Genomic DNA, 102,119 nt, shown 5'->3' with positions numbered 1-102,119 from the left:
TCCGGCATAGCTCAGTTGGTAGTAGCGCATGACTGTTAATCATGATGTCGTAGGTTCGAGTCCTACTGCCGGAGTTTTTGAGACAGCGTAGTTGCTGTCTTTTTTTATACATAGATTTAATACACCTGTAATTTATAGGAAACGTGTTAGAATAAACAACATAGATAAATTAAAAACTTATAAACGGAGGGGAAAACTGTGCAAATTACTGAATTATCCATTGAGACATTGTTAAGAGCAAAGGAACGGTTTGAAGATACATTAGAACAAATGAATGTAGCTGAGGCTAATAAAATGCCAGCGCCATTAATTAAATCTGTGACTTGGTTAACTTGGCATACTGCTCGAGAATTAGATTTTCAGATTTCGGATTTAAATAATTCACAAGCTTTATGGTTTAAAAAGGGTTTTGGCGAGCAGTTTAATCTTTCACTACCTGATGATACAGAGGATTGGCATCATACGCCGCAAGAAGCTGCAAAAGTTGTTGTAAAGGATAAGGCGTTATTACTAAATTATCTTGCTGCAAGTGTTGATTTTACAGTCGCTTATTTACAATCAATTAATGAAGAAAGTCTGCAAGATATCGTAGATACAAATTGGAATCCGCCAGTAACCCGACAAGTTCGAATTGTCTCTGCCATAGATGATGCAATAATGCACTCTGGACAGGCAGTTTACACTAGAAGATTAGTGATTGGAAAATAAAAAAATTAGAAGCTACAGGGAGATTTTTTTAGCCCTGTTTTTTCTTTGGTACGCTAACTTTTTCAATGGCTTGCTTATTTGGTAGAATAGACAACAAGTTAAAAAAGGAGTCATAAAAATGAAAAATATTAAATTGACGATTGAGTATGATGGAAGACGTTATCTGGGTTGGCAGCGGCTTGGAAGCTCGGATAAAACAATTCAAGGGAAAATCGAAAGTGTTTTGTTCCAAATGACTGGAGAAAAAATTGAAATTATTGGTTCTGGTCGAACAGATGCAGGGACACATGCCAGAGGGCAAGTAGCAAACTTTAAAACTGAATCTGAATTGTCACCACTTGAGATGCTTAATTTTTTGAACCGTTATTTACCTAACGATATTGTTATTAAAGATGTAGCGGAAATGAGTGAACGATTTCATGCTCGTTACAATGCCAGTGGTAAACAGTATAGTTACTATGTTTGGAACGATGTAATTCCGACGGCTTTTTACCGGCATCATAGTTTTTATGTACCCCAAGAGCTAAATTTAGAAAAAATGGAGAAAGCTGCTGAAAAGTTGCTCGGAACCCATGACTTTATTGGATTTTCTGCTTTAAAAAAGACAAAGAAATCGACGGTTCGCAAGATTGAAGAGATTCGAATTGAAAAAGATGGTGCCATGTTGCACTTTACATTTATAGGTAACGGTTTTTTGCATAAGATGATACGAATTTTAACGGGTACTTTGTTGGAAATTGGTATGGGTAAATTAGATATTAATATTATTGATGAGGTTTTGGCAAATAAAATTCGCCAAGATGCAGGAGAAACAGTTCCAGCCGCAGGGCTATTTTTAGATGAAGTTTTTTATGAATGATAAGAGGGATAAAAAATGCAATTAGATATTGCGGATTTTGAGGTTTTAGCTAGAGATAATTATACATTCAAACACTTAAAGGTAACATATTCAGTTACCGAGCTTGAAGAGATCAAGTACGAATATAAAAAACATTGGCAAAAATGGAAAGAACTGAATTTAACAGTTGCTACTAATTTACCCAAAGACTTTGGTATTACAAAGCCCAAAATAGAAAGCTGGACCAATGGTTGGAATTTACGGAACCACTTTTGGTGTGCCTATCGTAGTGAATCACGTCAAAGAGAAAACGCCTGTCTAGCGGTACTATTAAATATAAAGCAGTATCAGATTTATCTCATGTTTCAACATTACAAAAGTTCTGAACGGTCCGGAAGTGTTGCGGCCTATAACGATTTATTACAAGAAATTGCTATCTGGAGTCAAAAGATCGATATTACAGACTATTATATTTGGCCTCAAGTAGAACATGAACTAGATGATCATCTGGCTTTGAAAGATTACTTGGCTAGTGAAAAGTTACAAACAGAATTTCAAGCAAAGCTAGCAGGAAAAACTTTTCAAATCGGGAAACTTTTAATGAAAGCAAAATACCCTCAAATTGAAGATAAGACCGTAGCAACTTTAAAAGAATTAATGCCGTTATATCAAGCATTAGGTTAATAAAAAATGAAAATACAGCAGGTGGCATTGGAAGATGCTGCCGCTTTTTTTATAAAAAAAATTTTGTCGTATAAAAGTAATGATTCAAGTAAAGTGTAAGCTTTAATCTTGCCAAAAAAATTTGAATCAAGTATATTTTAGCAGTTAGTTTAGCACTTTAATTTTAAATAAAAGGAAGTAAGAAAATGACAGCATTCATAAATAATGACTTTCAGGATATTGTTTTAAACCGCAAATCGATTCGACGGTATGATGAAAATGTAAAAATCAGTCGAGAAGAAATGTTGACTATGTTAGATGAAGCAAATCGTGCACCTTCTTCAGTTAATTTGCAGCCTTGGCGCTACGTTGTTGTGGATACAAATGAAGGAAAAGAACAGCTACGCCCTTTTATTCGCTTTAATCAATTGCAAAATAATACTTCTGCTGCAATGATCTTAATTTTTGGTGACCGTAAAAATTATGAATACGGTAAAGAAATATATGGGGCAGCATTAAATGCGGGGCTGATGCCGCAAGAAGTTCATGATCGCCAATTAGCTACCATCATTCCTCATTATCAAAATCTATCTTTGAATGAAATGGATAATGTCATTTTGCGAGATGCTAGTCTTGCAGCAATGCAATTAATGCTAGTGGCGCGAGCCCATGGCTATGATACCAATGCAATTGGTGGTTTTGAAGCAGAAAACTTAGCGGAAACTTTTGATTTAGAAAAAGAGCGCTATTTACCAGTGTTAATTCTTTCTATTGGTAAAGCGGCAGAGTCAGGTTACCAGTCAGTTAGACTCTCTGCTGATAAATTGACAACTTTCAAATAAGCCACAAAATAAAAGACCTAAACCAAAAGTTTGTATTGTTTTTGGTTTAGGTCTTTTTTTCATAAGCAGATTTTTCTAGCTTAAAATGAAGCAGCCTAAATGAAATAACTGACAAAATTGCTTTATCTAAATGGTGCGATAAAATAGCTTAGCTTGGCTTGGATTCGTTTACTTCCGTGGTATAATGATTTTAAAGTAAAACTTAAACAATTAATTCTGTTTTTAATCAGATAAAAATAAGGGTGAAAAGAATGGCCACAAAAGCAAGATATGAAGTGCTTAATTCGATTAAGCACTTAGAAGATGATGGTAAAAAGGATCTGACAACGCAACAGATTGCCGATGAAAATGGGTTAACCAGAGGTGTAGTTAGCCATTATTTATCCCAACTGTTAAAAGAAGAATTGGTAGAAAAATTTGGGACAAAGCCGGTGTATTGGCGTCTTAAAAAAATTAAAGATCCATTTCGCGCATTTATTGGTGGCGAAGGTTCGTTAAAAAAAGTGATTGATGCCTGTAAAGCGGCTGTCAAATATCCACCAAATGGTTTTCCTTTGATTATAACCGGTGAATCTGGGGTTGGTAAAAGCTATTTAGCGCATTTGATTTATGAATATGCTAAGGCAAAAAGTGTAATTTCTTCTGAAGCGCAACTTATTTCTTTGAATTGTGCTGATTATGCCAATAATCCAGAATTACTTTCTTCAGTCTTGTTTGGTTTTAAAAAAGGCGCTTTTACCGGAGCGACAGAAGATACGGCAGGACTTGTGGCAGCAGCTGACGGAGGATTTTTGTTTTTAGATGAAATTCATCGTCTACCTAAAGAAAATCAAGAAAAATTATTTACTTTATTAGATAAAGGAACCTATAGTCCACTTGGTAGTAAAGAAGTACGACAAGTAAAGGTTCGTTTTCTTTTTGCAACGACAGAATCATTGGACGATATGTTACTGTTAACTTTTAGAAGACGAGTGCCAATGACCGTTACAATCCCCAATTTTATTGCAAGGCCCTCAGAAGAACGAATGGCATTAATCCAACATGCATTTATTACAGAAGCTAAAAAAATGAATAGAAAAATTAGCGTGAATAATAGTTTGATTATGGAATTACTAAAAACGCCTCAGGCTGGGAATTTGGGTTCGTTGAACAATCAAATCAAACTTCTTTGTGCCAAAGCCTATGCAAAACAAGCTGGGGATGACTTAATTATTGGAGACAAAAAACCAGCGGTAACTTTTTTACCCACCGATAAAATCACCAATCAAAACAGCGTGGCAAAGGAAATTGTCACCGCAATTTTGGCAGAATTACCCGAAAGCGAAAGTTTTCTTGATGGCCAATTTATTGTTGCAAAACATTTAAAAAAAGCACCGGGTGATAATGTTAGTTTACAAGTGACAAGCTATAGACAAGTGCTAAATGATACTTTAATCTCCTTATTATGGGAAAAATATGGAGTCAAAGAGCTGATACCAAAAGAGATTTTAAATTCTTGCGCTTTCTTTTTAGCTAATGTGCCACCGGTGCCACTTAGAGAGCAAAAAGCTTGGCTACTGAAGATAAAAGAACAATATCCGCGGGCTTTTTATTTATTTCAACAGCTATTTTCACCTTTAAAAAACAATGCAAGCAACGAACAAATCGCACTTGTTAGTGGTATGGCGCTTTTTCTATTAGACTATGCTGCGATAGAAAAAATTGAAGAGGTTAAAACCTTGTGCATATTAATCTCCCACGGAAAAAGTACAGCTTCAAGTATTCAAGGGGTGGTAAATGGCTTAGTGGGAAATTTTATTTTTGCAGCTTTTGATATGCCCTTAGATAGCAGTATGCCTGAAATTAGCCAGAAAGTGCAGCAGTATATTGCGAAGTTAAATCAAAGAAAATTACCAGTTATTTTGCTTTTTGATATGGGTTCTTTAAGTCAAATGTATAAACAAATTAAACAGTACTTGGATTCTGATTTATTAGTGATTAACAATTTATCAACACCCCTTGTTTTAGATGTAGCGCTACAAGTTCAACAACAAAAAAGTTTTAGAGAAATTGCTGAGCGGGCCAATACGTATCACGAAATGATTCATATTCAGTATTACGAAGGAATCTCTCAAAATAAAAATATCATCGTTTCGTGTATGTCAGGTGTCGGATTAAGTGAAGAAATTAAGCAGATCATGTTGGATCGTTTGCAAATGGAAAAAGAAATCATTACCATGGACTATCGAGATTTAAAAAATTCACTTGCTTCCCATGATATGGGGTATTTTGAAAAGACAGATTTTATTATCACCACCACAGATTTACCATATGATTATCAAATTCCAATTTTAAATATTTATGATATTATGGAGGCCAGTGGAACTAAACGCTTAAAAGAATTGTTATTAGCAACAGGTGAGAAGGAAAAAACAATTGCCAATTTAATTGAAGGGTTATTGGAGTTTTTCACTATTGAAGGAATTAGTAGTCGACTGCAATTTTTAAATCCGAAGGTTGTTTTAGGTGAAGTACAAGGCGTTGTAGCAAAGTATCAAGATTTTTTCACCATTGTCTTTGATGCAAAAGTGAAGTTGAATTTATACATGCACATTGCTTTAATGATTGAGCGGATGATGATTTCTTCACGGGAAGAGTCCGTCAGTGTCCAAGCAGAAGAACAACTGGATAAAACCAAACAAGAGTTTTTCTCGATTTCAAAAAATATTTTCCATCCGCTGGAAATGAAGTACAATATTGTCATTGATGATTATGAGCTCTCCTTAATGTATGAACTATTAAAATATTATATCTAACTTGAAAAAACGTCTTAAATAAAGGGCTGCAAATTGAGTTTTGCAGGCTAATTTAAGACGTTTTTCGCGTAATTAAAGAAATTTTTGTTTAGTTAGCTTTCAGGAATCGGCACCAATTTGATTTCCTTATTTTGAAATAGCGCAAGTTCAGTGACACCAAATTTTTTTAGCATTGCTCCCATTTGACTAAATTGGTTACGAAAATCTGACGCAATATGGGCATCAGAACCTAAAGTGAAAAGCTTACCACCTAGATTTTGATACAAGGGGACTGCATATTCATATAGTTGAGCATTTTGGTATTTGGCAAAACTTTTTGCGTTTAATTCTAAGCCCCAGTTTTTTGCGATTATATTTTTAAAGATTCGCGTTAATTGCTCTTCATAACGAGTTGCAAGTTCATGGGAAGTCACGTCTAAACGTCGTAAGCCGTATTCAAAGTGAGTTAGGATGTGACCAGCTTTAAAATCTTCGGTTACGCGTTCCATTTGCTGAAAGTATTCATCCATAATGGTGTATTTATCTTTGGTTAAAACAATATCGTCCATATAGTCGAATTGTCCGTTTTGATGGATACTTACCAATTGTAAATCATAGGGATACGTAGCGAGGTAATCGTAAATTTTACTTTCTTGACCAGGAACCACACCAATTTCAATCCCTTTTAGAAAAGTTGTAGGCTGGCTTATAAATTTTTGCTGTTGCCTTAAAAGTTCTTCGTAATCTGGAATATCATCTTGAAATGCATGAGCTGGATTTTTTAAATCAAAATGATCGGTGGCCACAAAAGTTGCGGGCTGTTGAACAAGATAATTTTCAAACCGTTCTTCAGAATCAAAAGACAAAAAAGTATGAAGATGTTGATCGTAATAATTCATGGCAGGCCTCCTATTGGCTACTATATCCGCTTTTTTAATTAAGATAGCATAACTTTATTAAAAAAACGCCAAGTTAGTCGAAATTTTTAGTAAAAGGATTGCAGCAAGAAGTTTTGAAAGTAAAAAGCTAAGTTACGTGGGAAACAGCGCTTAAAGCTGGGAATCAAAAAAGTCTTTTTATTTTAGTGTATGGGCCTGGTAAACATTGCTAAAATTTAAATTAATCAAAAAAGAAGTGCTTATTTTATTTTAAGCACTTCTTTTTTATGCCCAGTAAAAGCTTGATTTAAACCCTTTTTTTGAAGTTGGCACACAACTTGCTAGTAGTAAAGTGTCAAATGAAGAGAGGAGCAAAGTAAATGAAAAAAGTAGTAATTGCCACTCATGGCAATTTAGCCCAAGGAATTCAATCTACATTGGAATTATTTGTTGGTAAGAAACAAGATATTACCTATATTTCGGCTTATACACAAGGACAAGCGGATTTAGACACTCAGATTGATAATTTTTTTGCCCGTGTTACGCCAGCAGATGAAGTTATTGTTTTTACGGATATTTATGGAGGGAGCGTTAATCAAAAATTTGCGACTAAAACAACAGAAGAAAATATTTTTGTTGTTGCTGGTTTTAACGTGCCGCTTTTATTAGAAGTAATTTTAGCAACAGAAGCGATTAGTGATGAATTTATTCAAGAAATGATTACCAAAGCACAAGCAGGGATGCAACAAGTCAAACTTGCCAAAAATACGACTGAAAATGATTTTTTTGCTTAAAAAGTGTTAAAGAAAAAGGAGAGAAATAAAATGATTAAAACTTTACGAGTAGACGAACGCTTAATCCACGGCCAAATTGCAATGGTATGGTCCCGTGAGTTAAATATTGATGGGATTGTCGTTGCCAATGATGAAACAGCTGGCAATGAAACACAGCAAATGGCTTTAAAAATGGCGGTGCCAAGTGGGATCAAAGTAATTATAAAAACACTTCAAGGTGCAATTGATCTACTGCAAGATCCACGGGCAGAAAAAATGAAGTTGTTGGTTTTGGTTAAAACCGTTAATGACGCTGTTGTACTAGCAGATAAACTGCCTAATATCGCCTATGTGAATATCGGCAACGTCGGAAAAGCTGTAATCGGTGAGAAGAAGACTTTGACACAATTTGTCATGTTAACACCAGCAGAACTTACAAGCTTAGCTACTTTAGTTGAACTGTATCCAGAAACTGCACTACAAAATTTACCATCTGATAAAAAAGAGTTGGCCAAAGACTTTATCAAGTAATTGTTGAATCCACGTAAATAAAAGGAGCGAAAAATTATGTTATATGAAGCAATTGTAGTGGCATTAGTCGTCTTTTTAACAGTCGGCGGCCAGGAATTATTAGGTTTTACCATGTTGGGGCGTCCTATTGTCATTGGACCTTTAGTAGGGGTATTGCTTGGTGATATTCAAACAGGTTTATTAATCGGAGCCTCTTTAGAAACTATTTTTATGGGAGTCGTTAATATTGGGGGCGCAAGTTCAGCCGAACCTGGTCTTGCAACGGCTTTAGCTGCAGCATTTGCCATCAATTTGGGCGGTGGTGTGGAAGTTGCATTGCCAATCGCGATTCCATTAGGGATCATCGGATTACAAGTAAAGACGTTATTATATGTAGCAGTGGTAGGGCCTTTTGCTAGTCGCTTTGACAAAATGGCTGAAGAAGCTAATGAAAGAGGAATTATCCGCTTGCATTTTGGACTATGGGCATTGCAATGGGCGATCTATTCATTAATTCCATTTTTTGCCATCTTATTTGGCTCAAAAGCTACGCAAAATGTCTTGGAAATGATTCCGGATGTGATTATTAATGGCTTATCTGTCGCTGGTAATTTACTACCTGCAGTCGGAATGGCGATGTTAATGAAAATTTTATGGGACAATAACGTTTCCGCATTTTACTTCTTAGGCTTTTTGATTGTCGCATACTTCAAAATTCCATTGATTGCAGTAGCAGTTTTAGGGGTAATTATTGCCGTGACGATTGGACAACGGGATTTCCAATTGAAGAAAATGGAACAGCAAATCCAACAAAAACCTACGCTAGCAGCGACAAATGAAACAACAGAAGAGATTGAAAATGATGATTTCTTTAGTTAAGAAAGATTAGTTAATCGTAAAAAATGAGGAGGAAAAACGATGTCTCGATTTAATCAAAATGTTTCACCAGAAGAAAAGAAATTATTACGCCAAATGTACTGGCGCTCATTCACCTTGTATTCTGCAGTTACGCCAGCAAAACAAGGAGCTTCAGGCTTTGAATATGCGATGTTACCTTTTATCAATCGCTTTTATAAAAACCAAGAAGATAAAAAAGCTGCAATGGTACGTCAAATGTCTTATTTTAATACAAATGTGGCCATGGTACCTTTTATCATGGGGCTAAGTGCTTCAATGGAAAAAGAAAATAGTGAAAAGACAGATTTTAATCAAGATTCCATCAATGCGATTAAAACATCTTTAATGGGCCCATTAGCTGGTATTGGCGACTCGGTTTTCTGGGGCGTTTTGCGAGTAATTGCGGCAGGTGTTGCAGTCGGATTAGCGCAATCAGGTAATGTCTTGGCTCCGATTATCTTTTTACTTTTGTTTAATTTGCCCGTTCAACTTATTCGTTGGTATGGGGGGCAATTGGGTTACACACTAGGATCGGCTTACATTTCAGATTTATACGAAAATGGTCTGATTAATATTTTAACAAAAGCTGCAACCATTGTTGGATTAACAATGGTAGGTGCGATGACGAGCCAAATGGTAAAACTTGATTTGAAATGGAAAATGGTAATGGGTGGCAAAACGATTTTAAAATCCCAAGAAATGCTCGATCAAATTTTTATTGGTTTACTACCTTTAGCAGTTACCTTATTTTGTTTTTATCTATTAAAGAAGAAAAATGTTTCGATTAATGTTCTAATTTTTGGCATCATTATTGCAGCCATTGCTTTGTCATTACTTGGAATTGTATAAAAGAAAGGGGAAAGAGCATGCGTAGTGATTGGTGGAAAGAAGCCGTCATTTATCAAATTTATCCCAAAAGTTTTTACGACAGTAATGATGATGGCATTGGTGATTTAAAAGGAATCATCGAAAAATTACCCTATTTAGTCGATTTAGGTGTCGATGCCTTGTGGTTAAGTCCGGTGTATTTATCCCCGCAAATTGATAATGGCTACGATATTGCTGATTATCGAAAAATTGATCCGATTTTCGGAGACAATGAAGACTTGTATTCCTTAATTGCAGCAGCCCATGACAAAGGGCTAAAGATTATTATGGACTTTGTTGCCAATCATACTTCGGATCAACATTTATGGTTTCAAGAAAGTCGCAAGTCAAAAGACAATTTCTTTTCCGATTTTTATATCTGGCAAGATGCCAAGCCCGATGGTTCGCCCCCTAATAATTGGGGCTCAAGTTTTGGTGGCTCGGCATGGACTTTTGATGAGCGTAGAATGCAGTATTATTTACATTATTATGCGAAAGAACAACCGGATTTAAATTGGGAAAATCCTTTTGTCAGAGAATACATCTACGATATGATGCGCTTTTGGAAAGCCAAAGGGGTAGATGGGTGGCGGATGGATGTGATTACTTCCATTTCAAAAGATTGGCAGTTTCCCGATAACCCCCGGAGCAATACAACAGAAAATCAACAAAATGGTCCCCGCATGCACGAGTTTATTCATGAATTGAACCAAGCGGTCTTAGCACCTTTTGATATGATGAGTGTGGGCGAATCTCCAGCAGCTAAAGCACATGATGCCTACACATTAGTTGATCCTAAGCGAGAAGAATTGGATATGATTTTTACTTTTGAACATATGCATATCGATCGTAAAAAAGGAGATGTCAATGGTCGATGGGCTTTAAAAAAACGAGATTTAGTTACATTGAAAGAAATTTTAAGCAACTGGCAGCATGAATTAAAAGACAAAGGGTGGAATGCGCTTTACTTTGAAAATCATGATCGCGCCAGAGTAATCTCACGTTGGGGTAATGATACAAATTACCGCTACGAATGTGCAACGGCCTTTGCGACAGTCTTACATGGCTTACAAGGGACACCTTTTATTTATCAAGGAGAAGAGATTGGCATGACGAATGCTGATTTTGAAATTACAGATTATGAAGATATTGAGCTATTAGGAAATTATGATTACTATGTAAAACAGCAGCAAACTATTTCCCATGAGGATTTCCTACAAGCAGCTCGCAAAGTTAGTCGTGATAATGCACGAACACCAATGCAGTGGACAGCGGAAAAAAATGCTGGCTTTACTAAAGGTGTACCTTGGTTTAAGTTGAATCCTGCTTATTCTAAAATCAATGTAGCCAATGATTTAAAAAGTGATCATTCTATCTATCGTTATTATCAAAAGTTGATTGCATTGCGGCACAATGAAACGATTTTAAAAGAAGGAACCTACGAATTATTATTGCCAACAGATGAACAGATATTTGCCTATTTGCGCAAAGATAACCAAAAACAATGGCGGATTGTGGCGAATTTAAGTGAAAATACAATCGAAAATCCATTTGCAGCCAGTGATCAAAAAGCACAAGTGATTCTTAGCAATCAAAAAAATCAGCTGGTTTCAGACTATTTACAGCCTTATGAAGCGTATATTGTTGAAGCTTAAATAAATAACTTCTCAAATTATGATGGATAAATTTCTTCCTTACTAACCGATTTTAGAAAGTAAGAAATTTTTCAGTCACTGTTTGAGAAGTTTTTTTGTCAGGAAAATGAAGTTAAAGACTATATTTTAATGTTTGTCGTAAAAAGGAATAGCTAGAAACATTGCATATTTCAATAGTGTCTCTAATATGTAAGATTTGTCAAAAAAATTATATAAAATATTATATATCGACTTTGACTTTACCAGTATGGCGGCGTAGTATGCAGATGTAAAGCGGTATCATTAACAATGTGAAAATAAGCACAATTTAAAAAAGGAGGGAGTTAATGCAGATTGAAAAATTTATTGCGGCACGAAAAAAGGCTGGCTTCTCACAAATCGAATTGGCGCAAGGCATATGTACACAAGCAACTTTAAGTCGTTTTGAAAACAATGGCCAAGTGCCAAGTTTGAAAATTCTCATAAAGCTCTGTGAACGGCTAGACTTTCCAATTGGAGCGTTATTTCCCAAAATCGGTGTGAAACATACAACGCTTGTTGCCACCTTTGATGAAATCGAATTTTTATTGATTACAATGGAATATCAAAAGGCACAAAATTTGCTAGCCAATATTTTAACAAATGAGCTGGATACTCCTGAGTTAAAGATGCGCTACCATTATTTGTCAGGTTTTCTTTTGTACTATCAAAAAGCAGCAGCTGTCGAGGTTTTATTTGCTTTTAATCAGTTGCTATTGGAAGAAGATACGCTCTATCAGCTGTTGGCTTATACGGGTATGGGACTAGTTTACAGTGAGGCTGGTGAAAAAGTAAAAGGGGAAGTCTATTTTGATAAAGTGTTGCGTAAAATTTATGACTATCCAGTTAAATCCATAGAAGAAACCTGGCGCGTGCTGCATATTTTATATCAATGTGGTGTTTTTTACAGTGAAATTGCAGAATATCAAGTTAGCAATACGTTATTGGAATATGCGCTTTCCATTTGTTCAGATAATCACGTCACCTTCTATTTGGCAAGAGTGGCTACACAGTTAGCCTGCAATGCCATGAAACTTAAAATGCCCCAAGGCGAGATTTTAGAACGGCTTGCAGACGCTAATGCGTATGCCAAAATTAATCGCAACGAAATTGCACAAAAAACGATTGCCCAGCTAACACAAGCAGTCAAAAAAAGTTAAGTTGGTCAAAAAATAAAGAGGTGAATACTTTGGCAACAAGACAGCTTTATATGATGGGTACAGTCATTGATCTTCTTGTTGATCACCAAGAAGCAGAAAAAATTTTGGATGAGTTGGAAAAACGATTAAAGCTTTATGAAAAGCGGTTTAGCGCCAATGATCCTACTTCTGAATTAATGGTCCTAAATCACAATGCCGGCATAAAAAAAGTTGTCCTTCAGCCAGAATTATATGAATTAATCAAGTTAGGAAAAGAAAATAGTCTTACAAGTGAGCAGCTAAATATTGCCATTGGCCCTTTAATTCAAACGTGGCGCATCGGTTTTAGTGATGCTAAAGTACCTTCAGATGAAGTGATTAAAAGTTTATTAGCTAAAACTAACCCCCACAATATTCAATTAGATGATCAAAATCAGACTGCTTTTTTAACAGAAAAAGGCATGCTGTTAGATTTAGGGGCATTAGCTAAAGGTTTTATTGCTGATTTATTGGTGGCATATTTAAAAGAAGAAAACGTCACAGGCGCATTAATTAATTTAGGTGGCAACGTGGTCGTTTTTGGCACAGCAAGACAACATGAAGATGGATTATGGCGCATTGGTGTGCAAGACCCTAGCAAAGATAGGAATCAAACGCGTCTGATTTTAAAGGTAACCAATCAATCCGTAGTTACTTCGGGAATTTATGAGCGTAGTCTAATCAAGGAAAATAAAAGATATCACCATATTATTGATCCAAAGACTGGCTATCCTGTCAAAACGGAGGTTCTTAGTTTAACCATTGTATCAAAAAAATCAGTAGACGGTGAGATTTGGACTACCCGCTTATTTGGGCTACCAACTGCTGAAATCATACGTACTTTAAACCGTACTTCAGGTATTGAAGGAATTATCATCACAACAGATGAGGTCATCTTATCTGATGGAATTAGAGATTTAATGTAGAGAAAGGATTTTTCAAATGTATAAATTTATCGGACTTGTGGGTACCAATTCAAAGGAATCAACAAATCGTGCATTGTTGGCCTACATGCAAAAAAAATTTGCGGCTGAAGCAGAAATTGAATTAGTAGAAATTAATAATCTTCCTCTTTTTAATAAACCGGCAGACAAAAAAATACCAGAAAGTGTGCAGGCTATTGCTGAAAAGATCAACAAAAGCGATGGCGTAATCATTAGCACACCTGAATATGATCATGCAGTGCCAGCAGCGTTAATGAATGCTTTAAGCTGGTTATCTTACGGTATTTATCCTTTTGTTGATAAGCCTGTTATGATTACGGGTGCTTCTTATGGGACGTTAGGTTCTTCTAGAGCGCAAGCCCATTTACGTCAAATTTTGGATGCACCAGAATTAAAAGCGCGAATTATGCCTAGTTCAGAATTTTTATTGAGTCATTCTTTAGCGGCTTTTGATGAAGCGGGCAATCTAAATGATGAAAAACAACAAGAAAAACTCGCAGGCTTATTTCAGGATTTCACTGTTTTTGTCACGATTACCAAACAATTGCAAAACAGTCACGCAGTAAATCAACAAGCAGCTGAAAATTTTTCTTGGGATAACATCTAAAGCAGGGTTATTTTAGTTTAACTATTTACAAGCATAAAGGAGTCTTTGCTATGAAAATCGTCGGTATTGTCGGATCAAATGCAGATCTTTCTTATAACCGTCTTTTGTTAAAATTTATTGGTAAAAAATTTGGTCATTTATTTGACTTTGAGTTGTTGGAAATCACCGATGTTCCCTTATTTAATCAAAGCCAGGATGCAACAAATAGTCCAGCTATTCAAAAATTAAATCACAAAATTAAAATGGCAGATGGTGTAATTATCGCAACTCCAGAACACAACCATACTATTCCGGCTGCTTTAAAAAGTGTGCTTGAATGGTTATCTTTTAAAATTCATCCCCTTGAAAATAAACCGGTTATGATCGTGGGAGCTTCTTATTATGACCAAGGTTCTTCCCGGGCACAACTACATTTACGTCAAATATTAGATGCGCCTGGTGTCAATGCGATTGTTATGCCAGGAAATGAATTCTTATTGGGAAAAGTAAAAAATGCTTTTGATGAAAATGATAATTTGAAAGATCAAGGAACAATTGATTTTTTTGGGAGCACATTGGAAAAATTTCTTCAATTTGTCAATGTCACGGCTTTATTAAATCCTAAGCCCAAAGCAGAACCAGAAGATTTATATGCAACTGGTAAAATTGACACAACAATTGAAGGTGCCGATATGTGGGCAGATGACTGGTTGGAACAAGCGACAGCAATCGTTGAACCTGCAGTAGGTCGTGATTATGTTAAATTAGACCGGGGACTTTTAACCGTGGATCAATTGAATTATTTCTTAGATTCGATGCCGATGGAATTAACCTATGCCGATAGCAACAATCAATTTTTATATTATAACCAAACAAAGCCCGCTAATGAGATGTTAGCGCCGCGGGTGCCAGGCCAAGTGGGAAATCCATTGGCAAAATGTCATCCAGAAAAAGCTTATCAGAATGTCGAATGGGTAATTCAACAATTGCGCTCAGGTGCCACCGATGTCGTTCGCGTACACGTTCCAAAACAAATGCCTGAAAAATATATTGTTCATAATTATCAAGCTATGCATGATAAACAAGGCAATTATATGGGAATTAATGAATATATTTTAGACTTTAAGCCAATTGTCGAATGGTACTTGCAACAAACGGGGCAAAAATTAGTTGGCGATGTCGACGGCGTAACTAGTGCTTCTAAAAAAAATGAAACACCTGCAGTTGACGGCGTCTCCAGTGCTTCTAAAAAAGACGCAGCGTCTGCAGTAAGTGCTGTAACACCAACACCTGCAGTTGATGGTATCTCTAGCGCTTCTAAAAAGGATTAGTAAAAACAAACGATACTAAAAAACACTAAAGACTAGATTCGCAATCTGGTTTTTAGTGTTTTTTTGTAGGTTAAAACAAATGATTTTTTTCAAGGTTACCATTATTACAGTAGTTTTTTTATATATTGTGATAAAATTAATTTATTGAAATGTTAGCGGTTAATTTTGGTTATGGTTATTGGCTTCAAAAGATATAAGGGGGGATTGAATGTTGAAAAAGTGGTTGACACATTATCGAAAATTTAATCAACAACAAAAGAAGTTATTATGGTTTTGGTTATTGGGGCTATCAATAGTTTTTATTGGCTATATTGGCTATACGACGTTTTATTTATACAGCGATAAACAGTCAGAAAACAAATACTGGACCCAGTATTTACATGAAAAAGAACAATTAACAACATCGCAGCAAAAACAAGCAAAAGATGCGATTTCAGTCAGTACGGGTGTCTATGTTGAGAACATTAATGAAATTAGTATTCGTAATTCCAATTTCAATGTCACATTTCAGGTCTGGTTTAAATGGGATGATCACCATGATTTGAATATGTTGGACCATTACGAAATATATAATGGCCAAATTAAGTCACAAGAAATTTTAAAAGAAAGTCGCGTTGGAAAAACGAATTATCAATTGGCACGTGTAAATGCTGTCGTCACGAAAACTTTTTGGACGACGCGATTTCCCTTAGGCTCTTATCAAATTCGCTTTTATTTAGAACCTAAAAGTCCAATTGAAAATATCGTATTACAGGCGGATCGTAAAAATTCATCGATTAATGAGAATATTAATATTTCTGGGTTTTCGGTCAAACGTTTTGACACCAATCTTTTTGTGCAAGAGTATCAAAATAATAAAGCTGACCCAGAGGCAAATGGAAATTACACAGTCACTGAATTTTTAACGGCAATTGAATTAAACCGTGAAAATATTGGGTTATATATCAAATGTTTTATTGCTCTGGTGGGGACTTTAGGTTGGGTCTTAATTGTTTTATTCATTTGTACGTACCATAATGTAGATCCATTGGGGATGATTCCAAGTGCATTATTTGGTACTGTAAGTAATATTTTAGTTGGAGCAAATTTGGTTCCCGATGCACTACACACGGGCTTATTGGAATTTGTTAATATTTTTGGCATCATTGTTATTTTGTTTTCATCCTTTGCTGTCATCACCATTAATCGACAGCGTTCTTACTATCACGATGATGATTTTGCTGCTTTTTTTGGCCGCCATATTTTTTGGATGGTCGCCATATTTACGGTGGCGGGAAATATCTTGTTACCAATGGCAGCTTATAATTTTTAAGCAAAAAATGTAAAAGTGCGCCAAAAACAGTGGATGTTTTTGGCGCATTTTTTAGGCGATAATGAAAGTAGAGATTTTTCATAAGGAAAAACAGCGATCGATTGTTTTAGCTTTTTTTATAGAAAAATAGCGTTGCTAGATTAATAGTTGCCCCGACTAAGTTTCATTTTGTCTATTTTGTGACTATTTAAAAACCAGTACTGATGATAATCTCCGACAAGGGCGGTAAAGGGAACACCGACAATACCTTGTTGTGTTAATTTTTCTTCTAAATAAACTTTTAGAATCCAAGGATCTTCAAGTGCCGATTGCTCTAAGTGCAATATCCGTTCAATTTTTGCAGGAGAGACGTTAAAATCTTCAGCAATTAAGGTAGGACTTAAAGAAGCACGACGCATATTTTCTTGTAGTTGTGCAATCGTATCAATTGTTTGTTGGGTAGTTAATGACATGCTATTCACTCCTTATGCAAATGGATCATTTCAATTCTTTTAGATGAAAAGTTGTAATTACAACTTTTACAACGGCTAATATACGCTTTCCTTCTATAGTTGTCAATGGAAAAGTTGTAAATTTAACTATTTTCCATTAGACTGACTGCAGGGAGTGATAATATGTTAAAATCAGATTCCATTTCAGAAAAAATCTATCAAATTAGCAACTTACAACAAAACTTTGTCGCACAGTCATTAAAATACCTTGAGCTTAATCCAATCCAAGCACGAAGTTTAAATTATATTGCGCAGCATCCCGGTACGATTCAAAAAAATTTGGCTGGATATTTGGAAAAACCCAATGCTACAGTAACGAATATTTTGAAAAGTTTAGAAAAAGCTGATTTTATCAAACGAAAAATTCCAGTTGAAAATGAACGCCAAAAGCAATTATTCTTAACTGCTGCTGGTGAAAGAGTAATTGGCGAAGTAGAGCAGATCTTTGCCCAGTTAAATACTTTAGTAGAATTAGAATTGACAGCCAAAGAAATTGATTCACTAAATCAAGTGTTACCCAAAGTTGCGAGCGTATTCAGTAAGGAGAAATCTTAAGCTAGTAAATGCTAAATAAAAATAGAGCTATTTCCTTAGTTACGTTGGAAATAGCTCTATTTTTTGAACCACCAAAAAAGTAGGTCGCTTTAAAAGCTGTGCTACTGTTTTCTGTCTCGGTTATTGTTTTAAGCAGCCGCTTCAGTATTTTTAAATTGTGTTTGATAAAGCTTAGCATATAAGCCATCTTTTGACATAAGTTTATTGTGTTCACCTTGTTCAATGATTTGCCCATGTTCCATAACCGCAATCTGATCGGCATTAGCAATAGTGGAAAGACGGTGAGCAATCACAATACTTGTCCGATTTTGCATAAGGTTATCCATCGCTTTTTGTACATAATATTCAGAAATAGCATCTAAAGCAGAAGTTGCTTCGTCCAAAATTAAAATTTGAGGATTTTTTAGGATGATACGAGCAATTGCAATCCGTTGCTTTTCCCCACCAGAAAGCTTAATGCCGCGATTACCAACGACAGTATCATAACCATTTGGCAATGTCATAATGAAGTCGTGAATATAAGCCGCTTTAGTAGCCGCAATTACTTCTGCTTTGCTTGCATTTTCATTGGCATAAAGTAAGTTATCGTAAATTGAGCCGTTAAAAAGAAAGGTCTCTTGACTGACTACACCGATATTTTGTCTTAGACTGGTGAAAGTTACGTCTTTAATATTTTGATTATCAATGGTAACAGTCCCACTTGTCGGATCGTAAAGACGTGTGAGCAGGTAAGTTAAAGTTGATTTTCCCGCACCAGAAGGACCAACTAAAGCTAAAGTTTCACCAGGAAGAATTTGTAAGTTAATATTGTTTAAAACTTCATTTTCTTCATAACGAAAATCGACAGCGGTAAATAATACTTCACCACGACTAATGGTCAGATCTTTTGCTTGCGGGGTATTTTGGATTGTTGGTGTAATGTCCATATACTCAAAAATTCGTTCAAATAAGGCAAAAGAACGCATTAAATCAACTTGGATATTGGAAAGCTGGGTAACCGGATTATAAAGTCTACCTAAAAGTGAAGCAAAGGTGATAATGCCGCCAATAGTTAATTGTCCTTTGGTCAGTAAAAAACCACCAACTAAATAAATCAACATCGGCCCAATCGCCATTAAGACAGACATCGCCATGCGAAACCAACGCCCAGCTAAAGATTCTCTAATTTGTAAAGCAGTAACTTCTTGGTTGATTTCATCAAAGGTACTAAAAGCTTCATCTTCTTTTGTAAAAAGCTTCATTAGCGTACTGCCACTAGTGCTTAAGGTTTCTTGGGTATGTTGATTTAGTTTGCTTAAGGCACTTTGACTAGCAGCAGCAATTTGCCATCTTCTTTTGCCGACTTTACGAGTTGGCAAGATGAATAATGGAACGGTGACAAGCGCAACAGCTGCTAAAATTGGATTCATAGAAAATAACGCAAAAAGAGTCGTTGCTAAAATGAAGATGCTGCTTAGTGCATTGATAAAAGTCGTTTGAAACACTTGTTGAATGCCGTCGACATCACTGGTTAGGCGTGTCAAGATTTCCCCTTCTTTTACCGTGGTAAAAAAACTTTGAGGTAAAAAGGAAAGGTGACGGTATAAATTGTTTTTCATCGTCAGCGTAATATTTTTGGCAATCCAAGTACTTAAATAACCTTGGGCAACTTGTAAAAGGTTCAATAAAATCGTAGCCGAAATTGAAAGGCCCACGAGAATGCCTAATTGCGGTAAATTGTGTTTTGGCAAAGCTACGTCGACTATTTTTTGTAATAAAAGTGATGGCACAAGTCCCAGCGTGGAAGTAGCAAAAATTAAAAGAATTACCAGGATAAGTTTTAAGGCATGTGGTTTGAAATAATTGAGGATTCGACGGATGAAACTAAGTGTCAATTCAGGTTTTTTTGTTTGGTCAAAGTCAAAGCGCATTCGAGCCATTAAATCCCCTCCGTTTATTAGTTAGGTACCTAATTATTATACTACCTTTTTTGAAATTTGTAAATAGATAGGCACCTAACTATTTGACGAAAGAAAAATCATTGCGTAAAATTAGAACAATAAAGGATGTGTTTTGATGAAAGAAGAAGTTCTATTTGAAGAATTTCAGCGTTTGAATCGTTTGATGCGACGACGCCTAAAACATAAAACAAAGAAAGAGGAATTTTCCTTTGGTCAGAACCGATTATTACGGATTTTGGCTAGACATGAGGGGCATTCGCAAAAAGAATTAGCTGAAATGATGCATATCAGACCCGCGTCATTAAGTGAACTATTGAAAAAATTGAGCCAAAAAGGATATTTAATTAAAAAGCAAAATGAAACGGATCGCCGCATAACCAATTATTTTCTAACTGCAGAGGGTAAAAGCTACATTTCATCAATTCAAGATGAACAAAAGCATTTGGGACAAGATTTATTTGCGACGTTATCTACTGTAGAAAAAGAGCAATTGCATCACATCTTAAATAAATTGACCACGCGCTTGGAGGCAGAATAAATGAGCAATTTAAAAGAACGGGTACTTGTTTTTAGCGATGCTATTATCGCAATTATTTTGACGATCATGGTGTTGGAAATTCCAATTAAGTATGCCAGTAGCGGTGATATTGTCTGGCAAACGTTATTATCTGCTGTGGGCATTTATTTTATTAGTTTTTGTTTTGTAGCGAATTTATGGTTTCAAACGGCGTATGCTTTTAATCGAATTGAACAAGTTAAAAACAAGAGTTTGGTGGTTTATCTGCTCTTGCTATTTTTCTTGTCTTTGGTCCCAGCGGCGACGCGGATTTTAATTGAAGATACAACACAGCAGACAGTTTTGATTTACGGTATTCTAACTTTAATTGTGACAGTATTGATGCGCCGCTTGGTTACGGCTTTGACGAAGCAGTCAATAACGGAAATAAATTTACAAAAACGCCGCGTAGATGAATTAAATCGCCAAGATATGCTGAGTTTTATTGCCCGCCTAATTATTTTAATAATTGGCTTAGTTCAGGTCCATGTTGCCTTAGTTATCTATTTGGCATTGCCAATTTTAGCCTTTTTACAAAATATGATTGATCGCGAGGAAGATCGTTTTGTTGATACATTAGACCAAACAGAACAAGCTGATTATTTTGCTGATCGTAATCAAATTTGGGGCAGTTCAATGAAACGGTATTCGAAATTATTACGGGACTCTTTAAAAGATCCCAATGAAAAAGATGGTCAACAATGGGAAGATATTATGAAAGAGTGGCTGGGAAAAGTGGATCAAGAAATTGCGATGCGACAAAAAGCTATGAAAACCGCTTCTACTCATGAACAAGAACACTTGCAACAAGAGATTAATCGACTACAAATGCAAAAATCGCGACTGCAAGAGCGCGAAAATCACTTGGAACAACGCCCGTTCAACCGCAATCACCCGAAATTTCAGCCAAGTAGCAAAAAAACACTGTCTAAAAAATAGCGCATAAATGTAAGACAAAATAATTGAAAAGAAAAAAGTTTGGCGTTATCCTTTTTATGTTGCATAAATGGGATATAGCCAAACTGGTAAGGCACTTGACTCTGAATCAAGCAATTGCAGGTTCGAACCCTGCTATCCCAATAAAAAAGCTATAACAAATTGTTCAACGACTTATGAAAATACCGTCTATTTATAAAAAGTGCTGTGGCAACTAGTTGCTACAGCACTTTTTTATGTTAATGACAAACTAGATTGCTTCTTCAGAGTAGTAGGGGCAAAAGAAAAAGGATTTTGCGCTTTTTTTTGCAGCGCATCAAGCAGGTGTTGGAATAATTCTCCTTGATATGCGTGATGCTGTAAAGCTAAGAGATAAATCTCTTTATCAGCAGTAAAGTGATCTTTGGTCACCCCAATATAAAAATCATAGTTTGTATTTTCTTGATAGATTTCATAGCTGACAAATTTGATTTGATTAAGAAAATTTGTCAAACTGGTCATCATATAGTAATTCGGTAAAGGTTGAATACCGACAAAAAGCTCGATTTGATAGTGCTTTTTTTCCACGTAAGGGTAAACAGATTCTGCTAAAAAATAAGGTAAGTCTTTGACTTGCTGGGCTGACAGTAATGTTTTTTCTAAATAATATTCATACTCACATAAAAAGAGCTGACAGAAGGTTACCAATTCTTGATAGTTGTCTTTTTGTGTGACTACAGTTGGTAACATAGTTTGTAAGCGGGTAGCCGCAAGCAATGCTGGTGATTCCAATAAATAAAAAATTAGAAAGATATTGCATTGTAAGACTGTTGCTTCACTTTTAGTCAAGGGTTGATAAAAATAGTCTTTTTGTAGTTTCACGATGAAATCTTGGCTGATAGTTGCCGTGGGAATTCCTCTTGTCAAAAAATCAGTAAATTGTTGGGTAACTTTTTTTATTCGCCAATCATTTTCAGATAAATAGTGGTTGGTGAATAGTTTGAAATATAATGAACAGGCTGCATTTTCAATTTCTGCCGCATCACAGCTGAAATTGGCGAAATAATCTTCTAAAATCTTGGCTTTAGCTAAAAATAATGGTGGTGGACAGCTAGGTTTTGGTAGTGGGTGGTGATTTTTAAGGCGTAGGCGCGCGATTAATAAACAAGATAAGCCGACCCATTCATTTAATAAGGTAGCACCCTGATGTGCTAACTTATCCAATACACGTAATTCTTCTTCAAGGGAAATATCTGCTGCAAATAAGTCTGCACCAAAAGCGCCAACCCCCAATAGCTTGAAAAACACAGCCTGGACGTTTTCTTCATCGCTACTAGTAATGGTCATTTGGCCGGCGTTTAGCCAAACATCATATTTTTTTAAGTAAAGAGATAGTGGACGAATTCTCCTTAATAAAGTTGACTGACTAATAAAATGTTCTTGGCAAAATTGCGGCAAGGTTTTTTCAGGAGTTAGTAAGATGGCTTTTAAAATCTGATACCCTAACGACCTTTGAACTAAAAAGCGGAGATACGCTGTTTCTTTACTATTATCTTTTTTCCAAATGACAATCCCTTTTTCAGGAACAAGGGATCCCCAGCCTAAAGCAAGAAAATCTTCTTCCAGTTCTAAAACTAGTTGCGCTGCTTTTTTATAGTTCATATTTAATTCAATACTTAGTTGATTAATGGAAAAGTGAGGGCCTCGCTGATTATTTATATGGTGTAATAAATCTCTTTTTTCGCTACTAATTTTATCTAAAACTATTGAAAATAGTTCATTTATGACCATATTTTATTCTCCTTGTGGCAATGGATCTGCTAATTTTCTTTAGTTTAACAAATGTAAAGAGAAAAAATGTCTAATCTTTTTTACGGATGATTAAAAAATAACCAAAAATGAGTATATTTATCGTGAGATTGCTTTTGGCTGGAAGCGACGCACACTTTAGGATTTCAATCTTCTACGCAAGCTATTTTTTGTTAGCCAATTGGAATAGTTGCAAACAGGATGGCTGTTCTTCTTAACAAAATAGAAAACGAATCACAAAAAAAGACATCTGGCTAATATGTCTTTTTTTGTTACAGTTCATTATTTTTCATAACAGAGCTAAAGAACTTATTTTGCAAAAAGGGCGAAAAATTAAGGTTTGTCAATTTTGACAAAAAGTACAGAAAAAATTGATATTTTATTGCTATTTAAAATTGAGATAACATTTGCTTTTTAGTTTTTGTTGCTGCTATAGCTTTTTGCCTAAAATAAATAAAAAAGTGCTGTAATTTTTAATTGTAAAATTAGAAAATGGTTAATTTGACGTTAGAAATAGATTTGTTATGATGTGGACGTAGAGCGATAATTTTGTCTAGAAAAGCTTCAGCCTGTGGTTGATTATCGATTGAAGCTTTATAAAAAAATTATCCAAATTTTAGAAGGGATAGGTGTGAAATGAAGAAAAAAGGAATCGCGCTTGCAGTACTTCTAACAGTAATCGCCCCTTTTATTATCCAATTATGTACAGGATTTGCCCAAACTGCCGCTGCTATTACACTGCCGCTTGCAAATAAAGAATACCTCATTATGGAAAATGAGATAGTAAAAGTTCAGGCTAAAGCACAAAGCGAAGATCAGAGGATTATCTGGCAGATTCACTACGAAAAAACTACTGATGAAGTGACACCGTACAAATTAAAATTCAATTTTGTAAATGGAAAAGCTGCACCAGCTAGTAATTGGCAAAATGAGAGGCAATGGCTTCAAGAAACCAGTTTTACAGCCAAAAATGAAGGAACTTTGTTTGTAACGACACCAAAAACACAAACACAATTAAGGCTTTATATCCAAGCAGATCGACAAGATTGTCTTGAAACAGCTACTTTACAGAATGCTTTAAAAAAAAATGCCCCCACAGTTGATACAGAAAAATGCCCCACAGTAAGAATTGTTCCCGATGTTTTCACCGGCAAAGACGCTGAGGAAAAAATTTTGACAATGAGTCAAAAACAAACAAATTCTCTTAATGAATCAGACCCAAATAAACAATCCGTAATAAACGATTCAAAAGAAGAGAATAAAATAAACTCAGTTAAAACCAATGAAACACGCCCAACAAATCAACTGGCAAAAAGAACTACACATGCTGCTGTAACGGCAAAAGACTTAATCATCTCTCCTGATGTGTTGGCAAATGTCACCGTAAAATCTGCGGCAAAAGAAAATGGGGATGGTATCTGGACAGCTGGGGTAAAAACAGTCTCTAAACCTAATGGTACCCAACAGACTGGTGAAAAAAATGATTACAGTTATTATCAAGATGCAATAAAAACGAATAATCGTTATGCACAATTTTCTAAAGGCTCAGGTTCTAGTGTAATTGCCTATCCAATTGAGGCCGTTAAAAAACAAATTAAAAAAAATGGCACAGGCAGTATTTTGCAATACACCGACACCAAAAATAAAAAGATCGATGAAGTTATTGAGCTAAATTTTAGTGAAGTTGGTTTTTATCTCGATAGTAACAGTGACTTAAAGCCAGTAGGAGCTAAAGTTACAATTTCCAATATTCAAATTGGGGCAGGGCCAGATTGGTTGAAATGGGATAATAACGATTCGCTCTATCCCTGGCTGGAGTTTTCTAACAATCTTTTTTCTGGTGTTTTATACAGTTTTGTCCAAGGCTTTGATATTGATTTTGAGTTCTTTGTAAAAGGCGATACTGCAAAACTTGTTCATTTTGAAAAAAATGATAATTCAGTCTTTACTTTTGCTTCTTTAAACGGCTACGGAAAAGGAAATCTCCATCCTTCAAAAGATGCGGAAAATATCGCAATACACGAGTTTGCCGGACTAAGGAATAAAGAAGAAGGGCAACTTGTGGCAGATTCATTATTAAGCCAAAATGAAGGCGGAAAATATTATGCTACTGCAGATACAGGTGGAAAGTTTGATGACCATTTAGGAGCGGCAAACTTTAATTTAGCTGCCGTTTCTTTTGCCTTAACTGGAACAAAGCAAAGCTTTACTATGGGCTCTACCCAAGGCCGGGCTTGGAATACTTTTGCAAGTAGTCAAGTAAAAAAAGTGCAACAAAAAGCACCCACCAAAACGGTTCAACCGATAAAGCAATATAAAAAAGGCGATGCTTGGAATGAACCAACTGGCGCAAGCTCAGGATTTGAGCAACGTTATTGGAATGACTTAGATAGTTACGATGTAAAAAATATATTACCGTGGGATTTACCTAAAAACTATCGTCAAATACAACACAATGCAGAAACTGGAGCATTAGCAGCTGGGGTACCGCCAAAAGCGGCACGTTTTGTGGAGCCAAATAGCGAACATTATTATTTCATTAATCAAGAAACAATTAATCTGTATACGGAGTCAATTTTGATGCCAGAAAGTTATGTTATTACAGATACCCTACCAATAGGGGTCACAATTAAAGGTGCACTACAAGATGTGCTGACACTTTATAATTTAGATGGGCAAATACTTGAACTATCTGAAGAGGAGATAGCATATAATGCCAAAAATAGAGAATTAACAGTAACTATCTCGAAAGAAAATACCATGAACATTCATAAAAAGGCAGCTGAAAATGCCTTTAAAGGTCGGGACTTCAGCTTACGGGTTAAAGCAAGTGTCGTTGACAAATTAGATGAAACAAGCAGCGCTGTGATGACCAATAGCGCAAAAGTAAAGTTTGTTTATGCGGCAGAAAGCGATATGGAAGAAAAGCTCACCAATAAAGTACAAACGCGCTTAAAAGAGGCCACAGTCAATGTAACGTTGACAAAAATAACCGAAGGAAATGCGGCACTTGATGGCGCGGAATTTGGCTTATTTACAGATAAGACAGTTAGCACTGCTAAATATATGACCAAAGCAACGGATAAAACTGGGAAATTACAGTTTGAAAACGTGATACCGGGTCAATATTGGCTAAAGGAAACCAAAACGCCCACCGGTTTTCAAACAATGGAACCGCGTCAAGTGACCATTACAACTACCGGGGAAATGATAGCAACAGGAATAAGTAATAATCAAGTCACAAATAAGTTAAAACCAATTCAAATTTTCTTAGAAAAAATTGACAGCAACGCACAGGCACTTTCAGGTGCAGTATTTAAATTGGTAAATCAGGCTACAAAACAGGAGTACCCTTTTGTAGCCACAAAAGAAGCGGGTAAATATGTGTTAGAAAATTGTCCTACTGGAAGTTATAAACTAATTGAAGAACAAGCTCCAGCAGGCTACGAAAAAATTAGCGACGCAATTGGAACACTAAAAATTACTGACACCGGAGAAATTACCTACTCTTTAAAAGGGGCAACAGTTGATAAAACTAAGGATACAATCAAGGTGAATTTACCAAAAGTCCAAAATCATTTAAAAAAATTCGATTTAAACCTGGTAAAAAAAGATGCCGCTACGAAAAAAACGTTAACCGGCGTAGTCTTTACACTATTTGATGAAACAGGGACACAAGAAATTAGTACGAAGTCGACAGATGCGCATGGGAAGCTGACCTTTACCGGCTTATTAACAGCAGGGAAAACCTATCGCTTACGAGAAGTTGCCCCGTTAGCTGGTTATCTTCCTTTAAACTATGATTTTCTAATCAAAGTGGCAAATAATGGTAAAATATCTGTTACTTATAACGATAAGGATTGGGACTACACCTCTGATAACAGCGCAACAGGGGATACAAATAATTTTATCGCGCTAATAATCAAAAACCAAGCCCGAGGGTCACTACCTAACACCGGAGGAAATGGGCATCACCCATTCCAGTTACTAGGACTAGGCGCTATTTTTGTTGCGGGCATTTTAGGTTGTTGTTACCAACTAAAAATAAGGCAAAAAGATGCATCTTAATGGAAAGACGATTATTTTTTTCAAGCAGCCCTTTTCCTTTCGTTTCTGGTAAAGTGCCCCAAGATCCTAAATGGCTTACCAGAAAAAAGAGCCGCAAATACAAAACTACCAAGAAACTGCTGAAATACCAGCGCCCCCCATTCCATCGATAGGCCAGCTCAAGTGTTAGAAACGCTGATTTCAACTGGATGAGTCTGAACCTGTAAAATGCATTAGCAAAACAAACGAAGCTGATTTAATTCGTGACTGTAAAAATTAGGAGGAATAAAGATGAGAAAAAGTTCAAAGATTTTATGTATTTTAACGATGTTTTTCGTGTTATTACCGTTATTTTGGATATTTGGTGAAAAAGATGCAGCAGCGGCCATTGAAACGCAAACAGTCAAGCTGCACAAAAGACAGTTTGAAAATTATCCCAATGAAAAAACGTCCAATTTAAAGTGAAGGTCAAAAAAAGTGGCCAAAGTTTTTAGTTACAAAAAATTGTTCCAAATCTTAACCAATTGTAAGTGCAGTTACCCTATGAAAATAAATCTTCAATAGGAAAATTTACAACGGAAATAAATGACGAAATAAAAGACGAATTATTTCGGTTTTTTCTTAATTGGTGTTAGATTTTAAAAGTAGTTTTTAGATGAAGGGAAGTCCTTAAAGTGTTAAATGAAAAATTACTTGAAGTTTTAAATCATGAAGGTGCCGTTACTATTATTACCTCCAGCCAACAAGCACCAGGCTTTCATGCAGTGAACACGTGGAACAGTTATATCCATGTAATTGATGATAAATTATATATTCCAGCCGCAGGTATGCATTCAACTGAAGCAGATGTAAAAAAGAATAATCAAGTGCTTGTCACACTAGGTAGTAAGGAAGTTGAAGGAACAGTCGGGGCTGGCGCGGGTTTTCATATTCTTGGTCGTGCAAGTTTTATTACAGAAGGTCCCATTTATGATCAAATGAAAGCCGACTTGCCATTTTTATCCCGAGTATTAGAAATTACAGTTGAAAAAGTCACGCAAAAAATTTAAAGATTTTAGCATTTCTATATCAATAGATAGCGCTTGTAGTACTAATGAATTCTATTAGCACTACAAGCGTTTTTTAGCAGTTACAAGTATATTTTTTTACAAGGGAAAAGGGTAATTTGACTGCTTTTGCGTTACCCGAACTTTTCAAACTCTCTGCTAAGAAAGAAGCAAGCAGCTACGAAAATGAAAAGCCCTTTTAATAAATTTTGGTCTTATGTAGCAAGGTTGAAGGATTTTCTTATTGTTGCAGATTGTTTTGCGTCGCTTTTGCATTTTCTTTGGGCTACAATAAAATGGAGGTGAGACAATGATTTTACAAACAATTTTATTATTATTCGGCGGTGCATTAGGTGGTATTTTAGGCGCTGTCTTGGGCATTGGTGGGGGCATTATTTTGACGCCATTTTTGACGTTAGTCATTGGTCTGGATATCAAATATGCTATTGCAGCTAGCATTATTAGTGTGATTGCAACAAGTTCTGGGGCGACGATTGCCTATTTGAAAGACGATATGCTCAATTTGCGAATTGCAATGTTTTTGGAAATTGCAACAACGATTGGAGCGATTGTCGGGGCAATTTTAGCAAGTATAGTGGCACCCCAATTTCTTTTTGTTTTGTTTGGTGGTTTTTTATTATTTTCAGCAGTAAATATGATTCAAAAATTAGTAAATAAAAAGACAGAAAAGATTGCGGTAACTTCTGATCCATTGGCTGAAAAATTGAAACTCAATGGCTCTTACTTTGAAAAAACGACCCAGCAGAAAGTCGACTATCAAGTTGAAAAAGTACCAGCGGGGTTTGCCATGATGTTAGCAGCTGGTTTAGCTTCTGGTTTACTTGGTATTGGTAGTGGCGTTTTTAAAGTAACCGCGATGGATACGATTATGAAGATGCCTTTAAAACCCTCCAGTGCTACGAGTAATTTGATGATGGGAGTAACTGCGGCGGCATCGGCAATGGTCTATTTTTTCAACGGCACGATTATTCCAGAGGTTGCAGCACCACTTTCATTAGGGGTTCTAGCTGGAGCACTGCTAGGTTCTCGCATTATGCAGCACTTGCAACCAAAATGGATTCGTTTCATCTTTATTCCCGTTTTGGTTTTAATGGGACTACAAATGGTCTTACGCGGATTTGGGGTGAATATTGGATGAGGACAAGTAAAGAGCAAAAAGAAATTCAAGCAGTCGAGTTTGCAATTGGGAAAATTTTACGCATTGGGGTAATTGTTTCGGCTGCGATCATCTTTTTTGGTTTAGTTTTACTTTTAGCAAAAGGTGGGACTGGCTATAAAATAAACGAAACACCCAATACGTTGACCTTAATTTTGACTGGATTATGGGCCTTAAAACCCGGGGCCTATATTATGGCTGGAATTTTTTGTCTAATCTTAACACCAGTCCTCCGAGTAGTGGTTTCAATCTATGCTTTTTTGAAAGAAAAGGACTATTTATATGTCACCATTACCATAATAGTTTTAATTATCTTATTGATTGGTATTTTTACGGGCTTTGTCGAAAGAAAATAGTAAAAAATTTGGACCGCATAAATGACACAGTAAAATAGCATTGGCTACTAGGCTAGTGGTGTCAGTTTATGGGGTCCATTTTTATTTTCATAATAAAATTTATTTACTCCGTGTTTCAATTGAAATTTTGGTCTCGTAGTAGGTAACAACATGAGGATGCAAAGCTTTTTTAATGCCCACTAGTGACTTTGATCCCAATAATTCCCACCAGCAATAACGCTACGAATAACCAAGTTAAAGGTGCTAATTTATCATGGAAAAAAACCACACCGACGATGATAGAGCCAACAGCGCCAATTCCTGTCCAAACTGGATAAGAAAGACTCATTGGCAACACCTTAATAGCTTTTGATAAAAATAAAAAACTGGCGATCATCCCTAAAATTGTATAAATCGAATAGTCCAGCTTGGCAAAACCTTCACTCGCTTTCATCATCGTTGACCAAAAGACTTCTAAAATACCTGCTAACCCTAAATAAATCCACGCCATTTTAATGCGCCTCCTAAATATTTTTAGCAAATTGTGTCCTACTTTTTGTAAAAGGATACCTTAAACTAGGGACAATGAATTTTTGAAAAATAGTGTCAGTTTCAAAAATGTTGCCGCAATATAAAGGTCCTCTGATCAGCAAGACAAAATAAAAAAAGAGGGCACCATTCCTACAAAGACCTAACGGAATGTTTTCCTCTTTAAGCTGCCCGGTAGCAGCGAATAATTGATTTGCTTGATTGAAATTTTAGCACAAGGGGGCAAAAAGTCAATTGGTGTCACTCAAATGAGCAAATTCTTACTGATTTCTGACACTATTCTGACATTGTTGCATCAATTGCGGCAATTAAAGCATGACGAAAGTTGTTTGCTTCTAAAGCAGCTACCCCGCGAATTGTGGAACCACCTGGTGACGTAACGCCATCTTTTAGTGCTGCAGGGTGAATTTTACTTTCTATGGCTAACTTCGCTGTGCCTTGCAACATTTGTTCCACTAATTCATAAGCTAACTCGCGTTTTAAGCCATGAAGTACCCCAGCATCGCCTAAACTTTCAATGAACATCGCAACAAAAGCTGGCGTGCAGCCAGCAATAGAACCCACAATTTCTAAGTCAGTTTCTGGTACCTCATAGACAGAACCGAGTGGGGCTAAACTTTTTAGAATAAATTCCTTCGCTTCTTGTTTGATATTTTTTGTAAAACTTATTCCCAAAACACCTGCGCCAACTTGAACAGGGGTGTTCGGAATGCAGTGAGCAAAAGGATAATCTGTTCCAAGCACTGCTTTCATGTCACTTAAAGTTACGCCACCAGCTACGGAAACAATTGGAATATTCTTGGCTAATACAGTTTGGGGCAATGATTTTAAAATGGGTAGGACACTGCTATTATTGGTCGCAATGATCAGTAAATCCATGGCAGTTAAATCAGATAAATCAGTTAACAGCGTGAAACCCAATTCCTTTTGTAAATTTTCTGCGGTTTGGCTGTGACCTGCTTTAACGTAAATATCTAAAGCGGCTACCTTGTCATCATGAAGCATCCCTTTAATTAGCGCACTTCCAATTTGACCCGCACCAAAAAACGCAATTTTCATCTAAATTCCTCCTCATAATCAATTAAAAATTTTAGCGAAGTTGTAAATCATGGTTGAAATAATTTTTATACGCTTTGTAACCGGCGATAATTGCACCAAGGCTTGTAGTTGAAAGTAACATAAAAGTTACCATGATTTGATATTTGATCGCATGTACAGGATCTACGCCGGCAAAAATCAGACCCGACATCATGCCCGGCAAGCTTACTAACCCCACCGTTTTGGCAGAGTCAATAGTCGGCTGCATCGCTGTTTTAATACTTTCTTGCAAAATCGGTAAAGCGGCTAGTTTTACCGGAGCGCCAAGCGCAAGTTTTTCTAAAACCTGCTGTCTTTGGTCATGGAACTTAGCGTACAAATTGCGATAACATAAGCCAATCGCAATCATAGCGTTACTAGCTATCATACCGCTAATTGGAATAATTTGCGAAGGAATGAATTTGATTGCCCCTGTTGCAATTAAAACGCCCATAGTAAGATAAGTGCTAATAAAAATTGCCACAAGGGAATCAAGAAAATGTTTATGAATGCTGGGATTACGTTTATGGGCATTCCAAGCGGCATTTAAAACAATGAAAAAACTCATGCAGGTTGTTAACCAGAAATTATTGACTTGAAATAAATATTTTAAAAGATAACCGACAATAAATAATTGAATAACAGCCCGTAATATACTGTAAAAAATATCGCGACTTAAGCCCAATTGCTCCTTATAGCTAATGGCAACTGCAACTAAGACCAAAATAAAGGCTAAAACTAATGACTGATTATTAACGGCTAATTGATTCATTGGTGATTTTCCCCTTTTCTAACCACAATATTTTGCTGGCGCTGTGAATTTCTGCTGGATCGTGGGTCACTTGGATGATGGTGATGTTTTCTTTTTGAAGTGTTGCAATCAAATTGTGGACAATCCTTTTACTTTTTTCATCTAAGCCGACCGTTACCTCATCCAATAATAAAACTTTAGGTAAAAACATAATATTACGAATTAAGGCGACCCGTTGTTTTTCACCACCGGAAAGTTCAGTGATTTTTTTGGCGAGGTAGTTCTGAGGTAAGGCGACAAGCTGTAACAATTCTTCAGCTCGTTGATGATTGAAATCTTGATTACGAACAGTGGCAGGAAAAGATAAGTTATCGTAAACTGTTTTTCCAAAAAGACTTGGCTGTTGAAAACAGTAGGAAACTTGTTGTCGATAAGTAGCTATCTCATAATCAGACTGCTTGTTATCCTCAAAATAAATCGTGCCAGCAGTTGGTGTGAGTAACGTCGCGATTAATTTGAGCAGTGTGCTTTTACCACCACCGGAAGGCCCAGTTAAAGTTAAAAATTCTCCTTGTGATAAAGTAAAACTGATTTGATCGATAATCTTTTGATTTTCAACGGTGTATTCCACCTCAGATAGACGTAATAATGACATAAAATTCTCCTTAGTTTTAATCATTCAACTATTTATTTTAAATGAGTTAGTTGTTAAATTCTATTGACAGGACTTAAATGAAAAAGGCTATCAATCACGTAGAAGTGGGCAAAAAATACAATAAAAATGTTTAAGCAGCCATGAATTCCTACAAGCCCTCTTTTTAGGACAGATGCTTTACAAAGTGAAGTTGTCAGCAGACTTTTGGTGTAAGTTCGTTATAATAAAATTAGCAAGTTGTTTTAAAGGAGAGGGTAATCAATGGCAACAATTAAAGTCGTAATGAGTGATGTAGATGGCACAATTTTGAATTTTCACCACCAAATTAGTAATAATTTAAAAAATGAGGTCAAGAAATTAACAGCCAAAGGCATTCCTTTTGTTTTAGCTTCAGCTCGTTCACCAGAAGGAATGAAACAAATTAGTCGTGAGTTAGCACTGGAAAATGTGCCACTTGTGGCTTTTAACGGAGCTTTGATTTTAAAAGAGGCTACGACTATTTTTACCAAGCCCCTTGAAAAATATGAGGTTATGCGGATCCTCACGTTATTAACGGCTCATTTTCCTAACATCGGAATTAATCTTTATAGTGAAAACAACTGGTACGTCAATAAAGTCGATGAGCACATCAAAGGTGAAAGCAAAATTACGCAAATAACACCAAAAGTTGCAGATTTAGCTTCTTTAGCGGCAACTGTGCCGGTCCATAAATTGCTTTTAATCGCAAGTGAAGCTGAGATTAGTGCAGCCTATGAATTTTTAACACCTCAAGTAACCACTAGTGCACTTTATTTATCAAAAGAAAATTATTTAGAAATAACGCATCGCGCGGTTTCAAAAGCTGAAGCACTACGAAAGATTGCAGCTTATTATCAAATAACTTGCAGAGAAATTATGGCCTTTGGAGACAATTACAATGATTTGCCTATGCTAAAAGCAGCTGGTATTGGCATTGCGATGGCAAATGCGCCCCTTGCAGTAAAAAAAGCCGCAGACAAAGTAACCAAAACAAATGACGAAGATGGTGTGGCTTCTGTTTTAGCAAAACTACAATGACGACAACAAAAAAGAAAAGAGGGACTAATTTTTGTCCCTAAAAAATTGCGGTTTTTTTATCGCCGATTAAAATTTTGAAAAATTGTCCTACATGCTTATTTTAATAGCTTGTTCTATTTAAAAATCGGGAAGTATTAAACTTGCGATTGTTACCGTAATGTAAAAATTATTTGAATAATCAGTGAATTTTATTTACAAGCGTTATTTTACATGGTATAACCTTCCAAAAGAGAGTTTGAGGTGGTTCCCATGAAAAAAGAAGAAGTATGTATCAATGCGATTTATGAAGCAGATGTGATTGGTTATGAGGAACGAAAAACAGTCAAAGTTATTAGTATTTTAGAGCGAACTGTAACGGTCGAAGTTTTAGATTGCGGGCTGGTGGCCTTAGCAAAAATTGCCACGATGGAAGCTGCACTGACTGCTTAAGTAAAAGTTTTATTTAAAGAATAAGGTGAAATTTACTTGTTTTGATCTCTTTGGTTGTCTTAATTTTTACGTCATAAAGACAAAACTAGACTTTCAATTTTATAAACTTTCATCTGGAGTGTAGCGGAACATAATTAAAAAAGGGCTCATGTAGTTGTAGTCCAGCAGAAATAAAAAATACTCAAAAGTTTGATTTCTCACGGTGATTAAGGTGAGATTCATTCTTTTGAGTATTTTTATTTACAGCAAAAAATTATTTTTTTCTTGGCAAGACGGTGATGCGGTAATTATCGAAGTAGCTCGCATCGCCCCTACATTGGGTAAAAGCAAAGATACCCATAATAAGCGCACCAATGGTATTGGTTAATAAATCGCCCATGGTATCCATTAAAGCCGCACGGCCAACAAGATCAACACCACTAGCCCGGTAACGTTGTAAATTCATATCGCCAATGGTGTCACAAAGAAATTCCCAAAATTCCCAGAAAACACCGCAGACACCAGCAAAAGCAAAACCAAAAAGTAAAAACAACCAAGGGGAAACATCTTTACTTTGCGCCTTGTTTAACGCAATAGCAGCAATGCCATAGCCAAGGGCAGTTAAAACCATCGGGCTGATACTGTGGAGTAATTTGTCCCACCAACTGATATAGGCAATTAAGTGTAGACAAGTTCCTAAAAATACTGAAATTAATAGAAAGAACCAGTAAAAGATAACGATCATGGCTGGAATTTCAATGCGGAGAAACTTACGGCATAATTGCGGTAAATAAATCAGAATAATACCGGCAAGACATTCTACAAAGACTACTGGGGAATCTGTTCGGGCTTTTGTCACCAGCTCAAAAAAGTTAAATGCTAAGACAAAAAGTCCAAAAGTCAGTAAACCCAGTTGGATTTTTTTAATATTCATAAACAGACCTCCAACAAAAGTGTCAACAGTAACTGTTGCAATAAGTGCTAAATTCAGTATACCAAAGATACTGTGATTACTGAATTAAGAGCCATTTTAAAGCTAGTTGAGCCAAGCTGTTAACTGATGGAAAACGTCAGTGACAGCTTCATTTTCTTCTTTTAAAAAGTCGTGGGGCAGGTAATAAACAGGAACAAATTTACTGTCAGCGCTTTTTTTTGCGAGGGTCTTACTGTATCTAAAGGGCACTTCATTGTCGTTTGCACTAGCCGTGCTGAAAATCGGTGGCAGTTTGGTTAAATCAGCTTCCGTTAAGGTAAACAGTTTTTGATTTTCTTTTGTAATGCCATAGTACTGCGCTAACAAGTTGTGGGAAACACCATATAAATAAAGTAAATAGCGTTTCATAAAAGGATCATCATAAACGGGTGTCGTTTGGTCAATATCTTCGATCATAGCTGCAGTAATGGTCTCACTACTTAGACTACGCGGTGTGTCAATAAAAGTTAAATCATAATAGCCATAAAAATTTATTAACTGCTGGGGCAAAGTGCGGTTTTCTTTTTGCAAAAAAGTTGTTAATAGCAGCATTAAATAGCTCCCCGCAGAACGGCCGCAAAAACTAAAAGGGGCCCCTTTAATAATTGTTGTTTCTAATTCTTGCCAAGTTTGTTTTAATTGGGCAAAGATTTCAGCTAGGCTACTATTTGGTGCTAGTAAATAGTCAAAGCTAATAATCGTATAACCCCGTTGCAAAAAGACTTGGGCCAACTTTTCGGTCAAGTCGGCTTTACTGCCAAAAATTAGACCACCGCCGTGAAAATAAAGGATATAGCGAGGGGCCATTTTGGTTAAGGGCATAAAAATCGTGGCTTTACTACCGCTAGTTAAGGTAACTTGTTTTTTCAATTTTTTTTCTCCTTAATTTTAAGTGTAATAAGTAAGTGGCGATTTCAATATTCATCGTTTGCAAAGGATTGTTCAAGTCTAAAGCTAAAAGTTCTTGAATGCGATCGATACGGTAACGAATCGTTTTTGCATGTAAAAATAATACTTCTGAGGTTTGTTTGTAGTTGCGATTGGTTTTAAAAAAAGTAAACAGGGTATTGAATAATTCTGGTTGTCGCAGTTGTAAGTCAATGAGTTCAGGGGAAATTAAATCAGCGACTTCTGCGAGTTTTTCTTCTGAAATAAAATAGCGAAAAATTCCCAGATCTTGAATATCTACGACGTTTGCAATGAGATATTCTTGATTAAAACGCAGTATATCCAAGCAGTCAATTAGAATTTCTTTGATTGTTGCCACTGGTTTAATAGGACTTGTAGCAATTACCAAATGACAATTTTGACGTAAGGAATCAACTAGTTGTCGGCGAATTTCTTCTTTTGATAGACGGCGCTGTTCATCTTTTAAATTATATAAAACTAGCGAATAGTTGTGATGTTCAAAAAATAAAGTATGGGTACGTAAACTGCGTAATTTATTTCGTAGCATTCGTTTTTCTTCTGTTGGTAAATCTTTTGTGGCAAAGGCCACACCTTGATAGTAAGGATAGTAGTCCATTTTAGCTTCTTTTAGCAGGCTTTTTACTTCATCTAAATTGTTAGGGGTATTTTGTAAAATGGCATCCGCTAAGTTATTTAAGCGGGTGTAACGGTCTTTTTTAATCAGAAAATCCATTTGCAGTTTTTCTTGAATAACATCAATTAAGTTTTCGATGATCATCAAATCGGTTTCCTTTAGACCAACTTCACCTTCGTGAACTAAAAGAGTACATTCGCTACTAAAATTGTTGGCGATATTGGTTTCAAGAGCAAAATATTCTTTACTCTCACTATGGGAAAATAAAGTTAACAATTCATAGTGGTTTTTACTAAATTCTCCAATTGGCATTTTGACGCGTTTGGTGACCACTAACTCGTGAGGAAGCGTCCCAAAGCGCAACGTCAATTTTTGTTCTGGCAAGAGTAAAAGACAATCTTTTTGAATCATATGATAAAACTCCGTCATGATTTGTTCATAAGAAGAAAAGTTCCGGGTCAATCGGTTAAAACGTTGTCGGACTTCATAATATGTTTTTAAAACATGCGATTGATGATTCAAAATGGGCTGATAAATTGCCAAAACAATTTGTTCATAGGTAACATCTTTTTTTACTTTAATTAAGGGGAGTTGATATTTTCCACAAAACGATAAAAGCCATTCCGGTACGCGGTTAATTAAGCGTTCGACTTTGACCACCATACCGCTGACGCCAATTCCCCGCATTTTTTGAAAAAAGTCTTCAATTTCAGCTAGTTCCATGTTTTCAAAGGCATAAAGGGAAGTTAAGATCAGCTGATTTTTTCGACTCCACTTCTCAATATCCAACGCTTCTAAAATCATCACCGATTCAATTTCATTTTCTAAACCGATTTCTCCGGTTAACAACTGACTGTTTTGAAATATTTCTAACCGCAATAATTCATATATTCTCATTTTATTCTCCTTTTTTACGCTTTTGGATAAAAAATATGTAAAATTTTTGGAATATTATCAAGTGTAAACGCAATCAATAAAAAATACAATAAGAGTGTAAAGAAAATCAGGAATAAATAAACATCAGTTTTGACGTCAGCTGATTTAAATTGACTGGTTTTAATAAGTGAAATTTCTCAGGAGATTTTTTTGAAAACAAGGAGGAATAGTATGTTACAAACGGTGATTTTGAAAAATAATTATCAAGACTCAATCAATCTCATGCTATTAACAAATAAAATTAATGATTTACCAAATGTCAGCATGAGCCAAATTATGATGGGGACAGATGCAAATAAAGATATTTTACAAAATACGAATCTGTTAACGTCACAAGCTCAAAGTGCTTCACCAAATGACTTAATGATAGTCGTCGATAGTGAAGACGGAGAAATTATGGCAGAAGTGCTGCCGGCTGTTCACGCTTTTTTAGATGACTTATCCACCAAAAGTGAAACGACTGAAAATAAAACGGCCACTTCTTGGGAAGAGGCATTAACACAATTGCCAGATGCTAATATGGCGTTGTTTAGTATTCCTGGTGAATATGGCGCGCCTGAGATGGAAAAAGCGTTAAAAGAAGGTCTGCATGTCTTTTCATTTACTGATAATGTTTCTTTGGAAGACGAGGTGCGTTTGAAAAATTTGGCCCACGAAAAAGGCTTACTTATGATGGGGCCAGATTGTGGTACAGGGATTATATCTAGTATCCCGATTGCATTTACGAATGTTGTTTCGCCGGGGAATATCGGTGTTGTGGGTGCTTCTGGTACGGGTATCCAAGAAGTGACAACTATTATTGATCGGCTAGGAAATGGCGTCGTTCACGCTATTGGAACGGGCGGTCGCGATTTAAGTGATAAGGTTGGTGCAACTACGGTAAAAGATGCCATTGTGGCTTTAGAAAATCACGAACCGACTGATGTGATTTGCGTAATCTCTAAGCCACCTGCAAAAGAAGTGCGCAATGAAGTGGTGCAATTGTTACAAAGTGTCTCAAAACCAGTTGTCGCGATTTTTCTAGGAGAAAAACCAACCGCTCATGAAGGCAAAGTTTATTTAGCACATACATTAGAAGAGACCGCAAAAATTGCGATTGATTTAGCTAATGAAAAACCAATCCAAAAAAATTATTTTGAAGCGATGGCAAAACCAGCTGTACCTGTCTTGTCTACTGATAAAGTGGTGAAAGGTTTATACTCTGGCGGGACATTGGCAGCAGAAGCGGGCATGATGATTTCAGAAGCATTAGGTTTGGAGGGGCTAATAAAGCAAGCAGGCTATATTTTAAAATCCAATGGTTATGATGTGATTGACTTAGGTGATGATATATATACCCAAGGAAAGCCACATCCGATGATTGATCCTGAAGTGCGAATTCAAAAAATCCATGAATATGGTGCGCAAAAAGAAACTGGCATTATTTTATTTGATGTTGTTTTGGGTTATGGTGCACACGAAGATATGGTGGGCGCGTTGTTGCCAGCAATAAAAGAAGAATTAGCAAAAGCGCAAAATGAAGGACGTACGCTTTATTTTGTTGCAACGGTTGTGGGTACGAGAAAAGATCCACAAAACTATGATGAAACAGTGAAACGCTTAGAAGAAGCGGGCATTTATGTCGCGGAAAGTAACGCGAAAGCTGTGCAATTGGCATTATTATTAAAGGGCATCACAATTTCTGAAGCAGATAAAGAAGTCGTAGCTTATTCAGGTGAAAAAGTTGCGATTCCCCAGGCAAGTCAAGCCGTCATGGAGTTGTTAAGCACGAAGCCACGAATTATTAATGTGGGACTGCAAAGCTTCAACGATTCGATTACAGATTACGGGGGGAAATCGGTTCAATTTAATTGGCGTCCCCGTGCAAGTGGTAATAAAAAAATGATTAAAATTTTAAGTGCATTAGAAGACCATGCAGCAGAAATACAGGCTGAAAATGACAAAGTAATTGAAAAAATTAAGAATTCACAACCATTTTTAGTTGATGTACGACCAGCCAAAGAAGTTATTCAAGAATTAAATGAAGCACAAAAAACCTTGTTACATGCCGGTCCACCGATTACTTATGGGCAAATGACTGGACCGATGAAAGGATCATGCATTGGTGCGGCTTTATTTGAAGGTTGGGCCAAAGATGAAACACAGGCAAAACAAATGTTGGAAAATGGCGAAGTTCGTTTTATTCCATGCCATCATGTTCACGCAGTCGGGCCAATGGGGGGGATTACTTCTGGCAATATGCCGGTGGTTGTTATTGAAAATCGTTTAGATGGTACAAATGCATATTGTACGATGAATGAAGGTATCGGCAAAGTATTGCGGTTTGGTGCTTACTCACAAGAAGTGGTCGATCGCCTGCATTGGATGAAAGACATTTTGGGCCCAACAATTGCTAAAGCTTTAAAACAAACTCAAGAAGGCATTAATCTAAACGTTTTAATTGCACGTTCCATTACGATGGGAGATGAATTCCACCAACGAAATATTGCGGCTTCTGCTAATTTTCTAAAAGAGGTAGCGCCACTAATCGTTAAACTACAAATGGACGAAAAAGAAAAATACGACGTCATTAAATTCTTAGCTGATACGGATCAATTTTTCTTAAATATTATGATGGCGACAGGTAAAGCAATTGTAGATACTGCGCGTAAAGATACTAAAGGGACAATTGTCACGACCATGACACGTAATGGTGTTGATTTTGGTGTTCGCATTGCTCAAACCGGTGATGATTGGTACACAGCACCTGTTAATACACCAAAAGGATTATACTTCACCGGTTTTACAGAAGAAGATGGTAACCCCGATATCGGCGATAGTGCTATTACTGAAACGGTTGGGGTTGGAGCGATGGCAATGGTGGCCGCACCAGGAGTGACACGATTTGTTGGCGCTGGTGGTTTTCAAGATGCTTTGGATATTTCCAATGAAATGGAGCAAATTTGTCAAACGCATAATCCGACTTGGACAATTCCAACTTGGGATTTTAAAGGTACTTGTTTGGGAATTGATATTCGCAAAGTTGTTGAAACGGGAATTACACCAATTATTAATACCGGTATCGCGCATAAAAAAGCCGGTGTTGGACAAGTCGGTGCCGGCACAGTTAGAGCACCTTTAGGCTGTTTTGAAAAAGCATTAGAGGCTTATGCTAAAGTGTGGGATATTCATGTTGACTAAAATTGTTATTAGTGATTACCTCTTGCCTTTGGAAAAATTTGGCGTAATTGGATCGGTGCACAGCGTTTTTGAGCATTCTTTTAATCTCAAAGTTGGTGAAGCCTTAATTAATGTGGCCAATTATCATGAATATCTCTCTTGCTTTGGTTTGTTTGTTCCAACAGAAATGTTTGCAGCATTAAAACCTTATGTCAAACAAGGAGATCCCGTTAAAATAAAAAATGACCGCATTGTTTTTTATAATCAAATGCAAGTTAAAACCTTACCTCTGATAGATTACACAAGTGTTTCTTTAAAAGTGTCTGCTACACATCTGGAAAAAGAGCCGCTGCAATTTTTGCAGCAGCTCTTAGTAGCAGCCGATTTGGAAGAAAAAATTGGTATCCAAAAAGACGTAAATTTTATAGCTGTTAAAAATCAATTGTTGCAGCCAGAACAAGCAAATTGGGAGGCGGTAACTAAATTTCTAATTGGTCGTGGGCAAGGGTTAACCCCAAGTGGGGATGATATTTTAGTTGCTTATGCTTTTATTGCCCGTATTTTAGGAAAACCTTACGCCACAGATCTAGTAGCTAAATTGGCTAAACAAAAAGGACGCACGACAGATATTAGTTGGGCTTATATAAAAAGTTGTGAGACAGGTTACGTTAACTCGTTGATTTATCAATTGTATCAAGACTTAAAAAAACAGTGCAAAGAAAATTTAGCTCAAGATATTCAAAATATTATGGCAATTGGACACACATCGGGAAAAGATATGTGTTATGGCATTTATCTTGGGATAACTGCAGTTTTAAATACTTAAATTTTTGAAAAAAGGAGCAAGACTATGGAATCTTCCAAACAAGCAGTAAAAGTGAGCAATAATTATTGGATTAAAGTTGTCGCCTTGTTTTTTGTTGGCTGGATTTTAATGTATGCCACCCGAACGATTTTCAATCCAATTATGGGAATTATTGGTGAAAATTTTGGTTTAAGTAATACCCAATTAGGGTTAGCCAATTCTATTTTCTTTTTGACCTATGCAATTGCACAAGTACCATTTGGGGTTATTGGCGATAAAATTGGTCGTAAATTAGTGATTACGATTGGTTTTCTAATTATGGGTGTCATGACGTATTTTAGTGGTCTAGCAACAACCTTTGTCATGTTTTTAATTATTCGGGCAATGGCCGGTATTGGTCAAGGTGCGTATTATGGTCCACAATATGCTCTATCAACAGAATCTATTCCTAAAAGTAAACTAACATTAGGAACGGCTATTATTAATAGTGGGATGGCCTTTGGGACTTCAGGTGGCTACTTACTTTCCAGTAAATTGGTGTTGGAAAATGGGGAACATTGGAGTAAACCTTTCTTCATTATGGCGGTACCGACGATTATTGTTGCCATTTTATTTTACACATTATTAAAAGAAAAGGTTATTCGTCCAGAAGATGAAGCAAAAAAAGTGGCAGTAAATCCTACTGAAAATAAAGTTTCTTTTAAATCAATTATTTCCAACAAAAACTTATTGGCTGCATTCATTTTATGTTTCACAAGCATTTATGCCAATTTTGTTATTATTACCTGGTTGCCATCTTTTCTAATTGCTGAACGCGGTTTTGCTGGCACAAGCGTAGGTTTTATTTCTTCATTAGTACCGTGGGCGTCAATTCCTGGAGCGTTGATTTTTGCACGTATTGCCGATAAATCTGGCAGTACCAAAAAATTAGTGTATTTACTAGTGCCATTAGCCATTCTATCAGTCTTTTCAATTGCGTTTGTAACCAATCGTACACTACTAATTGCGGTGTTAATTTTATACGGTTTGACTGGGAAACTGGCTCTTGATCCAATCGTTGTAGCTTACGTGACAAAAAACGCACCAAAAGGTTCCTTGTCGACTACTTTAAGTGCGTATAACTTTATTGGAATGTCTGGGTCCATTTTAGCACCTTATATTACCGGCTTTTTAGCAGACACCGTTGGTTCTATGAAAATCGGTTTTTATCTTGCTTGTGTTTTACAAGTGATTGGTTTACTCGTTTTTGCGGTTTTAGCAAAAGATACAAAGGAAGAAGCATAGTTTTTAATAGCTGTGGTCGGAGCTAAAATAAGACTATTTTGATTTATAAAAACAATTTCAACTACCACAGCTATTATTTTAATCGCAGCGCTATCGTCTTATGATTGCGGGGAAAAACTAAAGATGGCGGGCGATCATTACAGTTATAGAGGTGAGGAAAATGACAAAAAAATTCTCCATGATCACCCAAATATTGATTGCTGTCGTTTTAGGTTTGGCATTTGGTTTGTTTATACCAGAATGGGCCCACTACTTAAAAATTATTGGCGATATCTTTTTAAAGTTGATGCAGATGGCAATACCAGTTTTGGTTTTAGGTCAAATTATTCAAGCAGTTGGCAGCATTAAGCCAAAAGAGTTAACGAGTTTAGGTATTCGCACGGTTGTAGTTTTTGGTGTGTCATCACTATTGGCAGCTAGTTGGGGTATTTTCATTGCAGTTTTGTTTAACCCCGGCTATGGTGTGGATATGACCGCCTCTTTAGGTCAAGGGATTAAAGAGCAGGAAATTTCTTTAAGCCAAACAATCAGTGACTTTTTCTCGAAAAATATTTTTGCTTCGTTGGCAGAAGGTTCTATTATTCAAATTATCGTATTTGCTTTATTTTTTGGCTTAGCTCTCAGTAAATTTATGCAAAAAAAACCAACCTCATCCTTATTCCAGATTATTGTAGATTTTAATGAAGTCATTATTAACATTATTTATTATGTGATGATTTTTGCTCCAATCGGGATTTTTTCCCTAATTGCTTCTACTATTAGTGAGTTGGGGATTAAGATTATATTGCCGCTAATGAAGTATTTGTTAGTCTATGGTTTAAGTACATTCCTGTTTTTAGTTTTATGGATAATCGTAATCGCCCTTTATGGCAAGTTAAATCCATGGCGGCTGGTTTTGAATATGAAAAATATGTCGGTGATGGCGCTTGCGACGACGTCTTCAGCGATTACACTACCAATTGCGATGGAAGAATCCCGGCATAAATTAGGGTTAAGCAATCGTATTACCAATTTAGTTTTACCTTTGGGGATGTCATTAAACAGTAATGGTTCGGCTATGCACATGGCGATTACGGTTATGACAATTGCCCAAATGTATCAAATGGATTTTTCGATTGAGAAAATGTTTTATCTGGCGATAACAGCAACGTTTGTTTCCTTAGCAAATGCTGTGGTACCAGGAGCAGGCCTTGTTTCGCTGGCGATTATTGTACCTCAAATGGGTCTACCTATTGAAAGTATTGCAATATTTGCTGGGGTAGAATGGTTTGTGGGAATGCTTCGGACGATTTTAAATGTAAATTCAGATGTTTATTCAGCGATTGTAGTAGCAAAATCTGTCAATGAAATTGACTATGGCATTTTCAATCAAACAAAAAGTTAGTCTAGGAGGTGGGAGAAAATTTTTGTCCCACCTCTTTCTTTTGAATAAACGGCGTTTAAGGTATAACTTTGTCAGCAATAGTCGACTGAGGAGCTGGAATCATATCTACTTGATCTTGAAGCTGAACACTTCTATCAAGCCCTTTTTTATTATGAGGACAAATAGGTTGTATTTACCTTTTTACGCCACTGGTTTTTTAATGTTCTTGTGATACTATAGAAAAATATGTAAAGAAGCTTTTTTTACTATTTTTTGAAGGGAAGAAAAGAAATGTCTGTTTTCTTTTATACGGATCGTGGCAACAAACAAAATGAGGACTTTGTCTACGGCAATGATACATTTGGTTTTATTTTAGATGGTGCCAGTGGATTAGGAGATAATTATTTGGCGGGTATGAGTGATGCGCAGGTTTTTAGCCATTTTATCGGCAGTCAGCTGATAACACTTTTGGCGAATGAAAAAATGGCAACAAGTCGTGCTTTGATGCAGGCTGTTACCAGCTTTGCACAAAATTACCGCAAAGAATTAGGAAAGTTAACCCCTGATTTGTGGCCGAGTGCCACATTTAGTTGTTATCGTAAAATTGGCACGGAAATGGAGTTTAGTTGGTTGGGAGATTCACCAATCACTGCATTTTTAAACCAACAAATGCGTACTTTCTATGATCGGACCGTTCCGCAAAATGATCAACGAATTGTTTCAATCTTTCATCAACTATTAAAAAAAGGCGAAACAATTGAAGCTGCAAAAGCGGCAGTGACAAAAGATTTGGTAAAAAATCGGCAAACAAAAAATACACCAAATGGATATGCGATTTTAGACCCGTCCCCAATTGGTATTGCGCGCTTATCACAAAAAAGTGTACCAGCTGACCAATTGGAAAAAATAGTCATTACCAGTGATGGCTTTTATCGGTTAGTGGATACCTTTAATGAATGTACACCGCATCAGTTAGGTCACTTTCAAGATTATGGGACTTTGGTAGCCGCCTGTGATCACCTTCGTAAGTTAGAAGGTGAAGATGCAAAATTGCTAACCTATCCGCGTTTTAAACAAAGTGACGATGCCAGTGTTCTTGTTTGGCAAAAATAAAAAGATGGACCACATCTCAGCTTCATGGCTGTAAACGTGGTCTATCTTTTTATTTTCATGAGATTATTTGCTTGGATTTTCACTAGGCATTGTTGACAATCTTTTGAATTTGATCGTCTAAGCTGCGAATAACATGGGCAGCATTGTTTTTAAAATCTTCACTAAAGCTGTTACCTGCTGGTGTGACAGTACCGACTTCTTTGTTCATAATATCGTAGATAACCAGACTTTCATCTTCTTTTTGCCAGTTCACTTTCCAATAAGGGCCTTCAAGTGCACCGTTTAAAATATCTTGTGCATTGTCTAAAACGGCTTGCAAAATAATTTTTTCTTCAGTCGTTGTGATACCTCGATTTTTGTCGTCGGCTAATTTTTCAGTTACTTCAATCATGTTAGTGGGAACAAGTAATGACATGGTAATTCCTCCTTTTTTTCTATTATAACTTTTATTTGAAAATGGGGGTAAAGATTACCTTTTCATCATTTTCAAGGTTTTTGTTTCACAAAAATGAAGAGAAGGTCTACACTTTAATTAGTGAATAAGTAAAAGTCAATTAATTAGTGAAAGGATGAAAAAAATGAACAATCACAGTGCATGTACGACGATTTTGGTAGGAAAAAAGGCTTCAATTGATGGTTCTACTATGATTGCCCGCAACGAAGATGGAGAAGCGCCATTAAATCCTAAGAATTTTATTGTAGTAAAACCAGAAGAACAAGTGCAAAATTACAAAGCTGTTATTAGCGGTGTTGAAATAAAATTACCTGACAATCCCTTGCGTTATACTGCTACGCCGGATGTTTCACCTAAAATCGGTATTTGGGGAGAATCTGGTATTAATAGCGCGAATGTTGCCATGTCAGCAACTGAAACAATTACAAGCAACTCTCGGATTTTGGGAGTTGATCCTTATGTGACAGGCGGTATTGGGGAAGAAGATATGCTGACTATCGTCTTGCCATATATTAAAAGTGCCCAAGCAGGCGTTAAACGCTTAGGCGCATTGTTAGAAGAATTCGGCACGTATGAACCAAATGGTATTGCCTTTTCTGATCAGGATGAAATTTGGTGGTTTGAAACAATCGGTGGACATCACTGGGCTGCTGTTAAAATTCCAGATGATGCTTATGTGGTGGCACCTAATCGGATGAATATTACTGACTTTGATTTTGATTCACCCGATACATTGTGTTCGAAAGATTTAAAAGAATTGATTCACACCTATCATTTAAATCCTGATTATACTGGCTATAATTTACGGCACATCTTTGGTAGTGCAACGGTAAAAGATAACCAATACAACAATCCGCGGGCTTGGTATGTGCAACGCTTCTTCACGCCAGAGATAGAACAATCACCCTTTGATCAAAATCTGCCATTCATTTGTAAAGCCAATCGTTTAATAAGTGTGGAAGATATCAAATGGGCGTTAAGTTCTCATTATGAAGAAACAGTCTATGATTGTTATGGCGACGGTACGAAAGCACAAAAAAGCCAGTTGCGTCCCATCGGCATTAACCGCAATCAAGAAGTACACATTTTGCAATTGCGTAATGACGTACCAAAAGAAATTGCAGGTATTCATTGGTTGGCTTTTGGTCCGAATACCTTTAACACTGTTGTGCCATTTTATGCAAATGTAGAAGATACACCAGCTTTTTATAAAGAAGTAAAAGAAGATTTTAGTTTGGATAATATGTATTGGTTAAGTGGCGTGATCGCCGTTTTAGGGGATACAAATTATAATTTATATTCAGATGTACGGGATGATTATGTACAAGATAGTGTTGCCGCTTTTCGTCATATCCAACACAAGGCAGATCAAAATGCAGTCAACGAAGAAGATAGCTCAAATTATTTAGCTTCAGTGAATGAAGAGTATGCCAAAGTGGCCAAAGAGTTGACAACAAAACTGCTTGGACAAATGGTAATGCTTGGTGCACCACAAATGAAGTTGCGTTTTAACTTAGGGGATTAATGTGAATACGTTGTAAAAGCCAATTAAGCAAAAAAGGAGCTGGGACCACTTATAGTCCCAGCTCCTTTTTACAATAAAAATTAATCTCAAAGCAGCTTATCGCAAAAGAAGTTGCTTTGAGATTAATCACTTTGTTAAAGGCTATAAAATTTGAAAGTCATGTCACTATTTTATTTCCTTACGCAATTTGTGCAAGGGTTTCTAAATTATTTTATGAATAGAACTTGTGGCGTTATGCTAAATTTGGGAATCATAGGAGGTTATAGCGATTTAATTTAAATGCGTTAATGCTTTTTTGGGTACCGCTTTTTCAGCGACTTCTTCCCACTGGGTCACGCCTTCTTTTTTGGTATTGTACGTAACTTTTAAGTATGCATTTTTCCGCAAGGGGCGTTCTTTGTTGGCACGAAAGGTTAATTCTTTACTTTTGCCATTTTCATCGTAACCGGTTAATTGATATTCGTAGTCTAAATATTCTTGGCCGCTGTCATCTTTTAAGGTCACTTGTTTACCATCTGTTGTCACTTGAACATAATAGGTATCGCCACCCATCTCTGTTGTTTCAATAAATTTAAATAATCCAAAGGCCGCGACGATAACAACCACTAAGCCGATTAATAGTTTTTTCATGTATTCCACCATCCTGTTTACTTTATAACACTATCTTAAACGGATTTTAAAAAAGGTACCATAGCTTTTTATTGCGAAAGACTTACATTTTTGCAATAAGCCGATTTTCATAAGTAAAAAAAATAGCCTTCTAAAAGGCTAAGGTGATCTGTTACAAGAAAATACGTCATGCCATTTTCTTATGTAATACGGCTAAAGGGGCTAAAAAAATAGCTTGGCGGAAACTATGGGGAATAGTTTTCCGCCTATTGGGAAATTAAGGTTATTGGGGAATATCCTTGTTTCTACTACTCATTTTAAACTGTTTTGACTAAATTGCATTATAATTATTCTAAATAGGAAAATCAAGATGGTTTACAATGTTATTTTCTTCATTATAAAAGGCGACAATATCCTCTTTTTTAGATAATTTTCGTTTTACTTCATTTTTTTTTGAATTAGAGAATTTTTTGATAAGAAAAAATTTGAAAAAATAGATAAAAACGCCTGCTGTACAATTGTTTTGAAAATAATTGTACAGCAGGCATTTTGCTTGGATTTTTTTGATTAACCTTTTACAGAACCAGAAGTAATCCCTTCTACATAATATTTTTGCATGAAGATAAATAAAATCGTAATTGGAATTGCAATCAGTACACAACCGGCTGTAAAAGACATAAATAAAGAGTTTGCAGTTGTTTTGTTCATCATTGAGAATAAGCCGATCGCAACGGTGTAGTTTTTAACATCGTCGCCCATGATGATCTTGGCAAAGATAAAGTCCATCCACGGAGCCATAAAGGCCATTAAAGCAGTGTAGACAATAATTGGCTTGGAAAGGGGAAGCGTAATTTTAGTAAAAATTTGCCATTTGTTGGCACCGTCAATCATGGCAGATTCATCCAAGGCCATTGGAATGGTATCAAAGAATCCCTTCGCAATATAAAAACCTAGGGCAGCGCCCGAAGAGTAGATCAAAATTAAAGCGACCAAACTTTGAGTTAAATCCATTGCTTTTAAAATATAGTAGACCGCAATCATACTCATAAAGCCAGGAAACATATTTAAAACTAAGGCCACTTTTAAAAATGGTTTCCGTAGTTTAAAACGCAATCGCGATAAGGCATAAGCCATGGCAATTGTAATGAAGGTTGAAAGCAGACAGCTAATAACTGCAACAAAAAGTGTGTTTAAAAACCAACGGACAAAAGGATAGTTGCCTGAAGCATCACTTAAAAGGGTAGCATAATTTCCCATTGTAAATTCTTTGGGGATGATATAAGGAACAAATGCGCCCCCTTCTGAACGAAAGCTCGTAAGAACAATCCAGAAAATAGGAAAGAGCCAAAAGACTGCCATAATCGTTAAAATGGCGTAGATTAACGTGCGGGTTGCTCTTTGTTTTTTATGATAACTTTTGCTTTTTGATTGTACCGCCATTTTTTACGCCTCCTTAAATGAATTTGTACGCGTGTAGGCCATTAAACTAAAGACTGCTGATAAGATGAAGATCAAAATACCGATAACAGAGGCTAAATTATAGTCCATCGTATTGACAGTCAAGTTATAAAGCCAAGTAACTAAAAGGTCAGTGGAACCAGCGCCGTAAAAGTCAGAGTTGGTTGGACCACCTTGGGTTAATAGATAGATAACGTTGAAGTTATTGATATTGCCGATAAATTGTTGAATTAAAGCTGGTGTCATGACAAATAGGATTTGTGGGAAAGTGATGTTACGGAAAATTTGGAATTTATTCGCCCCATCAATTTCAGCAGCTTCAATTTGATCAGTTGGCAAGTTTTGGATAATCCCAGTTGAAATTAACATCGTGACTGGAATCCCGATCCACATATTGACAACAATAACGGTAATTTTTGCTAAAATTGGATCTGTTAAAAAAGGAATCGAGCTAGAAATCCAACCTAAATTTTGTAAGATGGCATTAATTGGTCCCGCATCATTTAGTAAATTACGCATGACAAGTAAAGAGACAAATTGCGGCACAGCCATTGTAATAACAAAAAGTGTTCGCCACATTTTTTTGTATTTAATGCCTTTTGCGTTAATTAATAAGGCTAAGATAATACCAAAAAAGAAATTGGTTACAGTTGCAAAGATGGCCCAAATTAAGGTCCAGCCTAAGACGGGGAAGAAGGTTCCGGCCATATCACCGCTAATGACATTACCAAAATTTTGTAATCCAACCCAAGTAAATAAGCTTTTTGGTGGTAAGTGATTATGATCGTAGTTCGTAAAGGCGATGGAAATCATGTATAAAAGCGGTAAAACGGTAAAGAACAAGACACCGATTAATGGGACAGACATTAACGTAACATGGAAACGTTCGTTTAATAAGCTGCGTAAGTCTTGCGTAGTTGAAGGGATTTTATCGCCAGATAGTTTTAATTCAAAAAGGTGACGTGCACTTTTTAAGTTGATAACATATAAAATGATTAATAAAACACAGACTAAAATAGCCGCAATCCCAAATAGTAAAATCAACATGGAATTATCGCCTTTTTGTAAAAGTTCAATTCCTAAATCTTCGTTATAAACCAAACCTTGTTTTTTTGTGCCTAAGGTTTGAAGCATCGCTAAGGCGTGAGCACCATTGGTTACAAGCCAATAAATAAAGCCAATTTCACTGGCTAAAAACAAAAGACCTTTTGGAATTTGTTTGTTTGCCAGGTTAGCAGCACCCATAATGAAAAAAGATAATTTAGTGGGCAGATCACCTTTTTTAAAAAGCTCTCTAAAGGTGATGTGGGTTTCATAGTTTTTCTTTTTGAACATGTGGTCTTCACCTAACTTTCGTTTTTCCTGCTTGTATTTAAAAGAGGAATTTTGAATAAGGAGAATTGAACAAAACTCCCAGTTGTGTTTGAAAGCTAGCTGCATTGCCAAGCTTTCTTAACTAAAAAGGCCGAGCGAAAAAATCTGCAGGGATTTTTTGATCGGCCTTAAATTTTACACTTGCGTCAAACTAATAACGATTTATTCTGCTGATTTAGATGTATCAGCAACAAATTTATCCAATTTTGCTTGGTAGTCACTAGCGGCGATTTTACCTTTGTAAGTGTCGTTAATCAAAGCGTCCATTGGTGGCCAGAATGAAACCATTTCTGGTAATTTGGGCATTACAACAGAATGTTCTGGGTCAGCCATTTCCATAACTGCTTTTGCGACAGCGTCTTCTTTAACTTTGCTATCTTCTTGTAATTCTTTGTTAGCAGGAATTACGCCGTTTACTTCGAATTCTTTTTGTTGTGTTTCTTTACCACTTAGGTAGTCTGCTAATGCCATGGCTGCTAGTGGTGCTTTTGTTTGTTGGTTAACACCGTAAACTTTAACACCTAAAAAAGCTTTCATTTGTTTTGGACCATTGCCAAAATCAATGGTAGGGTAAGCTGCAACAGCCATGTTATCACCCAATGCTTTTTTCACATCATTTTTAGACCATGGACCAGAAAGGAAAGCATCTGTTTTACCAGATTGTAAGTTTGATAAGGCAGATGCGTTGGCTTGAACGACACCGGCATTATCTTTTTGTTTAGCGATCCAATCAAGAACTTGTACACCTTGTTCATCATTGAAGTTTGTTCCTTTTAAGTCTTCACCATTTTCACCATATAAAACATTGCCGTTACTCATGAATAATGGACCAAAGATGTAGTTGGCACCTGCTTCAGCAAAGTTTGTCCCGATTTTACCTTTTTGGGTTAACGTTGCCCAAGTTTTTACATCATCTGCAGATAATTTTGCTTTGTTATAGTAAAGAACTTGTGATTCAACACCATAAGGGTAGCCGTAAATTTTATCTTTCCAAGTAACACCGTTAACAGCTGCTTCGGTATTATTTTCTTTAATTTCTTCTGCTTGTTTTTTACCAACGGGATACAAAAGACCAGCTTCTGCCATTTGACCAATTTGATCGTGGGGCATCATGAAAACATCAGCAGCTTTTTCTGGGTCTTTTGAAACATCTGCTTTAGCGTCAGCAGATTGACCGGCTTTAATGGTTACTTTTACATCGGGATATTCTTTTTGGAAATCAGCAACAGCTTCTTTAATAGCTGGAATATGTTCAGTATCAATCCATACTTTTAAATCACCTTTTACTTCTTCAGATTTTGCGGATGAGTTATCTGCGCTGTCATCTTTTGAATCACTTGAACCACAAGCTGCTAATGTCATAGCAGATAAACTTAAAACTACGCCACCCATCAATAACTTTTTCCAATTTGATTTCATTTCTTGTTCCTCCCAAAAATTATTTAAATGATTTCGCTTACAAAATGTATTATGCAACCGATTGCGGAAATAGTCAAGCAATTTATTTGAAATATTTTTTTTGCTTTTTTTAAACACGTGATACAAATTGAAAGTTCCATAAAAGTTTTACGTATATAACGAAAACAATTGACGATATAGACTAATTTTGCGAACGAAAATAAGAATCGGTCATTTTAGTAACACTTGCAAAGAAGCAAAAAAATATAAATGCAATCGTTTGCGGTAATTTCGTTGAAATTCAAATTTTAATATGTCATAATGAAGCCGAAATGAACTTTTTCTCATGAAAAATATCGTGAGTAATCAAAAAAGAAGGGTGCGATTTGATGAATACAGCAGCAATTAATCACCGTCCAGATAGCGAGTTTGCCTATCTATATCAAAAAGATCTCATGCACATTCGCTTAAAAACAGCCAAAAATGATGTGAAAAAAGTAGAACTTCTTCATGGGGATACCTATACTTTAGAAGCAGAAAAGTGGTATCAAAAACCATTAGTAATGGAAAAATATTTAACGACTGAATTGCATGATTATTGGGTGGTAGCAACGAGTGAACCATATAAACGCATGGCTTATGGCTTTAAAGTTGTCGGTTTAGATGATAGTGAAATTTTTTATGGCGATCATGGCTGTTTTCCAGCTGAAAAAGAATACCTAAAGATGCCGAATAACTATTTTAGAATGCCGTATTTTCATGAAGTTGATCGCTTTAAAGCACCAGCGTGGGTAAAAAATACAGTATGGTATCAAATTTTTCCAGAGCGATTTGCCAACGGGGATAAAAGTAATGATCCAAAAGGAACGCTGCCGTGGGGCTCAAAAGATCCTGATCGTCAAGATTTTTTTGGTGGCGACTTACAAGGCGTTTTAGATCACTTAGACCATTTCACCGAACTTGGAATTAACGGTCTCTATTTTTGTCCGATTTTTAAAGCCCATTCCAATCACAAATACGATACGATCGATTACTTTGAAATTGATCCAGACTTTGGCGATAAAAAATTATTTAAAAAATTAGTAGCGGAATGTCATAAACGGGGCATCAAAATAATGTTAGATGCAGTCTTTAATCATATGGGGGATACTTCACCACAATGGCAAGATGTTTTGCAAAATGGTGCCGTTTCAAAATATGCTGATTGGTTTCACATTAATGAATTTCCAGCTAGCTATAAAGAAGGAAAAGATTTTGAAGATGCCTATGATATTACCTATGATGTTTTTGCTTTTACTCCCCATATGCCAAAATTAAATACAGCAAATCCAGAAGTAAAAAAATATCTTTTGGAGATTGCAGCGTATTGGATTAAAGAATTTGATATTGATGCTTGGCGTTTGGATGTCGCCAATGAAGTCGATCACACTTTTTGGCGGGAATTTCGGCAAGTGTGTGATGCAGCCAAAGATGATTTCTATATTTTAGGTGAAATTTGGCACTCTTCTCAAAGTTGGCTTAATGGTGATGAATTTACCGCTGTAATGAACTACGCATATACAGATGCCATTTCCGGTGCTTTTGTTAAAAAAGACATCACGTTAGAAAAAATGGTATCGGAAATTAATCGGCAATTAATGCTTTATCGCCAACAAACCAACCAAGTGCAATTTAATGTCTTAGATTCCCACGATACACCGCGAATTTTAACGGAGGCAAAAAACGATAAAGACTTAATGAAACAAGTAGAGGCTTTTACTTATTTACAACCCGGAGTACCGTGTATTTATTACGGCGATGAATTTGCCATGACAGGAGAAATGGATCCAGATTGTCGTAAATGTATGGTTTGGCAAGAAGAAGATCAGGACTTGGATATGTTTGCCTTTTTCAAAAAACTGGTCAAATTTCGCCGTGACTTTGCAAAAATACTATCAGAAGGTCAAATGATTTGGGAAAATATTGATCTAGCTAAACAGCAAATTGTACTTCAACGCAAATTAGCAGATAAAAAAATTATCGGCTATTTCAATTTGGGCGAAAATGCGAACTCTCTAACTATTAAAGGGGAAATTATTTTGGCTAATGGCTTTACTGCCGATCTGAAATTAGCTCCTAAAGGTTTTGTCATTACAAAAGAGGATTAGAAAGAGTGAAAAAAATGGAAAAACACTGGTGGCAAGAAGTTGTTGTATACCAAATTTATCCCCGCAGTTTTAAAGACAGCAATGGTGATGGAATTGGCGATATTGGCGGTATTATTGAAAAATTAGATTATTTAAAAAAACTGGGAATTGGTGCGATTTGGTTATCCCCAGTCTATGCCTCTCCTAATGATGATAATGGCTACGATATTTCAGATTATGAAGCGATTATGGCCGAATTTGGCACAATGGAGGATATGGAGCGACTAATTACTGAAGCTAAAAAACGTTCCATCAAAATTGTGATGGACTTAGTAGTCAATCATACTTCTGATGAGCATCAATGGTTTCTTGAAGCCAAAAAAGGCAAGGAAAATACCTACCGCGATTATTATGTGTGGGCCGATCCTAAAGCAGATGGCAGCGCGCCCAATGAATTGGGATCGACATTTTCTGGCAGCGCTTGGGAATTTGATGAAGCAAGTGGGCAGTATTACTTGCATTTATTCTCCAAAAAGCAGCCTGATTTAAATTGGGCCAATGAAAAAGTGCGGCAGGCAGTTTATGATATGATGAATTTTTGGATTGAAAAAGGAATTGGCGGTTTTCGTATGGATGTCATTGATTTGATCGGCAAAGTGCCAGAAAAGATGATTACCGGCAATGGTGCCAAACTCCATGACTATTTACAAGAGATGAACAAAGCAACTTTTGGTAAACACGATTTGTTAACCGTCGGCGAAACATGGGGAGCAACACCTGAAATTGCCAAATTATACTCGAATCCTAAACGCCAAGAGTTAAGCATGGTCTTTCAATTTGAACATGTCGCATTAGATGAACAGCCCCAAAAAAGCAAATGGGATTTACGCCCCCTTGCAGTGGCGCAATTGAAGGAAGTTTTTGCCAAATGGCAGACAGAACTAGGTGATGAAGGATGGAACTCACTATTTTGGAACAACCATGATTTACCCCGCATTATTTCCCGCTGGGGAGACGAAAAAAATTATCGTGTTAAAAGCGGTAAATTGTTAGCGATTTTATTACACTTACTAAAAGGGACGCCATATATTTATCAAGGAGAAGAAATTGGCATGACCAATCATTTGGTTAGTGCCATTGAAGAAGTTGACGATATTGAAAGTATTAACATGTATCATGAACGCCTCGCTCAAGGATATAAACCAGCTGAAATTATAAATGCCATCAATGTTAAAGGAAGAGATAATGCCAGAACACCCATGCAATGGGACGATAGTCAACACGCTGGTTTTACGACCGGTACACCGTGGCTTACGGTAAATGAGAATTATCCTAAAATAAACGTCACCCAAGCATTAGCGGATAAAGATTCACTTTTTTATACGTATCAAAAATTGATTCAATTACGAAAAGACAACCCGTTAGTGGTATGGGGGGATTTTCACCTATTAAAAACAGCTCCTGAAGTTTTTGCCTATACACGAAACTTCAAAGAAAAAACGTGGCTTGTTGTGACAAACTTTGCTAGTGAAGCAAATGAATTTCATTACGACGGTGCAATTAAGGAACTGATTTTATCCAACGGTCCTACGCCAAGTCAATTAGAAAAAGTTGTACTTATGCCTTGGGATGCTTTTGTCGTGGAAGTGGTGAAATCATGACCAATTGGTGGCAAAATGCAGTGGGGTATCAAATTTATCCCCGTAGTTTTTATGATAGTAATGGGGATGGCATTGGGGATATTAAAGGAATTATTGCCAAAATTCCCTATCTCAAGGAACTGGGAGTTGATTTTATTTGGTTAAATCCCATGTACAAATCTCCCAATGTAGATAATGGCTATGATATTTCTGATTATAAAGACATCGCGGCCGAATATGGTGATATGGCACAGTTTAAGGAACTTTTAGAGGCGTGCCACAAAGAAAATCTAAAAATTATTTTGGATTTAGTAGTCAATCACACCAGCGATCAGCACCCTTGGTTTGTGGAAGCAAAAAAAGGTAAAGAAAATCCGTACCGTAATTATTATCACTGGCAGAATGCTACGCCCGCTAACTTGCCGAATAATTGGCAGAGTTTTTTTGGCGGTTCAACTTGGACGGTCGATGAACCAAGTGGTCAGGCTTATTTTCACGTATTTGCGCCAGAACAACCGGATTTAAATTGGAAAAATGAAGCTGTGCGTACTGAAATTTACCAAATGATTCGCTGGTGGTTAGAACTGGGAATTGATGGATTTCGATTAGATGCCATCAGCCATATCCAAAAGGAACCTTGGAATTTTAAAATTAAAGATAATCCCTGGGCACCTTTCATGAATGTAGCTGGTATTGACAATTATATGAAGGATTTACAACAAATTTTTAATGAATACAATGTGATGACAGTAGGAGAAGCCAGTGGCGTTTCCAGTAAAAAAGCGGTTAATTGGACAGATTCAGAAGGTTATTTGGATATGATTTTTGAATTGGAACATAATGTTCGAAAAGGTGTTGCTGGAAGCGAACGGATTGATTTATTAGGCTTTAAAAAAGTTATCGCCCGTTGGCAAAAAGATTTAGGTAAAAAAGGTTGGAATGCCCTATATCTTGAAAATCATGATAATCCACGCTTTAACACAATTTTAGGCAACGAAACCAAGAAATCAGCGAAAGCTTTAGCCATGATGTATTTATTATTACGTGGGACGCCTTTTATTTATCAAGGGCAAGAATTAGGCGCAACAAATTATCCATTTCAAACAATTTCAGAAGTGGATGCCAAAGATACCCTTTCTTTTTATCATCGGCTGCTAGCTGAAAATAAAAGTGAAGCAGAAGCATTGCAGCTTGCCACTTCTTGGAGTCGTGATCATGCTCGTACCCCAATGCAATGGGATGATAGCAAAAACGCTGGCTTTACTACAGGTACACCTTGGCTGAAAGTCAATCCCAATTATGTCAAAATCAATGTTGCAGCTGAAAAAGAAGATCCTGACTCGGTCTTGAATTTTTATCGTCAATTGATTCAAATACGTAGACAAGAGGAGACTTTTGCAACTGGGACCTTTGAATTATTGGCTCAAAATGACCCTGATATTTTTGCATATTTAAGAAAAGGGGAAAAGCAGTTTTTAATTATTACCAATATCAGCCCAAAAACTAGAAAATTAACGTTGCCCAAAAAAATCTGGCAGAAAAATTGGCAGTCTTATATTACAAACGACAAAACCGCCCCTAAAAAATTAACAAAAGAAATGACATTTGGTCCTTACGATGCTTTGTTATTCGTGGAGCAATCAAATAGCTGATAATTTATAATCTAGCAAAAAAGCGAGCCCCACTAAGGTCGGCTCGCTTTTTTTGTGCTATCAATATTCTTTTTTTTACTTGCTAAATTTAATGAAATAAATATGGTGGAGTATTATTGTTTTGGCGCGCAATTTTGAAACAAAAGGTCCATTTATTATTCCTGTTTATCAAATGCTGTCTGGTTTATTTGCTATCATTTTTGACCGTATCAGGTATGACAAACTAAATCATTTTAAAATTTAGCTTGAAAATATCTCAGTAAGTGCCAGTTTTATATTTTTGTGTTCTTTAATGCAAGTAAATGTTTTCTGAGAGTAGCATCGGTAGCATAAATATATAAACCAAATTTTCCGCGTTTGAATAAAATATTGATGCTGTTTGCGACAATCTCATTTTTTGCTTTTGCTAATGAAGCAACATCTGTTCTGGTTTTAAAGGCTTCATGATCTTCGTAAAGATTACTGTCAATGTAAATTTTTTCCTCTGCTTCATCATATTTTACGCTCGGTCCTAAGATGACTCCGGCATAATTTAAATCAAAGCCTTGGATCGTGTAAATCGAGCCGACTTCATTAATAGTTTCGGGGCGTTCTGCCCAAGGGCGATCGGTAAAATTAAGTTTGTCCCAGGGAAGTTTCAAATTTCCGGCGGTTACAAACCATTTTTTATCGTCCAAGACAGTGAAGGGGAAATCAGTAGTAGCTAGTAATCGGGATAGGCCAAATTGCTGATTTTTAGTTTTGATTTTCTCGTAAAGAGACAGCCCATCGGCAAAAAATTCTAACTCAAAGTTTTTTGTTGTTGGTTTTGGGGCTAAATGCCCCTTTACAAAGGCATTAATCCAGTCTGTCACTTTGGCATCCTGGAGCCGATATTGCTGATCTAAGTAATAATATTGGGTAGGGTAGTCCTTTAATAGACTTTTTAACCAGTTAGGTTGCCAATAGCTTTTCAATTTTATTACTTGTGCAAAATCAAAAACTAAAATAACGACCTTGGCTAATTTCATAATTTCGACTAATTGATTTGTCTGTTGAAATTTATTAAATGGATCTGACTTACTCAATAAGAGATGCCCCTCATCAATCATGATAATCTCAGCTTTTTTATGCTCCTTTTGATAGTGGTTAATAAAAGGTGTTGGTTTCATGAAATCTTTTTTGTATAAATAAGTAGATTGCTGGGCTAATTCTTTATAGATCTTCAACATTTCGTTGTGATTGACCAATAATTTATTGTCAAAACCGCTAAAGGCGGTGTTAGGTTGCCGACTTAGTTTTTGCAGCTTTTCAAAGGCGCTGGCTAAAACAATACTTTTTCCCGCGCCAGCCTCACCACTTAAAACAAAGACAGCTGTTTTGTCACAAGGAATATTTGTTGCACTAAAATCTAAAATTTTGCGGACTACATTTTGCTGGTTGTCATCGAGTTTTGCTGTTTTTGGCAAAATAAAACTGCTAGTTAAAGTTTCCATTTAATCACTTCCTAAAACTATTGTAGAAAAATTGCGAGTATTTGTAGAATATTTTGTTTTAAAAGCGCTATTGTTTTTGCTAAATTGCTAGTTTCTTTATAATAAAGAAGAGACTTCAATTAATTAAAAAAAGGGATGAGAAAAATGGAAAAAGAAACAAATCAAGGGATGATGGCCGTAATTGCTGCTTTAGTTGCCAATATATTAGTGGCGATTAGTAAATTTGTCGGCTACTTGTTAAGCGGGAGTGCCGCAATGTTAAACGAGAGTATTCATAGTGTCGTCGATTGTAGCAATCAAGCGCTATTGCTAATCGGGGATAAGTGGGCGGCACGTCCGGTCAGCCAGTTGCATCAGTTTGGTGAGGGGCGAGCAAAGTATTTTTTTAGTACCATTGTCGCGATGATGCTTTTCTTTGGTGGTGGTGCTTTAGGTGTGATGGAAGCAATGGAAAAGCTTTTTCATCCGGCTCACGAAGTTGGTAACCAATGGCTTGTGATTATCATTTTAATTTTTGGGATGGCAGTAGAAGGGAGCTCACTACGCATTGCCTTTAAAGAAATTAAGGAATTGAATGAAGAGAAGTTACCGTTATTTCGCTTTTTAAGAGAAAGCCGTCACAGCGAAATTTTAATTATTTTTACCGAAGATTTTTGTGCAGTGATTGGTTTAGTAATAGCTTTAATGGGAACTATTTTAACCATGGTAACCGGCAATGCACTATTTGATGCTTTAAGCGGGTTATTAATCGGTCTATTGTTAATGTTCGCTGCAATTTTTCTAGCACGGGAATTTTATAGTCTAATTATTGGCGAAAGCGTTACTGCTAGTGATTTGAAAAAGATTAAAGCAGCCTTTTCGCGCACAGAAGTAAAACGTCTGATTGATATTAAGACTGTGCACTTGGGGCCAACAGAAATTATGATTGCCGCAAAAATTGACATCGTTGATGAAGCAGAAGCCCATAGTTATAGGGTTGTAAATGAGATCGAGCGCCAAATTCGTCAAAGTCTGCCAGATAAAAAAGCCTATATTTATATCGAAACAGACGAATACGATCCCAACTACGTTAGAAAATAAAAAGAGGCTAAATGAGAATTTTGGCTAAAACTAGCATAAACGCGTCTTGTTTGCTACAATGAAAAAGAATTTTATAACAAGAAAGAAGGATTTAGACAATGATTGCAGCAAGCGACTTACGGGCAGGGATGACATTTGTCCAAGACGGTAAATTAATCAAAGTTTTAGATGCGAGTCATCATAAACCAGGTAAAGGAAACACGGTAATGCGAATGAAACTTCGCGACGTTCGAACTGGTGCGACGTATGACACAACTTTACGTCCTGATGAAAAATTTGAAAAAGCACACATCGATACAAAACCTGTGCAATATTTATATACAATGGATGATACAGCCTTTTTCATGGATTTGGAAACATATGAACAATATGAAATTCCAGTTGAAACAATTGCAGAAGAAATGAAATACTTGTTGGAGAATATGGAAGTTAAAATTCAATTCTTCGGTTCTGAAGTAATTGGGGTGCAATTACCAACAACTGTTGTCTTAGTTGTTACAGAAACACAACCTTCAATTAAAGGTGCAACTGTAACTGGCTCTGGTAAACCGGCAACAATGGAAACAGGCTTAGTTGTTAACGTACCAGATTTTATTGAAGCCGGTGAAAGCTTAGAAATTAACACGGCTGAAGGTACGTATATCAAACGTGCAAAATAATTGAAATGAAAACCAAGAGGTGCAACTTTTACTCTTGGTTTTTTTGTGCTACTTTTTTAATAGCAAAACTTTTTTTGAAGAGGGGGCATTTGAGTGGATTACATAATTGTAGCTTTCTTTGCGTTTTTTGGTGGCAATGCACGCTATTTATTGGGTTTAAGTTTACCTGTAGTCAATGGCTTTCCGCTAGGAACCTTGGTGGCCAATTTATTGGGCTGTTTTTTGTTTAGCTGGTTAGTAAAACACATTATGGCCGATCAAGATGTCAACGGCCGGTTAATTCTAGGCGTGGGTACTGGCTTTTTTGGTGCCTTTACAACATTTTCTTCCTTTGCTTTAGATACGGTAAAACTTTTTGAAACAAACGTTTTATTGGCGGGACTTTATTTAGCTGTATCCATTTTTGGTGGAATTTTAATGGCCTATCTAGGAGAAAAAGTATGGCGCCCAAAGCCTCATAAGGAGGACTTAGAATGAATATGCTACTGGTTGGTTTGGGAGCTGCGTTAGGTGCTATGGCACGCTTTTTTACTAATCGTTTTTTTGAAAAGCGACCCCATCCGTATCCGTGGGCGACCCAAATTATTAATTTAACAGGTGCTTTTATCTTAGGAGTATTTTCTGGCTTGCATTTAAGTGATGCCGCATATTTGTTTTTGGGAACGGGTATGATGGGCGGGTACACGACTTTTTCTACCTTTAATTTTGAATTATTAACTTTGTGGCAGGCAAAACCTAAACTTTTTTATCGCTATTTTGCTATTTCTTATGGTGGCGGCTTATTTTTAAGCTTTCTGGGGGTTTTCGTAGGAAGTTTGGGACAATAAAATACCCAAAGAATATTTAGTTAAAAGACGGTATTTTGTCTTTGCTAAAGTCCTTTGGGTATTTTCTATTTCATGATTTGATAGACATCTTTTGAAATACGCGAGATAATCTCATAGCCGGTACCTTGTGTCATTACACTAATAACATAAGGTTCTTTTGTATAGACAATGCCACAATCGTGAGCATAGCCGCCGAGATCACCAATTTTATGAGCCACCCGCACTGGCAAATATTTTGGCAAACGCTGACTATCATAGGTTGTATGGGAAAGATAAGTCAGCACCTTGCCTCCTTCAAAATACATAGCTTTTAAAAGACGCGTATTTTCTTTGGCATTAATCACACTAAAACGCGTCCATTTGCGGCCAATGATACTACTAATTTCATTTTTCATTTTTTGACTATATTTATCAGCCCCATAATAGCCTAAGAAATTAGCACCTTGATTATCCGAATACTTACAAGTCCAGTTCATAATTGTATCTAAAGAATAATAGTTACCAAAACGTTTGGATTGTAAAATACCAGCTCCGCCCCGCATATAAGATAAAGACATTTTATTGATCGCATCGGTGTAACGATATTTTTTATAAGGATTTAACTTTTTGGCATTGATTTGCTTTTGCGTATAATACAAAGCCGGTAATTTGCCGGTGCTGGCCGCATGAAAATTTTTATTTCCATTTATTTGGGCTACGCTACCGTCGGTTAAACTCATCACGTAAATGCCTAAATTTTTATTTTTATATTTACGATTGAGTAATTGTTGCACCTGTTTTAATTTTTGGGCTTTGGAAGTTGCTTGTTTTGTGGCACCAGCATTAATGTATCCTTGCCATTTGCCAGATTGGGTATAAAGACTTAAATAGCGAGCTCCATTTGCGTGCTCGTAGTAGCCTTTAGCAACATACAGACTGCCCATTAGCTTTTGACTTGTATTTTTCTTTTGCCATTTAAAATTTTGCCATAATGGTTGATTTTTGTTGGTTAAAACAACGCTCTTACCCCACTTTTGATAAATGCCTTGAGGACCGGCTGCTATTTTTGTGGCGGCACTATTTAAATAGCCAATCCAGTTGCCTTTTTGATTATAAAGTGTGTAATAAGTTGCGCCATTAACATGGCGATAAAGACCGCGAGCCAAAAATGTTTTGCCGTAAAGATTTCTAGTTTTATTGCGATATTTCCAGTTGAAATTTTGATGAATTTGATAATTTTTATTGTTAATGGTAACGTATTTGCCTAATTTTTGGTAAACTCCTTGTCCACCGGGGGCAGTTGTGGTTGCTTTGACATTGGTAAATCCGACTCGTACTTGCTTGCCGCCTTTAAGTTGGTAAAGGCTGTAATAATCATTGCCGTCAAAATGGTGGTATAACTCTTTTACTAAAAAGGACTGCTGATAATATTTTTTAGTCGTTTGTGGGGTGCTCTGAATCCAAGATTGCAAAAAAGGATAATTTGTAGCGGTTAAGGTTACATATTTTTGCTGTTTAATCGCAGTTCCTGCAATTGAGGTGATATTGGTACTACTGGCTTTAATAAAGCCAACGAAATTTCCTTTATTTGAATATAAATCAAAATATTTCTCACCATCGGCATGAAGGTAAGTATTGCGACTTTGCCAAGTTTTCAGTGTCAAAGGATTGGTTGACTGTCCATTTTGTAAGGTGTTATCTCCCCAATATGTTGTGGCATTTTTGAAGGTGAGATACTGAATTTTAGGTTGAGGCAATCCCAGTGGACTATCACTTAGGACACCGCTAGTAGCTAAGACATAAAATATGGTTTGACCTTGCAATTTGTAATAGACTTTATCATCAAAAGTGGTAATTTTACTTAAAATTTGGAAAGTCTGCTGGAAATAATTTTTTGTTATTCCTGCTGGTGTTGCTGTGAAATCTGTCCAAAAGTTATCATTTGGCGTTGTAATGGTAAAGTATTTCTTTTCACTGGCTGTTGTATAAAACGCAGGGGCGGTGTTATTTTTTTGCAGTTGTGCTTCATCTTTTCTGTCTGTTGTTGCGATAGGTTCATTATGTAACGAGGTACTTGTCTCTTTTGTGGTGCTAGTGATTGTTTCTGTTACTTCTTCTTGCATACTCGTGTTTGTTGTTGCTGCTAAAGTGCTGGACGAAAAAGAAATCACTAACGCCAAACCAACGAATATCAACCCGATCTTTTTCATAGTTATCCTCCTTTTTTGTTGCCGCTTTCATTTTTGATGGTACCATAAAAGGGTCCTCCAGCAAAAAGAGAACCCTTTTTTTAGACGATTTAGTTAAAGTTGATTTTGCTTTTGATGGGCTTTTAAATAGGCTTCTTTTTGTAGTCGGCTTAACTTTTTAAAGGCAGCTTCAGCTTTAGTTGCACTACTGCGATCAAAAAAGACTTCTGCATGCACCATTTGTAGTGGTCGTCTTTTTTTTAGCCGAGTATACTTGGCACCAACGCCGTCATTATGTTCTTTTAAGCGGCGGGCCAAATCTGTCGTATAGCCGGCATAAAAAGTATTATCTCGGCATAAGAGAACATAAAAATAATGCTTATTGGCCATAAAGCATCGCCTTAATAGCTGGGGTATATTCATTTGTTTTGGAATATACGGTTAGTGGTGGCAAAATTTTAAATCCGTCTTTTTTACCATTTTTTATTCCTTCAACTAAAACAATATTTGCATCTTTATTGGCTTTAGGATAGACAAATTGAACGCGCTTTGGCGCGATGCGATAGGCCTGCATCAATTCTAAAATTTCTAAAAAACGATCAGGTCGATGGACTAAAGCCAAGCGTCCATTCATCTTTAGCATTTGGCTGGAGACGTCAATGACATCTTCTAGTGTCGCGTGGATTTCATGGCGGGCAATGGCCAAATGGGGATTAGGATTTTTTTCATTTGTCGCTAGGTTTTTAAAATAAGGAGGATTGCACAAGACCAGTTCTACCGAATCTTTTTTTATAACCGATAAGCTATCTTTTAAATTTAGTTCATAGACTTTTAGCTGTTCTTCCAAATGGTTTAAAGCGATACTGCGTTGTGCCATATCCGCTAAGCGGGGTTGAATTTCGATTTGATCAATTTTGGCATTTGTTTTATGACTGACAAAAAGACCAACCGCCCCATTGCCAGCACAGAGATCAACAATTTTACCTCGCTTGGGAATATTGGGAAAGTTTGCCAGTAAGACGGCATCGATGGAAAAAGAAAAGACATCTTTACTTTGAATGATCTTAATTCCTTCTGCGTATAAAGCATCAATACGTTCATTTTTATTTAACACAATTTACACCTGCAATTTTTTTTAATTGAAAATCTCTACTCGTATTATACTCGACTGATAAAGTGGTGCAACTGTTGGTAAAAAAAGCTTGTCAAAAGATACTTTTTTTTGCATACTTAGACCGTGTTGTATTTGAAATAATTTGTGTAAGGGCAAAAATAGAAGGATTACTCCTTACCCATTAAAAACGCAACTTGCAGATAATGAGAGAAATAGAGAGGAAGATCAGATGTTTTTTACCATGATGCGGGGCATTGTCCGCTTTTTATTATTTGTACTAAACGGTAATTCTGAATTTCAAAATAAGATTGCATTACCTCAGAATGAAAATTATATTTTAGTTGCACCTCATAGGACTTGGTGGGACCCATTGTACATGGCAGTCGGTGCGAGACCGAAAAAATTCAGTTTTATGGCGAAGGAAGAATTATTCAAAAATCCTATTTTGCGTTTCATTTTAATTCACGCCAATGCTTTTCCAGTTGACCGCAAAAAACCGGGTCCTTCTGCCATTAAAACTCCAGTAAAGTTGTTAAAAAATACTGATCTAAGTTTAATTATGTTCCCTAGTGGCACCCGGCATGCCACTGAGTTAAAAGGGGGCATGGCACTCATTGCTAAAATGGCTAAAGTTAAGATTGTGCCTTGTGTTTACCAAGGACCATTGACCTTTAAAGATTTGCTAAAACGAAAAAAAGTTACCATGCGTTTTGGTGAACCCATTGATATTAGCGATGTGAAAAAAATTGATAAAGAAGGCATGGCGGTGGTGGAAACGCGCATTCAAACAGCCTTTGATCAATTGGATCGCGCCATTGATCCTAATTTTAAATATATTGTTAAATAATTTTTTTACCAGCGTATTTTACGCTGGTTTTTTTATAGTCAAAAATGAAGGAATTATCTCATTTTTAAAGTTTGCACGTAGATTTTAATTGTTCATAAATGAAGTGATGTTGTTGATAAAGTCTTTTTTTTAGGCATTTTTACAAGCAGTAGCCGTGACTTTTTGAAAAGGGGTTGAAAGTGTTATAATGGTCTGAAGATGCTTTTTTAGAAAGGTTGGAGTACAAATTGCGTTTTTTACACACGGCAGATTGGCATATTGGCAAAAAATTAAACGGTTTTGATCTCTTAGAAGAACAAAGTGCCGCCATTGACCAAATTTTATCGTTGGCTTTAGCAGAAAAAGTTGATGCAGTGGTAGTGGCTGGAGATTTGTATGATCGGGCGGTACCAGCAGTAGATGCTGTCAATTTATTTAATGAAAAAATTATCGCCTTTAACTTGCAAAATAAATTACCGCTGTTGGCCATATCTGGTAACCATGATAGTCATGAACGCCTAAATTTTGGGACGCCTTGGTTTAGTCATACCGATTTTTATTTACATACAGAGTTGGCGCAAGCTTTTGAACCGGTGGAACTAGCAGATACACAATTTTTTCTTTTGCCATACTTTGAGCCCTTTAATGCGCGCGTTTACTTTCAAGACGATAGCATTAAAACTTTAGCCGAGGCTATCAAAAGCGTAATAGCCGAAATGAAGCGCCACTTTAAGCCGAATATGCGGCACGTATTAGTTGCGCATTTTTTTGCAGCTGGTAGCAGTAAAAGTGATTCTGAAACAAAAATCATGGTAGGCGGTTTGGATAGTGTACCGGTAGATTTATTGCAGGATTTTGATTATGTTGCCTTGGGTCACTTGCATAATCATTCTGCTCTTAATCATTTGACAGTACAATACAGTGGTGCACCGTTAAAATATGCGATTTCAGAAGAAAAGCAAACAAAAGGTGTTTATATCGTTGATACCAGCGACTTATCCCGCACATTTTATCCTTTGTCTCCGTTACATGACTTACAAAGGCTTGTGGCCAGTTATGAAGAATTATTGACACCAGCTTTTTATCAAAAAATTGCAAGAGAAGATTTTTTACACATTCAATTAACTGACCGTGGGGTTATCCCTAACTTGATGAATCAATTACGCGTAATCTACCCCAGACTCTTGGGGATTGAGCGAGTAAATCCGCTTGAAAGTAAAGCGCAACTGACCCAACTAAAAAAAAGAGCAGATACGCCGAAAAAAGTCGTTAGCGATTTTTTTGCTGAAATGACCAACGAAGATTTAACTGCCAACCAAGAAAAATGGTTAGCAAAAGGGTTACAAGCAGTAGAAAAATTAACCAAAGAAGATTAAGGACAATTCATTAGATATATATGAAAGTTGTTTTAACAAGGAGGAAACCACCGCGATGCAGCCACGTACTTTACGCATGAAAAATTTTGGTCCATATCTGGATGAAACCGTTGAATTTGGGGCTTTTTTAGACCAGGGCTTGTTTTTGGTCAGCGGGAAAACTGGTGCTGGAAAAACAACAATTTTTGATGGAATGACCTTTGCTTTATTCGGTCAAACCTCTGGTAAATTGCGTAGTGGTAAAGAAATGCGTTCCCTTTTTGCGCAGCCGACAGAAGAAACGGAAGTGACGTTTTCTTTTAGCCACGGCGGCTTACTTTACGAAGTGATGCGACGCCCCGAACAAGAGGTAGCTAAAAAGCGGGGGACTGGTACCACCAAAAGAGCCGGCAAAACAACGCTGACTATTTATGACGAACTAGGAAACGAAAAAAAACAATACACTAAAAATGTCGATTATGAACTTTATCAACTACTACACTTAACTGCAGACCAGTTTTTCAAAATCATCATGTTACCACAAGGTGAATTTCGTAATTTTCTCGTTGCTTCAAGCACAGATAAAGAACAAGTTTTACGACGCTTGTTTGACACAGAAATTTACCAAAATTTGCAAACTTGGTTAAAAGAACAAGCAGCCGCTAAAAATCAAAGTATTGCAGAAAAACAAACACAAGCCGCAGCTTTAGTCGATAGTTTCAAATGGTTTAAAACTGCTGCTGTTTTTTCGACCTTGACTGAAACCCTAACTGCCTGGCAAGGTGATTTAGAAGAATTAGGCAGGGAGGTCGCCAACCAAACCGAAGTGGTTGCAAACTTAACTGCAAAAAAGAATACGGCCGAAAAACAGTACTATCAAGCAGAAGAGTTAAAACGCAGCTTTGATGAACTAAAAAAAGTTTTGGAAGAAGAAAGCAAATTAGCTTTAGAAAAAACGGTGATAACACAAAAAAAAGATGAGCAAAATTGGCTTTTGTGGCTCCAACAACACCTGCCGCTGATCAATTCTGTTAAATTGGCTGCAAGTAAAGTCAATCTTCAAGCTGATAAATTAGCCATCGCAAAAAAAGAATCGCAAAAAAATGCGGAAGCACTGGAAATCTGGCAAGAGCAAAGAAAGACTGTAGCAGCGTGGACATCACAGTTAGAGGCAGCGCAAAAGTCGCTTCACAATTTAGAAGTGAAACTTCCCCAAGCCCAACTATTGGAACAACAACGACAAATACTTGCCACAAAAAAAATTGCTAGTGAAAAAACGCAAGCTGAGCTGACAATACTGAATCAAGCTATTGCTACTTTACAGCTAAGTCTTAGTCAGCTAGAACAGCTCACAAAAAAAAGCAGCCAGTGGCAAAAAACGATGACTGCCTTAACAAAAATACAGCAAACAGTCCGTGATTATGAAAAATTAATTGAAACAAAAACTTCTCAAAACAAAGAGTTACAGTTGACCAAAAATACAATGACAAAGTTGCAAGTTACGATTCGTAATTTGCAAGCAGAGCTAAAGGACGCAGAAGAAAACTACCGTTTGCAAAAAAGCAATTACGCAAAAGCCATGATTGCCCGATTAAGTTTAGATCTAGTTTCTGGGGAGGCTTGTCCAGTTTGTGGGGCAACTGAGCATCCTATGGTAGCCCAGCATGATTTGACTTTAAAGACGGTTACAGAAAGTGAAGCTTTATTAAATGCAGCTGAAGAAAAAAGAGCAGATTTAGCTGAGGCGCTTGCCCGCAACTATACAAAACAAGAACAATTGACACAAGAAGCAGATAAATTTCAAAAGCTAATCCTCAAAACCCAAGCAGAAATGACCGACTTAAAAGAGCAGATTACTCGTGATTTTACCCTGTTACAGACAATAGGAGAAAAAGAGGATGTATTTACAGCAATCACGCGTTTTTTTGCGCAACAAGAACAACTAGGCAATGAGATTCAAAAGGCAAGTGAAACACAAGCTGAAATAGCAGTGAAATTGGCCGAGAAAAATGAAGAACGCCAAACTTTGACAAGTCGCTACCAAAAAGAAGTTAATCAACTAGAACGACTTAAAGGAGAAGTTGAAAGTTTACAAGGTCAAGTTGGTAAAAGTGACGCACCTGTTTTACGTCATCAGATTGAAATTTTCACAACAGAAATCAAAAAACTAAATGCACAATTGCAAAAAGATCAAACCACAGGTGAAAATTTAAAAGCCGCGGCCAAAAGCTATTACGCACAAATTAAAGAGTTATCAGATTATCATCACGAGGCGCAACTAGAAGTGGAAAAATTAGACGCACAACTTACAACAAGCTTAGCGTCTTCTCCACGAGAACTTTCTAAAAAGCAGCTGCTAGAGCAACTTGTAGACGAGAAAAAACTACATGAGGTATCAGAAGCAATAAAAACGTACGAAAATAAGCTATTGTTAATAAAAGAGCAAAAACAAAAGCTACAAGAACATTTGAAAGAACAAGAAATGCCGCAAATTGCTCAAATGGCGGTTTCTTATGAAAACGCGCAAGTACAATTGCGTGAAAGTCAACAACGGCTTTTACTTTTAAAAGAACAGCAAAAAGATAACGAGCAATTAGTGGCAAAGTTAAAAACATTGCTTGCTTCCCACGAAAAATCTTTGGCTAAATTGGCAGAAATAGAACAGTTAAGTCAAGTATTGAGTGGGAAAAATACGTATAAAACTAGTTTAGAACGCTATGTTTTACAAGCTTATTTAGCTGAAATTTTAACATTAGCCAATGTTCGCTTAGAGCAGCTGACTAATGGTCGTTATCAATTTAGTTTAGCGGAAAAATCAGATGGTGGTCGTGGTCAAAAGGGACTAGATATCGATATATATGATGACAATGCAGGGCAAGTGAGACGCGTTCAAACATTATCAGGTGGTGAAAGCTTTATTGCGGCTTTAGCTTTGGCATTATCTTTAGCCGATGTCATTCAAAATAAGACCGGTGGCATTGCTCTTGATGCTTTGTTTATTGATGAAGGTTTTGGTTCACTAGATGAAGAAGCGTTGGAAATGGCGTTAGAAGCTTTAAGTACACTCGAAACACAAGGAAGGTTAATTGGGATTATTAGTCACGTACCAGCCTTAAAAGAAAAGATTGTAAGGCAGATAAATGTTAAAACCAATGGTGCCGGTCAAAGTAAGATTGCAGTGAAATTAGCTTAACAAATAACAGCTTATGCTGTTTGCAAATATTAGATGGGAGAGATTTGGGTGAAGTGGAGTATTCCTGAAAAAGTGATTGAACGAGGGCGTACATACCTCAATGAAGGAAGAGTACTATCAGTAACGCCGGATCCGGCCAATAAAGTTTGGCATGCTGTTGTATTAGGTAGTGAAGAATATTTGGTGGATTTAGATGCTACTGCCAAAGAAGAAGATTATTGTCAGTGCCCTTACTGGGAAGAACACCATTATTGTAAACATACAGTGGCAGTCGAATTATTTTTGCGTCAACAAGGCAAGACGCGTTTTATGAGCAGTATGGAAGTTCCAGTCAAAAGTAAATTTTCAACAGCAGAAATGTTTACCAACGGTTTTGCCAAATTAAAATTACCAGTAGCAGAAGGGCCGGCAGTACCGTTACGTTTACAATTTAATATAGAAGCAATTGAGACAAATCCTTATCATAAAGAATTGGCAGTTTTTGGGATTAGTTTAAAGGTTGGCCAGCGGGGTGTTGCCCGCAATTATATTGTAAAAAATATTTATAAATTTCTCCAAGCCTATTCAGAGCATAAAAAAATCCTCATTAATAAACAGCATAGTTTTCTAATTGAACCAGCTGCTTTTAGCCCAGACGTTAATGAAGCATTAGATGTTTTGTGGGGAATGGCACAGACACAACAATTAATGGGGCAAACTGGAATTTTAGTCAATGGCAAATTAGACAAAAAATACTTATTGGTTCCAATTGGTTGGGGCCAAAAATTATTAACGATGCTAGGAAATTTAGGCGGAACATTTTCCTACGATGAAAAGAAACTAAATCCAATTGTCTTTTCTGACGTTACATTACCACTAGAATTTACCGTCAAAAAAGTTGAAGACCAATTCATTTTAGCAATTGAAAAAGACTACGATCAAGTATTTAACTATTATCATTGGGGCGTAATCGATGAACAAATTCACCCATTGTCTAGTTGCCAACAAGAAATTTATTTAACGTTGGATCAGTTATTAAAAAGAATAGAAAAAAAAGAAATTCCTTATGCCAAAAAGGAATTATCGGTTTTATTTAAGCAAGTCTTACCATTATTGCGTCAAATCGGGAATGTTACAATTGCAAAAGAAGTTTATCGCTATATTAGCGATGAAGATTTAGCAATCAGTTTTATCTTGCGTAAGAAAAAAGGTCAGGTTGCAGTTGAATTGCAATTTGCATATGGCAATGCGATCTTCTCCAGCGATGCTACGCATAATGTTGTTGAAGAAAATCAGCCCGAGGTACTAAGGGATTACCAAAAAGAAGATCGTGCACGTCATTTGTTGCAACAACAAGACTACGTGGAAAATGATACCGGCTTTAGTAAAGATTTGCCGACTGGCAGTGGACTGTATTATTTTTTCACGCGGGAACTGCCAACTTTACAACAATTAGGTACAGTTAAGCTGGGTAAAAAATTGCGAGAATTGTATTTGGATGCCCATAAGATTGAACCAGAAGTTAAAGTGGACAGTGATGGTTCTTGGTTAGATGTTCACTTTGATATCTCAGGTATTGGTGAAAAAGAAATTGATAATATTTTGCAAAGCTTATTAAATCAAGATGCTTTTTACACGCTAACTAATGGGCAGATATTGTCACTGGAAACACCAGAATTTCAAGAAACCAGCGCGATTTTACAAAAATTGCGACAAACAAATAGTCAAGACGGCGTCATAAAAATGCCGTTAAATCAAGGTTTGGTTTTACAAGAGCAGCTAAAAACAGCGAATGTCGCGTTTAGTGATAACTTTACCCAAATGGCCAAAGATTTAACGCATCCTGAAAACTATCCTGTGGCTTTGCCTGAAGGTTTAAATGCGGACTTACGCCCTTATCAAGTAACGGGTTTTCGTTGGTTAAAAATGTTGTCTCATTACCAATTTGGCGGAATTTTGGCCGATGAAATGGGTTTAGGGAAAACATTACAGACCATTGCTTATCTTTTATCAGAAAAGCAAGAAAAAGCTAGTAGGACAACGTTGATCGTGGCACCGGCTAGTTTAACTTTCAACTGGTTAGCGGAGTTAAAGAAATTTGCCCCAAGTTTGAAAGCAGTGGTGGTGGGTGGCAATAAGCATGAGCGGATGCAGTGTTTAAGTCAACCGGTGGATATTTACATCACCTCTTACGCTAGTTTGCGTCAAGATATTGCCCTTTATCAAGAATTAACTTTAGACCAATTAATCCTAGATGAAGCTCAAATGGTGAAAAACGCGGCTACAAAAACAGCAAAAGCCTTACGCTCTTTAGTTATTCCGAATCGGTTTGCTTTGAGTGGGACCCCAATTGAAAATAATTTAGAAGAATTGTGGTCGTTATTTGAAATGATTATGCCAGGCTTTTTCCCAAGTCAGCAACGTTATCGCCAATTATCAGCCGAACAAATTGCCCAAATGATTAAGCCTTTTGTTTTACGACGGGATAAAGCCACCGTCTTAAAAGACTTACCAGAAAAATTGGAAACCAATTATTACAGTGCCTTAACCGAAGATCAAAAGAAAATTTATTTGGCATATTTACGGCAAATGCGCGAAGAAATCAGTCAAATGGATGCGGCTGCCTTTAAGAAAAATCGAATTAGTATTTTGGCCGGCCTAACGCGCTTGCGGCAAATTTGTTGTGATCCGAAATTATTCATTGACGATTATACCGGAACGTCGGGTAAATTAGAGCAAGTAAAAGATCTAATTCAAGCGGCTCAAGAAAATGGCCGGCGGGTTTTATTGTTCTCGCAATTTACCGGTATGCTGACAATTATTGAAGAAGAGTTAGCTAAATTAGGTTATGATAGTTTTTATTTGCGGGGGAGTACACCACCAAAAAATCGGATTGAAATGGTAGATGCTTTTAACAAAGGGGAGAAGGATGTCTTTTTGATTTCTCTAAAGGCTGGTGGAACTGGCTTGAACTTGACCGGAGCAGATACGGTGATCCTTTACGACTTATGGTGGAATCCGGCTGTAGAAGAACAAGCGGCCGGGCGCGCTCATCGGATTGGTCAAGAAAAAGTAGTTGAAGTGTGGCGCATGATTGCAGAAGGAACTATTGAAGAGCGGATGAATGCCTTGCAACAAGACAAACGGGAATTGTTCCAAAAAGTTATCCAGGGCAATGAAACACAACTCCAACAACTGACAGAAGCAGATATCCGCATGATTTTAAGTGCGGGAGAATAAATGAACGACAGGTAAAATAAAAGGCAGTAGGACCACTAAAAAGTAGTCTTACTGCCTTTTTTATAATAGGAAAAAGGATCAATTTTTTACCAAGCTGAATCCCTTTATGATAAGTTTATCCATGACTAGTTTTTCAAACTAAGCATCGTGATAGGCAGGTGAACTTTCTTGAAATCTTAGCTTAATATGTGAAAGTAAAAGGAGTTTGAACTGCTTTTCATATCGCTGATTACTCAGCGAAAATTGCCTTAATTGTTGGGGTTAGTTGCGCAAATGAAGTCAGTTCAATATCTTGAACTGCTTGCTCTCCAGCTGGAATTTGACGGTTACGGTGATTAAACCATAAAGATTTCCAGCCAGCGCTTTTAGCGCCAACAACATCATTTTCAAAACTATCTCCGACATATAATGTATTTTCTGCAGTAAGATTAAACTCTTTTTCAGCGAGCCGGAAAATTTCGCGATCAGGTTTTTGAAAACCTGTTGCCTGTGAAATAATGATGTTATCTTCTTTAACCCAGTTTAAAAGATTTAGTTGGATAACTTTTTTGTATTGGTGGTCAGTCGGTCCGTTTGTGATAATACTGATTGGAATATTTTGGGCCTTTAAAAAGTTTAATGTTTCAAAAACAGCATCGTGCATGACGATATTGTCCAACTCTTCTTCATAAATTTTTTGAAATTCTAAAGCTGTGGCCTCTGTGATTTGTGGATAGTCCAAATCCTTCAAAGACTCCATGATGCGTAAGTTACGCATATACGTTAATGTCCATTCTCCTTTGGCAACTTTGCAAAATGTTTCGTCGCTATGAAAACGAAAACGAATGTAAAGGTCGTGCATGTCGTTATCTGTTACTAAAGGAATAATACGGTGGACAGCGTTGCGAAAAGGTTGCTGTTGGTCATAAATTGTGTCATCGACGTCAAAAACAATTGCGTTAATCAAAAAAGGCCATTCCCTTCAATTTTTCTGCAAATTTCATAATATCCTGATTCATTCTAACGAAAAGGATAGTAGTTTTAAAGAGTAAAAAGTTGATTTATAAAGGTTTTCTTTACCTAATTAAGAACAAACCTTTTGATAATAGGCAAAATTATATTACAGTTCTTTTTACTTAAAAAACAATTGTGATAATCACAAAGGAAGGAATTATAAAAAAACGAAGGTCATTTTAGTTAATGCTAAATACTCAAAAATTAAGTTAATTTAAAAGAAATAAGACAAAAAAAATTATTTAAAGGGCAATATCATTTTGTTTCTGAATTTTCTGAAAAAGAGATTTTTTCAAAGAATAATTAAAAAAAATTTTTTTTCAAATGATATTTTCACAATCTCACTACTGATTTTTTGTTAGTAATTTATTACAGATTACCGCTAAAAAAAAGAAAGAAAATAACGCGATTTCTATTTGAGACTATCTTTTTTTTAGGTATTTGCAAAAAACAGGGATAAAAAGGGCGATAAATGCCGATAAATTTGTCTAGACAAATTTATTGTTGTGAATGCAACAAAATTTAAAAAACGAAATTACAGAAATTATATAACAAATTTTCTGTTTGTGTTACAGTGTTTTTTTCATTTTTAAACTGTGCTATATATAAGCAAGTAAATGGCATTTAAATTTGATAATTCTAATCTTTCTAACGTGAAAATCGATGAAAACGTATGTAAGTTAGGAATGTGTCATTAAGATAACTTTAATTTTTTAAAACTTTTTTTGAGAAAAGGGTAGTATTTTTTTTTTTCAATTAGGTATAATGAACTCAGATGAAATTATAAGTGATGTCACAAAGAGATTACTTATATAATAAAAAAGGAGTGATACACGTTGTTGACACTTTATACTTCCCCTAGCTGTACATCGTGCAGAAAAGCTCGCGCGTGGTTGCAAGAGCACGAAATTCCCTTTGTAGAACGCAACATTTTTTCAGAACCTTTGAATATCACTGAATTAAAAGCGATTTTACAAATGACTGAAGATGGTACCGAAGAAATTATTTCTACTCGGTCAAAAGTCTTCCAAAAATTGAATATTGATTTAGATGAATTACCATTAAAAGAATTGCTAGATTTGGTACAAAACAATCCTGGTTTATTACGTCGTCCAATTATGATCGACGAAAAACGTCTACAAGTTGGTTTTAATGAAGATGAAATCAGACGTTTCTTACCACGCGAAGTACGCCAATTAGAATTACGGCATGCACAATTAATGGCTGGATTATAAAAGTTTTGACTGCTACATATTTTGTGGCAGTCTTTTTTTACGCTATTTTAAGCCGTTAGTGGATTTTAGCGGTTCTAAAAAAAATTTTGAAGACAGCGTTTTTTTGAACTACTTTAAGATTTACTAAATCACGAGGTTTTTCTTTACATTTGATAAGGTTCCGTTACAATGTAGCTATAATGTTAGAAAAGCGAGGTGTAGCTAAGATGGAAATGGAACATATTAACGAAAATACAATTCGTGTTCTCATTAAAAGCGAAGATTTAGCTGCCCGGGGAATTACCTTTTTAGATTTATTAGGTAACCACAATGAAATTGAGAACTTCTTTTATAGTATTTTAGAAGAAGTTGATGTCAACGAAGAATTCAAAGGCAGTGAAGCTGTCACTTTCCAAGTTTTGCCAAAAGGTGATGGTTTGGAATTATTTATCAGTAAGAATATTCCGAATGAAGAATTTAATAATTTGGAACAAATTGCTGACGGCAGTGCTGAAGAGGTGAGTGATTTCTTGAAAAAGCATATTGCAGAACAATTACAAGAAGTCGAAGAGACAGAAGAAGAAACAACGGATATCAAACGCGATTACGTCTTTGAAATGATAGATTTTGAGCAAATGATTCAATTGGCCCATGAATTTGAGGGCGAAGGAATTGTAAGTAATCTTTATGAGTTGAATCATTTTTATTTCTTGGAAATTCGTTTCACAGATGAATACTTATTAAAAAATCAAATTGACGATTACTTAGCGTACTTAAGTGAATTTGCTCGTTTGAGTCAAGTAACGCCAGAAGTGCTAGCCGAACACGGTAAGCTTTTGATGGAACTTGATGCTTTAGGAATTACCCGTCGTTACTTTTGATAAAAAAGATCTGGATTTTTCCAGGTCTTTTTTTGTTGCCCCTAGCTAAATAGTGCGTAAGTTCTTATGGGGGAGATAAATGCTAATTGCCAGAAATAAAGCAGGCGAGCTTGTTGCCGCTTTAAAAGCAAAAAAACAAGAAGAATATCATTGTCCCGTGTGTCAAAAGCCCGTCTGTTTAAAACAAGGACAAAAACAGCGCACACACTTTGCGCATCAGAGAGAACACTGCTGCAAAATAGTGACAGAAGGTGAGACAAATGAGCATATTGCCGGCAAAAATTGGTTACATCAACGACTAGAAAATAGTCAATTAGAAGTTTATTTGCCACAATTAAAACAGCGACCAGACCTGTTAGTTAATAAAACAACCGTAGAATTTCAGTGCTCTGTTTTAGACTTAAGCCGTTTAAAAGCCCGTACAAAAAATTATCAGTCTTTTCACTATCAACCCTGGTGGATTGTAGGACAACGGTTTATTCCGCAACAACAGTTGAGTCAGTTGCAAAAAGCTTTCTGTTATTGGCAACAGACAGCCTATTTATGGCATTTGGATACAGCAGCAAAGCAACTTCGGCTTTATTATTTGGCCAACTGGGATTTTAATCGCGGGTATCAGTGGCAATGTCAAAATGTTGCAGAAAATACGAACTTGACTTCCTATACGTCCCATGTTTCATCTTTAACAAGTAATAAGTTTTATTGGCGTAATGCAGCGTATAAACGTTTTTTGCGCCAACGCTTATTCCAACGCCAGCCGCGCTTTTTGCGTTTGCAACATTTTTTTTATCAACGCTATAGCCATATATTGGATTTACCTTTTTGGTGTTATAGTAGCAGTCGTTATCATTTTTTCTTTGAACATGAGCTGTTGTTATTGCGTTTTTTATATTTGCGTAACAACAATTGCCAACAATGGATAAAAGACCTAAGCCAACTCAAATGGCAATGGGATTTTCCCTTAGTTTCGCAAAAAATAATTTTAAAAGAAATCTATTTGGAATGCCAGCGCTTATCTGGTCGGGAAAAAGAAAGTTTTTTACCACCAAAAAAAGGCAGTTGTGATAGTATAGAAAGTAATCGAAGAGGATAACTTTTCGTTTAAGTAACTATCAGGAGGTTTCAATTATGGCGACAAAACAATTACCAACAAGAGAAAGCTTACCGACAGAACTGACCTGGGATTTAACTCCAATTTTTGCTGACGACCAAGCTTTTGACACAGCCTTTGCTGATTTGAAAGAAGAATTAAAACAAGCGGATAAATACAAAGGAACACTAGCAACGAATGCTACGGCTTTCTTAGCGGCTTTGGAGTTTTGCTTGGCTATTTATCGCAAATTAGAAACGTTATATGTGTACAGTCACTTAAAAAATGATCAAGATACCGCAAACACCACTTATCAAGGATTATATGCGCGAGCTAGCAGTTTATTAGCAGAAGCAAGTGCGGCTATTTCTTGGTTTGAGCCAGAAGTTTTGACACTGTCAGATGATCAGATTTGGTCTTATTTTGAAGAAGAACCAAAATTGGCAGTTTATCGCCATTATGTAGCGCAAATGGTCGACAATCGTGCCCATGTTTTGCCGGCGGACCAAGAAGAATTATTGGCTGGGGCAAGTGAAATTTTTAATGCAGCAGATGATATTTTCTCTGTGTTAAATAATGCAGATCTCGTGTTTCCTACGATTGAAGGCAGTGATGGAGAAAAAATTCAATTGTCCCACGGTGTGTACGGCCAATTAATGGAAGCAACGGATCGCAGCGTGCGAGAAGCTACTTTTAAAGGATTGTACAGTGTGTATGGCCAATTTCGTAATACGTTTGCCCAAACACTAAGCTCTCATGTCAAAGGACATAATTTTAAAGCAAAAGCACGAAAATACACGTCAGCTAGAGAAGCTTCTTTAAGCAATAATCATATTCCAGAAAGTGTTTATGATACCTTAGTTGAAGTTGTGAATAAACATTTACCACTACTACATCGTTATGTAGCATTGCGAAAAAAATTACTCGCAACTGATGAATTGCACATGTATGATATGTACACACCTGTTTTAGGAGAAGCGCCAATTCGCTATACTTATGAAGAAGCGGTTGAAAAGGCTAAAGAAGCTTTACATGTGATGGGACCAGAATACAATAAAATCGTAGAACAAGCTTTTTCAAGTCGTTGGATTGACGTGGTTGAAAATAAAGGCAAACGTAGTGGTGCTTATTCTTCCGGTGCTTATGATACAGCTCCTTATATTTTAATGAATTGGCATGATACCTTAGACCAACTATTTACTTTAGTACACGAAATGGGTCATAGTGTCCACAGCTATTTTACTCGTAATAATCAACCTTTTGTTTACGGGGATTACTCTATTTTCTTAGCAGAAATCGCCTCTACAACCAATGAAAATATTTTGACAGAATATTTGTTAGAGACTGAAAAAGATCCGAAAGTACGGGCATATATCTTAAATCACTATTTAGATGGCTTTAAGGGAACTATTTTCCGCCAAACGCAATTTGCTGAATTTGAGCACTTTATCCATACTGAGGATGCAAAAGGTACGCCTTTAACAAGTGAGTATTTAAATGACTATTACGGGGATTTAAATGCGAAATATTATGGACCTGATGTAACAAAAGATGAAGAGATTAAATTGGAATGGGCGCGAATTCCACATTTTTACTACAACTATTATGTTTATCAATATGCGACGGGCTTTTCTGCCGCTTCTGCCTTGGCGAAGAAAATTTTAACCAAAGAAGAGGGCGCGTTGGAACATTATTTGAATTATTTGAAGGCTGGTAATAGTGATTATCCAATTGAAGTAATGAAAAAAGCCGGTGTGGATATGACAAAAGCTGATTATATTGAAGATGCCATGAAGATGTTTGAAGAACGTTTGAGTGAATTGGAAACATTAGTAGCTCAATTATAAAATAAAAACAGAGCAGACAGTTGCGCAATTGTCTGTTCTGTTTATTTTTAGCAATAAAAAAAGCTGGGACAAACGTCAACCTAACGTTTGTCGCAACCTTTTTTGTTACATTAATTTTAAATGCTTGGTATCGTGAGTAACGCGACGTTCATTTTTACGCTGTAAGTAACCATCAATGTGAAAAATTTGATAATTTTCTTGATCGACTTGGCACAGGCGCGGGATATCAGCTAAGGCGTCTTCGCCTTCTAATAAAACACCATAATCGCGTTCGCAAGCATAATTGTAAACAACTGCAGACGGATGCGTGGTAATTCCCATCTCACGAGCGGTATTTTGATCTTCTTGGAATAATGTTTTGACTAAGTCGCTCTGTCGATCTTCTGTAAACATTTCTACGTCGCCACCAACAGCTTCAACCAATGAAATGACCAGTTCATGATTATATTCTTTGCCATTACAAGCTACTTCTTCTTGCATTTGCATCAAAAATTCTCGTGCTTTCTTTTTGCCTTGCAGTTGGAGTGCTTTGGCATCTAAAGCAGCTGAATAAGTATTTTCAAAAAGTTGATTTCTAGCATGAATGTCGTGTTTTGGTGTACCGCGACGTGTTAAAACAGCATCAATTGTCTGCATATTCACTAAAGGCATCAGCCTGAATTGGATTTTTTGCTCCGATGTTTGTACAAAGTTCCAAAGATGCTTTTCTGATCCTAAACAGATAGCACCCAATGGATTGACAAACAAATAAATTTCAATCACTTAAATCTCCTCCAACAAATTGAGTCATTTCTGGCTATTTCAACTTAGCAGAAACGTAGAAAAAATGAAAATAAATAGTTTTTAGCTTTGCTTTTTTTTAAGACTCCGACTAATTTTATTTTCCGCTGGAATATAAGAAACTGCCAATGTCTTTAATAATTGCGTGAAAGCTTCTTGTCCTAATTTAGCATCTTTTACTTCTAATTCTAATTCAAAGTCATGGCCTGCCGGTAGATAGAAACTTTCATCTAATGCCAACAAACCAGCGTCAATTTCAAATTCAGCTCGTTTAGTAGTTAGCTGACTGATGATATGTAATTCCTTTAATGTAACATGTAACGTTTTTAATTTTTCTTCAACCGGTCCATTTGCTGGAACTTGTTGTAATGTTAAGTATTTTTGCGCCTCTGCTAGCGTCAACTTTTCCGTGGTTTCTAGTAGACCTTCTTTTTGTGGTGTTTTTAAAGTCACTTCAGCAAAAGAAGGGAGTAAACGAATTCTTAAACCGGCATTGGCATTTTTTAACTTATTGTCAAAGGTATCAAAGTAACAATTTGTCTGTTCTACGACCATCTCATCTGTAACGTGATAGTACGTCATAATGCGCTTGAAGTCAGTTGCGTTTAACATTGTTTTAAATTCGATCTCAGTCGATTGGCTCATAATAATCCCTCACTAGTTTACGTGTTCAGGTGTGAAACTGCAAGCTAAAGCATTGAAAAAATGACAATCCTCTAAGAAAGTAGAAAATAAAAAAGCAGTAAGTGGATTGTAAAAATTCTGAAAATAAGATTTAGAAGATACAAATTTTCTTATAAAGGGGAACCATTCCGAACTTTTTGTTTCGAATGTGCTAGCTTTGTTCACATCTATCAATTCATTGAATTTATATTCTGACATAAAATGACAAGATACGCAATTGATACGATTAAATTGTGTGAATATTTTTTCAATTTGAGGGGATAAAGATTTAAGGCGGTTTGTGGTAAAATGTAACTTGTATGTATTAAAGAAAATTGAGGGATAATTATGGATCGAGATTGGGATAAATTTTTAGCACCATATGAACAAACCGTATCAGAATTGAAAGTAAAGTTGCGGGGGATTCGCAAACAATTTCGCGAACAAAATCAACATGTGCCGATTGAATTTGTCACTGGACGAGTTAAACCAGTGGAAAGCATCATTACAAAAAGCCAGATTCGCCATATTCCCATGGAACGTCTGGAAGAAGAGATGTCAGATATCGCGGGGCTTAGAATTATGTGTCAGTTTGTGGAAGATATTCATCAAGTTGTCCAATTACTACGCAACCGCAAAGATATGAAAGTTATTATTGAAAGAGATTATATCACCAATAAAAAAGCTAGCGGGTATCGTTCTTACCATTTGGTCATTGAATATCCTGTCCAGTTAGTAAATGGCGAAAAAATTATTTTGGCAGAAATTCAAATCCGGACATTGGCGATGAATTTTTGGGCGACGATTGAGCATTCTTTGAATTATAAATATCAAGGGGCATTTCCAGAAGAGATGAAAATTCGCCTGCAAAGAGCGGCCGAAGCAGCCTATCAATTAGATGAAGAGATGTCGACGATTCGGGAAGAAATTCAAGAAGCGCAGCGTCTATTTTCCCACGGCAGAGGCAAGTCAGACGATAGTTATTATCAGGCTTCAATTGATCGGGAGGAGACATAATGACCTTAAAAGTGGCCATCGTTTCAAATCATGGTCTGCAATCGGAAAAAACAGAGCGGCAATTACGAAAACTTTTAGCAGAAAATGAAATTGTCATTGATCAACAACGACCAGAAATTGTCATTTCTGTTGGTGGTGATGGTACTTTGCTTTCAGCATTTCATCGTTACAGCCATATTTTAGATAAAGTCAGTTTTCTTGGTGTTCACACTGGTCATTTAGGGTTTTATACGGACTGGCGTGACTATGAAATACCAGAGTTGGTTACGAGCTTGAAAAAAAATCGCGGTGAAAGTATTAGTTATCCGCTGTTAGATATCCGCATTGAATATCAAAACGGTAAAGCTGCCAAACACTTTTTAGCTTTAAATGAGTCGACCATCAAACGCGGGAATCGAACGATGGTAGCAGACGTTTATTTAAAGGGGGAACTTTTTGAACGATTTCGTGGGGATGGTTTATCTATTTCAACGCCAACTGGTTCAACTGCTTATAATAAAAGTGTTGGCGGAGCGGTGTTACATCCCAGTATTAATGCGATCCAACTAGCAGAAATTGCTTCGTTGAATAATCGCGTCTTCCGAACGTTGGGATCTCCGTTAGTTATTGCTGCAGATGAGTGGATGGAAATTCGCTTGCAAGATAGTAATGATTACATGATTACCGTCGATCAATTAGATATTCAAAAAGATCACATTGCAGCCGTCTATTATAAAATTGCCACAGAACGGATTCATTTTGCTTCATTTCGGCATATGGATTTTTGGCATCGGGTTAAAGACGCTTTTATTGGAGAAGATTAGGCAATTATGAAATTTACGTATCATTATCAGAAAAACTCAGAGCAGCAGTTAAAATACTTCTTAAAAGAACAAGGCATTTCCAAAGGTTTGCTGGCGAAAATTAAATTCCAAGGGGGCTTGATTTTAGTCAATGATAAACGTGAAAATGTCTTGTATTCTTTGCGCCCTAATGATAGGGTTACTATTGTCGTGCCCGATGAAAAGGAGCATGAAACAATGCTTTTGGATGAGACGCCAATTGCGATTGTTTATGAAGATGAACATTTATTGATTGTCAATAAACCAGCAGGAGTTGCTTCGATTCCGGCGCAATATCATCCTAATGGTACAATGGCCAATCGTGTGAAAAATTATTATAAAATGCAAAATTATAAAGATCAGGTAATTCACGTGGTTACGCGGTTGGATCGTGATACAACTGGCCTGATGTTATTTGCCAAACATGGTTTTGCCCATGCGCAACTCGATCGTCAATTACGTGAAAAGCAAGTGGAAAAAAGATATCAAGCTTTAGTGGCTGGCGCTATTCAAACGTTAGCACCCCATGCAGTAATTGATTTACCGATTGCTAGAGATTTAAGCTCGTTGTTAAAACGTAAAGTAGATGATACAGGACAAAAAGCACAAACAGAATATTGGGTCCAAAAAGAAAACGACCAAATCGCATTAGTGGATATTAAACTTCATACGGGTCGGACGCATCAAATCAGAGTCCATTTTAGTGAGATTTCTTGTCCACTACTAGGTGATGATCTCTATGGTGGGCTTATGACAGCTGGAATTATGCGGCAGGCCCTTCATTGTTACAAACTTTCTTTTAATCATCCTTTTAGTGGTGAAAAATTGACTTTTACATTGGCTTTACCAGAAGATATGGCACAAGTTGCCCAAAATATATAAGAACGCGTGGTGAGTGTGAGTGGATGAAAATTTAGAACTGGAAAAACGTTTTGCTGAATTGAAACAAGCGTTGCTTGAAGACGATATGCAAGGGTTTAGAGAACCTTTCTTAGAAATGCACATATACGAACAGGGGCAGTTCTACCAGTCCCTCACCAGCCAAGAGCGCCATCGGATGTACGGTTATCTGTCACCTAAAGAATTAGCAGACATGTTTGACGTAATCGAAGAAGACGATGAACATATGACAGATTATCTTTCTGAAATGCGTCCGGGCTATGCTGCGGCCATGTTAGCTGAAATGTATACAGATAATGCCGTTGACTTATTAAATACTTTGGATAAAAAAGCTGTCAACAAATATTTAAGCTTGATGGACAAAGAAGACGCAAGTGAAATTAAAGAACTACTGCATTACGAAGATGATACTGCCGGTTCAATTATGACCACAGAGTTTGTCTCAATTGTGGCTAATCAAACGGTTCGTTCGGCGATGTATGTTTTAAAAAACGAAGCCGACGTAGCCGAAACAATTTATTATATTTACGTAGTAGATCAAGAGAATCATTTGGTGGGGGTTATTTCTTTAAGAGATTTAATCGTCAATGAAGATGATACGATGATTCAAGATATTATGAGCGAACGGGTCATCTCAGTTCATGTGGGAGATGATCAAGAAGATGTCGCTCAAACTTTCCGGGATTATGACTTTTTGGCATTACCAGTTACAGATTATGATGATCATTTATTAGGGATTGTCACAGTCGATGATATTATTGACGTTATCGACGATGAGGCTGCAAGTGACTACTCTGGTTTAGCCGGTGTCAACGTTGAAGAAGTTTCAGAAAATCCTGTCAAGGCTGCTAGTAGACGACTCCCTTGGTTGATTACGTTGCTATTTTTAGGGATGGCGACGGCGACTTTAATTTCTCATTATGAGAAACTTGTAAGTGAAGCGAGTATTTTAGCTGTTTTCATTTCCTTGATTACAGGGACGGCTGGTAATGCTGGGACGCAATCTTTGGCTGTGGCAGTACGGCGACTCGCAATCAATGATGACAAAGAAAGTAGTTTTGTTAAAACAGTTATTAGTGAAGTTTTGACCGGTTTAGTGACCGGGTTCATTACCGGTCTAACCATTTTCATTATTGTTGCGGTTTGGAAACACAATCCAATTTTAGGTTTTGTAATTGGAATGGCTATGATGTGTGCGATTACGGTGGCTAATTTGGCGGGGAGCTTTATTCCAATGTTAATGGACAAACTTGGTTTTGATCCTGCTGTGGCCAGTGGCCCATTTATTACCACCTTGAGTGATTTGACCAGTGTGTTAATTTATTTTAATATTGCGAGTCTTTTCATGCAGTACTTCATTTCTTAATTAAAAAAATAAAATGAGCAATCCATAAAAAAGGCTGTGACAGATTTTTGTCACAGCCTTTTTATCGATAAACGGTGGTCTGGAAATAGCTTCTTTTGTGATAAGCTTAAACTTCACAAAAAATTTGAGCAACAGCCATTCCAGTAGGGACATGTAATAAAAATGCTACAAGTAAGGTGTTTCCAGTCTTTAAAAAAATTATTTTTTACAGTACCTGCTTGGCTCTTGCGGCTGAATATTTTGTTCTAACATTATTTTGATCGGTAGTTTTTATTGTAAAAAGCGTTGCTTATATTCTTCATATTCTGCTTGGGTAATTAAGTCAGCATCTAGTGCTTTTTTACGTTCTTTCAACTTTTCAAAATTTGTTTCTGTCGTAAGTTGGGATTTAGACAACTTCGCTTTTTCCTGTATTTGTTGGGAACGTTTGGCAGAAGTGATGCCATCCATAATGCCGTCTTGCATATCGCTTTTACTATCTTCTAGCAATTTGGCAATAGCAAAGACCGTTTTTTTCGTCCAAAAAATACTAAAGACTTCGCGAAAGCTTTCAATTCGTAAAAAACCCCAAAAAATTCGCGTATTGGGATTAATGGTGTTGATATTATGCAACGGAATACTTTTATAATCGTGGTTAAAAGGAACCCAGCGGGCAAAAATCAGGCGCCCAGCGTCAGTAATAGCATAGGCGTGGAATCCTTTACAGTCAAAGTAACGCACTTTGCCAGTTTGTGTTGCGCGCATTCGTTCTTCAAAGTCTGCGCGGTCTTCACCTTTAAATGGTGTGAAATTTTCATTATCTTCGGGATGATGGCGTCCGATGAAGCTTGCAATGACCTCTTCATCTTTACCTAAAGCAGCCTCAATTAAACCAAAGTGTTTTCGTTGGAGCCAGCCGCCGAAAATTGGTGTGATATTTTGGCCTAATTTATGGTTACGGGCATAAGCATACATGGCATCTGCTTTTTTCATGGCATCTCCTTTTAATCGGTTATTTTTACAATTTTAGTTCCGTGAGCTTCATTGACCCCTAAGGCAGTTACAATTTCAGCCACATTTTCAGCGTTAATTCCAGCTCCAGGTAAAATAATCAAGCGGTTCTTGGCATAAGCGATCAATTCTTTTAATCGAGCGAGGTTTGCTGAAATTGGCGTACCACTCGGGCCGCCATGGGTTAAAATGCGTGTAACGCCGTGGTCTGCTAACCAATCAATAGCTTCAAACTGACGACTTGGTAAGATGGCATCAAAGGCCATATGAAACGTAATTTGTAGCCCTTCTGCGGTTTCAATTAAAAGTTCCAAAGCTTCTTCATCTAACCAACCACTAGGTGTTAGACAACCAAAAACCACACCGTCTGTTCCTATTTTTTTAGCTTCGATTAAGTCGGTATGCATGATTTTTAGTTCTGTATCATTGTAGATAAAATCACCACCGCGAGGGCGGATCATGGTCATAACGGGAATACCTTTTTCACCGGCATAATTTAATGTTTCTTCAATGACACCTGTACTAGGTGTCGTTCCGCCTACAGCTAAGTTATCACACAGTTCAATGCGCTTTGCTCCTGCGTGAATGGCTCGTGGAATATCAGTGAAATTTTCGGCACAAAATTCTTTAATCATAATAGTCTCCTTTAGTATCTCATTAAAACTGTTAGACAGCTTACTTTCATGTAGTATTTTATCACAGCCTTGTGTTAAAGTAGAGTAACTAAAAAGTACCGCTGATTTCGCCGTATTTAAGGGGAAGTGAGGAAATAAAATGTTAAAAAAAATTGATTGGGGCAAACAATTTGTGACTGCAAATCACCCATTGTTTTTATGTCCTTTGTGTCAAAGTGAAATGGGGGCAGTTAAAGCGGGGCTTGTCTGCCAAAAGGGACATCACTTTGATGTCTCAAAAAAAGGAACGCTATATTTTTTACAAAAAAATATTAGCAGCGGCTATGATCGCCGGTTGTTTACCGCAAGACGTCAGCTGATTCAAGCCGGAATGTATAACGGGCTACTGGAAAAAGTTCGAGAATATATACCGGAAAAGTCGACAGTCTTAGATGTAGGCTGTGGCGAAGGTAGTTTTTTTAATAAAATAGCAGCAGGCAAAAACATTACGGGAATTGGCTTTGATATCGCAAAAGATGGTGTCTACATGGCAACGCAGCAAAGTGAACCCTTATTTTGGTGTGTCGCAGATTTGACACGACTGCCTTTTGCCCCACAAGTTTTTGATAGTGTATTAAATTTATTCACACCATCTAATTATAAAGAGTTTAAACGCGTTTTAAAGCCGACGGGAACATTAGTGAAAGTTGTCCCAAGAAGCGGTTATTTACAAGAATTACGGCAAGCTTTTTATCCCGCCGATAAAAAGAAACAGCATTATGAAAATCATGAAGTAATTCAACATTTTAAAGAACAATTTAAATTAGTAAATCATCATGAAATAACGTATACATTTGATGTTTCCAAGGAAAATCAAGCTGCTTTATTGGAGATGTCTCCCTTAGAGTGGGGCGTTTCTTCTGAGCAAAAAGAAATTGTAGCAAAGAGTCCGTTAAATAAAATTACAATCGATTTGGATGTTTTAATTGGAAAAGAGAAATGAAATTTTTGTGACTTTTTTCGGTTAAAACTGTTGCATTATTTAAGTAAGAGTGATATATTACAAACAAGTCATTTTTCATTGGTTTTTATCAGGTTCCTGTTCTGATAAAAGTTAGTGAAAAGAACTTCACTAACGTAGCGACTCGCAGTGATTAACACCGAGCCGATACGTTCTTTTTTTGCACTTTTTTTAAAAAAGTAGCTATGAAGTGATATAGTAGGAGAGAATATTTACTTTTAAATACAATTCATAAAAATCACAGAATTTTTTATCAAAAGGAGTAATGAAGTTGAATCATATTGTTCTATTTGAACCACAAATCCCAGCCAATACAGGTAACATTGCCCGTACTTGTGCGGCGACGAACACACCGCTACATTTAATTGAACCATTGGGATTTTCAACCGATGACAAACATTTAAAAAGAGCAGGCCTAGATTATTGGCATGATGTGAATATCACGTATCATAAAGATTTGGCAGCCTTTTTAGCATACTTGGGCCAGCGACGCCTTTATTTGATTACAAAGTTTGCCAACCAAACTTACAGTGAAGTAGATTATACTGCCGACGAAGAAGTATTTTTAATGTTTGGAAAAGAAACGACCGGATTACCAGAAACATTCATGCGGGAAAATCCAGAAAAGTGTTTGCGTATTCCTATGAATGATGAACACGTTCGTTCGTTAAATTTATCCAATACGGCGGCGTTAGTAATATATGAGGCGTTGCGCCAACAAGGATTTCCTAATTTGGAACTACGTCATCACTATGAAAATGATAAATTAGACTAGTTTTTATCTACTAAACTAAAGGAGCATTTGTAATGGAGTTATATTTTACCCGCCATGGTAAGACTCAGTGGAACAATGAACGCCGCTTTCAAGGAGCCAAAGGCGATTCACCACTTCTTGCAGAAAGTTTAGCTGAAATCAAATTATTGGGTCAGCACCTAAAAGACATCCCCTTTGAAAAAATTTATGCCAGTACAGCGCCTCGTGCCATGAAAACGGCACAAGGAATTTTAGCTGAACTAAACTATCAACCAGAAATTATTTACAATGCTGGTTTAAGAGAACTGGGTTTGGGGAAACTAGAAGGCCAACTAATCGATGAAATGACAGACTGCTATCCAACTGAACTACACAATTTACGCTATGCTTTAGATCAGTATGATCCAAGTGTTTTTAACGGTGAAAAAATTGAAGCAGCACTGGCACGGATTGAAACAGTTGTAAGTGACGCTGTTATGCAAAATAAAGGGCCACTTTTATTTGTGGGGCACGGCGCTTCCCTAACTGCTGCTATCCAGTGGTTAGCAGGCAAAGAGTTGGGGCAATTACGGGAAATGGGTGGCTTAGTGAACAACAGCTTAAGTGTTATGACTACCAGTGAACCGGAAAATTTAACACCATTCAAATTAACAAAATGGAATGATGCCAGTTTTTTAGGTGATCAAAGTAGTTTAGACGCCTTATTGTAGAAAGGAGCCGGTTTTTGATGGAAGAACGAAAATTTGTCAGCGGTACAGTCGCGGCAATCTTTTTTGAAAACCCCGGCAATTTTTATAAGGTGATGTTGATTGATATTGCAGAAACCAATACCGCTTATCGTGAACCGCAAATTGTCGTGACGGGTTCTTTTGGAGATATCAACGATGATACTTTATATCAATTTTATGGTGAGCTAATTGAACACGCACGATACGGGCTACAGTTTCAAGTAGAAAGTTATGCCCAAGATCAACCAACTTCTGAAAATGGTTTGATTAACTATTTTGCTAGTGAAAAATTTCCTGGTATTGGACCCAAGACGGCCGAAAAGATTGTAGATACACTAGGGGTTGATGCAATTAAAAAAATCGTTGAAGATGATTCAGTGTTAGAAGCAGTTGAAGGGTTAAACGAAAAAAAACGGCAGCAGATAGCAGAAATTGTGCGAGCCAACCAAGGTATGGACGAAATTGTTGTCGGCTTGTCTCAATATGGTTTTGGCAGCCAGTTATCTTTTGCCATTTATCAAATGTACCGAGGACAGGCATTAAGTATTATTGCAGAAAATCCTTATCAATTGGTAGAAGATATTGAAGGTATCGGGTTTAAAAAAGCCGATCAATTAGCCGAACAGTTAGGGATTGCGGCCACTAGCGACAAACGTTTGCGGGCAGCGGTCTTGCATCAAGTTTTTCAAAGTGCGCTGCAAAGTGGGGATACGTATGTCAAAGCGGATACCTTGTTAGACGATACCTTAACCCTACTGGAAAAAAGTCGTCCGGTAGAAATTAACCCCGAACAGTTAGCCGATGTGATTATCGCGTTAACTGAGGAAGATAAAATTCAGCAAGAAGCTACGCGTATTTACGAAAACAGTCTATATTTTGCCGAGATTGGAATTGCTGGGTCGATTCAGCGAATGTTGCAGCGCAAAAAAGAAATTAAGTATCCAGAAAAAACGATTGAAAAAAAATTAGCCAGTTTGGAAAAACGACTCAAGATTAAATATGGGACATCACAAGCTGAAGCGATTAAAGCAGCATTGGCTTCACCATTATTTATTTTGACTGGCGGTCCTGGTACCGGTAAGACGACGGTTATTAACGGAATCGTACAATTATTTGCTGAATTAAATGATTTAAGTTTGGAGCCATTGGATTATACACAAGAGGTTTTTCCAATTCTTTTAGCCGCACCAACTGGCCGTGCGGCAAAGCGTATGAACGAGACAACAGGATTGCCCAGTGGTACGATTCACCGCTTACTGGGTTTAACAGGTAGAGAAAAAGTCGGTGAGACAGAAATCAATGAATTAGCTGGAGGGTTGTTAATTGTCGATGAAATGTCGATGTTAGACACATGGTTAGCTAATTCTTTGCTAAAAGCAATTCCGAGTAATATGCAAGTTATTTTTGTTGGTGATAAAGATCAATTACCTTCTGTCGGTCCAGGTCAAGTATTACATGATCTGCTGCAGATAAAAGCAATTCCCCAGCGCGAGTTAACTGACATTTATCGCCAAGGGGACGGTTCGACGATTATTTCATTGGCCCATGAGATTAAAAACGGCCGCTTACCAGCCGATTTCACTAAAAACCAAGCGGATCGCTCTTTTTTTCCTTGTCATGCGCAACAAATTGAACCTTTAATTGCACAAATTGTTAAAAAGGCAAAAGCCAAAGGGTTTAGCGCCCAAGATATTCAATTGTTAGCCCCTATGTATCGGGGGCCTGCTGGGATTGATGCGTTAAACAAGATGATGCAAGAAATTTTTAACCCCAATGATGGGACAAAAAAAGAAGTAACCTTTCACGAGCACGTTTATCGCATTGGGGATAAAGTTTTACAGCTAGTTAATTCACCAGAAGAAAATGTTTTTAATGGTGATATGGGTCAAATCGTGGGAATTATTTACGCCAAAGACAGTGAAGATAAAGTCGACGAGTTGGTTATTCAATTTGACGCCAATGAAGTGACCTATAAGCGCAATGACTGGCAAAAAATTACCTTATCTTATTGTTGTTCGATTCATAAAGCGCAAGGTAGCGAATTTGAGATGGTAATTTTGCCGATGGTTTACCAATATCAACGTATGTTGCAAAGAAACCTGCTTTATACAGCCGTAACCAGAAGTAAAGATAAATTAATTTTGCTTGGAGAGACACAGGCTTTTGAAACGTGTGTTACGAATCAATCCGCCAATCGTTTAACGACGCTAAAAGAGCGCATAAGCGCATTTGTCGGTTTGACAGACGAAGAATTAACCAAGGCGGATCAAAAAAAGACACCTGAGGCTAACGAGCTACAAAAACAACAGCAAGCTGTTACCTATGAAGAAGTGCAACTAACAGAAGATGGTCACCAAAAAGAGGCTGGGCATTTACAAAATAATAATGAAGTGAATGAATCAGCAGAAGTGAGCCCTGTTCACGTTATATTAACGGGAAAATTGGTTCGAGAAAATGCCATAGATCCTTTAATTGGTATGAACGGACTGACCCCGTTGGACTTTATGTAGGCAAAAAAAGACTTAAATGATTTTTAGTTTCGGAAGGCTAAAAATCACTTAAGTCTTTTTGTAAATTATCAATAAAAATTTCACAGAAATATACGTTGCAGTCAAAATATACAGGTAAAATGTTATAACTAATACGCTACGTGCAGTGGTAATAAGCAGAAATTTTTAAATTTGAGTAGCAATTTAGCAATATGTTGCTCTTATTTGCAAAAGCTATGGGAATTGACGAAGTCTTCTTTATTTATTCTGGATAATACCAAATTAATTGTGGCCGGGTGGAAAAGGTGATATCAAAAGGGCGCAAGCCCATTACTTCACCATCTGCTTGACCGTATTCTGGAACAGTGGAGACAATTCTAAGTTTATGTCCGGTAAAATGGTGATAATGTTTTGATGTTGTTAGTTTGTTGGTAATCAGACGAATAATCAACCCGAAAATTTTAATCATCGAAATTCTTTCTACTACAACCAAGTCAATATCTGAGACAGTAGCTTTTGCCATGGGCGCAATCGCCACGCCGCCACCAAAATAGGGATGATTGGTCGTAGTACATAAAAATGCTTTTTTAAACGTAAACTCTTCACCGTTGACCTCAAGTAAAATAGGGAAGCCCTTTTGTGTAAATAAAACTTTGACAATAGAGGCGATATAAGCAAAGGAACCAAGATTATATTTGTTTAACGTTTTTTTAGTCATGGAATCATTCGTAGCCGCCACAATTGCTGCATCCAAACCAATACCGATATTGTTAATTGCCAGCCCTGTTTCCGTTTGAATTTTTTCTTCATAAGTCAACGTGTTAATAACTTGTGGCTCTTTTGCCCGCTGAATTGCCCAAAAGGCTTTTTGGGGATCTTTTGGTAAGTTTATTCCCCGCGCAAAGTCATTACCAGAGCCACCCGGGATATAGCTGACGGGAATTTCTTTGTCCATCCGGTAAAATTGATTTAAAACTTGGTGTAAAGTGCCATCACCACCAATTACGACCAGCAAAGGATAAAGTTTATCTGCATAATCTGCTTTTATTTCCGCATTCCAACCAATTAGTTTAGAATTAGCAAGTTCTTTGGCTAATTCAGCTTCATGGCCTGCATATTCGGTATAATAACTTTCGTAACTCATTTTTTGTTCATCTAATAAATTTTGAATAATCGCACCGGTTTTCTTTCCATTGCCGTTGCCTGAAACCTGATTAATCAAGAGTATGTAATGGAATTTCACAATGTTTGCTCCTCTTTTACACTTAATGCTCCATATTTTAACAGAAAAAATAGAGGAGGGAAAAGAAAAAAGCACACAAAAAAAGATCTAGTGAGTTTTTTTGTAACGTGTTACTCTTCTTGTTGCCTTTTTGTCCTTTTTATTAAGGTTCTGATGTCCACTTAATAAATGATAAACTCACTAGACCTATTCAATTAGTAAGGAGTAACTCAAATTCCCACATCCTTTAACAATTTTTTTAAGTCTCATAACAATTCTTCGTTTTGTAGAACCTACATCGTCTACGTTACTGGGAATTCCTATGACCCCTTACACTTATTTTATACCATATACGAGCACTTTTTGCAATCGTTTACAACGTAGGTTACAATTTTTTTCGCTTTTATCTGATAACTCGTGTTTTCTTTTAGCGTTAATTTTGCTATACTCCACAGGGGAGGAAAACGATGAAATATTATCATTTAGTTGGATTTTCAGCAGTCTTATTTTTACTACAATGGGGTTGTGAAAATTTGTTAGGTTTAACTTACACCAAAGAGGCCAATTTATTTTTTGTCAGCTGTCAGATTATGGCGTTAAGCATTTATAGTCTATTTTTTTGTGTTTATTTCATTGCCAGTAAAAAACAAAGAACTAGTAAAAAGATAGCTGCTGTAGTTAAAATGGATCAAGACATCAAAAAACTTAAAAAGGCCAGTTAACCTCCCGCGGTTCATCAACCATCCCGCGTCATCAAAACTCGGAGAAAGAAGGAATAATTTGTGCAAATGAGTAAACGTAGCAGTAATGTTAAAGTTTTGGCGGTAAATGCAATTGTTGCGGCTTTATATGTCGCCCTTTCGCTTATTACGCCCTTTTCTGCGGGACCTATTCAATTTCGGGTCTCAGAAAGTTTGAATCATTTAGTTGTTTTTAATCGTAAATATTTGTGGGGAGTCTTTTTAGGCGTCGTCATTTATAATGCCTTATTTGGTTATGGTATTTTAGATGTGCTCTTTGGTGGCGCGCAGACACTATTGGCTTTAAGTCTCACGAGCTTTTTACAAAATAAAGTCAAAGACAAAAAAGTATTGTTAGGTCTAAATATTGCCTTTTTCACTTTTAGTATGTTCTTAATTGCTATCATGCTAATGATTACGGCTAATTTACCATTTTGGCCAACGTACTTCACTACAGCTTTAAGTGAACTGATTATTATGAGTATTTCCGCACCATTGATGTACTGGTTAAATAATAGCGTGAATTTTGATAAACAATTTTAAACGTATAGCATAAATGGACTTAGCAATTTTTTGCCAAGTCCATTTTTTTAGCTTCTGTTTTAATTTTAATCAGTAAATAGCCAAGACCTTAGCCCATATTTTCAAAAATCAGCTATGATTTTTTTATTCTGAAAGAGTTAGATCTTCAACTTCAACAACTTTGAAATTCTTACTTTCTAAATGACTAATAATTTTATCGCACAACGCTTTGTCAGTTTTGGCTGGCAGTGTAATTAATGTGCGACGAATAAATTCATCTTTACCGATATCTAAGGTAATACAGCTGGCGATGCTACTGTATTTTGCGATGATTTTACTAATAGCAGCTAAATCACCTTGTTTACCTGTTGAGGCAATTGTTAAAACGTAACTTCCCTGATCAATACTCCACGATTGGGATAACATATTTAATAAGGAACTATGAGTTAAAATACCATAAAATTCATTATTTTCATTTAAAACCGCAATATAAGGAAGTTCTTTAATCGTAAAGAATACTTTAAAGAAAGAAGAATTTACATAAATAAATTTTGTTGCATTTTTCAATAAATGAGTAACAGGTAAATTCATATCACCGCCGTTAGCTTTGTGGCGGTAAATGTGCATTTTATAAATGTTGCCGCGGAAAATTTTTTCACTTTCATCTAGAATCGGTACACAGCGGAAACCAGAATCTTCTAGAATTTCCAATGCTTCAGCCAGTGTTGCTGTTTCTTTGACCGTAGTCAAATCTCTTTTTTTATACACCATGGTTTTAAGTAACATAACAAACCCTCCATTGTCTCCAATTTAACAAATTAATCATATCATATTCTCTATAAAAAGACATAACCGACTACCTTCATTGACAGTCTGAAAAAAACATGCTAAGTTAAAGTGTACTTTTGTGAAGAAATTAACCGAAACTCGGGTAGTTTTAAAAGTGTGATAAATTTGAAGGAGGCCATAAAGATGGGTGCGAAAAAAGCCGCTTTAGCCTGCTCCGTTTGCGGATCTCGTAACTACACTAAATCAGTGAGTGAAGGGAAAAAAGGCGAACGTTTGGAGATTAATAAATTTTGTAAATATTGCAATCAATATACATTGCATCGAGAAACCAAATAGGAGGCAGCAGGCATGAAATTTTTACGTAGTGTAATAGACGAAATGAAAAATGTAACATGGCCCACCAAAGCTCAGTTACGCAAAGATACATTGGTTGTCATTGAAACATCTTTGATTTTTGCTGCAATGTTTTTTGTGATGGACACTGTGATTAAGAGTGTCTTCGGCTGGATTTTAAAATAAATTAACTAGCTGAATAATACAAAAAATGCTATAATAGCCAAGAAGAAAAAACTTCGGGTAACTGAGGTTTTTTTATTTTAGACAAAAGGAGCCAAACAAATGGAATCATTTGAAAGAAACTGGTATGTGCTGCACACGTATTCTGGTTATGAAAACAAAGTTAAAGCAAACATTGAATCACGGGCGCAAAGTATGGGTATGGGAGATTTTATTTTTCGCGTTGTCGTCCCAGAAGAAACTGAAAAAGAGCTAAAGAACGGTAAAGAAAAAGAAGTCGTTCATAAAACTTTTCCAGGTTATGTTTTAGTGGAAATGGTCATGACAGATGAATCGTGGTATGTAGTGCGGAATACGCCTGGTGTTACCGGTTTTGTCGGCTCACACGGTGCTGGTAGTAAACCTGCGCCTTTATTACAAGAAGAAATCAATCATATCTTACGCTCCATCGGTATGAGTACAAGAACTAGTGATTTAGAAGTCAACGTTGGTGATACAGTTAAAATCATTGAAGGTGCATTTGCTGGTTTGGAAGGGCAAGTTGCTGAAATTGATGAAGAAAAACAAAAACTAAAAGTCAACATTGATATGTTCGGCCGCGAAACAAGTACGGAATTAGATTTTGAACAAGTAGATAGCCTATAAAATAGGTTGTAATAAACTTGTCTTACATTTTTATAAAAATACCTAAGAAAGAAATGTTCAGGCTAATTGCCTGGCATACTGCAAAGTGTAAATTGGCAGTATACATTTTGGACTTAGGTATTTTTTTGTTGATCTTGAAAAATACAAGCTTATAAGACAAGTATAATTTTTTTAGATATATTGTGCTAATTATTAAAAAAATTATCAGGTTACAACCAGTTATGTATTTCCTTTACTTTTCTAAATAAATGAAGCTGTTAGTTCTTTTTTAGTTGAAATTACTTTAAAAAAACAGGATTTTTCTGATTAAGCGTGCTATTTTATTTGTTAAACTTTTTCTTGACAGATAATGTTAGCGCTTTTATAATTGGTCTGTGGTTACTACCAGATAGAGTAACAAAAGATTCAAGGAGGGGATAAGATGATTGGTTGTATATTAACTGGTCACGGTTCGTTTGCGCCGGGAGTTTACGGGGCATTAACAATGATTGCCGGAGAACAAGATTTTTTTGATGTAATTGCCTTTGAGGATGGTCAAAATGTCGATGATTTTGAAGAAAAAATGAAACAAGCGGTAAAACAATTAGATCAAACCTGTGAAGGTGTTTTAATCTTTAGCGATTTATTGGGAGGTTCACCTTTTAAAACTGCAATGATTGCAGCACAAGATTTTGATGCAGTAGAAGTTATTGCAGGTGCCAATTTACCCATGCTTATTGAAACAATTGGTTTGCGTTATGCCAATACAGACTTAGAACAATTAACACAACAAGCAATAACAGCCGGACAAACCGGTGTCGTTCATCCCAAGCTGGTTATTAAAGAAGACGAGGAATTCGGGGAAGAAGGAATTTAATTATGAGCATTTGGAACAGTATTCTGGGTGCTTCGATTGTGGTATTAATTTTTGTAATCGCTTTTGCTATTATTTATTATTTTGTTGGCGCCCGTGGCATGAAGTCACAAAAAGAGCATTTCAAAAAATTACATCAATCTCTTGCGCCAGGACAACAAGTGAAGTTTGCAAATGGGCTTTATGGCACTGTGAAAGTTATTAACCAAAAGAAAGAAACAGTGGATATTGAAGTCAAGTCAGGAACTATTATTGAAGTTTCTCGGTACGCAATTTCAGAAATCGTTAAATAAAAAACATTTAATTTAGGGGGAATTCTCATGTCAGAACCAAATATTTTATTAACACGTATTGATAATCGCTTAATTCACGGACAAGTAGCAACACAATGGAATGGTACTTTAGGAGCTAATTTGATTTTAGTAGCCAACGATAAAGTAGCAGGAGACAAAGTGCGCCAAGGATTAATGGATATGGCTGCGCCAACTGGAGTTCAAACACGGTATTTCTCGATCCAAAAGACGATCGATATCATCCACAAAGCATCACCAAAACAAAAAATCTTCATTATTGCGGAAAATCCCGAAGACGTTTTGAAATTAGTTGAAGGAGGAGTGCCAATTAAAAAATTGAATATTGGAAACATGCATATGGCAGAAGGAAAACGCCAAGTTGCGACAACGGTTGCCGTGGATGATGCAGACGTTGCAGCCTTTAAAAAATTGCAAGATTTAGGGGTGGAACTTGAAATACGCCGCGTACCAACTACAGCAGTAGAAGACAGTAGCAAACTATTCAACTAAGCTTGTGCTTAAGGAGGGAGTTTAAGAATGGATTATAATTTCATTCAGATTTTATTGGTCTTTATCGTGACGTTTGTCGCTGCAATTGACCAATTCAGTTTCTTGGAATCATTATATCAACCAATTGTTACGGGTATGGTAATTGGTCTTATTTTAGGGGATTTACAAACAGGTTTAATCGTTGGTGGTACGTATCAATTAATGACCATCGGCAATATGCCCGTTGGGGGAGCACAGCCGCCTAACGCCGTTATCGGTGGGATTATGGCCGCTATTTTATCGATTACATTGAAATTAGAACCAACTGCAGCTGTTGCAACAGCAATTCCATTTTCTTTATTAGGTCAATATGCAGTTACTTTAATTTTCTCTGCAATGTCACCAGTGATGTCTGTTGCAGATAACTACGCTCACGAAGCCAACACAAAAGGAATTGACCGCATTAACTATTTAGCGATGGCTGCAATTGGTGCTATCTTTGGTTTAATCGTTGTCTTATTCTTTATCGGTGGTGCAACTTTTGGTGAACAAGTCGTTAGTGCCATTCCTGAATGGTTAATGAAAGGTTTATCAGCTGCCGGCGGTATGATGCGTTATGTCGGTTTTGCAATTTTATTAAAAGTTATGGTTTCGCGCGATATGTGGGGCTTTTACTTTATGGGCTTTGGTCTAGCAACAATCGTAATGGCAGCTCCAAGTCTATCAGGTCCAGCCTTGATTATCTTGGCATTTATCGGTTTTGCGTTAGCCTTCTGGGATTACCAAATCCAATCTAAATTCAAAACAGCAACAGCCAATGCAAATGACTTCGGAGGTGACGAAGATGGCATATAATATTCCAGATACGTATCAAGATCAATCAGTCGGCGAAACACTGGATAAGAAAACGTTAAATAAAATGGTTTGGCGTTCATTGTTCTTACAAGCATCTTTTAACTATGAACGGATGCAAGCAGGTGGCTGGTTATATGGTATTTTACCAGGCTTGAAAAAAATTCATAAAAACAAAGATGACTTGGCAGCTTCCATGAGTCACAACCTTGAATTTTTCAACACCCATCCATTTTTAGTAACTTTTGTTATGGGGATTGTTTTATCACTAGAACAAAATAAAGCAGATATTCCAACAATTCGTGCCGTTCGTGTCGCTGCGATGGGACCTTTAGGTGGGATTGGGGATGCCTTATTCTGGTTTACCTTAGTACCGATTACTGCTGGTATTACTTCAAACATGGCTATCAGTGGTAATATTGCCGCACCATTTATTTTCTTACTTGTTTTCAATATTGCCCAATTCGCGTTACGTTTCTTCTTGATGAACTGGTCTTATAAACTAGGAACAGATGCTATTGGTGTCTTAACCGAAAATGCCAAAGAATTTACGCGGGCAGCAAGTATTTTAGGTATCTTCGTCGTAGGTTCACTAACTTGTGTTTACGGTGCTACAAAAGTAAACGTTCAAATTCCAAACGGTGAAACAAATGCTGTTCATTCTGTAACAACAGTTGTCCCTGCTGGGGAAGAACACAAATATGATGAATATATCTTCAAAAAAGATGACAGTGGTAAATTGACAGAAGAAGTGCAAGCGGCAGCTGAAGGTGAAAAAGCCTTAGGCGTAGTTAAATTGCCTTCAGGGGATTTTGAAGTAACCTTCAACCGTAATGAAACAACTCCGGTTACGATTGATATTCAAAAAATCTTAGACGGTATTTTACCACAAATGATTCCATTAGCTATGACTTTACTTTTATACTTCTTATTATCAAAACGTGGCTGGACACCATTGAAATGTATCTTGTTACTATTGGTAATTGGTTTAGTAGGCTCAGGATTTGGCATTTGGCCTAATATTTGGCCTTAAAAAAACTTTGACAGATTATACCACTTATCCGTAGTTGATAAGTGGTATTTTTTTAGGTAGTGGTCTAGATCAAGTTTTAAAATAAAGCGTTTTATTTACTATTGCTATTGACTTTATAGGCCTTAGAAGATAAAATCATACTGTGGTAGTAACCAGTTAGAGGAGGTGTCATATGACCCGAGCAAAAAAACAACCTTTGTACGATCAATTAGTCGAATTATTAAAAGAAAAAATTGAAAATGAATACGAAGCCAATATGATGCTACCTTCTGAACGGGAATTATCAGATGTGTATGGTTTAAGTCGCACAACGGTTCGCTTGGCATTACAAGAGTTAGAAAAAATTGGCTATATTTATCGGCAACACGGCAAAGGAACTTTTGTATCTGACTTAAAAGAGTCTAGTTTCAATTTGCAGAGTATGTATAGTTTTACCGAGCAAATGAAATCTTTGGGGCGACATCCAGAAACGAGAGTTTTGGATTTTGAAACAATCGAAGCCAACAAATTTTTAGCTACGAAATTTAATGTCAAATTAGGAACGAAATTAATAAAAATGAAGCGTCTCAGAAGTGCTGATGGCGAACCATTAATGCTAGAACGCACCTATTTGCCGCTAAATAAATTTTTATCCTTAACCAAAGAAGATTTAGATCAAAAAGCCTTATACGATATTTTTCGCGAAGATTATAATGAGATTGTCAAAGTAGCCGAAGAAGAGCTATTTGCCAATATTGCACGGCCAAAAGATGCGCCTTTTTTAGATATTAGAGAAGGGGCGCCGGTGTTGACTTTAATGCGCAAAACTTATAATCAAGCCAATGAAATAATCGAGTTCACCTATAGTGTTGCCCGTGCGGATCACTTTCGCTATAAAATCGTACATCACAATGGCAATTAAAGAGCAAATAAGATCACGTTTGTAAATTAAAGGAGGATTACAATGTTTCAACTGACAGCAGCAGAATTAACTAAAATGGGAGCAGAAATTACCACCCGTGAAATTAAGCAACAACCAGAATTATGGCAAGAAGCATTTTCTTATTATAAAGAAAATCAAAAAAGAATTAACAATTTTTTATCAGAAGTAAAAGATGCCGCACATGGTAAAATCCGCGTTGTTTTCACTGGTGCGGGGACTTCTCAATATGTAGGCGATACAGTAAAACCTTATTTAAGTAAAGTAGGAGATAACCGTAAATTTATCTTTGAAAGTATCGGGACAACTGATATCGTGGCTTCTCCGGCTGAATATTTACATCCAGATGATTGGACTATTTTAGTATCTTTTGCCCGCAGTGGAAATTCACCAGAAAGTGTGGCCGCTGTGGATGTGGCCAATAAATTCGTGAAAAATTTGCGTCATATTACCATTACTTGTGCTCCAGAAGGACAATTGGCAAAAGCGGCTACCGATGATGCCCACAATTTATTATTAATGATGCCCGCTCGTGCCAATGACCAAGGTTTTGCTATGACTGGAAGTTTTTCTTGTATGGCGCTAAGCGCATTATTAGTCTTTGATGAAACTAACGACTTCACTCAAAAAGAAGATTACGTCAATGCAATGACAACCTTAGGCAATGAAGCAATCGCTAGAGAAGCTGAGGTACAAAAAATTATCGATTTAGACTTTGAACGTATCGTCTATCTTGGTTCTGGCAGTCTATCTGGTTTAACCCGGGAAGCTTCCTTGAAAGTATTGGAATTAACTGCTGGGAAAATGGCTACGATCTTTGATTCTTCAATGGGATTTCGTCATGGTCCAAAATCATTTATCAACGATAAAACAATTATGTTTGTTTTTGTGAACAACGATGAATATACGCGTCAATACGATGTTGATATTTTAGAAGAGGTGCATGCAGATAAAATTGCGCCATCTGTTTTAGGAATTACTCAAAAGGCAGCAGAATCAAACTTTAGTGGTGATAACTTTGTTTTTGAAACAAGTGATGTGAAATTACCAGACGGATACGCAGCGTTGCCATTTTTAATTGTAGCCCAAACAGTTTCGCTGTTAGCCTCTATTAAAGTTGGGAATACACCAGATACACCGTCTCCTACTGGCACGGTTAACCGGGTTGTTAAAGGAGTAACGATTCACCCTTTTGAAGCATAAGTTGAATACAAAGTCTGACTCCCGTGTTTTTTACGGGGGTCTTTTTTTAGACGAGAAGCACAATGGGATAGGCAAAGAATTCTTTAAAAATAGCTATAATTTTCGTCAGCAGGTTATTGTAGCGTATAATTAGGCGAAAGGAAGTGAAGACATGAAGAAGATACTCACAGTACTTATTTTATTGTTGGCTTTAGCTGGCTGTGGTGGAAATGAAAAAAAAGCCAATCCTACTGCTAAAGCGCAAATAAAACCAAAGACGAGTGTAATCCTTAAAAAAAGTGCGGTACCCACGCTATTTATCCACGGTTATAGCGGTACTAAAAATTCTTTTGGCGGTATGTTGCAACGTCTAGAAACAAGTAACTTAGCCAAAAAAGAGTTGATTATGACCGTCTCTAAAGAAGGT

Annotated in this window: 94 protein-coding genes and 2 tRNA genes (1 of these 96 only partly in view); 69 read left to right on the top strand and 27 right to left on the bottom strand. The window is 36.7% G+C overall.

The window, feature by feature from the left end:
• The 6 genes from K4422_RS04880 to K4422_RS04855 all read left to right on the top strand — a co-directional run bounded on the left by K4422_RS04880 (position 1) and on the right by K4422_RS04855 (position 5,846).
• Positions 1–74: transfer RNA gene (locus tag K4422_RS04880), tRNA-Asn, on the top strand.
• A gap of 124 nt (positions 75–198) precedes the next feature.
• Entirely contained in the window at positions 199–708 is a 510-nt protein-coding gene (locus K4422_RS04875) for a DinB family protein (RefSeq protein ID WP_206904352.1), read from the top strand.
• 118 nt (positions 709–826) lie between these two features.
• On the top strand, positions 827–1,567 hold the full coding sequence (truA, locus tag K4422_RS04870; RefSeq protein WP_230709494.1) for a tRNA pseudouridine(38-40) synthase TruA: 741 nt from the start codon (positions 827–829) through the stop codon (positions 1,565–1,567).
• Between the two features lie 15 nt (positions 1,568–1,582).
• Complete coding sequence (locus K4422_RS04865) at positions 1,583–2,230, top strand: glucose-6-phosphate 1-dehydrogenase family protein (protein WP_230709492.1); 648 nt, start codon at positions 1,583–1,585, stop codon at positions 2,228–2,230.
• 185 nt (positions 2,231–2,415) lie between these two features.
• Entirely contained in the window at positions 2,416–3,051 is a 636-nt protein-coding gene (locus K4422_RS04860; RefSeq protein ID WP_230709490.1) for a nitroreductase family protein, read from the top strand.
• Between the two features lie 251 nt (positions 3,052–3,302).
• Positions 3,303–5,846 (top strand): sigma 54-interacting transcriptional regulator, encoded by a 2,544-nt coding sequence (locus K4422_RS04855; protein ID WP_230709488.1) that lies wholly within the window; start codon positions 3,303–3,305, stop codon positions 5,844–5,846.
• A gap of 92 nt (positions 5,847–5,938) precedes the next feature.
• On the opposite strand, the gene K4422_RS04850 is transcribed toward K4422_RS04855, so the two are convergent.
• Positions 5,939–6,724, bottom strand: coding sequence for a PHP domain-containing protein (locus tag K4422_RS04850; protein WP_230709485.1), 786 nt, complete (start codon positions 6,722–6,724; stop codon positions 5,939–5,941).
• Between the two features lie 359 nt (positions 6,725–7,083).
• Here K4422_RS04850 and K4422_RS04845 point away from each other — a divergent pair, with 359 nt between their 5' ends.
• From K4422_RS04845 to K4422_RS04800, 10 genes are all read left to right on the top strand, one after another.
• Positions 7,084–7,497 carry a PTS sugar transporter subunit IIA gene (locus K4422_RS04845; protein WP_206904368.1) on the top strand — a complete coding sequence of 138 codons (414 nt, stop codon included), beginning with the start codon at positions 7,084–7,086 and terminating at the stop codon, positions 7,495–7,497.
• A gap of 30 nt (positions 7,498–7,527) precedes the next feature.
• Positions 7,528–8,007, top strand: coding sequence for a PTS sugar transporter subunit IIB (locus tag K4422_RS04840; protein ID WP_230709483.1), 480 nt, complete (start codon positions 7,528–7,530; stop codon positions 8,005–8,007).
• 36 nt (positions 8,008–8,043) lie between these two features.
• Positions 8,044–8,865 carry a PTS mannose/fructose/sorbose/N-acetylgalactosamine transporter subunit IIC gene (locus tag K4422_RS04835; RefSeq protein ID WP_230709481.1) on the top strand — a complete coding sequence of 274 codons (822 nt, stop codon included), beginning with the start codon at positions 8,044–8,046 and terminating at the stop codon, positions 8,863–8,865.
• A 39-nt stretch (positions 8,866–8,904) separates the two neighbouring features.
• Positions 8,905–9,732, top strand: coding sequence for a PTS system mannose/fructose/sorbose family transporter subunit IID (locus tag K4422_RS04830; protein WP_230709478.1), 828 nt, complete (start codon positions 8,905–8,907; stop codon positions 9,730–9,732).
• A 17-nt stretch (positions 9,733–9,749) separates the two neighbouring features.
• Positions 9,750–11,405, top strand: coding sequence for a glycoside hydrolase family 13 protein (locus K4422_RS04825; protein ID WP_230709477.1), 1,656 nt, complete (start codon positions 9,750–9,752; stop codon positions 11,403–11,405).
• A gap of 326 nt (positions 11,406–11,731) precedes the next feature.
• The gene (locus K4422_RS04820; RefSeq protein WP_230709474.1) at positions 11,732–12,583 is read left to right on the top strand and encodes a helix-turn-helix domain-containing protein; all 852 of its coding nucleotides are present in this window, start codon (positions 11,732–11,734) and stop codon (positions 12,581–12,583) included.
• 50 nt (positions 12,584–12,633) lie between these two features.
• A complete protein-coding gene (locus K4422_RS04815; protein ID WP_329957728.1) occupies positions 12,634–13,527 on the top strand; it encodes an FAD:protein FMN transferase in 894 nt (297 codons plus the stop codon).
• A 16-nt stretch (positions 13,528–13,543) separates the two neighbouring features.
• The gene (locus K4422_RS04810; RefSeq protein ID WP_206904378.1) at positions 13,544–14,152 is read left to right on the top strand and encodes an NADPH-dependent FMN reductase; all 609 of its coding nucleotides are present in this window, start codon (positions 13,544–13,546) and stop codon (positions 14,150–14,152) included.
• A gap of 50 nt (positions 14,153–14,202) precedes the next feature.
• Complete coding sequence (locus K4422_RS04805) at positions 14,203–15,462, top strand: NAD(P)H-dependent oxidoreductase (protein ID WP_230709473.1); 1,260 nt, start codon at positions 14,203–14,205, stop codon at positions 15,460–15,462.
• A gap of 208 nt (positions 15,463–15,670) precedes the next feature.
• Positions 15,671–16,774, top strand: coding sequence for a hypothetical protein (locus tag K4422_RS04800; protein ID WP_206904382.1), 1,104 nt, complete (start codon positions 15,671–15,673; stop codon positions 16,772–16,774).
• Positions 16,775–16,914: 140 nt separating this feature from the next.
• Here the strand turns inward: K4422_RS04800 and K4422_RS04795 are convergent, their stop codons facing one another.
• Complete coding sequence (locus tag K4422_RS04795; protein WP_230709472.1) at positions 16,915–17,226, bottom strand: DUF2316 family protein; 312 nt, start codon at positions 17,224–17,226, stop codon at positions 16,915–16,917.
• Positions 17,227–17,388: 162 nt separating this feature from the next.
• On the opposite strand from K4422_RS04795, the gene K4422_RS04790 reads away from it, so the two are divergent.
• The gene (locus K4422_RS04790) at positions 17,389–17,820 is read left to right on the top strand and encodes a MarR family winged helix-turn-helix transcriptional regulator (protein ID WP_230709471.1); all 432 of its coding nucleotides are present in this window, start codon (positions 17,389–17,391) and stop codon (positions 17,818–17,820) included.
• A gap of 128 nt (positions 17,821–17,948) precedes the next feature.
• Here the strand turns inward: K4422_RS04790 and K4422_RS04785 are convergent, their stop codons facing one another.
• Entirely contained in the window at positions 17,949–19,739 is a 1,791-nt protein-coding gene (locus tag K4422_RS04785) for an ABC transporter ATP-binding protein (protein ID WP_230709470.1), read from the bottom strand.
• Between the two features lie 136 nt (positions 19,740–19,875).
• Here K4422_RS04785 and K4422_RS04780 point away from each other — a divergent pair, with 136 nt between their 5' ends.
• The 3 genes from K4422_RS04780 to K4422_RS04770 all read left to right on the top strand — a co-directional run bounded on the left by K4422_RS04780 (position 19,876) and on the right by K4422_RS04770 (position 21,396).
• Entirely contained in the window at positions 19,876–20,298 is a 423-nt protein-coding gene (locus K4422_RS04780; protein WP_230709469.1) for a MarR family winged helix-turn-helix transcriptional regulator, read from the top strand.
• On the top strand, positions 20,299–21,255 hold the full coding sequence (locus K4422_RS04775; RefSeq protein ID WP_230709467.1) for a TMEM175 family protein: 957 nt from the start codon (positions 20,299–20,301) through the stop codon (positions 21,253–21,255).
• 68 nt (positions 21,256–21,323) lie between these two features.
• Positions 21,324–21,396, top strand: a tRNA-Gln gene (locus K4422_RS04770).
• 90 nt (positions 21,397–21,486) lie between these two features.
• Here the strand turns inward: K4422_RS04770 and K4422_RS04765 are convergent.
• Positions 21,487–23,022: a helix-turn-helix domain-containing protein gene (locus K4422_RS04765; protein WP_230709465.1), complete on the bottom strand. Its 1,536-nt coding sequence runs from the start codon at positions 23,020–23,022 to the stop codon at positions 21,487–21,489.
• Between the two features lie 654 nt (positions 23,023–23,676).
• Between K4422_RS04765 and K4422_RS04760 the strand changes: the two genes are divergently transcribed.
• From K4422_RS04760 to K4422_RS04740, 5 genes are all read left to right on the top strand, one after another.
• Positions 23,677–27,108 (top strand): MSCRAMM family protein, encoded by a 3,432-nt coding sequence (locus tag K4422_RS04760; RefSeq protein WP_230709463.1) that lies wholly within the window; start codon positions 23,677–23,679, stop codon positions 27,106–27,108.
• A 270-nt stretch (positions 27,109–27,378) separates the two neighbouring features.
• Positions 27,379–27,552 (top strand): hypothetical protein, encoded by a 174-nt coding sequence (locus tag K4422_RS04755; RefSeq protein ID WP_230709461.1) that lies wholly within the window; start codon positions 27,379–27,381, stop codon positions 27,550–27,552.
• Between the two features lie 209 nt (positions 27,553–27,761).
• The gene (locus tag K4422_RS04750; RefSeq protein WP_206904414.1) at positions 27,762–28,136 is read left to right on the top strand and encodes a pyridoxamine 5'-phosphate oxidase family protein; all 375 of its coding nucleotides are present in this window, start codon (positions 27,762–27,764) and stop codon (positions 28,134–28,136) included.
• A 307-nt stretch (positions 28,137–28,443) separates the two neighbouring features.
• Entirely contained in the window at positions 28,444–29,292 is an 849-nt protein-coding gene (locus K4422_RS04745) for a sulfite exporter TauE/SafE family protein (RefSeq protein ID WP_206904416.1), read from the top strand.
• Positions 29,289–29,666 (top strand): DUF1634 domain-containing protein, encoded by a 378-nt coding sequence (locus K4422_RS04740; RefSeq protein WP_230709459.1) that lies wholly within the window; start codon positions 29,289–29,291, stop codon positions 29,664–29,666. The genes K4422_RS04745 and K4422_RS04740 overlap by 4 nt, the downstream gene beginning before the upstream one ends.
• A gap of 169 nt (positions 29,667–29,835) precedes the next feature.
• Here the strand turns inward: K4422_RS04740 and K4422_RS04735 are convergent, their stop codons facing one another.
• The 4 genes from K4422_RS04735 to K4422_RS04720 all read right to left on the bottom strand — a co-directional run bounded on the left by K4422_RS04735 (position 29,836) and on the right by K4422_RS04720 (position 32,677).
• On the bottom strand, positions 29,836–30,156 hold the full coding sequence (locus K4422_RS04735; RefSeq protein WP_206904422.1) for a DMT family transporter: 321 nt from the start codon (positions 30,154–30,156) through the stop codon (positions 29,836–29,838).
• A 314-nt stretch (positions 30,157–30,470) separates the two neighbouring features.
• Complete coding sequence (gene proC / locus K4422_RS04730; protein WP_206904424.1) at positions 30,471–31,253, bottom strand: pyrroline-5-carboxylate reductase; 783 nt, start codon at positions 31,251–31,253, stop codon at positions 30,471–30,473.
• A 31-nt stretch (positions 31,254–31,284) separates the two neighbouring features.
• Positions 31,285–32,043, bottom strand: coding sequence for an ABC transporter permease (locus K4422_RS04725; RefSeq protein WP_230709457.1), 759 nt, complete (start codon positions 32,041–32,043; stop codon positions 31,285–31,287).
• Positions 32,024–32,677 carry an ABC transporter ATP-binding protein gene (locus K4422_RS04720; RefSeq protein WP_206904432.1) on the bottom strand — a complete coding sequence of 218 codons (654 nt, stop codon included), beginning with the start codon at positions 32,675–32,677 and terminating at the stop codon, positions 32,024–32,026. Before K4422_RS04720 ends, K4422_RS04725 begins: the two co-directional genes overlap by 20 nt.
• A 261-nt stretch (positions 32,678–32,938) precedes the next feature.
• On the opposite strand from K4422_RS04720, the gene K4422_RS04715 reads away from it, so the two are divergent.
• Together K4422_RS04715 and K4422_RS04710 are read left to right on the top strand one after the other, a co-directional pair.
• On the top strand, positions 32,939–33,733 hold the full coding sequence (locus K4422_RS04715) for an HAD family hydrolase (RefSeq protein ID WP_230709455.1): 795 nt from the start codon (positions 32,939–32,941) through the stop codon (positions 33,731–33,733).
• A 249-nt stretch (positions 33,734–33,982) separates the two neighbouring features.
• The gene (locus tag K4422_RS04710; RefSeq protein ID WP_206904449.1) at positions 33,983–34,162 is read left to right on the top strand and encodes a hypothetical protein; all 180 of its coding nucleotides are present in this window, start codon (positions 33,983–33,985) and stop codon (positions 34,160–34,162) included.
• Positions 34,163–34,415: 253 nt separating this feature from the next.
• Here K4422_RS04710 and K4422_RS04705 read toward each other — a convergent pair whose 3' ends face one another.
• From K4422_RS04705 to K4422_RS04695, 3 genes are all read right to left on the bottom strand, one after another.
• Entirely contained in the window at positions 34,416–35,075 is a 660-nt protein-coding gene (locus K4422_RS04705) for a hypothetical protein (protein WP_206904451.1), read from the bottom strand.
• A 102-nt stretch (positions 35,076–35,177) separates the two neighbouring features.
• Complete coding sequence (locus K4422_RS04700; protein WP_230709453.1) at positions 35,178–35,984, bottom strand: alpha/beta hydrolase; 807 nt, start codon at positions 35,982–35,984, stop codon at positions 35,178–35,180.
• Complete coding sequence (locus tag K4422_RS04695; protein WP_206904456.1) at positions 35,959–37,554, bottom strand: PucR family transcriptional regulator; 1,596 nt, start codon at positions 37,552–37,554, stop codon at positions 35,959–35,961. The genes K4422_RS04700 and K4422_RS04695 overlap by 26 nt, the downstream gene beginning before the upstream one ends.
• A 210-nt stretch (positions 37,555–37,764) precedes the next feature.
• Here K4422_RS04695 and fdrA point away from each other — a divergent pair, with 210 nt between their 5' ends.
• From fdrA to K4422_RS04670, 5 genes are all read left to right on the top strand, one after another.
• Entirely contained in the window at positions 37,765–40,773 is a 3,009-nt protein-coding gene (fdrA, locus tag K4422_RS04690; RefSeq protein WP_230709452.1) for a DUF1116 domain-containing protein, read from the top strand.
• Positions 40,763–41,578 (top strand): DUF2877 domain-containing protein, encoded by an 816-nt coding sequence (locus K4422_RS04685; RefSeq protein WP_230709450.1) that lies wholly within the window; start codon positions 40,763–40,765, stop codon positions 41,576–41,578. Before fdrA ends, K4422_RS04685 begins: the two co-directional genes overlap by 11 nt.
• A gap of 24 nt (positions 41,579–41,602) precedes the next feature.
• Positions 41,603–42,841, top strand: coding sequence for an MFS transporter (locus K4422_RS04680; RefSeq protein WP_206904462.1), 1,239 nt, complete (start codon positions 41,603–41,605; stop codon positions 42,839–42,841).
• 160 nt (positions 42,842–43,001) lie between these two features.
• Complete coding sequence (locus K4422_RS04675; protein WP_230709449.1) at positions 43,002–44,225, top strand: dicarboxylate/amino acid:cation symporter; 1,224 nt, start codon at positions 43,002–43,004, stop codon at positions 44,223–44,225.
• A 252-nt stretch (positions 44,226–44,477) separates the two neighbouring features.
• Positions 44,478–45,317 (top strand): hypothetical protein, encoded by an 840-nt coding sequence (locus tag K4422_RS04670; RefSeq protein WP_230709447.1) that lies wholly within the window; start codon positions 44,478–44,480, stop codon positions 45,315–45,317.
• An 82-nt stretch (positions 45,318–45,399) separates the two neighbouring features.
• Here K4422_RS04670 and K4422_RS04665 read toward each other — a convergent pair whose 3' ends face one another.
• The gene (locus K4422_RS04665) at positions 45,400–45,732 is read right to left on the bottom strand and encodes a hypothetical protein (RefSeq protein WP_230709444.1); all 333 of its coding nucleotides are present in this window, start codon (positions 45,730–45,732) and stop codon (positions 45,400–45,402) included.
• Positions 45,733–45,895: 163 nt separating this feature from the next.
• Here K4422_RS04665 and K4422_RS04660 point away from each other — a divergent pair, with 163 nt between their 5' ends.
• Positions 45,896–47,296: a C69 family dipeptidase gene (locus K4422_RS04660; RefSeq protein WP_230709442.1), complete on the top strand. Its 1,401-nt coding sequence runs from the start codon at positions 45,896–45,898 to the stop codon at positions 47,294–47,296.
• 270 nt (positions 47,297–47,566) lie between these two features.
• Here K4422_RS04660 and K4422_RS04655 read toward each other — a convergent pair whose 3' ends face one another.
• The 4 genes from K4422_RS04655 to K4422_RS04640 form a co-directional block, all read right to left on the bottom strand.
• Entirely contained in the window at positions 47,567–47,926 is a 360-nt protein-coding gene (locus K4422_RS04655) for a YxeA family protein (RefSeq protein WP_206904478.1), read from the bottom strand.
• A gap of 546 nt (positions 47,927–48,472) precedes the next feature.
• Positions 48,473–49,345: a sugar ABC transporter permease gene (locus K4422_RS04650; protein WP_230709440.1), complete on the bottom strand. Its 873-nt coding sequence runs from the start codon at positions 49,343–49,345 to the stop codon at positions 48,473–48,475.
• 3 nt (positions 49,346–49,348) lie between these two features.
• Positions 49,349–50,698, bottom strand: a complete 1,350-nt coding sequence (locus K4422_RS04645; protein WP_206904482.1) for a carbohydrate ABC transporter permease — start codon at positions 50,696–50,698, stop codon at positions 49,349–49,351.
• Positions 50,699–50,899: 201 nt separating this feature from the next.
• The gene (locus K4422_RS04640) at positions 50,900–52,156 is read right to left on the bottom strand and encodes an extracellular solute-binding protein (RefSeq protein ID WP_230709438.1); all 1,257 of its coding nucleotides are present in this window, start codon (positions 52,154–52,156) and stop codon (positions 50,900–50,902) included.
• Positions 52,157–52,524: 368 nt separating this feature from the next.
• Here K4422_RS04640 and K4422_RS04635 point away from each other — a divergent pair, with 368 nt between their 5' ends.
• Genes K4422_RS04635 through K4422_RS04625 form a run of 3 tightly spaced genes read left to right on the top strand, consistent with a single transcriptional unit; the run spans position 52,525 to position 57,553 of the window.
• Positions 52,525–54,282, top strand: a complete 1,758-nt coding sequence (locus tag K4422_RS04635; RefSeq protein ID WP_230709437.1) for a glycoside hydrolase family 13 protein — start codon at positions 52,525–52,527, stop codon at positions 54,280–54,282.
• Positions 54,283–54,296: 14 nt separating this feature from the next.
• Entirely contained in the window at positions 54,297–55,922 is a 1,626-nt protein-coding gene (locus tag K4422_RS04630) for a glycoside hydrolase family 13 protein (RefSeq protein ID WP_230709435.1), read from the top strand.
• On the top strand, positions 55,919–57,553 hold the full coding sequence (locus K4422_RS04625; RefSeq protein ID WP_230709433.1) for a glycoside hydrolase family 13 protein: 1,635 nt from the start codon (positions 55,919–55,921) through the stop codon (positions 57,551–57,553). Before K4422_RS04630 ends, K4422_RS04625 begins: the two co-directional genes overlap by 4 nt.
• 272 nt (positions 57,554–57,825) lie before the next feature.
• Here K4422_RS04625 and K4422_RS04620 read toward each other — a convergent pair whose 3' ends face one another.
• Positions 57,826–59,028 (bottom strand): DUF2075 domain-containing protein, encoded by a 1,203-nt coding sequence (locus tag K4422_RS04620; RefSeq protein ID WP_230709430.1) that lies wholly within the window; start codon positions 59,026–59,028, stop codon positions 57,826–57,828.
• A 144-nt stretch (positions 59,029–59,172) separates the two neighbouring features.
• Between K4422_RS04620 and K4422_RS04615 the strand changes: the two genes are divergently transcribed.
• The 4 genes from K4422_RS04615 to K4422_RS04600 all read left to right on the top strand — a co-directional run bounded on the left by K4422_RS04615 (position 59,173) and on the right by K4422_RS04600 (position 61,594).
• A complete protein-coding gene (locus tag K4422_RS04615; protein WP_230709427.1) occupies positions 59,173–60,108 on the top strand; it encodes a cation diffusion facilitator family transporter in 936 nt (311 codons plus the stop codon).
• 98 nt (positions 60,109–60,206) lie between these two features.
• Positions 60,207–60,767, top strand: a complete 561-nt coding sequence (gene efp, locus K4422_RS04610) for an elongation factor P (RefSeq protein WP_206904491.1) — start codon at positions 60,207–60,209, stop codon at positions 60,765–60,767.
• Positions 60,768–60,860: 93 nt separating this feature from the next.
• Positions 60,861–61,244 carry a fluoride efflux transporter FluC gene (locus tag K4422_RS04605; protein WP_230709425.1) on the top strand — a complete coding sequence of 128 codons (384 nt, stop codon included), beginning with the start codon at positions 60,861–60,863 and terminating at the stop codon, positions 61,242–61,244.
• Complete coding sequence (locus K4422_RS04600) at positions 61,241–61,594, top strand: fluoride efflux transporter FluC (protein WP_230709423.1); 354 nt, start codon at positions 61,241–61,243, stop codon at positions 61,592–61,594. The genes K4422_RS04605 and K4422_RS04600 overlap by 4 nt, the downstream gene beginning before the upstream one ends.
• Before the next feature lie 65 nt (positions 61,595–61,659).
• Here K4422_RS04600 and K4422_RS04595 read toward each other — a convergent pair whose 3' ends face one another.
• The 3 genes from K4422_RS04595 to K4422_RS04585 all read right to left on the bottom strand — a co-directional run bounded on the left by K4422_RS04595 (position 61,660) and on the right by K4422_RS04585 (position 64,876).
• The gene (locus K4422_RS04595) at positions 61,660–63,783 is read right to left on the bottom strand and encodes a serine hydrolase (protein ID WP_230709421.1); all 2,124 of its coding nucleotides are present in this window, start codon (positions 63,781–63,783) and stop codon (positions 61,660–61,662) included.
• A gap of 93 nt (positions 63,784–63,876) precedes the next feature.
• The gene (locus K4422_RS04590) at positions 63,877–64,152 is read right to left on the bottom strand and encodes a GIY-YIG nuclease family protein (protein ID WP_230709419.1); all 276 of its coding nucleotides are present in this window, start codon (positions 64,150–64,152) and stop codon (positions 63,877–63,879) included.
• A complete protein-coding gene (locus K4422_RS04585) occupies positions 64,142–64,876 on the bottom strand; it encodes a tRNA1(Val) (adenine(37)-N6)-methyltransferase (RefSeq protein WP_206904509.1) in 735 nt (244 codons plus the stop codon). Before K4422_RS04585 ends, K4422_RS04590 begins: the two co-directional genes overlap by 11 nt.
• Before the next feature lie 229 nt (positions 64,877–65,105).
• Here K4422_RS04585 and K4422_RS04580 point away from each other — a divergent pair, with 229 nt between their 5' ends.
• From K4422_RS04580 to K4422_RS04565, 4 genes are all read left to right on the top strand, one after another.
• Positions 65,106–65,723: a lysophospholipid acyltransferase family protein gene (locus K4422_RS04580; protein WP_206904511.1), complete on the top strand. Its 618-nt coding sequence runs from the start codon at positions 65,106–65,108 to the stop codon at positions 65,721–65,723.
• Positions 65,724–65,950: 227 nt separating this feature from the next.
• On the top strand, positions 65,951–67,078 hold the full coding sequence (locus tag K4422_RS04575; RefSeq protein WP_230709417.1) for an exonuclease SbcCD subunit D: 1,128 nt from the start codon (positions 65,951–65,953) through the stop codon (positions 67,076–67,078).
• Between the two features lie 55 nt (positions 67,079–67,133).
• Complete coding sequence (locus K4422_RS04570; RefSeq protein ID WP_230709414.1) at positions 67,134–70,250, top strand: AAA family ATPase; 3,117 nt, start codon at positions 67,134–67,136, stop codon at positions 70,248–70,250.
• 48 nt (positions 70,251–70,298) lie between these two features.
• On the top strand, positions 70,299–73,469 hold the full coding sequence (locus K4422_RS04565) for a DEAD/DEAH box helicase (RefSeq protein WP_230709412.1): 3,171 nt from the start codon (positions 70,299–70,301) through the stop codon (positions 73,467–73,469).
• Between the two features lie 229 nt (positions 73,470–73,698).
• Here the strand turns inward: K4422_RS04565 and K4422_RS04560 are convergent, their stop codons facing one another.
• The gene (locus K4422_RS04560; RefSeq protein ID WP_230709409.1) at positions 73,699–74,415 is read right to left on the bottom strand and encodes an HAD family hydrolase; all 717 of its coding nucleotides are present in this window, start codon (positions 74,413–74,415) and stop codon (positions 73,699–73,701) included.
• An 883-nt stretch (positions 74,416–75,298) separates the two neighbouring features.
• Between K4422_RS04560 and spxA the strand changes: the two genes are divergently transcribed.
• From spxA to pepF, 4 genes are all read left to right on the top strand, one after another.
• Positions 75,299–75,697 carry a transcriptional regulator SpxA gene (gene spxA / locus K4422_RS04555; protein WP_173103569.1) on the top strand — a complete coding sequence of 133 codons (399 nt, stop codon included), beginning with the start codon at positions 75,299–75,301 and terminating at the stop codon, positions 75,695–75,697.
• Between the two features lie 206 nt (positions 75,698–75,903).
• Positions 75,904–76,557, top strand: a complete 654-nt coding sequence (locus K4422_RS04550) for an adaptor protein MecA (protein ID WP_206904572.1) — start codon at positions 75,904–75,906, stop codon at positions 76,555–76,557.
• A 79-nt stretch (positions 76,558–76,636) separates the two neighbouring features.
• Positions 76,637–77,650 (top strand): competence protein CoiA, encoded by a 1,014-nt coding sequence (locus K4422_RS04545; protein ID WP_230709407.1) that lies wholly within the window; start codon positions 76,637–76,639, stop codon positions 77,648–77,650.
• 32 nt (positions 77,651–77,682) lie between these two features.
• On the top strand, positions 77,683–79,494 hold the full coding sequence (gene pepF / locus K4422_RS04540) for an oligoendopeptidase F (RefSeq protein ID WP_329957727.1): 1,812 nt from the start codon (positions 77,683–77,685) through the stop codon (positions 79,492–79,494).
• Between the two features lie 105 nt (positions 79,495–79,599).
• On the opposite strand, the gene K4422_RS04535 is transcribed toward pepF, so the two are convergent.
• Together K4422_RS04535 and K4422_RS04530 are read right to left on the bottom strand one after the other, a co-directional pair.
• A complete protein-coding gene (locus K4422_RS04535; RefSeq protein WP_206904529.1) occupies positions 79,600–80,256 on the bottom strand; it encodes a DsbA family protein in 657 nt (218 codons plus the stop codon).
• 81 nt (positions 80,257–80,337) lie between these two features.
• Positions 80,338–80,919 carry a CYTH domain-containing protein gene (locus K4422_RS04530; RefSeq protein ID WP_230709404.1) on the bottom strand — a complete coding sequence of 194 codons (582 nt, stop codon included), beginning with the start codon at positions 80,917–80,919 and terminating at the stop codon, positions 80,338–80,340.
• Between the two features lie 366 nt (positions 80,920–81,285).
• Between K4422_RS04530 and K4422_RS04525 the strand changes: the two genes are divergently transcribed.
• The 4 genes from K4422_RS04525 to mgtE are packed head-to-tail and all read left to right on the top strand — an operon-like array spanning position 81,286 to position 85,041.
• The gene (locus K4422_RS04525) at positions 81,286–81,954 is read left to right on the top strand and encodes a GTP pyrophosphokinase (RefSeq protein ID WP_071864506.1); all 669 of its coding nucleotides are present in this window, start codon (positions 81,286–81,288) and stop codon (positions 81,952–81,954) included.
• Positions 81,954–82,757, top strand: coding sequence for an NAD kinase (locus K4422_RS04520; RefSeq protein WP_206904541.1), 804 nt, complete (start codon positions 81,954–81,956; stop codon positions 82,755–82,757). Before K4422_RS04525 ends, K4422_RS04520 begins: the two co-directional genes overlap by 1 nt.
• A gap of 6 nt (positions 82,758–82,763) precedes the next feature.
• Entirely contained in the window at positions 82,764–83,657 is an 894-nt protein-coding gene (locus K4422_RS04515; protein ID WP_230709403.1) for an RluA family pseudouridine synthase, read from the top strand.
• Between the two features lie 19 nt (positions 83,658–83,676).
• Positions 83,677–85,041, top strand: coding sequence for a magnesium transporter (gene mgtE / locus K4422_RS04510; protein ID WP_230709402.1), 1,365 nt, complete (start codon positions 83,677–83,679; stop codon positions 85,039–85,041).
• 270 nt (positions 85,042–85,311) lie between these two features.
• Here mgtE and K4422_RS04505 read toward each other — a convergent pair whose 3' ends face one another.
• Both K4422_RS04505 and K4422_RS04500 read right to left on the bottom strand, forming a co-directional pair.
• The gene (locus tag K4422_RS04505) at positions 85,312–86,013 is read right to left on the bottom strand and encodes a hypothetical protein (RefSeq protein WP_230709401.1); all 702 of its coding nucleotides are present in this window, start codon (positions 86,011–86,013) and stop codon (positions 85,312–85,314) included.
• A gap of 11 nt (positions 86,014–86,024) precedes the next feature.
• Positions 86,025–86,666, bottom strand: a complete 642-nt coding sequence (locus K4422_RS04500) for a copper homeostasis protein CutC (protein ID WP_230709399.1) — start codon at positions 86,664–86,666, stop codon at positions 86,025–86,027.
• Between the two features lie 139 nt (positions 86,667–86,805).
• On the opposite strand from K4422_RS04500, the gene K4422_RS04495 reads away from it, so the two are divergent.
• The 4 genes from K4422_RS04495 to recD2 all read left to right on the top strand — a co-directional run bounded on the left by K4422_RS04495 (position 86,806) and on the right by recD2 (position 91,658).
• Complete coding sequence (locus K4422_RS04495) at positions 86,806–87,648, top strand: methyltransferase domain-containing protein (protein ID WP_230709397.1); 843 nt, start codon at positions 86,806–86,808, stop codon at positions 87,646–87,648.
• 283 nt (positions 87,649–87,931) lie between these two features.
• The gene (gene trmL, locus K4422_RS04490; RefSeq protein ID WP_206904555.1) at positions 87,932–88,441 is read left to right on the top strand and encodes a tRNA (uridine(34)/cytosine(34)/5-carboxymethylaminomethyluridine(34)-2'-O)-methyltransferase TrmL; all 510 of its coding nucleotides are present in this window, start codon (positions 87,932–87,934) and stop codon (positions 88,439–88,441) included.
• A 32-nt stretch (positions 88,442–88,473) separates the two neighbouring features.
• Positions 88,474–89,130 carry a histidine phosphatase family protein gene (locus K4422_RS04485; RefSeq protein ID WP_230709395.1) on the top strand — a complete coding sequence of 219 codons (657 nt, stop codon included), beginning with the start codon at positions 88,474–88,476 and terminating at the stop codon, positions 89,128–89,130.
• Between the two features lie 14 nt (positions 89,131–89,144).
• Positions 89,145–91,658, top strand: a complete 2,514-nt coding sequence (gene recD2, locus K4422_RS04480) for an SF1B family DNA helicase RecD2 (protein WP_230709393.1) — start codon at positions 89,145–89,147, stop codon at positions 91,656–91,658.
• A gap of 241 nt (positions 91,659–91,899) precedes the next feature.
• Here the strand turns inward: recD2 and K4422_RS04475 are convergent, their stop codons facing one another.
• The gene (locus tag K4422_RS04475) at positions 91,900–92,880 is read right to left on the bottom strand and encodes a diacylglycerol/lipid kinase family protein (protein WP_230709392.1); all 981 of its coding nucleotides are present in this window, start codon (positions 92,878–92,880) and stop codon (positions 91,900–91,902) included.
• Between the two features lie 446 nt (positions 92,881–93,326).
• Between K4422_RS04475 and K4422_RS04470 the strand changes: the two genes are divergently transcribed.
• Both K4422_RS04470 and K4422_RS04465 read left to right on the top strand, forming a co-directional pair.
• Positions 93,327–93,581 carry a hypothetical protein gene (locus K4422_RS04470; protein WP_206902424.1) on the top strand — a complete coding sequence of 85 codons (255 nt, stop codon included), beginning with the start codon at positions 93,327–93,329 and terminating at the stop codon, positions 93,579–93,581.
• A gap of 60 nt (positions 93,582–93,641) precedes the next feature.
• On the top strand, positions 93,642–94,142 hold the full coding sequence (locus tag K4422_RS04465) for a QueT transporter family protein (RefSeq protein ID WP_396139697.1): 501 nt from the start codon (positions 93,642–93,644) through the stop codon (positions 94,140–94,142).
• A gap of 123 nt (positions 94,143–94,265) precedes the next feature.
• Here K4422_RS04465 and cbpA read toward each other — a convergent pair whose 3' ends face one another.
• Positions 94,266–94,907 carry a cyclic di-AMP binding protein CbpA gene (cbpA, locus tag K4422_RS04460; protein WP_206902425.1) on the bottom strand — a complete coding sequence of 214 codons (642 nt, stop codon included), beginning with the start codon at positions 94,905–94,907 and terminating at the stop codon, positions 94,266–94,268.
• A 186-nt stretch (positions 94,908–95,093) separates the two neighbouring features.
• Here cbpA and rpmG point away from each other — a divergent pair, with 186 nt between their 5' ends.
• The 11 genes from rpmG to K4422_RS04405 all read left to right on the top strand — a co-directional run.
• Positions 95,094–95,246, top strand: a complete 153-nt coding sequence (gene rpmG, locus K4422_RS04455; RefSeq protein WP_016171295.1) for a 50S ribosomal protein L33 — start codon at positions 95,094–95,096, stop codon at positions 95,244–95,246.
• Between the two features lie 12 nt (positions 95,247–95,258).
• On the top strand, positions 95,259–95,429 hold the full coding sequence (gene secE, locus K4422_RS04450; protein WP_206902426.1) for a preprotein translocase subunit SecE: 171 nt from the start codon (positions 95,259–95,261) through the stop codon (positions 95,427–95,429).
• A gap of 99 nt (positions 95,430–95,528) precedes the next feature.
• A complete protein-coding gene (gene nusG, locus K4422_RS04445; RefSeq protein ID WP_173103550.1) occupies positions 95,529–96,071 on the top strand; it encodes a transcription termination/antitermination protein NusG in 543 nt (180 codons plus the stop codon).
• 421 nt (positions 96,072–96,492) lie between these two features.
• Positions 96,493–96,927 (top strand): PTS sugar transporter subunit IIA, encoded by a 435-nt coding sequence (locus tag K4422_RS04440; RefSeq protein WP_206902427.1) that lies wholly within the window; start codon positions 96,493–96,495, stop codon positions 96,925–96,927.
• Between the two features lie 2 nt (positions 96,928–96,929).
• Positions 96,930–97,217, top strand: coding sequence for a preprotein translocase subunit YajC (gene yajC, locus K4422_RS04435; protein WP_206902428.1), 288 nt, complete (start codon positions 96,930–96,932; stop codon positions 97,215–97,217).
• 27 nt (positions 97,218–97,244) lie between these two features.
• A complete protein-coding gene (gene agaV / locus K4422_RS04430) occupies positions 97,245–97,727 on the top strand; it encodes a PTS N-acetylgalactosamine transporter subunit IIB (protein WP_206902429.1) in 483 nt (160 codons plus the stop codon).
• A 27-nt stretch (positions 97,728–97,754) separates the two neighbouring features.
• Complete coding sequence (locus K4422_RS04425) at positions 97,755–98,561, top strand: PTS mannose/fructose/sorbose/N-acetylgalactosamine transporter subunit IIC (RefSeq protein WP_206902430.1); 807 nt, start codon at positions 97,755–97,757, stop codon at positions 98,559–98,561.
• Positions 98,551–99,591, top strand: a complete 1,041-nt coding sequence (locus tag K4422_RS04420; RefSeq protein ID WP_206902431.1) for a PTS system mannose/fructose/sorbose family transporter subunit IID — start codon at positions 98,551–98,553, stop codon at positions 99,589–99,591. The genes K4422_RS04425 and K4422_RS04420 overlap by 11 nt, the downstream gene beginning before the upstream one ends.
• A gap of 172 nt (positions 99,592–99,763) precedes the next feature.
• A complete protein-coding gene (locus K4422_RS04415) occupies positions 99,764–100,492 on the top strand; it encodes a GntR family transcriptional regulator (RefSeq protein ID WP_206902432.1) in 729 nt (242 codons plus the stop codon).
• Between the two features lie 42 nt (positions 100,493–100,534).
• A complete protein-coding gene (locus K4422_RS04410) occupies positions 100,535–101,713 on the top strand; it encodes an SIS domain-containing protein (RefSeq protein ID WP_230709390.1) in 1,179 nt (392 codons plus the stop codon).
• Positions 101,714–101,864: 151 nt separating this feature from the next.
• A protein-coding gene (locus tag K4422_RS04405; RefSeq protein WP_230709389.1) for an alpha/beta fold hydrolase crosses the window boundary here: on the top strand, positions 101,865–102,119 show its start. It continues 600 nt past the right edge of the window; 255 of the gene's 855 nt are visible here — the first part of the coding sequence; its start codon is at positions 101,865–101,867; its stop codon lies beyond the right edge, outside the window.

The sequence above is a fragment of the Enterococcus sp. SMC-9 genome (assembly GCF_021011285.1).
Taxonomy (GTDB): Bacteria; Bacillota; Bacilli; order Lactobacillales; family Enterococcaceae; genus Enterococcus_C; species Enterococcus_C montenegrensis.
The sequence above is the reverse complement of the archived record's forward strand: the minus strand, read 5'-3'. Positions and strand labels throughout refer to the sequence as shown.

Coding starts and splice junctions, on each gene's coding strand:
- truA (WP_230709494.1), top strand. CDS start 827: ATGAAAAATATTAAATTGACGATTGAGTATGATGGAAGACGTTATCTG.
- K4422_RS04865 (WP_230709492.1), top strand. CDS start 1,583: ATGCAATTAGATATTGCGGATTTTGAGGTTTTAGCTAGAGATAATTAT.
- K4422_RS04860 (WP_230709490.1), top strand. CDS start 2,416: ATGACAGCATTCATAAATAATGACTTTCAGGATATTGTTTTAAACCGC.
- K4422_RS04855 (WP_230709488.1), top strand. CDS start 3,303: ATGGCCACAAAAGCAAGATATGAAGTGCTTAATTCGATTAAGCACTTA.
- K4422_RS04850 (WP_230709485.1), bottom strand. CDS start 6,724: ATGAATTATTACGATCAACATCTTCATACTTTTTTGTCTTTTGATTCT.
- K4422_RS04845 (WP_206904368.1), top strand. CDS start 7,084: ATGAAAAAAGTAGTAATTGCCACTCATGGCAATTTAGCCCAAGGAATT.
- K4422_RS04840 (WP_230709483.1), top strand. CDS start 7,528: ATGATTAAAACTTTACGAGTAGACGAACGCTTAATCCACGGCCAAATT.
- K4422_RS04835 (WP_230709481.1), top strand. CDS start 8,044: ATGTTATATGAAGCAATTGTAGTGGCATTAGTCGTCTTTTTAACAGTC.
- K4422_RS04830 (WP_230709478.1), top strand. CDS start 8,905: ATGTCTCGATTTAATCAAAATGTTTCACCAGAAGAAAAGAAATTATTA.
- K4422_RS04825 (WP_230709477.1), top strand. CDS start 9,750: ATGCGTAGTGATTGGTGGAAAGAAGCCGTCATTTATCAAATTTATCCC.
- K4422_RS04820 (WP_230709474.1), top strand. CDS start 11,732: ATGCAGATTGAAAAATTTATTGCGGCACGAAAAAAGGCTGGCTTCTCA.
- K4422_RS04815 (WP_329957728.1), top strand. CDS start 12,634: ATGATGGGTACAGTCATTGATCTTCTTGTTGATCACCAAGAAGCAGAA.
- K4422_RS04810 (WP_206904378.1), top strand. CDS start 13,544: ATGTATAAATTTATCGGACTTGTGGGTACCAATTCAAAGGAATCAACA.
- K4422_RS04805 (WP_230709473.1), top strand. CDS start 14,203: ATGAAAATCGTCGGTATTGTCGGATCAAATGCAGATCTTTCTTATAAC.
- K4422_RS04800 (WP_206904382.1), top strand. CDS start 15,671: ATGTTGAAAAAGTGGTTGACACATTATCGAAAATTTAATCAACAACAA.
- K4422_RS04795 (WP_230709472.1), bottom strand. CDS start 17,226: ATGTCATTAACTACCCAACAAACAATTGATACGATTGCACAACTACAA.
- K4422_RS04790 (WP_230709471.1), top strand. CDS start 17,389: ATGTTAAAATCAGATTCCATTTCAGAAAAAATCTATCAAATTAGCAAC.
- K4422_RS04785 (WP_230709470.1), bottom strand. CDS start 19,739: ATGGCTCGAATGCGCTTTGACTTTGACCAAACAAAAAAACCTGAATTG.
- K4422_RS04780 (WP_230709469.1), top strand. CDS start 19,876: ATGAAAGAAGAAGTTCTATTTGAAGAATTTCAGCGTTTGAATCGTTTG.
- K4422_RS04775 (WP_230709467.1), top strand. CDS start 20,299: ATGAGCAATTTAAAAGAACGGGTACTTGTTTTTAGCGATGCTATTATC.
- K4422_RS04765 (WP_230709465.1), bottom strand. CDS start 23,022: ATGGTCATAAATGAACTATTTTCAATAGTTTTAGATAAAATTAGTAGC.
- K4422_RS04760 (WP_230709463.1), top strand. CDS start 23,677: ATGAAGAAAAAAGGAATCGCGCTTGCAGTACTTCTAACAGTAATCGCC.
- K4422_RS04755 (WP_230709461.1), top strand. CDS start 27,379: ATGAGAAAAAGTTCAAAGATTTTATGTATTTTAACGATGTTTTTCGTG.
- K4422_RS04745 (WP_206904416.1), top strand. CDS start 28,444: ATGATTTTACAAACAATTTTATTATTATTCGGCGGTGCATTAGGTGGT.
- K4422_RS04740 (WP_230709459.1), top strand. CDS start 29,289: ATGAGGACAAGTAAAGAGCAAAAAGAAATTCAAGCAGTCGAGTTTGCA.
- K4422_RS04735 (WP_206904422.1), bottom strand. CDS start 30,156: ATGGCGTGGATTTATTTAGGGTTAGCAGGTATTTTAGAAGTCTTTTGG.
- proC (WP_206904424.1), bottom strand. CDS start 31,253: ATGAAAATTGCGTTTTTTGGTGCGGGTCAAATTGGAAGTGCGCTAATT.
- K4422_RS04725 (WP_230709457.1), bottom strand. CDS start 32,043: ATGAATCAATTAGCCGTTAATAATCAGTCATTAGTTTTAGCCTTTATT.
- K4422_RS04720 (WP_206904432.1), bottom strand. CDS start 32,677: ATGTCATTATTACGTCTATCTGAGGTGGAATACACCGTTGAAAATCAA.
- K4422_RS04715 (WP_230709455.1), top strand. CDS start 32,939: ATGGCAACAATTAAAGTCGTAATGAGTGATGTAGATGGCACAATTTTG.
- K4422_RS04710 (WP_206904449.1), top strand. CDS start 33,983: ATGAAAAAAGAAGAAGTATGTATCAATGCGATTTATGAAGCAGATGTG.
- K4422_RS04705 (WP_206904451.1), bottom strand. CDS start 35,075: ATGAATATTAAAAAAATCCAACTGGGTTTACTGACTTTTGGACTTTTT.
- K4422_RS04695 (WP_206904456.1), bottom strand. CDS start 37,554: ATGAGAATATATGAATTATTGCGGTTAGAAATATTTCAAAACAGTCAG.
- fdrA (WP_230709452.1), top strand. CDS start 37,765: ATGTTACAAACGGTGATTTTGAAAAATAATTATCAAGACTCAATCAAT.
- K4422_RS04685 (WP_230709450.1), top strand. CDS start 40,763: ATGTTGACTAAAATTGTTATTAGTGATTACCTCTTGCCTTTGGAAAAA.
- K4422_RS04680 (WP_206904462.1), top strand. CDS start 41,603: ATGGAATCTTCCAAACAAGCAGTAAAAGTGAGCAATAATTATTGGATT.
- K4422_RS04675 (WP_230709449.1), top strand. CDS start 43,002: ATGACAAAAAAATTCTCCATGATCACCCAAATATTGATTGCTGTCGTT.
- K4422_RS04665 (WP_230709444.1), bottom strand. CDS start 45,732: ATGTCATTACTTGTTCCCACTAACATGATTGAAGTAACTGAAAAATTA.
- K4422_RS04660 (WP_230709442.1), top strand. CDS start 45,896: ATGAACAATCACAGTGCATGTACGACGATTTTGGTAGGAAAAAAGGCT.
- K4422_RS04655 (WP_206904478.1), bottom strand. CDS start 47,926: ATGAAAAAACTATTAATCGGCTTAGTGGTTGTTATCGTCGCGGCCTTT.
- K4422_RS04650 (WP_230709440.1), bottom strand. CDS start 49,345: ATGGCGGTACAATCAAAAAGCAAAAGTTATCATAAAAAACAAAGAGCA.
- K4422_RS04645 (WP_206904482.1), bottom strand. CDS start 50,698: ATGTTCAAAAAGAAAAACTATGAAACCCACATCACCTTTAGAGAGCTT.
- K4422_RS04640 (WP_230709438.1), bottom strand. CDS start 52,156: ATGAAATCAAATTGGAAAAAGTTATTGATGGGTGGCGTAGTTTTAAGT.
- K4422_RS04635 (WP_230709437.1), top strand. CDS start 52,525: ATGAATACAGCAGCAATTAATCACCGTCCAGATAGCGAGTTTGCCTAT.
- K4422_RS04630 (WP_230709435.1), top strand. CDS start 54,297: ATGGAAAAACACTGGTGGCAAGAAGTTGTTGTATACCAAATTTATCCC.
- K4422_RS04625 (WP_230709433.1), top strand. CDS start 55,919: ATGACCAATTGGTGGCAAAATGCAGTGGGGTATCAAATTTATCCCCGT.
- K4422_RS04620 (WP_230709430.1), bottom strand. CDS start 59,028: ATGGAAACTTTAACTAGCAGTTTTATTTTGCCAAAAACAGCAAAACTC.
- K4422_RS04615 (WP_230709427.1), top strand. CDS start 59,173: ATGGAAAAAGAAACAAATCAAGGGATGATGGCCGTAATTGCTGCTTTA.
- efp (WP_206904491.1), top strand. CDS start 60,207: ATGATTGCAGCAAGCGACTTACGGGCAGGGATGACATTTGTCCAAGAC.
- K4422_RS04600 (WP_230709423.1), top strand. CDS start 61,241: ATGAATATGCTACTGGTTGGTTTGGGAGCTGCGTTAGGTGCTATGGCA.
- K4422_RS04595 (WP_230709421.1), bottom strand. CDS start 63,783: ATGAAAAAGATCGGGTTGATATTCGTTGGTTTGGCGTTAGTGATTTCT.
- K4422_RS04590 (WP_230709419.1), bottom strand. CDS start 64,152: ATGGCCAATAAGCATTATTTTTATGTTCTCTTATGCCGAGATAATACT.
- K4422_RS04580 (WP_206904511.1), top strand. CDS start 65,106: ATGTTTTTTACCATGATGCGGGGCATTGTCCGCTTTTTATTATTTGTA.
- K4422_RS04570 (WP_230709414.1), top strand. CDS start 67,134: ATGCAGCCACGTACTTTACGCATGAAAAATTTTGGTCCATATCTGGAT.
- K4422_RS04550 (WP_206904572.1), top strand. CDS start 75,904: ATGGAAATGGAACATATTAACGAAAATACAATTCGTGTTCTCATTAAA.
- K4422_RS04545 (WP_230709407.1), top strand. CDS start 76,637: ATGCTAATTGCCAGAAATAAAGCAGGCGAGCTTGTTGCCGCTTTAAAA.
- K4422_RS04530 (WP_230709404.1), bottom strand. CDS start 80,919: ATGAGCCAATCGACTGAGATCGAATTTAAAACAATGTTAAACGCAACT.
- K4422_RS04525 (WP_071864506.1), top strand. CDS start 81,286: ATGGATCGAGATTGGGATAAATTTTTAGCACCATATGAACAAACCGTA.
- K4422_RS04520 (WP_206904541.1), top strand. CDS start 81,954: ATGACCTTAAAAGTGGCCATCGTTTCAAATCATGGTCTGCAATCGGAA.
- K4422_RS04515 (WP_230709403.1), top strand. CDS start 82,764: ATGAAATTTACGTATCATTATCAGAAAAACTCAGAGCAGCAGTTAAAA.
- K4422_RS04505 (WP_230709401.1), bottom strand. CDS start 86,013: ATGAAAAAAGCAGATGCCATGTATGCTTATGCCCGTAACCATAAATTA.
- K4422_RS04500 (WP_230709399.1), bottom strand. CDS start 86,666: ATGATTAAAGAATTTTGTGCCGAAAATTTCACTGATATTCCACGAGCC.
- K4422_RS04495 (WP_230709397.1), top strand. CDS start 86,806: ATGTTAAAAAAAATTGATTGGGGCAAACAATTTGTGACTGCAAATCAC.
- trmL (WP_206904555.1), top strand. CDS start 87,932: ATGAAGTTGAATCATATTGTTCTATTTGAACCACAAATCCCAGCCAAT.
- K4422_RS04485 (WP_230709395.1), top strand. CDS start 88,474: ATGGAGTTATATTTTACCCGCCATGGTAAGACTCAGTGGAACAATGAA.
- K4422_RS04470 (WP_206902424.1), top strand. CDS start 93,327: ATGAAATATTATCATTTAGTTGGATTTTCAGCAGTCTTATTTTTACTA.
- cbpA (WP_206902425.1), bottom strand. CDS start 94,907: ATGTTACTTAAAACCATGGTGTATAAAAAAAGAGATTTGACTACGGTC.
- rpmG (WP_016171295.1), top strand. CDS start 95,094: ATGGGTGCGAAAAAAGCCGCTTTAGCCTGCTCCGTTTGCGGATCTCGT.
- secE (WP_206902426.1), top strand. CDS start 95,259: ATGAAATTTTTACGTAGTGTAATAGACGAAATGAAAAATGTAACATGG.
- nusG (WP_173103550.1), top strand. CDS start 95,529: ATGGAATCATTTGAAAGAAACTGGTATGTGCTGCACACGTATTCTGGT.
- K4422_RS04440 (WP_206902427.1), top strand. CDS start 96,493: ATGATTGGTTGTATATTAACTGGTCACGGTTCGTTTGCGCCGGGAGTT.
- yajC (WP_206902428.1), top strand. CDS start 96,930: ATGAGCATTTGGAACAGTATTCTGGGTGCTTCGATTGTGGTATTAATT.
- agaV (WP_206902429.1), top strand. CDS start 97,245: ATGTCAGAACCAAATATTTTATTAACACGTATTGATAATCGCTTAATT.
- K4422_RS04425 (WP_206902430.1), top strand. CDS start 97,755: ATGGATTATAATTTCATTCAGATTTTATTGGTCTTTATCGTGACGTTT.
- K4422_RS04420 (WP_206902431.1), top strand. CDS start 98,551: ATGGCATATAATATTCCAGATACGTATCAAGATCAATCAGTCGGCGAA.
- K4422_RS04415 (WP_206902432.1), top strand. CDS start 99,764: ATGACCCGAGCAAAAAAACAACCTTTGTACGATCAATTAGTCGAATTA.
- K4422_RS04410 (WP_230709390.1), top strand. CDS start 100,535: ATGTTTCAACTGACAGCAGCAGAATTAACTAAAATGGGAGCAGAAATT.